Source organism: Nonomuraea sp. NPDC050786 (assembly GCF_040654115.1).
Lineage (GTDB): Bacteria > Actinomycetota > Actinomycetes > Streptosporangiales > Streptosporangiaceae > Nonomuraea.
The window spans coordinates 1-112191 of sequence record NZ_JBFAHJ010000012.1; the positions used below are offsets into that span (position 1 = coordinate 1).

Consider the following 112191-nt stretch of genomic DNA (forward strand, 5'->3'; position numbering starts at 1 on the left):
GGCGCACCGCGTACGTACGCGGTGCGCCACCCCTTTCGCGCTGCCGGCCGAGGAGAGACTCACACGTGCGAACCCTCCAGGCGAGCCCGGTCCTCGCCGCGGGCGTCGGCCGTCAGGACGATCTCCCGGAGCTCCTCTCTGCCCGGCCCCAGCTCCACGGCGGGCGCGGCCGCGAGCTGCCGCAGGTTCTCCCTGGCCCGCAGGACGATCTCGGGATTGTTGATCACGGCGTCGGCCGGCCCCGCCAGATTGATCCGGCGGCAGAAGGCCCGGGAGAGCTCCACGTCGGTGAGTATCCCCGCGGCCACGCCCTCGGCGATGAGCCGCTGCCGCTCCATCTCGGCGCGGTCGTCCTCGGGCACCTCCTGACCGGTGATGCGGTAGATGCGGGCCCGGTCCATCGCCGCCGACTCGCGGTAGACGGCGTCGGCCTCGGTGGCGGTGGCGGCGTCGTAGGCGAGCGCCATGGCCACCGGGTCGCCGGCGTGCGCGGCCACCGCCTCGGCCGCGGCGAAGGCGTAGGTGAGCGCCATCGACGCGCCCCAGCCGTAGGCCGGGTTGGTGGTGCACAACGCGTCCCCGACAGCCAGCAGCCCCGTCACGACCGGCCGCCCGCCCGCGACGAACCGCCGGCGTACGTTGTGATGCCCGCCCATGATCTGGACGCCGTCCAGCGGGGTGGCGTTCGCCGGGTCGATCCACGGCGCCAGCGCCGGGATGCTGCGCGCCGCGGCCTCCCAGGTCCACGTGTTGCGCAGCGGCTGCAGGTTCTCGCTGGGGTGGACCTCGAGGCAGAGGCCGAACGTGTCGTGGTCGCCGGGGAAGCCGATGTACATGAGGCTTTCGAGCTCGCCCCGGACGAGCATGGCGTTCTTCGGCAGGGTGCAGCCAGGAGTGAAACGGTAGTAGCGGCTGAAGTAGACGGTCTGGCAGTCCTGGGTGTCGGCCGGCACGTCGGCGCCGGCGGCGGCCAGCCAGCGGGACACCCGCGAGCGCCCGCCGCCGCAGTCGAGCACCACGTCCGCCGCCAGTTCCTGCCCGTCGGCCAGGCGTACCCCGGTCACCCGGGGCGGCCCCGGCTCCTCCGGTGCGAAGAGCAGCCCGCCCACGACCTCCGGGCAGCGGAAGGTGATGCCGGGCTCGGCCTCGGCGCAGCGCCGCAGCGCCAGCTCGAAGGCGGACCGGCGCGCCCACACGACGGTGAACTCCTCGTCGGAGGGCTCCCAGAGCTCCGGCGGGACGAAGGTCTTGAAGACGTTGACCTCCTCGATGCCGTCGGCCCTGAGCTGGTCGAGGACCTCGGGCGCGTGCGCCGCCAGCAGCGTGCGCGCCCGCGCGGAGAAGCCGTGCGGCAGCCGGAACTGCGGGACGCCGCGGCGCTTCCACGCCAGGAAGGGATCCAGCCCCGGGTCGGCGGGCGGCGGCGGGTCGCGCTCGATCAGCGTGACCGGGTAGCCCTGCCGTACCAGCCCGATGGCGGCCGCCAGGCCGGCGATGCCGCCCCCGAGGACGGCGATGCGCGGTTTCACCACTCACACCCGCCATTCGATGAGCTGGTCGTTGGGCAGGCGGGTCGCGGCGTTGGGCGGCACGGGCAGCACGCGGTCATGGTCCGGGTGGCCGACGGTGATCACGCCGGCCAGGGCGAGGTCGTCCGGCAAGGCGACCACCTGCGCCAGCTCGTCCAGCTCGTCGGTGTAGACGGAGCTGAAGAAGCCGGTCGCGAGCCCCTCGTTGAGCGCGGCCAGCTGCAGCAGCATGAAGAGCGCGCCGCAGTCGAACCACCAGAACGGCACGGGCCAGGGAATCTCGCTGTAACCCGGCCTGACCTCCTCCGCGCCGCCGTAGCGCTCGTGGTACGACCGCTCCCGCGTGCACAGGTAGATGTGCACCGGCGCCGAGGCGATCCACCGGGGGAAGCCCAGGTCGACGTAGCGTCCCTCGGCGATGTCGGCGGCCTGCTGCCGGAGCTTGGGATCGGTCACGACGACGAGCCGGTGCCCCTGGCTGAAACCCGCGCTGGGCGCCCGCCGCAGCGCCTGCAGGATGCGCTGCAGCACCTCGTCGGCCACGGGCAGGTCCTTGTAGCTGCGCATCATCTGGCGCTTGCGCAGCACGTCGGCGAAGTCCATCGTCAGATCTCCAGCTCTACGTTGTACTGCCTCATCCAGGTGTTGAACTGCAACGTCATCTCGATGTGCATCCTGCTGATCCACTCGTTGGCGCGCTCGGACGGCTCCTCGACCGTGCGCCGGATCGCGTCGAGGTCGAGCAGCGGGAGGGCCGGCGACGAGGGATCGTTGATCAGGGCGGTCAGCTCGCCGTGCAGCATCCGCGTGTAGGCCGGGTCCTGCGTGACGGGCCACGGGCTCTTCTTGCGGTCCAGCACGGAGGCGGGCACGAGATCGCGTACGGCCGCGCGCAGGATGCTCTTCTCCCTGCCGTCGAAGGTCTTGAAGCTCCACGGCGTGTTGTACATGTACTCGACCAGCCGGTGGTCGGCGTACGGGACGCGGAGCTCGAGACCGTGCGCCATGGAGAGGCGGTCGTCCCGATCGAGCAGCATGGGCAGCCAGCGGGTCAGGGTGACGTAGCCGAGCGAGCGCATCTGCCGCTCCTCGGCGTCCTCGCCCTCCTGGTGCGGCACCTCGGCCAGCGCCTGGCTGTAGCCGTCGGCGTAGAAGGTCTCCATCTCGAGCTTGCGCATCAGGCCCTGGTCGAACAGGCCCCGGCCCTGGCCGCGCGGCGAGCCCGGCTGGCGGAGCTCGTTGGCCGTCCAGGGGAAGGTGCCGGCGTTCAGCAGCTCGGGGACGTACATCCAGTTGTAGCCGCCGAAGATCTCGTCGGCCACCTCGCCCGCCAGCGCCACCGTGGAGTGCGTCTTGATCTCACGGGAGGTCAGGTAGTTGGAGGTGTCCATGTCGCCCAGCGTGGTCGGCATGTCCTGGGCCAGCAGCACCTCCAGCCGGGTCCGCGGGTCCATCAGGTCGCGGGTGTTCAGCATGATCCTGACGTGGTCGGAGCTGATGTGCCGCGCCATCTCGGCCGCGTACGGCTCGTCCGGCGAGAAGCGGACGTCGTCCGGCCGGAAGTTCTGCGCGTACGCGTCGAACGTGGTCACGAACGTGCGCACCCGCTCGCCGTCGAGCTTCCACCGCCACTTGGCCGCGATCGCCGTGATGGCGCTGGAGTCCAGGCCGCCGGAGAGCGCCGTGCAGAGCGGGACGTCCGCCTCCAGCTCGCGCAGGACGATGTCCTCGAGCAGCTCGCGGACGTGGCCGATGGTCTCCTTGATGTCGTCGTCGTGCGGCCGTGCCTCCAGCGCCCAGTACGTCCGGTCCACCACGCCGTCGCGGCCGACGGTCAGCGAGTGGCCCGGCAGCACCGCCCGCATGTCGCGGAAGACGGAGCGGCCCGGGGTCTTGGCGGTGGCGAAGAGCTCGCGCAGCCCGTCGAGGGTCACGGCGGGCCGCACCAGCGGGTTGGCCAGCAGCGACTTGGGCTCGGAACCGAACAGGAGCCCGTCCGGGAGCCTGGTGTAGAAGAGGGGCTTGACGCCGAGCCGGTCACGGACCAGGAACAGCTCCTCCCGGCGCACGTCCCAGATCGCGAAGGCGAAGATGCCCTCGAGACGCTTGGCGCAGTCGCTCCCCCACTCGAGGTAGGAGCGCAGGACGACCTCGGTGTCGCTGCGCGTGCGGAACTCGTGTCCCCGCGCCCGCAGCTCCGTCCGCAGCTGCTTGAAGTTGTAGACCTCGCCGTTGTAGACGATCACGGCGATGGTGCTGCCGTTCTCCTCGACGGCCAGCGGCTGCGCGCCGCCGGCCACGTCGATGATCGCCGTACGCGTGTGCCCGAGCCCGACGTGGCCACGCAGCCACAGGCCCCGGTCGTCAACGCCTCGTTTGGCCAGCGCGTCGGTCATCGCCTGCAACGTCGCCCGCTCGGGCGTCAGGTCTCGTCCGAAGTCCGCCCAGCCGGCGATACCGCACATCCACATCTCCTTCGGTTGGTCGGCAAGCTTCGTCCCAGCATGTGACCGCCGAGTCCAGCCGACCTCGACGACCGCTCGACCGGGCTCAGGCGGGCACGTCCCGGATGTGGATCGACCGGGTCGGGCAGCCGCGGGCCGCGTGGCGTACGGCGTCGTGCAGCTCGCCCGACGGGTTCGGGTCCAGCACCTCGACCAGGCCGTCCTCGTCCTGGTCGAAGACCTCGGGGACGCCGTAGACGCACAGGCTGGCCACCGCGCACGTGTCCTTCGTCGCGCTCACATGCATCGCACTCACCCGTTTCGGTAGGGAGAGCCTCACTGTGCGCGGCCCGGTTCGCGGGCGGCTCGAGGGGCCGTCTTCGAGTGAGGTTCCACGGCGCTGCGGCATGGTCGCTGTGACCCAGAGCGCTATGGATGGAAGGAGGCCGGCCGATGACGCCCAGCGCACCCGGCTCCGTGCACGACATTCTCCGGCTCGGCAACGCATTCTGTGAGGCCCAGGCGCTGCTCACGGCGGTGGAGCTCAACGTCTTCACCGTGCTGGACGACGGCCCGGCGGCCGAGCCCGGCCTCGCCCGCCTGCTCGGCCTGCACGGCCGCGGGCTGCGTGACTTCCTGCGGCTGCTGGTCGCGCTCGGCCTGCTCCTGGAGGAGGACGGCCGCTACCGCAACGCCGAGGTCGCGGAGCTCCACCTCGTCGAGGGCAGGCCCGGGTACGTCGGCGGCGCGCTCCTCGGCGCCAAGACGAACCTCTATCCGCTCTGGGGGGAGCTCACCGAGACGCTGCGCACCGGCCGGCCGCGATCGGCCGCCGACGGCTTCGCCGCCATGTTGAACGACCCCGCGGAGCTGCGGCGGTACACCCGCATGATGGACGGCGCCCTGCAGCCGCTCGTGCCGGGCATCGTCAAGGCCGTCGACTGGTCGGCCCACCGGAGCGTCCTGGACGTCGGCGGGTGCCGGGGCGACCTGGTGGGGCAGCTCGTCCGGTGTCACCCGGGGCTGACCGGGCACGTCTTCGACCTGCCGCAGATGGAGCCGCTGTTCGACGAGCACATGGCCGAGCTCGGCACCACCGGCAGGGTCCGCTTCCATTCCGGGGACTTCTTCGCCGACCCGCTGCCCTGTGCCGATGTGCTGATCCTCGGTCACATCCTGCACAACTGGTCGCGGGAGCGCCGGGAGCAGCTGATCCGCGCCGCGTTCAAGGCGGTCAACCCCGGCGGCGTGCTGCTGGTGCACGACCGGATGATCGACGCCGCGGACCCGACCGTCGACAACCTCGTGACCAGTCTGGTGATGGCCCTGGTCACCGAGGAGGGCGAGGAGTACGCCATCGACGAGCTCGTCGAGCTCGCCGCGTCGGCGGGCTTCGCCACCGTGAGCCGGCAGCCGCTCGACCACAACGAGACCCTGGTGATGTGCCGCCACTCAGGTCGTCCTTGAGCCTGGCTCGAACCCCTGGACCGACGCTCGGAGCATGACATCCCCATCCTGGTCCAGACGTTCGTTCCGCACCCTCTTCATGAGCGACCTGTGGGAGCGCTTCGGCTTCTACGGCATGCTCGCCATCCTGGTCCTCTACTGCAGCGCCCCCGCCGCCGGCGGTGGCCTCGGGCTGGCGCCGACCGACTCCGCGGCGCTGGTCGGCGTCTACCTCGGCCTGACCTTCATGCTCTCCCTGCTCGGCGGCTGGGTGGGCGACCGGATCCTCGGCCCGCACGCCGCGACGCTGTACGGCGCCGTCATCGTGGCGGCCGGCTACTTCGTGCTCGCCGCCCCCACGACCGCGCTCACCGGCGTCGGGCTGCTGCTGGTGGCGTCGGGCACGGCGATCTACAAGCCGAACCTCACCACCATGCTCAACCTGCACTACGAACGCGTCCGCAGCGAGCGCGAGGCGGCCATCTCCATCTTCTACGTAGGCATCCAGGTGAGCGCCCTGCTGGCCCCGCTGGTCACCGGCTACCTGGGCGAGCGCGTCGACTGGCACGCCGGCTTCGCCGCGGCCGGGGTGACCTCCGTCGCCTGCGCGCTGACGTACTGGCGCGGCAGCCGCCGCTTCGACACGGCCGGCAAGCTCACCGTCAACCGGGCCAGCGGGCAGGAGCTGCGGCGCTTCGGCGTGCGCGCGGCCGTCCCGGCGCTCTTCCTGCTGGCGGCCGCGGTGGGGCTGGTGCCGGTCGGGCTCACCATCGCCATCTGCGGGCTCGGCATCATCGTGGTGCCGTTCCTCTCCTTCTGGCTGCTCCGCCGCCACCCCGACCTCACCGCGGGCGACCGTCGGCGCCTGACCGTCTTCCTCTGGCCGCTCTGCGGCTCGGCACTGTTCTGGCTGATCGCCGGGCAGGACGGCTCGATCCTGAACCTCTTCGCCCAGCAGTCCACCGACCGCGAGATCTTCGGCTTCGTCGTGCCGGCGAGCTGGCTCCAGTCGGCGACGCCGCTGTTCATCCTGCTGGCCGCGCCGCTGCTGGCGCGGTACTTCAAGCGCCACGGGCAGTACGTCAACGTGGCGGTGAAGTTCTCGGTCGGGCTCGTCATCGTCGGGTTCAGCTTCATGATCATGGCGGGGGCGGCCTGGCTGGCGGCGTCGGGCGAGAAGACCTCACCCCTCTGGCTGGTCTCCATCTACCTCCTGCACGCCCTCGGCGAGCTGATCATCGCGGCGGTCGGCATCAGCGCCGCCTTCGAGGTCGCTCCCCCGGCCTTCCGCGCCCGGATGATCGGCCTGTGGTGGCTGTTCTCCGCGCTCGGCGCCGGCCTGGCCAGCCAGGTGGTACGGGTGACCGCGGTCATCCCGCAGTCGGTCTACTTCCTGGTCATCGCCGTGATCGTCACGGGCTTCGGTCTCGCGGTGGCGTACCGGCGTGACCGGATCGCGGCGGGCATCGTCCGTCCGGTCGAGACCGGCGAGCCGACGGCATCCGCAGTCCTCCACTGAGAAACCCACAAGGCCGGTGACGGTTCATCCGTCACCGGCCTTGTCGTGCGGTGGGTCGTGCGGTGGGGTCATGCGGTGGGTCGTGCGGTGGGTCGTGCGGTGGGAGCTCAGCTCGCCTTGCGGGCGATCACGAGCGTGTCGTCGTCACCGAGCAGGCGCACCTCGACGGAGGCGAACCCGGCCGCCTCCGCGTGGCTGCGCAGCTCGCCCACGGTGTACTCCGACCCGCCGTCGGTGACCAGCAGCATGTCCAGGCTGATCACCAAGTTCTCGATCCGGCTGGACTTGCGGTCGAGCATGCGGTCGTAGACCACGAGCACGCCCCCGGGGTTGACGGCCCGGTACGCCTTCTCCACCAGGAACTTGCGCTGCTCGGCCGACCAGTCGTGCAGGACGTGCCCCATGACCACGATGTCGGCGCTGGGCAGCGGGTCGTTGAAGAAGCTGCCCCCGTGGAAGGTCACCTTGCCGGTGAGCCCCTGCGCGGCGGCCAGCTCCTCGGCGAAGGGCGCCATCTGCGGCAGGTCGAACACCGCGCCGGCGAGGTGCGAATGGGCCTTGACGATCTGCGAGACCAGGGCGCCGCGGCAGCCGCCGACGTCCAGCACGGAGTCGTAGTCACCCCAGCCGTCGTAGGCCTCGATCAGCTGCGGGCCGAGCGTGCGCGTCAGCGCGTCCATCGAGTTGATGAACTGGCCGAGGATCTTCGGGTTCTCGACCACCTCGTCGAAGTGGCTGCCGGTCTGCGACTCCCCGGTGCGCAGCGCTTCGGAGAGCCGGCCCCAGGCCGGGTAGAGGTTGCGGTTGGACCTCTCGATGAACCCGCCGATGTACGGCTCCGTGCCGCGCACCAGGTACTGGTCGGCGCCCGCGCTGTTGCGGTAACGGCCGTCCTCTCGCTCCAGCAGGTTCAGCTCGACCAGCAGGTCGAGCCAGTCGGACAGGCCCCGGCCGTGCAGGCCGAGGCGCTCGCGGATCTCCTCGGCGGAGGCCTCCACGCCCTGCAACTCGGTGAACAGGCCGAGCTCCACGGCGGTCATCAGCGCCTTCGCGTCACAGAAGGAGTTGGCCAGCCGGATGATCCCGGAAGGCTTGCTGGTGTCCACGGCTGTAGTCGTCACTTATGCATCTCCCTAGGCTTCTGGTTCGACATCGATCTTCCGCATGGACCATTTGGCGATCTTCAGCGACATCTCGATCGCTTCGGTCGCGTACCGCACCATCTCGGCCTGATAGCCGGCCGCCGCGTCCTCCAGCGACACCTCGCCCCGCGCCACGGCCGCCAGGGCCCGGCTGAGGACGCTCGCGTCGCGTAGCGCGGTGTTCGCCCCGACGCCGCCGGTCGGCGGCATCGTGTGCACGGCGTCTCCGAGGGGGATGACCCTGCCCTCACCCCAGGGCTCGACGGGCACCGTCGCCTTCAGCGTCAGCGGATAGGTCTCCGCCGCCTCGGCGTGCGCGAACACGCCGCGAAGGTCCGGATGCCACTCGGCGGTCCGCTCGAGCACCAGCTCGCGCAGCTGCTCGCCGGTCATCGAGAGGAACTCGGTGTCGGGTATCCCCAGCACGTCGCGGTGCACGCTGAAGACCGACATGTAGTAGTCCTCGGCCGGGTCCATCTCCACTTCCGGCCACAGCCGCCCGGCCGCCTCGCGCGGCGTGTCGCGGAAGACCATGGGCATCAGCGCGAGGCGGAGCCCGTTGGCGCCGGTGACGTTGACGAACCGGTCGCGCAGCACCTCCGGCAGGCCGGCCTTGATGGCGGCGGCCCTCGGCGTACGGGAGAGGATCGCGCGGACGCCGAGGTCGAGGTGGCGGAAGTCCGGCCGCAACTGCCTGCGCACCTGCGAGCCCGCGCCGTCGGCCGCCACCAGGACGTCGCCGGTCACCGAGCCGCCGTCGGCGAAGTGCGCCACGACCTGGTCGCCCACCTGCTCGAAGCGGGTGAAGCGCCGGTCGAAGTGCACCCCGTCGAGACCCGCCAGCAGGACGCGCCGCAGCGTCATGCGGTCCACCGCGTCGATCTTGTCGGGCGCGTCGCCGCGCGCGTCGCCGAACTCGGGGGCCCACTGCGGGTTCAGCTGCTCGTCGTAGGCGGCCAGGCCCAGCTCGTGCCGCAGGTTCGCGGTCGCGGCGAGCAGGTCCTGCGCGCGACGGGGCAGGCAGTCCCGCAGCGCGCTCTCCCCTTCCGGGCTGATCCGCAGCCGGTAGCCCTGCATCCGCCCGCGGGGCGACGCGTCCCGCTCATAGACGTGGACATCGTCGACACCGGCCTGTTTCAGCCCTTGAGCGAGGCAGAGCCCGCCGATGCCGCCGCCGATGATGATGATCCGTAGCGGCATCACAGCACCACGTCGGCGATCCGGTCGAGGTGGTCCGGATCGGCCGTGCACGAGAGGATCAGCAGCTCGTCGCAGCCGTTGGCCGCGTAGGCGGCGGCCGCGTCCTTGAGCACGCTCTCGTCCGTGATGGCGCCCTTGGCGAGATGCTCGGCCATGGTGCCCATGTAGGCGTAGTAGCTGAGCATGTGCTCGGTGGCCCGCTCCTTGCCGTCGGGGCCGAGGGACACGTAGCAGTTGGTGCCCATTCTCGGCGTGCCGGTGCGGCCCTCCTCGTCCCAGAGCTCCTTGAACCTGGCCACCAGGTCGGGGAACTTCTGCGGCGGGCCGCCGGGCGAGATCCAGCCGATGCCGTACTTCGCCGCGCGGCGCAGGCCCGCGGGCGAGTGGCCGCCGGCCCAGAACGGGATGTCCCCGTTGACGGGACGGGGACCGACGCCCGGGACCGGGCCCTCGCCCTTCCACACCTCCCTGAGCTCCTCGATCATCGCGTCCAGCCGCCGGCCACGGGTGTGGTAGTCGGTGCCCGTCGCGACGTAGTCGTCCTCGCGCATGCCGGCGGAGACGCCGACGATGAGGCGGCCCCCGGACAGGCGGTCCAGGCTGGCAAGCTGCTTGGCCAGCTCCACGGCGCTCGGCCGGTAGGCGGCCAGCAGGATCGCCGTCACGAGCTTGATCCGCTCGGTCACCGCCGCCGCGGCGGAGAGTGTGACGATGCCGTCGTAGTTGTCGTAGACCATCCGATCGACCACCGTCAGGCTGCTGAATCCGAGGCGCTCGGCGCGGCGCGCGAACTCGATCAGCTGGCTGCCGTCAGCGCCGGGGATGGTGGTCGGAAGGCAGACTCCGATATCCATGAACGCTCCTCTGTGCTTGCCTGGCTACCGGCGTGCACAAGTCTCCGAGCGGTCGTTGGGGGCGCGGTCGAGCCTGGGTCGATACGCCTGTCCGGCGCGTTCGACGGCGCGTCGAGTTCGCCTGGCTATTTTCGGCTTCCGAGCCGAACGTCGAAAGGTATGCCATGAAGCTGGGCGCGATCATCGAGTGGACGGACGACCTCGCCGTATTTCGCGATGTGGTTCGCCTCACCGACGAGCTCGGATATGACGTCATCGGGGTCGGTGACACCCCGGCCCGCGCCTACGAGCTGTTCGTGTCGCTCGCCGTGGCGGCGCAGGAGAGCAGGAACGCGACCCTGACGACCATGGTCACCACGCCGTTCCTGCGCCATCCGGTCGCCACCGCCACCGCGATCTCCACCCTGTACGAGCTGACGGGCGGCCGGGTCCACCTCTCGCTGGGCAACGGCGGCAGCACCAGGCGCGTCGTCGGGCGCTCCCCCGTGGGCTCGCCGCGCCAGCTCTTCGACTACCTGCGGGCGGTGCGGGAGATCCTCAACGGCGGGACGGCGGAGGTCGACGGCTTCACCACCGAGGCGCTCACGCGGGTGCACCCGATGCCGATCCACGTGGCCGCCGACTACCCGCAGAGCCTGCGCCTGGCGGGCGAGACGGCCGACGGCGTGATCACCACGGTCGGGATGTCGGCCGAGCACGTGGAGCGGAAGATCGCCATGATCCGGGCCGGCGCCGAGCAGGCCGGCCGCGACCCGGACGCGATCGAGATCTGGGGCTTCAGCTTCATGTCCGTCCGCGACACCCACGAGGAGGCGGTCGCCGAGATCGCCGCGGCCCTGGCCTCCGACGTCGCCCTGCGCCTGAAGGCGCCGCACATGCGCAAGCTCGTCCCGCCCGGCCTGCTGGGCGCCGTGGAGGAGATGGAGCGCCGCTACGACGTCTGGGACTTCGTCCACGGGGGCAAGAACGCGCGCCTGCTGGAGGAGCTGGGGCTCACCGACTTCGCCCTCTCGCTGACGGGGGTGGCGGGGACCGTCGCGGAGGTGGCCGAGCAGCTGAAGGCGCTGGAGTCCGTGGGCGTCACGGGGATGCTCGCGGCGCTGCCCGTACTGGCCGACCCGGCGACGACGCTGCGCGGGCTCCGCAAGGCGGCCGATTCGCACTGACCGCACGTCAGAACCGGCCCCCACCCGGGAGGTGGGGGCCGGTTCTCGTCGTGCTGCCCGCTCAGCCGACGGCGTCGAGCTCCTGCGCCGGCTGGCTCGGACGCAGGCCGAGCCGGGGCTGGGTGACCAGGTAGAGCCCGCCGACGGCGTTGGCCGGGTCGAACGGCGACTGCTTGACTTCGTGCACCCGGTTGAGGTTGTTCAGCGGGTTGGGGTCGCCGCTCTCGGCCCCCTGCAGGTGGGCCTGGACCAGCTTGTACGCCTGCTCCGCGTCGTTGAGGTCGGCGATGCCGGTGACGATGCGGTCGAACGCGGCCTGCACCTCCAGGTGGTCGCGCTCGCCGGAGGTCAGCCGCTGCGCGTTGAAGAAGTGGTGCTCCTTGCCCCGGTAGCTCTCGTAGAACACCGAGACCAGCACGAGCAGCCGCTGGTAGGCGTGGTGGTAGACGTGGGAGTAGAACTGCCCCGCGTCCGCCTCCTCGACCTCGCCGCGCAGCACGCTGGACAGGCTCGCCGCGGCGAGCATCGCGCTGTAGGTGGCCAGGTGCACGCCGGTGGAGAGCAGCGGGTCGAGGAAGCAGGCGGCGTCACCGGCCAGCAGGTATCCGGGACCGGCGAAGTTCTCGGTGACGTAGGAGTAGTCCTGCTCGACCTTCATCGGGGACACCTGCTCGGCGCCCTCCAGCATGGCGAGCACGGCCGGGCACTTGGCCAGCGCCTCGTCGTAGACCGCCTGGACGTCGCCGTCCAGCCGGTTGCGGCTGTCCCTGAACAGGTCGCGCCCGGTGACCAGGCCGACGCTCAACGTCCCGTCGTGCAGCGGGATGGCCCAGAACCAGCCGTCCTCGATGGAGCACACCGCGATGGCGCCCTTGGGGCCCTTGTCGAGCGGCTTGGCGTTCTTCCAGTACGTCCACGCCGCGACGTTCTTGAACACCTCGTGCATCCGGCGGCTCTTGAGGTGCCGGGTGGCCAGCACGCCGGCGCGGCCCGAGGCGTCGATGACGTGGCCGAACTCGATGCGTCCCGCCTTGCTCGGGTCCTTGGTCTCGTACCAGGTGGCCGCGACCGCGCGGTCGCCGTCGAACTCGATGTCCCGCACGCTCACGCCCTCGTGCACCTCGACACCGAGCTCGCGGGCGTGGTCGAGGAGGATCTGGTCGAACTCGCTCCGTACGACCTGCCACGCGTTGGGGGTCTCGTCCCCCATGTTGCTGAATCTCACCTCCCACTCCTCCGGGCCCCAGACGAAGAAGGCACCGCCCTTGGGCTGGAAGCCGTGGGCCTCCACCTTGTCCCAGACGCCCAGCAGCTCGAAGATGGGGCGGCAGGAGGGCAGGATCGACTCGCCGATGTGATAGCGGGGGAAGCGGTCACGTTCCAGGAGGGTCACCTGGAAGCCCTCGCGGGCCAGTAACCCGGCCGCCGTCGAGCCGGCCGGGCCGCCCCCAATGATCAGAACCTGGGTTGATTCGCGCATGGCTGGATCCTTCCTTCCTCGGGTTGAAGGTCGCTCGTGCCCCGGTCAAGGGCGACGGCGCAGCAGGAAGCAGGCTGAGCCGCTGCCGGGGACCGGGGCAGCGAGCCGGCGGATGGTGAAATCTTCCTCATACAGCTCCCGTTCCTCTCCCGGCCGGAGCCGGCCGGGATATCGCATGCGCTCCCATCGCCACCAGGGGATGTCGTTGTAGAAGCACCACATGAGGACGAGCCCGCCCGGGCGCGTCCACTCCGCCACGTGCGCCGCGACCGCCCCGCGTTTCGCGGGGGCCACGTCGTCGAGCGACCCGTAGTCCACGATCAGGTCGTACGGCCCCGCCACGCCCTCCACCCGTGGCGCGGTGAAGTCGGCCCTGACGAGGTTCACCGCCACGCCGGCGCCGGCGGCCGCGCGCCGCGCCTTGGCCAGCGCCGCGGGAGAGAAGTCCACCCCGGTGGTCTCGAACCCCTGCCTGGCGAGGAAGACCGACTGCGTGCCGTCGCCGCAGCCGAGGTCCAGCGCGCGGCCGGGGGCCGCGATCTCGCCGCCGGCCAGCAGCTCGGCGAGCTCCGGTCGAGGCTCGCTGGTCTCCCAGGGTGCCCCGACGCGATACATGAAGTCGTAGCTTCTCCGGCCTGCCATGCCCCACCTCATCTCGTCCTGGCGCCCGACAGCCGGGCGGCGTCCGGATCGACCGGCTCGTCCCAGTCGATCCGGTAGCGGTGCTGGTAGCCGAACGTCCGCTCCGGGCGCAGGACCGTTCGCAGCCCCAAGGGCAGCAGCAGGCTCATGAGCCCGCCCGCGACCGGTCCGAGCAGCTTGCTGCCGTTGGTTCTCGCGGCCTGCGCGATGACCCGCTCGACCCTGGGGCGGCGCAGGCGCTCGTAGGCCGCGAACGCGCTCGGGAGGTCGGGCAGGTCGCGCAGGCAGCGCGCGAGCTGGACGGCGCTCTCGATCGCCAGCGAGGCGCCCTGGCCCGAGCTGGGCGAGGGCGCGTGCACGGAGTCGCCGACGAGCACCATCCGCCCCCGGTGCCAGCGCGGCACGGTCGGCATGATCTCGACCGTGCCCAGCACGATCAGACTGCCGGGCCTGGTGTGCCGGATCAGGTCGCCGGCGGGCACGTCGCCCGCGTAGACCTCGCCCAGCCGCCGCAGCCACTCGGCCGCCGGCACCCGGCGGGCCTCGGCGGCGGTCATCGGCTCCGCGTGGGGAAGGTTGGCGAACCAGCCGGTCCTGCCGTCGGGCTGCAGCCAGTAGCCGAGGAACGCCCGCCTGCCGAAGGCCATCCAGAGCTCGTCCGTACGGGCGGGGACCGCGTGCTCCGCCAGGCCGTCGAAGTTCAGCAGCGGAACGTGGCGCGGTCCGGGGGCGCCGGGGTCGATGAGCGTGCGGACCGTGGAGCGGATGCCGTCGGCGCCGATCAGGACGTCCCCACTGGCGGTGCTGCCGTCGGCGAACCTCGCCGTGATGCCGCCCGGGGTCTCCTCGGCGCCGACGAGGCGCTTGCCGTACACGATCCTGACGCCGTTCGCCGTGGCGTGGTCGTGCAGCGGGCCGTAGAGGTCGCTGCGCCACATGGTCTGGCTGGCTTCGAGGCCCGGCAGGCCGGGCAGCTCGCCCAGCCGCTTCCCGCGGCCGCTCGCCACGATCATGCTTCTGGTCGGCTGGCCGACCTTGCGCACCGTGGCGTCCGCGCCGGTGATGCCCAGCGCGGCGAAGCCGTTCGGCGCGATCGTCAGCACGCTCCCGACTCCCTCGGCGGGCCCCGCGTACGCCTCGTAGACGGTCGCCTCGATGCCCGCCCTGCGCAGCGCCAGCGCCAGCACCGGCCCGGCGATGCCGCCTCCGATGACCAGCGCGCTGCCTGTCGCCATCGTCCAGCCTCCCGAACGCTTGGGTCGATCCGGTGGCGAAACGCTAGGCGGCGCAGCTCAACGGCCGCTGGAGCCCGCCTTCGAGGCAGCCACGAGCGCGCCCGGCTAGAACCGGAGAGGTCCGGCCGGTACGTCGTAATAGTTGGTATCACTTAGTTGGTGTTGACTATATAGAGCTGACTAGTGCATCCTGAGTAAGTACCAAAGGGAGTGTGGATGGGACAGTGATGAAGCAACGCAAGGTGACCAACCCGCTGGCGCTGGCGGTGCTTGCCGAGCTGATGGTCGAGCCCATGCACCCCTACGAAATCGGACGGCGCCTCAAAGGACACGACACCGACCAGTCCATCAAATACAATCAGGGCTCGCTCTACATGGTCGTCAAGCAACTGACCAAGGCAGGCTTCATCGCTTCCCAGGAGACAGTGCGCGACACGTTGCGACCTGAGCGCACCGTCTACGCCCTCACCGAAAAGGGCAGGCACGAGCTGTTCGATTGGCTGAGCGACCTGGTCGCGCAGCCGGTCAACGACTATCCCCAGTTCGGGGTGGCGTTGTCGCTCATGAGCGTCCTGCCGCCCGCCGAGTCGGTCCGGCTGCTCACCCAGCGGCTGGAACGCCTCACCACTCAAGCCGAGCAGATCCGTCAGAGCAGGCAGAGCGCCGGCAACGACGGGGTCCTGTGGGTGTTCTTGATCGACGACGACTTCCGGCTCGCCCTGCTGGAAGCCGAGCGTCAGTTCGTCACTGAGCTCATCGAGTCATTCAAGCAGCCGGCCTACATGCGGGCATGGCAGGAAACCTTAGGGAGCCAGACATGACTTCAGTTCGGAAAGCGCTGGTCATCGGTGGCGGCGTCGCGGGGCCCGCGGCAGCCATGGCGTTACAGAAGGCCGGCATTGAGTCCGTGGTCTACGAGGCGTACGCCACCCCGGCCGACGACGTCGGCGTCTTCCTCACCGTCGCCACCAACGGCATCGACGCGCTGCGCACGATCGGCGCGGACAAGGATGTGGTGGCCGCCGGTTTCCCGACCCCGAAGATCACCCTGCGCAACAGCGCCGGGAAGAACCTGGGCGGCACCAACACCGGCGCCCGCCTGGCCGACGGCACCACCAGCCACACCGTCCGCCGTGCCGACCTCTACCGCATCCTGCAGAACGAGGCCGTCCAGCGGGGCATCCGCATCGAGGGCGGCAAGCGCCTGGTCAGCGCCGAGCAGACCGCCGACGGCGTGCGGGCGATCTTCGAGGACGGCACCGAGGCCACCGGCGACATCATCATCGGCGCCGACGGCATCGACTCCACCGTACGCAAGATCATCGACCCCAACGCGCCCGCCCCCCACTACACCGGCCTGATCAACCTCGGCGGCTACACCGACGGCGTCCCGGTCGACACCGAGTCGTGCAGCTACAGCATGATGTTCGGCAAGCGGGCCTTCTTCGGCTACGCCGTCCTGCCCAGCCGCGAGGTGTGGTGGTACGCGAGCCTGCCGCACCACAACGAGCCCAAGAAGGGCGAGCTCGACGCCACGGACGGGCCGGGCTGGCAGCGCAAGCTGATCAGCTTCTTCGAGCACGACTCCGGCCCCGCGGTCGACCTCATCAGGGCCACCCGCAACCCCGAGAACCTGCGTGCCACGCCCACCCGTTCCGTGCCCAACCTGCCGACCTGGCACAACGACCGCATGGTCATCATCGGGGACGCCGCCCACGCCCCCACCCCCACCTCCGGGCAGGGCGCCTCGCTCTCCATCGAGGACGCCGTGGTCCTGGCCCAGTGCCTGCGCGACCTGCCCACCTCGAAGCAGGCGTTCGCCACCTTCGAGAAGCTCCGCCGGCCGCGGGTCGAGGCCATCATCAAGGTCGCCAGCAGCATCAACAACAACAAGGCCCCCGGCGCCGTCGGCGCGGCGATCAGGGACGCGTTCATGCCGATCGTCATGAAGCTGACGGCCAACAGCAAGTTCATGATGTCGCAGTACGACTACCACATCGAGTGGGACGAGGTCGTCAGGGCCGCCTAGGCCCGGAGAATGCGCGACGCCCGGCTGGTCCTCCCAGCCGGGCGTTCACGTGTGCCCGCTCGACGGATGATCAGCTGGCCACAGCCATCAGGCCCTGGCGGGCCGGGGTGTAGATGGAGGACGGCATCACTATCGCGGTCAGGATGAGCCCGTCCCCGGCCAGCCAGCGCCCGGAGAAGCCGGTCAGCCGGTGCCGGTTCAGCAGCGGGCCGGGCACCTGCAGCCGCGCCTCGAACGTGCCGCCCGGACGGATGTCGACCAGCGCGTCGTGGAAGCCCAGCCACCGGCGCGCCAAGGGGAACCACGCCTTGTAGACCGACTCTTTGGTGCAGAACAGCAGCCGGTCCCAGCAGACGTCGGGACGCTGCTCGCCCAGCTCGCGCACCATCCGCTCCTCCTGCGGCAGCGCGATCGCCTGGAGCACGCCCATCGGCAGCTCCTTGTTGGGCTCGGCGTCGATGCCGATGGCGGCCGCCTCGACCTGCGTGGCGACGACCACGCCCCGGTAGCCCGTGCAGTGGGTGACGCTGCCGATGAGCCCTCTGGGCCACAGCGGCTCGCCGCTCTGTCCTGACAGGATCGGCGTCGGCTGCCGGCCGAGCATCCGGATGGCCCGCCTGGCGCAGATCCTGGCGGTGGTGAACTCCTTGCGCCGCTTGCCCACCGCCTTGCTGATCATCGCCTCCTCCTCCGGGAAGAGACTGCCTTCCAGCTCGTCCTCGGTGGTGTCGGACGACACGACGTACGGGGGCAGGATGGACTCGATCATGCCGGTTCCTCCGCGGGGAGCACCGATCTGAGCACGGTGCCGGACCTGGTCCACTGGAGCCATTCGCGGGGGTAGCCGAGGGAGACCTCCTCGAACCGCACCCCGTCGCTCCAGCTCGTTCTCGGTATGTGCAGGTGGCCGTAGACGGCGCACCGGACGTCGAAGCGGCGGTGCCAGTCGTGGGTCCGCTCCGTCCCGCACCACATGGCGAACTCCGGGTGGCGCAGCACCAGCGTGGGCTCGCGGATCAGCGGGTAGTGGCTGACCAGCACCGTCGGGATGGCCGGGTCGCGCTCGGCCAGCCTGCGCTCGGTCTGTTCCACCCGGGCGCCGCACCACGCGTCCCTGGTCGGATAGGGATCGCAGTGGAGATAGAGCTCGTCGGTGCACACGACACCGGCTCTTCTCGCCCAGTCCAGCGCGTCCTGCCGCAGGACCTCGGGTGGCCGGAAGCTGTAGTCGTAGAGCAGGAAGAGCGGGGCGATGGTGACGGGGCCGCCGGGCCCCGTCCAGACGGGATAGGGATCCTCCGGGGTGACCACGCCGATGCGCCGGCACATCTCGACGAGATAGCGGTAACGCTCCTCGCCCCGGAGCTGGACGGGGTCGCCGCCGAGCGTCCAGAGCTCGTGGTTGCCCGGCGTCCAGACGACCGTGGCGAAGCGTTCCTTGAGGAGGCTCAGCGCCCATTCGATGTCAGGGGTGAGCTCGGCGACGTCGCCTGCGACCACCAGCCAGTCGTCGTCGGACTGCGGCCGGAGGGACTCCAGGACCTGGCGATTGCGGGGATGGGACACGTGCAGATCGCTTATCCCCCAAAGCCGTCCGGGGTTCTTCCTGACCTTGATCATATTTTTACGATAAGGTCCGCTATTTCGCGCCAAAAGTCCCGCGACCCAGGTCTAGGGTGCGTGCCCCCTCACCAGGGGGATTAGGGGTTCCCGCGGCGAGCGGCCCTGAGGGAAATAGTCACCCGAAGCCGGGCGAATAGTCGCGTACCTCACTCTGGACATCGGTAGGGGCCACGTATTTCGGGCCCCAGCGAAAGCTCAACACCCGAGGAGGGACTGCCGTTGAACAGAACCACAAAGGCGGTCCGGCGCTACAACGCTCCCACACCGATGCCGCTCCCCGACCGCCGGTGGCCGGACAACACCGTCACCTCGGCGCCACGCTGGCTCTCGACCGACCTGCGCGACGGCAACCAGTCGCTGGCCAGCCCGATGGACCCGGCGCGCAAGCTCAAGATGTTCGACCTCCTGGTAGGGATGGGCTACAAGGAGATCGAAGCCGGCTTCCCGGTGGCCAGCCAGGACGACCACGCGTTCGTCCGTCACCTCATCGAGAACGACCTGATCCCCGACGACGTACGGATCTCCGTGCTCGTCCAGGCGCGGGACGAGCTCATCAGGAGGACGACGGAGAGCCTGGCGGGAGCGCGGCGGGCCACGATCCACCTCTACAACGCCACCTCACCGATGTTCCGGCGGCTGGTCTTCGGCATGACCAGGGACGAGTGCAAGGACCTCGCCGTCCAGGGCACCCGCCTTCTGATGAAATATGCGGACAAGTTGCTGGGTAACTGCGATCTCGGCTACGAATACTCGCCCGAGCTGTTCAACGACACCGAGCCGGACTTCGCCCTCGAGGTCTGCGAGGCCGTCATGGACGTCTGGCAGCCGGGCCCCGGCCGGGAGAGCATCGTCAACCTGCCCACCACGGTCGAGCGGACGACCCCGAACGTCTTCGCCGACCAGATCGAGTGGTTCAGCCGCAACCTGTCCAGGCGCGAGCACGTCTGCCTGTCCGTCCACCCGCACAACGACCGCGGCACCGGGGTCGCATCGGCCGAACTGGCGCTCCTCGCGGGGGCTCAGCGCATCGAGGGCTGCCTGTTCGGCAACGGGGAGCGGGCGGGCAACGTCGACCTGGTCACGCTCGGCATGAATCTGTTCAGCCACGGCATCGACCCAGGGGTCGACTTCTCCGACATCGACGCCGTCCGCCGCACCGTGGAAGAGTGCAACGGCATCGCCGTGCACCCACGCCACCCCTACGGGGGCGAACTCGTCTACACCGCCTTCTCCGGCTCCCACCAGGACGCCATCAACAAGGGCTTCGACGCGCTCCAGCGCGAGGCCGAGCGCTCCGGCGCGGCCGCCCGCGACCTGCCCTGGTCCATGCCGTACCTGCCCGTCGACCCGGCGGACGTGGGCCGCTCCTACGAGCCCGTAATACGGATCAACAGCCAGTCGGGCAAGGGCGGCATCGCCTACGTCATGCGAGCCCATTACGGCGTGCGCCTGCCCCGCCAGGTGCAGATCGCGTTCGCGCGGATGGTCCAGCGGCAGGCGGACGGCGAGGGCACGGAGATCGCTCCGAACCGGATACGAGAACTGTACGAGTGTCTGCCAGGGGGAGATCGGAAATGGACCTGATCGAGCGCGACGAAGCGCTCACGACGTTGGAGGGCCTGCTCGCGAACATACTCTCGGGCCGGGGATGCGTCGCCGTGGTCGGCGGCACCGTCGCGACGGGCAAGAGCAGGCTGCTCGACACGTTCGCTCAGGGGACCGCCCAGCGCGGCGCGCTGTCCATCTCGGCGTCGGGCTCCCCCGTGGAGCAGGACCTGCCGCTGGGGGTGCTGGGCCAGCTCATCCATGAGGCGCCGCTGATGGAGGAGGAGCGCGCCAGGGCGATGGCCCTGCTGCGGGAGGGCGCGCAGAGCGACCTCGGCTCCGACCGGCTCGGCCAGCCGCACGCCCAGGTCGTGCACGCGCTCTGCACGGTGCTCATCGAGCTGTCCGAGCGCTACCCGCTGGTGATCGTGGTGGACGACGCCCACTACGCCGACCGGCTCTCCCTGCTCTGCCTGGCGTACCTGTCCCGGCGCGTGCGGCTCGCCCGGATCATGATGGTCCTCAGCCACTCCGACACCGCGTGGGAGTCGGGCGCGTTCTCGGGCGCGCAGCTGTTCTCCGGGCCCCGCTGCCACACCGTCCAGCTGCATCCCCTCTCCCGTGCCGGCGTGCTCTCCCTGGTCGCCGCGCGGGTGGGGGCGGAGGAGGCCGAGCGGTACGCCGAGGAGTGGCACGCCTACAGCGCCGGCAACCCGCTGCTGCTGCAGGCCCTGCTGGAGGAGTGTTCGGAGGGCAGGCCCGTCCCCGGCCACCGGTACGGCCAGGCCGTGCTGGAGTGCCTGCACCGCGGCGAGCCCGAGCTGCTCGGCGTGGCGCGCGGGCTGGCCGTGCTCGGCCAGGCGGACTCCCTCGACCGGCTGCTCGGCATCGAGCGCACCCGGCTCGACAAGGCGCTCCGCTCCCTGGCCATGGCCGGTGTGCTCGGCTCCGGCGGCTTCCCGCACGAGGCGGCCCGGCTCGCGGTGCTGGCGGAGCTGGACCCGGCGGACAGCATGGACCTGCACCGGCGCGCCGCCAGGCTCTGCCACGACGACGGCGCCCCCACCGAGGTGGTCGCCGACCACCTCCTTCACGCCGGTCCGCCCGATGACGCCTGGGTCGTACCCGTGCTCGCCGACGCGGCGGCGAGCGCGCTGCGGCAAGGCCGCGTCAAGCCCGCCATCGAATACCTGCGGCTGGCCTGGCACACCGCCTGCGACGAGCGGGAGCGCACGCGGCTGGCCATCCTGCTCATGCGCGCCGAGTGGCGGATCAACCCGGCGGCGCCGGCCAGACGCCTGACCGACCTGTTCGAGACGATGCAGCGGGGCTGGCTCGACGGGAGCGACGCCGTGGTGCTGGCCAAGGCGCTGCTCTGGCACGGCAAGCTGGACGACGCCAAGGAGGTCTTCGACCACCTGGCCGAATCCGGCGGCGCCCATGGCCCGGAGACGACGATGGAGCTGGCCATCGCCGGCTCGTGGCTGCGCTCCACGTACCCCTCGATGCATGCCCCGCTGGGCGAGACGCAGCCGCGCACCACGCTGGCCCCGCTGGCGGCCATCCACCGCTTCGAGTCCACCGCCGCCCTCACCGAGGTGATCGTCAACGGGCCGCGGGCCGAGGCGATCGCGACCGCCGAGCGGATCCTGCGCGTGAGCCACCTCGACGAGATGTCGATGGACACGGTGGAGAGCGCGCTGCTCACGCTCACCTACGGCGGGCGCCCCGAGCAGGCCGCGCCCCTGTGCGAGCTCTTCCTCGCGGAGGCCTCGGCCAGGCAGGCCCCGAGCCGGATGGCCAGGCTCGCCGCCATCAGGGCCGAGATCGCGATCCGCCAGGGCGACCTGCGTACGGCGGTGCACCAGGCGGGCACCGGCCTGGAGCTCATCCCGGTCAGCGGCTGGGGCGTGACGGTAGGAGGCCCGCTGGGCAGCCTCGTCATCGCCCACACCGCGATGGGCCACTACGAGAGCGCCCACGACCTGCTCGACCAGCCCATGCTCGACGCCATGTTCGAGACCAGATACGGCCTGCACTACCTGTACGCCAGGGGCCGCTACAGCCTGGCCGTCGGCGACGTCGTCTCGGCGCTCGACGACTTCCAGCGCTGCGGCGAGCTGATGGGTCAGTGGAACGTGAACGCGCCGGACCTCTTCCCCTGGCGGGCCGACGCCGCCGAGGCCCTGCTGCGGCTGGGCCGGCCGGACCAGGCCCGGCACCTCATCGAGGAGCAGCTGGTGCGCTTCGGCTCGTCCTCGATGCGCATCCAGGGGATCTCCATGCGCCTGTTCGCCGCGACCAGCGAGATGCGGCACCGCCCCAACCTGCTCAGGAGGTCGGTCGACCTGCTGCAGTCCAGCGGTGACGACTACGAGCTGGCCCGGTCGCTGTTCGACCTGGCGGAGGCGTACGGCAAGCTCGGCGAGCGCAGGCGCGCCGGAATGATCCTGGTACGGGCCCGGACGGTGGCGAACGAGTGCGGCGGCGCGTTCGACACCGCGTCCCCGGCGGCGGAGGAGGCCGACACTCCGGCGGCGCGGGAGTCGGGCGAGGTGGTGACCGTGCTGAGCGAGGCCGAGCGGCGGGTCGCGGCGCTGGCGGCCGCCGGGCACACCAACCGGGAGATCGCCGGCCAGCTGTATCTCACCGTCAGCACGGTCGAGCAGCACCTGACCCGCACCTACCGCAAGCTCAACATCGGCGGCCGGAGCGACCTGCCTGCGTCTCTCGCCTTCTAGTGGTCCGGTAGGGGTGCCGCGTCGCGGAACCCGTGTGTTCCTCTGGGATGTGCACAAACCTGACAACAGGTGAGGGGAACGCATGCTGGAGCGGGAAGACACCGGGATCATTGATTCGCCGTTGACCGACTTGCCGCGCGAGACGATGAGCGATCGCGTCACGGAGCTGGCCCTCCTCAAGGAGAACATCAGGAGCGGGCCGGATGCCGAGGCCACGGCGAGACAGCACTCCAAAGGCAAGCTGACCGTACGCGAACGGCTGGAGGTGCTCCTCGACCCCGACTCTTTCGTCGAGATCGAGGCCTTCCGCCGGCATCGGGCGACCGACTTCGGGATGCAGCACCGGCGCCCGCACACCGACGGTGTGGTGGCGGGCTGGGGACGCGTCCACGGCCGCCGGGTGATGGTGTTCGCGCACGACTTCCGCATGTTCGGCGGGGCACTCGGAGAGGCTCACGCAGCCAAGATCCACAAGGTGATGGACTTGGCCGAGGCCGCCGGGGTCCCGCTGATCAGCTTGAACGACGGCGCGGGCGCGCGCATCCAGGAGGGGGTGACGGCCCTCGCCGGTTACGGCGGCATCTTCCAGCGCAATGTGCGCATGTCGGGAGTGATCCCGCAGATCAGCGTGATGCTCGGGCCGTGCGCCGGCGGGGCCGCGTACTCCCCCGTGCTCACCGACTTCGTGTTCATGGTCAACGGCATCGCCCAGATGTTCATCACGGGCCCCGATGTCGTGAAGGCGGTGACCGGGGAGGAGATCAGCGCCGACTGCCTCGGCGGCGCGCGCGTGCACGGGACGGTCTCCGGGGTGGCGGGCTTCGTCTATCCCGACGAGGTCTCGTGCCTGGAGGACGTGCGGTTCCTGCTGTCGATGCTGCCGTCCAACAACCAGGAGCTGCCGCCGTCCGTGGCCGCCACCGACCCGACGGACCGGAGCAACGACTGCCTGCTCGACCTCGTCCCCTCCGAGCCGTCGATCCCGTACGACATGTCCGCGGTCATCGAGGAGATCGTGGACGACGGGGAGTTCTTCGAGTTCCACGCCGGCTGGGCGGGCAACCTCATCTGCGGGCTGGCCAGGTTCGACGGCGAGGTGACCGGCATCGTCGCCAACCAGCCGCGGCACCTGGCCGGTGTCCTGGACATCAAGGCGTCGGAGAAGGGTGCCCGCTTCATCCAGCTCTGCGATGCCTTCAACATCCCGCTCGTCAGCTTGGTGGACGTGCCCGGCTTCCTGCCCGGCACCGACCAGGAGCACGGGGGGATCATCCGGCACGGGGCCAAGCTGCTGTACGCGTACTGCGCCGCCACCGTCCCCCGGATCCAGCTGATCCTGCGCAAGGCGTACGGCGGGGCGTACATCGTGATGGACTCCCGCTCCATCGGGGCGGATCTGTCCTTCGCGTGGCCCACGAACGAGATCGCGGTCATGGGCGCGGAGGGCGCGGCCAACGTCATCTTCCGCCGGGAGATCGCCGCGGCGGCCGACCCCGAGGCGCAGCGCGCCAGGCGGGTCGAGGAGTACCGCAACGTCCTCATGCACCCGTACTACGCGGCCGAGCGCGGTCTCGTGGACGACATCATCGACCCGCGGGAGACCAGGGCGACCCTGATCCGGGCGCTCGCCCTGCTCCGGGCCAAGCACGCGGCGGGCCCGCAGCGCAAGCACGGAAACCCGCCGATGTGATGGAACTGCGCATCATGTCGGGACACCCGACGGACGAGGAGATCTGCGCGCTGGTCTGCGCGCTCACCGCGCTGGGCACGGCTCGGGCCGCACGGCCTGAGCCCGCTCCCTCCGCCAGGCGCCCGCGCCGGGAGTGGCACCGCTACCGCTCGCCCCGCTCCTGGGCCGGCTGAAAAGACGTCAAGGCCCAAGGGAGTGTCTCCCTTGGGCCTTGACCGGGCCTCCTTGACCAACTCAGAAGATCAGGGTGAGCGCGATGCTGTTGGCGACGAGCGCCACCATGGCGAACGACGTACGCAGCAGGTGCCAGCGCCGCCACACCGGGCGGGGATCCTCCCATCCCGGCGGGACCGCGTCCGGATCGGTCTGGTGCACCCGCTTGTTGATCGGCACGTTGCGCAGGTGCGAGACCCACGAGACACCGGCGAGGCACACCGACGCGCAGATGACCAGCGCGCGGGCGGCGCCTCCCGGCGCCCAGAAGGCCAGGACGATGTCCAGCAGCGTCGTGCCCAGCACGATGAGCGGCATGGTGGGGTCCCAGTTCCGGCCGAGCAGCGTGTGCGTGTAGACGTAGCGGTCCGGCGGCATCGCCGCCAGCGCCGGCACGGTGCTGACCGCCACCGCGAACAGCACGCCCGCCACCGTGCCGCTGCCGAGGAGCACCAGCACGGCCAGGACGTTCAGCATGATGATCACCTCCAGACGGCGTCCGCGATCAGGTCGGCCTGCCCCGGGTCCTGGACGCACGGGAACAGCAGCAGCTCGTCGCAGCCGGCGGCCTCGTAGCCGGCCACGAAGTCACGCAGCTGCCCCACGTCGGTGAGCACGCTGCGCACCGCCATCTCGGCCTTCCACCCCATGAAGGAGTAGTAGTCCAGCAGGTGGTGGGCGGCCTGCTCGCGCCCGTCCGGCCCCAGCGCCACGTAGGCGATCGCCATGAGACGCGGCCGATCGGCCCGGCCCGCCGCCTGCCAGGCCTCGCGGACCCGGCCGACCAGCTCGCCGTAGCCCGAGGCCGAGCTGCCCCCGGCGATCCAGCCGTCGCCGAAGGCGGCGGCGCGCCGCATCGCCGTGGGCGAGTGACCGCCCACGAACAGCGGCGGCCCGCCCTTCTCGGCGCGCGGCCCGGGGACCGGCCCGTCGCTCTCCCCGCTCCAGAAGCCGCGCAGCTCGGCCAGCAGCCCGTCGAGCCGCCGGCCGCGCCCCGCATAAGAGGTACGGCAGGCCTCGTAGTCGTCCTGCCGCCCGCCGGCGGCGACGCCCACCGTGAGCCGGCCTCCGGAGAGCCGGTCCAGGCTCGCGAGCTGCTTGGCGAGCAGCGCCCGATCGCCCCGGTAGGCGGCGATCAGGATGGTCGTGGCCAGCCGGATCCGGCTCGTCGCGCCGGCCGCGCCGGCCAGGGCGATCAGCGGCTCGTAGCCGTCGTACATCAGCCGGTCGAGCGCCCCGAGTGACGAGAAGCCGAGCTCCTCGGCCCTGCGGGCCCAGGTGAGAAGGTCGCTGCCGGCGATCCCCGACACCATCGTCGGCAGCCCGATGCCCAGCTCCATCATCGGCCCGCAGGATGGGTGTCCACGGAGAGCTGGACGACGCAGCGCATGAGCGCGTTGCGGAAGTACGCCTGGAACGCCTCCGGCGTCGAGGTGTCGCGCTGGTCGACGAGGTAGGGCGCCAGTTTCTCCTCGATCACGTGCACGCCTTTCTGCCCGGCCATGTGGGCGGCGACCGCGCGGAAGTCGCCCTCGTAGTGGATCACTCGGACCAGCACGCCGTCCTTGAGGAAAACGGCCGTGCCGAGCAGCCGGCCGGCCTGGTCGCCGGTCGCGTCGCGCAGGATGGGAGTGTCCACCCGCTGGAAGTCGGCGAAGATCTCCGCGATCTCGTCGTCGAATCCGGGCCGGACGTTGTAGGTGATGGCGGCATAGGGCATCAGACGCCTCCGTCCACGTTGAGAGTGACCCCGGTGATGTACCGGGACACGTCGCTGGCCAGAAAGAGCACGGCCGCCGCCACCTCTTCGGGAGAGCCGAGGCGGCCGAGCGCGGTCACCGCCTTGATGAGGTCGGCGACCGGGGGTGGCGGCCCGTCTCCGGGCCCCTTCACGATCACGCCGGGCGCCACGGTGTTGACCCGCACGCCCCTGCTGCCGAGCTCCCTGGCGAGCGACCGGGTGAGCCCGGAGAGCGCGGTCTTGGAGGCGCAGTAGTGCGCGCTCTCCGGGCGCCCGCGCATGCCGGCCGACGCCCCGATGTAGATGACGGACCCGTGGTCGGCGAGCAGCCCGAGCGTGGCCCGGGTCACCAGGAACGCGCTGGTGAGGTTGGCCGAGATGACCCGGTCCCACTCCTGCTCGCCGAGCTCCGCGAACCGGGCCCGGCCGTCGACGCCGACGTTGTTCACGACCACGTCGAGGCCGCCGAGCGCCTCCTCGCAGGCGGACGCGAGCGTGGCCGCGCCCTCGGGCCCGGTCACGTCGGCCTGCACCACGCGGTGGCCGTCACCCAGCTCCTTCAGTTCACGGGCCAGACCGTCGGCCGCCTCTCCCAGGCTGCGGTGGCAGGCGACCACGCGGGCTCCGGCCCTGGCGAACGCCAGCACGCTCGCCCGGCCGATCCCCTGCGTGCCGCCGGTCACCAGGACCCGTTTACCGGCCAGTTCAAGATCCACGATCAACCTCCGCTCAGGGCACGTCATGGCCGATGCTGGGCGTTCGCGCTCGCGACGGGCTGGAACAGGGCTCGACCGGCCGCGCGAGCGCAGGCAGGAGGCCCTTCGCTCCTCGAGCCGGCCTCGAGCAGTCCCTCCGGGGGCGATGCGACGCTGTGGTAATGAGCCACACAGACAGGCAGGTCGCGCTCGTCAGCGGCGGCTCGCGCGGCATCGGCCGGGCGATCGTGCTGCGACTGGCACGGGACGGATTCGATGTCAGCTTCTGCTACCACAGCGCCGAGGAGAGCGCGGCCGCGGTGGCCAAGGAGGCCAGGGAGTTCGGCGGCCAGGTGCTCCCGGTCCGCGCGGACGTGGCCAGCGGCCAGGCGATGCGTGACTGGGTCGGCCGCGTGGAGGACGAGCTCGGCCCGATCGACACGGTCGTGACGTCGGCCGGCATCACGAAGGACGCGCCGCTCATGCTCGTGGAGGAGGCCGACTGGGACGCGGTGCTGCGGACCAACGTCGACGGCGTCTACCACCTGTGCCGCGCCGCCGTCTTCGGCATGATGAAGCGCCGGTCGGGCTGCGTGGTCACCATGTCCTCCGTGGCCGGCGTGTACGGCCACGCGACGCAGACCACGTACTCGGCGTCGAAGGCGGCCATCATCGGGTTCACCCGGGCGCTGGCCAAGGAGATCGGCGGGCACGGCGTGCGGGCCAACGTGGTCGCGCCGGGCCTCATCTCGACCGACATGACCGACCAGCTCAGCGAGCGGGCCACCAAGCGCCTGCTGGACGCGATCGCGCTGCGCCGGTTCGGCCACCCCGAAGAGGTGGCCGATCTCGTCGCCTTCCTGGCGTCCGACCGGGCCTCGTACATCACCGGCAGCGTCTTCGAGGTCCACGGCGGAATCGCCATTTGAGCTCGTCTCAGCGGACGGGGGTGCGCAGCTCGGCGATGGCGGCGGCGTCCTTGTCGCCGTCGCCGGCGCGGATCGCCGCGCCGAACCGCTCGGCCACCCCCGCCGTGACGGGCAGCTCCAGGTCGTGCGCGGCGGCGCCGGCCACCGCCAGGCGAAGGTCCTTCTCCATCAGCGTGCTGCGGAACGCCGGCGGCTCGTAGCGGCGCGTCCGCATCAGCTCCGCGCGGAACGCGAGCGCCGGCGAGCTGAACCCGCTCTTGGCGATGGTCGTGAAGAACAGGTCGCGGTCGACGCCGGCGCTGACGGCCAGCTGAGCCGCCTCGGCCAGCGCAGCGATCTGGTTGCCGAGCAGCAGGTTGAAGGAGAGCTTCAGCCCGCAGGCCGAGCCGGCCGGGCCGACGTGCACCATCTCCTGGGCGAGCGCCTCCAGTACCTCGCGGGCGCCGTCCACGTCCTCGCGCCGCCCGGCCGTGAAGATCCGCAACTGGCCCGCCCTGGCCATCGGCGGGTTGCCGATCACGCACGCCTCGATGCGGCGGGCGCCGGTCGCGGCCAGGCGCTCGGACGCGGCCGCGGAGTAGGCGGGCGAAACGGTCGAGGTGTCCACCACGAGCGCCCCAGGACGGAGCCGCCCGGACAGCTCGCCGAAGAGGATCTGCTCGACCGCCGCCTCGTCGCTGAGGCTGAGCAGGACGATCGAGGCGTCGCGGCCGGCCTCGCCGGCGGAGGAGGCGACGCGTGCTCCCGCCTCCACCAGCGGCGCGGCCTTGGCCGCCGTGCGGTTGTGGACCACCAGCGGGAATCCCGCCTCGCGCAGGCAGAGCGCCATGCCGGCGCCCATGCCGCCCAGACCGATGAAGGCCAGCTCGTTCTCGCCGCTCACAGCAGTCACCTTTCGACGGTTCTGAAATGCCGCCGCCACTGTGCGGTGCGCGGCTCGACGTGGACTCGCGCCGCCCGCTTCGAGCGGGATTCGACCGAGACCAGAACCATCGGGTCAACCATGGGGCATCAAAACGAGAGGAGCTCCCGGTGCATCGGACATTGATCGTCGCCCGCATGGACCCGGCCGAGGCGGACAACGTGGCACAGATCTTCAAGGACTCTGACGCCACCGACCTGCCCCGGATGATCGGAGTGTCGCGACGCACGCTTTTCCGCTTCCACAACCTCTACTTCCACCTGGTGGAGGCGGACGACGACATCACGCCGGATCTCTACAAGGCCCGCAGCCACCCGCTCTATGACGACATCAACAAGCGGCTGGCCCAGCACATCCGGCCGTACGACCCAAACTGGCGCGAGCCGAAGGACGCCATGGCCAACCCCTTCTACGTCTGGGAGGCGAACGGTGAGTGAGGCAGCGGAGAAGCTCGCCGTGGTGGCCAAGGTGCGCGCGGACGACGTGGCTGCCAACCGGCGCCGCGGAGGTGACATCCGCGTGGTCCTCAGCCCGAAGACGGTCGCCTCCACCTCCGGGTTCATGGGCACGCTGACGCTCGCGCCCGGCGAGTTCGTGGCCGAGCACTACCACCCGTACTCCGAGGAGTTCCTCTTCGTGGTGCGCGGCCGGCTCACCGCCAGGATCGGCACGCAGGTGCTTGATCTTGAGGCCGGTGAGGGGCTGATGGTCCCCAAGAGCGTGCCGCACCGGGTCTGGAACGACGGCGAGGAAGAGGTGTACGCGATCTTCCACCTGAGCCCGCTGGCGCCGCGGCCGGAGCTCGGGCACGTCGACACCGAGCCGCTGCCGGCCTCCGGGGCGGCGCAGGCCGTACCGGATGTTGGAGGGCCGAACTGATGCGCACTGACAGGCGCGTCGTGATCACCGGGATCGGTGTGGTGGCCCCGGGCGGCATCGGGACGAAGGCGTTCTGGGATCTGCTGTCCGAGGGCCGCACCGCCACCCGCACCATCTCGTTGTTCGACCCGTCAGGCTTCCGCTCCCGCATCGCGGCCGAGTGCGACTTCGACCCGGCCGCGGAGGGGCTGAGCCCGGCGGAGATCCGCCGGATGGACCGGGCGGCGCAGTTCGGCGTCGTCTGCGCCAGGGAGGCCCTGGCCGACAGCGGCATCGAGGGGGTGGTGCCGCCGGAGCGCATCGGGGTCAGCATCGGCAGCGCCGTGGGGTGCACGATGGGCCTCGAGGAGGAGTACGTCGTCCTGAGCGACGGCGGCCGGCGCTGGCTGGTGGACCCCGACTACGTGGTGCGCCACCTGTACGGATACATGGCGCCGAGCACCATCGCGTGCGAGGTCGCCTGGGCGGCGGGAGCCGAGGGGCCGGTCTCCCTGATCTCCACGGGCTGCACGGCGGGGCTGGACGCGGTGGGCAACGGCGCCCAGCAGATCTGGACCGGCCGGGCGGACGTGGTGATCGCCGGCGCGACCGACGCGCCCATCTCGCCCATCACCGCGGCCTGCTTCGACGCGATCAAGGCGACCTCGCCCAACAACGACGACCCGGCCCACGCGTCGCGTCCGTTCGACGCGCACCGGGACGGGTTCGTCCTCGGGGAGGGGTCCGCGGTCTTCGTCCTGGAGGAGCGGGAGGCGGCCCTGGCACGCGGCGCCCACATTTATGCCGAAATAGCGGGATTCGCGAGCCGGAGCAACGCGTACCACATGACGGGGCTCAAGCCGGACGGCCGCGAGATGGCCGAGGCGATCACCAACTCCCTCGCCATGGCCCGGCTGGACGCCTCGGACATCGACTACATCAACGCGCACGGCTCGGGGACCAAGCAGAACGACAGGCACGAGACCGCGGCCTTCAAGCGCGCGCTCGGCCACCGTGCGTACGAGGTGCCGGTCAGCTCCATCAAGTCCATGATCGGCCACTCGCTCGGCGCCATCGGATCCATCGAGGTGGCCGCCTGCGCGCTGGCCATCGAGCACCAGGTGGTGCCGCCGACGGCGAACCTGCACACGCGGGACCCCGAGTGCGATCTCGATTACGTGCCGCTCACGGCGCGGGAGCACGCGATCGACGGTGTGCTCAGCGTCGGCAGCGGGTTCGGCGGTTTCCAGACCGCCATGGCCATCGTGAGGTCGGCATGAGTACGGAGACCAGCAGGCGGGCCGTCGTCACGGGACTCGGCATCGCGGCGCCGAACGGGCTCGGCATCGAGGAGTACTGGACGGCCACGCTGGCCGGCCAGAGCGGCATCAGGGAGATCAGCCGCTTCGACGCCTCCGGCTACCCGGTGCGGCTGGCCGGGCAGGTGAGCGGCTTCACCGCCGGGGAGCACGTCCCGAGCCGCCTCATCCCGCAGACCGACCACGGCACCCACCTCGGGCTGGCCGCCGCGGCCTGGGCCCTGGAGGACGCCGGCGCCGACCCCGCGGCCATGCCGGAGTACGACATGGCCGTGGTGACCGCCAGCTCGTCGGGCGGGACCGAGTTCGGCCAGCGGGAGATCGAGCGGCTGTGGTCCAAGGGCCCGTCCTGGGTCGGCGCCTACCAGTCGATCGCCTGGTTCTACGCGGCCACGACCGGCCAGATCTCCATCCGCCACGGGATGCGGGGCCCCTGCGGGGTCATCTGCGCCGAGCAGGCGGGCGGGCTGGACGCGGCCGGCCAGGCGCGCCAGCTGATCAGGAGCGGCACCCGGCTGGTGGTCACCGGGGGGACCGACGCCTCGCTCTGCCCCTACGGCCTGACCGCGCAGTACAGCAACGGGCGGCTCAGCGAGTCGACCGATCCCGGCAGCGCGTACCAGCCCTTCGGCGTCGGCGCGAGCGGCTACGTGCCGGGCGAGGGCGGCGCGATGCTGATCGTCGAGAACGCCGAGGACGCCCGGGCCCGGGGCGCGCGCGTCTACGGGGAGATCGCCGGCTACGCCTCGACCTTCGACCCGCGCCCGGGCTCGGGCCGGGAGCCGGGCCTGCGCAGGGCCATGGAACTGGCTCTCGCCGACGCGGGGCTGGCCGCCGGCGACGTCGATGTGATCTTCGCGGACGCGGCCGGAGTGCCGGAGCTCGACCTGCAGGAGGCCGCGGCGATCCGCGCGGTGTTCGGCCCGGGCCGCCCGCCGGTCACGGCGCCGAAGACCATGACCGGACGGCTCTACGCGGGCGGGGCGGCCCTCGACCTCGCCGGCGCCCTGCTGGCCATTCGCGACGGCGTCATCCCGCCCACGACCGGCGTGAGCGAGCTGGTCCCCGGGTGCGACATCGACCTGGTCCGGGGGGCGCCGCGCGAGGCGGCCCTCGGCACCGCCATGGTCGTCGCCCGCGGCCACGGCGGATTCAACGCGGCAGTCATCGTCACGAACGAACGGAGCACCAGATGACCCAGACGACCACTCCCACTCCCTTCACCGTCGAGGACCTCAAGGCGACGATGATCGAGTGCGCCGGCGCCGCCGAGAACGTGAACCTCGGCGACGACATCTCCGAGATCCCGTTCGTCGATCTCGGCTACGACTCGCTAGCGGTGCTGGAGGTGACGGCCAAGCTCCAGAACCACCTCGGCGTGGTGATCCCCGACGACGTGGTGGAGCAGCTGCCCACGCCCCGCGCCCTGGCCGACTACGTCAACGTTCGTCTGGCGAGCTGAACGGAGGAGACCCGCCATGGCCGGACACACCGACAACGCCATCGTCATCGAGGCCCCCATGGACCTGGTCTGGGAGATGACCAACGACGTCGCCTCGTGGCCCCAGCTGTTCAGCGAGTACGCCGCCGCCGAGATCCTCGAGCGCGACGGCGACACGATCACCTTCCGCCTCACCATGCACCCCGACGAGGACGGAACGGTGTGGAGCTGGGTCTCCCAGCGCACCCCCGACCCCGTGAAGCGCGAGGTGCGCGCCCACCGGGTCGAGACCGGCCCGTTCGAGTACATGAACATCTTCTGGGAGTACCGCGAGGTCCCGGAGGGTGTGCGGATGCGCTGGGTGCAGGACTTCCACATGAAGCCGCAGGCCCCGGCCGATGACGACGGGATGACCGCGTACCTCAACCACAACACCGCGATCCAGATGAACCGGATCAAGGGGCTGGTCGAGGAGGCCGCGGCGGCGGCCCTGCAGGGCGCGGGATGACCGGGGCGCTCCTCGCGCTGGCGCTGTTCGCGAACGGGGTCGCGACCGGCGTCATGCTCGGCAACGCGATCGGGCTGGCGGCCTTCGCCCTCCGCCTGCCGTACGCGGGGTATGTGGACCTGATCAAGTTCTTGTGGCCGCGTTACGACCCGTTCCTGCCCATCATGAACGCGCTGGCGTTCGGGCTGGACGTCGCCCTCGCGGTGACGATCCCGGGCGGACGGGCGGAGGCGGCGGCCCTGTTCTGGCTGGCCGCCGCGCTGCTGGCCGTGCTCATGACGATCTCCCTGTTGAAGAACGTCCCGATCAACAAGTACGTGACCGCGCTGGACCCGGCCAGTCAGCCGAACGACTGGCCGGAACGCGATCCGCGGGTCCGCTGGAAGACCTGGAACACCGCGCGAGTGGTGCTCTCGCTGGGCGCGCTGATCGCCAACCTGGTGGCGGCGGCGATTCTCCTCTAGATGTCACAGGAGCCATGGAACGATGGAGCTCAACCTGACCGCAAAGAAGATCCTCGTGACCGGCGGTTCGCGGGGCATAGGGCGGGGCGTCGTGCTCGGCCTCGCCCGCGCGGGGGCCGACGTGGTGACGTGCTACCGCACGGAGGGCGAGGCCGTCACGAGCCTGGCCCGCGAACTCAAGGAGACCGGTGGCGACCACCACCTGGTCAGGGCGGACGTGAGCAACCCGGCGGACGTCGACGATCTCGTCGAGCACTGCCGCACCTCGTACGGATCCCTTGACGTGGTCGTGCACAACGCGGGCGTCATCAGCCACATACCCTTCGCCGAGCTCCCGCTCGAGGAGTGGCAGCGCGTCGTGGCCAACAACCTGGGCGGGCCGTACCTGGTCACGCAGCGCGCGCTGCCGCTGCTCAGCGAGGGTGGCTCCGTCATCTTCGTGGGCTCCAAGGTGGCCACCGTGGGCATCCCGCTGCGCGCCCACTACACGGCCACCAAGGCCGGCCTGGTCGGGCTCACCCGCTCTCTCGCCAAGGAGCTGGGCCCGCGCGGCATCCGCGTGAACGTGGTGGCGCCGGGGCCGGTCCAGACCGAGGAGCCCACGCCGCCCGCCGTGCTCGAGCGCTACCAGAAGATGATCCCGCTCGGCCGGCTCGGGGTCGTCGAGGACATAGCCGGAGTCGTCGCCTTCCTGTCCAGCGACCTGTCGCGGTTCGTGAACGGCGAGACGATCAACGTCGATGGAGGAATCTGATGTACGACGAGAACGTGCCGGTGCTGATCGTGGGCGCCGGCCCGGTCGGCCTGTCCACGGCGGTCTTCCTGGGCCGTCACGGCATCAGGACGCTGGTCGTCGAGAAGCGCGGCGAGACCTCCATGCTGCCTCGCGCCCCCGGCCTGCAGGCCCGCACCATGGAGATCTTCCGGGCCGCGGGACTGGGCAAGGAGGTCCGGGCGCTGGAGATCGGTGACTCGCACCCGTTCTTCGAGGGCGGGATCCTGCGGGTCAACACCTTCTCCGAGATCGCCGACGCCGTGGTGCTGGAGGCCCCGTCGCTGGACGGCGCGGACATCAGCCCCGAGCGGGTCATGGGCTGCGGCCAGGACCGCTACGAGGTGGTGCTCGCGGAGAAGGCCCGCGAGTACGGCGGCGAGGTACGCTTCGCGACCCGGCTCCGCTCGATCGAGCAGGACGACGACGGCGTGACCGCCCACGTGGAGGACACGGCGACCGGGGCGGTCACGACGGTCCGGGCGCAGTACCTCGTGGGCGCGGACGGCGCGAGCAGCTCGGTCCGCAACATCCTCGGCGTGACCCGGTCCGGCCGCGGCACCGTGTTCAACGCGCTCAGCATCTATTTCCGCGCGCCTGAGCTGGAGGAGATCCTGGCCGACCGGCCGTTCATCCTCTGCTACGCCACCGCCGGCGGGACGATGACCGGGCTGTCGCGGCTGCACGGGCGCGATCCCTGGCTGGCCGCCCCCATCTACCACCCGGACAAGGGCGAGTCCCCGGCCGACTTCACCGACGAGCGCTGCGTCGAGATCGTGCGCAACGCGTCCGGCAAGCAGGACATGCACGTCGAGATCATGGCGAAGGTGCCGTGGGAGGGCGCGCAGCTGGTGGCGGAGCGCTTCCGCGTCGGGCGGGTGTTCCTGGCCGGTGACGCGGCCCACGTGCACCCGCCGGCCGGCGGGTTCGGCGCCAACACGGGCATCCACGACGCGCACAACCTGGCCTGGAAGCTGGCGGCCACGCTGCACGGCTGGGCGGGCCCGGAGCTGCTCGACACGTACCACGACGAGCGTCACGCGGTGGGCAGCGCCATGGCGCAGCAGGCCATGGTGAGAAACCGCATCAGGCACGGGTACGCCACGGACGACGTCCGCAACGAGATGGTCGACGACATCATCATCACGCTCGGCTACCGCTACCGCTCCCAGGCGGTGGTGACCGAGACGCCGAGGCCGACGCTGACCGCGCCGCTCGAGCTGATCGGCGAGCCGGGCACCCGGGCGCCGCACCTCTGGCTGGAGCGCGACGGCGAGCGGCTGTCCACCATCGACCTGTTCTGGGACTCGTACGTGCTCCTCACCAGCTCCGAGGAGGGCGGCGCCTGGCACGAGGCGGCGGCCAAGCTCGCCGAGCACACCGACGTGCCGCTGCGCGTGGTACGTCTGGGCGCGGAGGGCGACTACGTCCCGGTGGACGACGACTGGGCGGCCACCCTGGGCATCGCCCCTGACGGAGCCATCCTGGTCCGGCCCGACGCGTTCGTGGCCTGGCGGGGCGGCGGCGCGGCCGACGCCGAGCAGGTGCTGGCCGATGTCCTCGGCCGGGTCGCCGGCGGCCTCAGCGTGACGGCGGCGGCGCGCTGATGTCCACGCGGGCGGACCTGTCGGCGATCGCGCGACCGCTGGTGGCCAAGGTCAAGGAGCATCCCTTCTGGACGGGCCTGCGTGCGGGCACGCTGCCGCCGTCATCGCTGTGGTATTTCGCCGAGCAGGACGCCCGCTACGTCGTTCCCACCTACGCGCGGGCCCTGGCCAGGTGCGCGGCACTCGCCGAGCGGGACGAGCACGGCACGCTGCTCTGCTCCGCGGCGAGTGCCACGTTCGGCTCGCTGCCCAAACTGGCCGCGGGACTGTCGGAGCTGGCCGCGGGACTGTCAGAGCTGGCCGCCGGACTGTCGGAGCCGGCCGCCGGACTGTCAGAGCCGGTTGCGGGACTGTCCCAGCCGGCCGCCGGGCTGCCGGTGGCCGGTTCGGACAGCACCGAGGCCCGCCCGGTGATCCACGCCTACACGTCCTTCATGCTCGCCGCGCCCACGATCTCGTTCGCCGCCGGCATAGCCGGCCTGCTGCCGATGAGCTGGTTCCACCTCTTCGTCTCCGAGGATCTGCGGGAGCGCTGCGCCCCCGGGTCGCGCTACGCCTCCTGGGTCGCGCAGTATCCGCCGGGCGGCGATTACGCGGGCTACGTGAACGCCTACCTCGCCATGATCGACGAAGTGGGCGCGCACTGTTCGGACCTCGACAGGAAACGGCTCGTCGAGCAGTTTCTCATCGGCGCGCGATTTGAATGGGCCTTCGCGGAGGCCGCCTGGCGGCATCAGGAATGGGCCGTTTAGCCCTTGTCGAGCAGCCGTCGAGCCGGTCGGCTCAGACTCGCTCCACGTCCTTTCCTGGACCCAAGCAATACCTTCTTGGAGCAAGCACATGGATAACACGTCGGAAATCGTGCGGAGGAGCCGTGGCCCCGCTGCCCACATCGTTGTCTTACTCGTGGCCGTCATGAGCACATTCGTCGTGGCCGGCGCCCCCGCACAGGCGGCGACAAAGACCGCCGGCACCAAGTATTACGTCAATTGCGGCTCCGGGAACGACTCCGCCTCCGGCCTCTCCTCGAGCACGGCCTGGCGGACCCTGGACAAGGTCAACTCGGTCGTGTTCAAGCCGGGCGACTCGATCCTGTTCCGCCGCGGGACCACCTGCCAGGGCGTTCTGCAGCCGAAGGGGTCCGGCACGGCGGACAGCCCCATCGTCATCGGCTCGTACGGCACCGGCGCCCGTCCCGTCATCGACGGCGGCGGGGCACGCGCCGCCGTGTTCCTGCACAACGTGCAGGGCTGGGAGATCCGCGACCTCGAGATCTCCAACGCGGCCACCCGTGACGGCAACGCGCGTGCGGGCATCTACGTCCTGCTCGACGACTTCGGCATCGGCAAGCACTACAAGATCAGCGATGTGAAGATCCACGACGTGCCCGGCTGCGACTGCCTGCAGCCCGAGCTCGAGAACAGCGGCGGCATCGTGTTCAAGGCCGCCGGCTCCCAGGTGGCCACCGGGTTCGACGGGGTCGAGATCACGCGTAACGTCATCTCGGGCGTGGACAACGTCGGGATCGGCATCGTCTCCCAGTGGTCCAAGCGGGACCTGTATCCCGCCGGCACGAACACCTTCGTGCCGAACACGAACGTGCACATCTATCTGAACAAGCTCACCGATCAGGGCGGCGACGGCATCCTCGTGCAGAACGGCGTCGACCCGCTGACGGAGTGGAACATCGTCGACGGGTTCGGCCTGCGGGCGAGCGCCTCGCACGCCGCGATCGTGGCCTTCAACTCCGACCGGCCGGTCATCCAGTACAACGAGATCACGGGCGGCTCCGCCACTCCGCCGTCGTTCTCGCTGAGCGTCGACGCGGGCAACCGCGACATCGTCTACCAGTACAACTTCAGCCATGACAACGACGGTCCGTTCATGCTGTTCTGCGCGTTCACCGGCTCGTACTCCGACGGCGCGACGATCCGCTACAACATCAGCCAGAACGACAAGGACCTGCTCCTCGGCACCTTCGAGATCCCCGTCGTCGCCAACGGCTGCGACAACGGGATCCCGAACGTGAAGTTCTACAACAACGTGATCTACAGCCCCACCGCCAAGGCCATCGTCGGCAGCCGGGGCGACCACACCCCGATCGAGTTCACCAACAACATCTTCTACGGCGCGCCGCAAGGCTCGGCCATCCACGACGCGGTGGGCGTCTACGACCACAACCTCTACTACAACGTCGTCGTGCCGCCGAACCACGCCAACCCCGTGATCGCGGACCCGAACTTCGTCAATCCCGGAAGCGGGACCGGCCTCGGCAGCATCCTCGGATACCGGCTGCGCTGCGGTTCGCCGGCCATCGCCGCCGGGGTCGCCGTCACCGACAACGGCGGCCATGACATCTTCGGTCTTCAGGTGCCCGCCACCGGGCCGAACATCGGCGCCTACCAAGGCCCCTGTGTCAGCTGACCGTTCCCCCGACAGCCCCCTCCCGCAGGGGGCTGTCCCCTTTCTGGAGTGAGCTTCATGGTGCAGAGCCCACCTCTTTCGAAGACCGGCGTACGTTATTACGTGGATGCCACCTCAGGCGACGATTCCGCCTCCGGCCTGACCGCACATGCCGCGTGGCGGACCCTGGAGCAGATCAACTCGGTCGTCTTCGAGCCGGGCGACTCGATTCTCTTCCGCCGCGGCACCACTTATCAGGGAGTCCTGAAGCCGCAGGGTTCGGGCACCGCGGACAATCCCATCGTCATCGGCGCCTACGGCAGCGGCGCCCGCCCCGCCATCGCGGGCGGCGGTGCCCGCGCCGCCGTTTTCCTGCACAACGTGGAAGGCTGGGAGATCCGCGACCTGGACATCTCGAATCCCGGCCCCCGGGACACCACTCCCCGCGCGGGCATTTACGTCCTGCTCGAGGATCACGGCATCGGCAGGCACTACGTGGTCCACGACGTCGTGGTCCACGACGTGGCCGGCTGCGACTCCCTGAAGCCGGAGGTCGAGAACAGCGGCGGGATCGTGTTCAAGGCCGCCGGCTCCCGGGTGGCCACCGGATTCGACGGGATACAGATCTCGCACAACACCGTGTCCGACGTGGACAACATCGGCATCGGCACGCTGTCGCAGTGGAATCGCCACGAGCTCTATTCGGCCGGCACCAACCATTTCGTCCCCATCACCAATGTGCGGATCTTCCGCAATGACCTGAGCGGCCTGGGCGGGGACGGGATCCTGGTGCAGAACGGCGTCGACTCTTTGACGGAGCTGAACAAGGTCGACGGGTTCGGCCTGCGCACGACCGAATCCCGTGCCGCCATTCTGGCGTCCAACTCGGTCCGCCCCGTCGTGCAGTGCAACGAGATCACGGGCGGTTCGGCCACTCCCCCGTCATTCGCGCTCAGCGTGGACGCGGGCAACCGCGACCTCGTTTACCAGTACAACTACAGCCACGACAACAGCGGCCCTTTCATGCTGTTCTGCGCGATCGCCGGCTCGCACACCGACGGCGCGACCATCCGCTACAACATCAGCCAGAACGACAAGGACCTGGTGCTGGGCGATTTCGAGATCCCCGTCGTCGCCAACGGGTGCGCCAACGCCATCAAGAACGTGAAGTTCTACAACAACGTGATCTACAGCCCGTCCGCCGGGACGATCGTCGGCAGCCGCGGCGACCACACGCCGATCGCCTTCACCAACAACATCTTCTACGGCCGCCCGGAAGGCTCGGCCATCAATGACGCGGTGGGGACCTACGACCACAACCTCTATTTCAACGTCGCCGTGCCGGCGCACCACGCCAACCCGGTGATCGCGGATCCGAAATTCGTCGATCCCGAAACGCTGCCCGGCTTCCGGCTCAACGGCGACTCCCCGGCCCTCGGCGCCGGCCTCGCCCTCCACGATGACGGCGATCGCGACATCCACGGCACCCCGATCCCCCGGGACGCACCGCCGAACATCGGCGCCACCACCTGAGCAGCGCGAGTTGCCCGACGTGGCCGCGTCCCCTTAGGGTGAGCCTCACTTGATCAGGAGCTCCCCAGAAGTGCGCCGCAGAACGGGAGCCCTGCCTCCCCCGTCGTGGAGGTCCTGGAGGGGCGGCATCGATTTCGCATGCCCCTTCACGGAGGTACCTCATGAACGTCGGTCTCGGCCTGCCCATCAGCGACCCCGCAGCCCTGCTCGACTGGGCCCGCCGCGCTGATGCCGGCCCCTTCACCACCCTCGCCCTCCTCGACCGCCTGGTCTACGACAACCCCGAGCCGCTGGTCGCCCTGGCGGTCATCGCCGGAGCCACCAGCCGCGTACGCGTACAGACTGAAGTCCTGCTCGCGCCCCTCCGCGAGCCCGCCCTGCTCGCCAAGCAGGCCGCGACGCTGGACCTGATGTCCGGCGGCCGGCTGGTCCTGGGACTCGGCGTGGGCGGCCGCGAGGACGACCACCTGGTCGCGGGCACCGACCTCCGCACCCGCGGCCGCCGCCTCGACGAGCAGCTGGCCGTCATGCGCCGGTTGTGGTCCGGCGAGCCGTACGGCGACGGTGCCGGCCCGATCGGGCCTCTCCCCGCCCGCCCCGGTGGCCCCGAGGTGCTCTTCGGCGGCTTCCAGCCGGCCGCGCTCGCCCGGGTCGCGCGCTGGGGAGACGGGTTCCTCGCCGCCGCCGCGCCGTCCTGGGCCGGCGGGCTCATCGACACCGTTCGCCGGTTCTGGAAGGAGGCGGGGCGCTCCGGCGAGCCTCGCATCGTCACCCAGGTCAACGTCGCGCTCGGCCCCGAGAACGTCGTCACGGACGCCCGTACGGCCATGGGCGCCTATTACGAGTTCACCGGCATGGCGGAGCGGATGGTCTCCGGCATGCTCACCACGCCGGGCGAGATCCGCCAGGCCATCGCCCAGTACGCGGACCTCGGCGCGGACGAGGTGATGCTCTACTGCTACGGCCGCGACCCGGAGCAGGTCGACCGCCTCGCCGACGCCCTCTGAGCGTCGCTCATCCCGCTTGCAGCAGGTCCAGCATCCGGTCCGCCTGCTCGGACCGGATCTCCTCGCGGACCCGCAGCAGCCAGAACAGCGCGATGAGGCGGCGGCATTCCGTGAGCCTGGCGGACTCCTCGGCGGTCAGCTCGAGCCGTTCGAGCACGGCGGTCATCCCGGCCGGGTCGTTCTCCCAGACCGCGATGTGCTCGCTCACCTCGGCCAGCTCGAACGCGCGGTCGCTCCGTCCGGAGTACTCGAAGTCGATGACCCTGACCTTGGTGCCGTCCCACAGGTAGTTGGCGATGTTCCCGTCGCCGGTGCCGAACACCGGGGTGCCCGGCTGGGCGAGCACCTGCTCCAGGGCCGGCCGCGCCACCCAGGCGCGGGCCGCGCGGAGCGCCTCGGCCCTCAGCGGATCCGGCTCCACCGCCGCCGCCTGCTCGCGGACGAGCCGCAGGAGCTCGACCGGGTGCCCGGCACGCGCCGGCATCCGCTCGAGCTCCCGCGCCGGGATCGCCCGCTGGACACCGGTGACGGCCTCGGCCAGGGCGTCGACCAGCTTCCCGGCGATCTCCCCGCTCACGGCCGCGCCGTCCAGGCGGGACATCACCACGGTCGGCGGGTCGGCCGTCAGCTCCGCGGCCACCGGCGCCGGAGCCAGGCCCGGCTCGTGCTCGTCGAGCAGCCTCAGGGCTCGCCATTCGCGTTCGGGCTCGTCGTAGCGCCGCACCCGATACCGCTTGATCACCACGTCGGAACGTACCTCGACGGAATGGCCGCCCATTCGCCCTCCGATCTCGCCGGGTGGCACATCCTAGATCACTCAGCCGAAGTCGCGGCGGCGCAGAGCCATCAAGGCGCCGCCGAGCAGCAGCGCCGTGACCGCCGTGAGTGCGAGGGTGGGGCGCGGGTCGAAGGGCGTCCCGATCATCGCGTTGGGGACGTAGTGGAAGGGCTCCAGCGGGGTCCCGTTCCAGAGCCCGTACAGGGGGCCGGCTACCTTGCCGAGCGCGGCGGTCAGGAGCCAGACGATCCAGGAGAGCGCCACGCTCGCCCGGGGCAGCAGCCCGTACGCGAGCATGCAGGCCGCCCCCACGCACCAGGCCGCCGGCACGGTGCTCAGCGCTCCCGCGAGGAAGCGGGGCAGGTCGGTGGCGAGGTCTCCGACGAGCACCGAGTAGAGCGTGCCGAACACGAGCCCGGCGACGGCCATCAGCGCCGCCGTGCCGAGCCCCGCCACGACCAGGTGACCGGCCGCCCAGCGCAGCCGGGTCAGCGGGGTGGCCTGCACGGTCTCCGCGCGGCCCGAGATCTCCTCCGAGCGCAGGCGCAGCGTCATGAGCACCGGGTAGAGCGCGACGGCGTACGAGATGACGAGGATCAGGTACCACGAGTAGGCGCCCAGCGTCCTGCCCTCGCCGGAGACGCCGAGCATGCGCGTGATGTTCTCCACCACGACGCTCGGCCGCGAGAGCAGGTCCTTGGTGAGCGGGCTGAGCCCGGCCCCGGCCGCGGCGAAGCACGCGACCCCCGCCGCCCACTTCGCCAGCAGGCCGCGGTGCAGGCGCCAGGCCAGGCTGACGGGGCCGCGCAGCTCCGGCGCCGACTCCCGGCCCGGGCGCTCGGGCAGCAGGCCAGCGCCGAGGTCGCGGCGGTCGAGCAGCCGGTACGCCACCGCGTACAGGACCGCGCCGGCCAGGAGCGGCACTCCGAGCATCCACCACCGCTCGTCCTGGTACGGCCGCACCAGATGGCTCCACCCGATCGGGGAGAGCGCCTTCAGCCAGTGCTGACCGGTCGCGTCACCGGCGTAGCGCATCACGTAGGCGGCGCCGAGCACGGACAGGCCGATCGCGGTGGCCGTGCGGGCGCTCCGCGCGAGCTGGGCGGCCACCGCGGCGACGCCGCCGAACACCCAGCCGGCGGCGGTGATCGCGGCCCCGTACGCGACGGACCCCACGGGCGGGAACCCGATCCCGACCAGGACGGCCGCGGTCAGCGCGCCGGCGGCCAGGCTGACCCCGCCCGCGACCAGCAGGGCGGCCGTCAGCGGCGCGTAACGGCTCACCACGCCGGACCGGATCAGCTCGATCCGGCCCGCGTCCTCCTCCCTGCGGGTGTGCCGGACGACCGACATCAGGGCCGCGAACGCGCTCGCCACGTAGAGGAAGCCGCCGCTGCGCCACGTCGCGAGCACCTCCAGCCGCGGCTCGACCACGCCGCCACCGAGCGCCCGGAGGAAGGCGTTCCTGGCGATGACCTCGGTGTAGCTGACCTTCAGCTCGTACGTGCCCATGGCCCTGGTGACGTAGGAGACCATCACCAGGCCCAGCGTCACGATCAGCAGGATCCACCAGGGCGCGATGCCCCGTTCGCGGCGCAGCGCCAGGCGAACGAGGTGGCCGGTGCCCGCGAGGGTGCGCCCCCGGCCGTCTCCGCGTGCGGAAGCCATCGGCTACCAGCTCCTGTTCATGGGTACAGCTAGCTATTCCGACGAACAGCAGGCTATACCCACGTATAGCAAGCAGGCCAGGCGGCACAGAAAAAGGGGATCAGAGGCCGGTCAGACCGGGTTGGGGATCGCTCCGCCGTACCGCCGGTCGCGCTTGGCGAAGGTCTCGCACGCCTCCCACAGGTCCCGGCGGTCGAAGTCGGGCCAGAGCCGGTCGAGGAAGACCATCTCGGCGTAGGCCGACTGCCAGAGCAGGTAGTTGGAGAAGCGCTGCTCACCCGAGGAGCGCACGAAAAGATCGACCTCGGGGATCTCGGGCTCGTCCAGGTAACGCGCGAACACCTTCTCGTTGACCTTCGACGGCTTGACCCGTCCGGCCGCGATGTCCTCGGCCAGCTTGACCGCCGCGTCGACGATCTCGGCCTGCCCGCCGTAGTTGACGCAGAACTGCAACGTCAGCGTGCGGTTGCGGGCCGTCATCTCCTCGGCGGCCTGCAGCTCCGAGATGACGCTCTTCCACAGCCGCCCCGGCCGGCCCGCCCAGCGCACGCGCACGCCCATGGCGTTGAGCTCGTCGCGCCGCCGCCGGATCACGTCGCGGTTGAACCCCATGAGGAAGCGGACCTCGTCGGGCGAGCGCTTCCAGTTCTCGGTGGAGAACGCGAACGCGCTCAGATAGGGGATGCCCAGCTCGAGCGCCCCCTCGATGACGTCGAACAGCGAGGACTCGCCTGCCTTGTGCCCCTCGATGCGGGGCAGTCCCCGGGCCTTGGCCCAGCGGCCGTTGCCGTCCATGATGATGGCGACGTGCCGGGGCACCAGGTCGCGCGGGATCGGCGGCGGAGTCGCGCCCGACGGGTGCGGGGACGGAGGTCGTACGTTCACACGGGCTCCCTTTCGACGTGTCGGAGAGAGCGTATTCCGTGTTCGAGGTGCCATTGCAGATATGCGGCCACGAGCCCGCTGCACTCGCTGCGGTGGCGCGACTCGGAGGCGTCGGCGGTGGCCCAGTCGCCGCGCAGCAGCGCCGTCATGAGCCCGATCGTCTCTCCGGCGGGCACGGTGGCGCCGGCCGGCCGGCACGCCCCGCACACCACTCCCCCGGCGACGATGGCGAACGCCCTGATCGCCGGGGCCTGGCACTTGGCGCACGCGTCGAGCGCGGGGGCGTAACCGGCCACGGCCAGCGAGCGCAGGAAGTAGGCGTCCAGCACCAGCCGGGCCTCGTGGCCGCGCTCGGCGAGCGTGCGCAGCCCGCCCACCAGCAGCAGGAACTGCCGCAGCGCCGGCTCCTTCTCCCCGTGCGTCAGCCGGTCGGCGGTCTCCAGCATCGCGCTGCCCGCGGTGTAGCGGGGATAGTCGGCGGCCAGCACCTCGCCGTAGGGCCTGATGGTCTCCGCCTGGGTGACGACGTCGAGCGTACGCCCGGTGTGCAACTGCAGGTCGACGTGGGTGAACGGCTCCAGCCTGGCCCCGAAGCGGGACGTCGTGCGGCGCACGCCCTTGGCCACGGCCCGGATCTTGCCGGTGCGCCTGGCCAGGATGGTGACGATACGGTCGGCCTCACCGAGCTTCTGCGTGCGTAGAACTACGCCTTCGTCACGGTAGAGACTCACTCGAACATCTTACGGCTGGATCGGAACCATGTTACGGGCATGCTCTGATGACGCGACTTTACGTCACCATCATTAGACTTTGACGCCTGTCCCCGCATTACCCGTTGTTCAACCCCCCGATACCGCCTCGAAAGGGAGTCATGACCCGCGTGGTCCTGCTGGGCGCCTCGCCCGGCCCCGACACCTCTCCGACCGGCCTGAGGCTGGCCGCGCTACCCGGCAATCCCACCGTCGCCGAGCGACTACGCAGCCAGCTCACTTCCCTGGATCCACGGCTCGCCACGATCGACTCCGGCGACGTGGCCGCCGCCCTGCGCGCGCTGGCGGAGGTCGCTGAGTCCGCGACGGAGAACCTCTTCATCATCCCGGAGAACTCAGTCGTCCACGACGAGCTGATCTACCAGATCACCAAGGCCAAGCGCGGCGCGCTGGCGCTCGTAGCCAAGGAGCCGCGTCCGGAGGTGACAGAGGAGGAGCAGGAGGACAGCGGTCCCGAGGACAACGTCCCGATCGACGAGGCCGAGCCCGAGATCGGCCTCGGCCGCCTCGAAGGGCTGCCCGTGCGCTCGCGCGTCGGCAAGTCTCGCGTTGTGTCGGTGGGCACCGCGAGCCACGCCGTGACCAGGCCCAACGCGATCCTGCTCGGCCCGCTGCACGTGAGCGCGCGCAACGCGCCGATCCTGGCGGAGACCTGCCGCGAGCTGGCCGCGATGGCCTCCACGTTCGGCGAGGACGACGACCTGGTGCAGCTCATCGTCTTCGGCCTGGTGCGCAACGGCGTGTCGGTCGGCGTCAGGGGCCGGCGCGACCTGTTCTACCGCCGGGTCACCACCCAGGAGGAGGTCAACGAGGCCGGCGCCGAGATGTCCGGCATGGACGAGGACCGGGCCAGGCTCAACAACGCGGTCAAGGGCGCCGACGGCTTCTTCACCACGTACTTCGTCTCCACCTACTCCCGCTTCATCGCCCGCTGGGCGGCCAGGCGCGGCCTGACGCCCAACCAGGTGACGCTGATCTCCATCACGCTCGGCGTGGCCGCCGCCGCCTGCTTCGCCACCGGCGACCGGCCGTGGATGGTGCTGGGCGGGGTGCTGATCTACTTCGCGTTCGTCTTCGACTGCGTGGACGGCCAGGTCGCCCGGTACGCGCGCAAGTTCGGCGTGCTGGGGGCATGGCTGGACGCCACGTTCGACCGGTTCAAGGAGTACGTCGTCTTCGCCGGACTGGCCATCGGCTGGGTGGTCTCGGGCAACGGCGACGACATCTGGATCCTGGCGCTGGCCGCGCTCGGCCTGCAGTCCGTACGCCACCTGCTCGACTTCTCCTTCGGCGTCGCCAACCGCCGCAAACCGCCCGCCAAGCTGCCCACGCTGGCGCTTGACGCCCCCGACGACCGCGACCTGCGCCAGGCGCTCACGCGCCGCAAGGTCGAGCGGAGCCAGGGTCTGCGCGGCCTGCTCAAGATGTGGACCAAGGCCGGCAAGTTCCGGGCCGTCCACTGGGCACGCAAGATGATCGTGTTCCCCATCGGCGAGCGGTTCGCGGCCATCGCGATCACCGCCGCCCTCTTCGACGCCCGGATCACCTTCCTCACCTTGGTGATCTGGGGCTCCGTCGCCGCCGCCTACACTCTCACCGGACGCCTCATGAGGTCGCTCGTATGATCACCCAACCGCAGGCCATGGCCACCCCCACGCCGGACCCCGACGAGGAGCGCCGCCGCATCCAGACCGCCCGCCTGCTCGCCTACCGCGACGACGGCCCGCTGGCCCACATGCTCGCCGGCAAGCTCGGCCGGGGCCTGCCGCCCGTGCCCGCAACGCTCGTCGCCCTCCTGGCCGTCGCCGTCTTCGTGGTCGCCGGCGTGCTCAAGCCCGGGCCCGTCCTGCTTCTCCCGGTCGCGACCACGCTGCTGCTCGTGCTGCCGACCGCGCCGCGTGACCACTTGGGCCGCTTCGACTGGCTCACGCCGCCGCTGCTGCGCGGGGCCGAGTTCCTCACCATGATCGCGATCGGCCTCGCCGCCGACGCACCCAAGTGGCTCCTTTTCGTGCTGGTTTATGTCGTTGGTTACCACACGTATGACACCGTTTACCGGACGCGGCAGAGTATCTGGCCGCCCGCGTGGGTGTTCCACGCGGGGCTCGGCTGGGAGCTGCGGCTGCTGATCATCGGCGTGGGAGCGGCACTTGGCGTGCTGACGCCCGTGCTGGCGGTGCTGACGGCGTACCTTTTCGTGCTGTTCGCGGTGGAGAGCGTGACGAGCTGGGTGCGCCTCGACAAGGCCTCCGCCCAGGCGGGCGCCGACGCCGAGCAGGACCTGGAGGCCTCCCCCGAGGACCAGCTCGAGCAGGCCACCGGCGAGGCGGACAAGGGCTAGCCGCAGCTGCTGAACAACCGGCCCCGGGCTGTGCGCCCGGGGCTGTGCGTCACAATGACGGTGTGAGCGAACTGCCGGTGATCGATGTCGCGCCCCTGCTCGCCGATGCCTCTTCCCCCGCCGCACACGCCGTCGCCGAGGCCGTCGGGGCCGCGTGCCGGGACAGCGGTTTCTTCTACGTCTCCGGCCATGGCGTACGGCCAGAGCTCCTGGACCGGCTCGACGCCGCGAGCAGGCGCTTCTTCGCACTTCCCGAAGAGGTGAAGGCCGAGATCTCCATGGACAGGGGAGGCAGGGCCTGGCGGGGCTTCTTCCCGGTCGGCGGCGAGCTGACCTCGGGCCGCCCCGACCTGAAGGAAGGCATCTACTTCGGCGCGGAGGAGCCGCCAGGCCCGCTCCCGCTGCACGGCCCCAACCTGTTTCCCGCCCAGGTCCCCGAGCTGCGCGAGGCCGTACTCGAGTATCTCGACACGATGACCGCGCTGGCCCAGGCCGTCATGTCGGGCATCGCGCTGAGCCTGGGCCTGGACGAGGGGTACTTCCGCAGCGGCTACACCGCCGACCCCACCGTGCTTTTCCGGATATTTCATTATCCGCCCGCCCCGCCGGACGACCCCGACACGTGGGGCGTCGGTGAGCACACCGACTACGGCCTGCTCACCCTCCTCCTCCAGGACGCCAACGGCGGCCTCCAGGTACGCACCCCGCGCGGCTGGGTCGAGGCCCCGCCGCTGGCGAACACGTTCGTCTGCAACATCGGCGACATGCTCGACAAGCTCACCGGCGGCCACTACCGCTCGACCCCGCACCGGGTACGCAACCGCAGCGGCAACGAGCGGCTCAGCTTCCCGTTCTTCTTCGACCCCGGCTGGGACAGCGAGGTGCCGCCGCTGCCGTACGCCCCCGGCCACAGGTGGGACGGCCAGGTCGACTTCACCGGCACCTACGGCGACTACCTGCTGTCCAAGGTCTCCAAAGTCTTCCCGCACCTCTTCGGCACCCTCTGAGGGCCTCTCAGCCGGTCGAGAACGTGCTCAGGTGGACTCCCTGACCACCAGCCGGGTCGGCAGCACGACCGACGTCGTGTGGCGGCCCTCCAGCCGGGACAGCAGCAGCCGCGCCAGGGCCAGCGCCTGGTCCGCCAGCGGGACCCGCACGGTGGTCAGTCCCGGCGTGGTGGCCGAGGCGGCGTCGATGTCGTCGAAGCCCACGATCGCCAGGTCCTCGGGCACCCGCCGCCCCGCCTCCCGCGCGGCCTGCAGCGCGCCGATGGCGAGCTGGTCGGTGGCGGCGAAGATCGCGTCCAGGCCCGGGTCGTCGCCGAGCAGCTGCCGGCCGGCCGCCGCGCCGGAGGCCCGGGTGAGGTCCGCGAGGGCCAGCAGCGGCTGCAGGCCCGCACGGTGCAGCGCCGCGCGGTGCCCGGCCAGGCGGTCCTGTACGGACACCAGGTCCATGGGACCGCAGATCATGCCGATGCGGCGCCGCCCCCGCGCGAGGAGGTGCTGGGTGGCGGTCTCGGCGCCGCCGGCGTTGTCCACGTCCACGTACGGCACCAGCGAGGTGACGGCCGGCTTGCCCAGCAGCACGATCGGCACGCCGGTGCGCGAGAGCCGCTCGGCGAGCGTGTCGGACCGGTCGGGCGGCAGCAGCACGACCCCGTCCACCAGCCGGGCCTCCGCCTGCTGGACGATGCGCCGGTGGCTCTCGGCCGTGTCGGCGAGCATGAGCGTGATCTGCTTGCCCGCGCCCTCCAGCATGCTGGTGACGTACTGGACCACGGCGGCCGTGAGCGAGTCCCCCTGCCTGGGGACGGACAGGACCAGGGCGATCGCGTTGGTGCGCCGGGTGACCAGGCTGCGGGCGGCGGCGTTGGGCACGTAGCCGAGCTCCTTGACGGCCCGCATCACCGCCGTGCGGACGTCCGCGCTCACCGCCGCCTCGCCGTTGACGACGCGCGAGACCGTGGCCCTGGAGACGCCGGCGCGGGCGGCGACGGTTTCGAGCGTGGGCCGCTTGGGACGGGTCTCGGCGAGGCCGTTGCGGCGGATGACGTCGCGGTACCACAGCGCGCTGTCCTTCAGCCGTCTGCGCTGGGTGGCGAAATCGACGTGCACGAGGCCGAACTTCCGCTGGTAGCCGTCGGACCATTCGAGGTTGTCGAGCAGGGTCCACACGAGATATCCGCGGACCCGGGCGCCGTCCGCGACGGCGGACGAAAGGGCGCGCAGATGTTCTTCTATGAAACTGATGCGGTCGACGTCGTGAATGCCGTCGGCGGTCACCGTGTCGACGAAGTCGGCACCGTTCTCGGTGACCATCAGATCGAGTCCGGGATATTCCCGGGAAAGGCGGCCCAGCAGCAGCGAAAGGCAGTTGGGCACGATCGGCCAGCCCATCGCGGTGACCGCCGTGGGCACCGTGCAGAACAGCACGCCCGCGCTTCCTGGAAAGGCCGGGTCGGCGGTCTCGCTGGGCTGCGCCTGCACCACCAGCGGGGTGTAGTAATTGACCCCGAGCAGGTCCACGGGCTGGGCGATGGTGTCGAGGTCGCCGTCGTGGATGTGCTCCAGACCGCCGTGCCGCTCGATGATGGGCAGTAACTCGGCGGGGTACGAGCCGCGCAGCATCGGCTCCAGGAACTGCCGGTTGGCCAGCGCGTCGATCCTGGCCACGGCCTCGGCGTCCTCCTCCGACAGCTCCCTGCCGAGCTCGCTCACCTGGGCGGGCGTCATGACGGGCGAGATGTTGAGCACCGGACCGACCCTCGTGGCCCCGGCCGAGCGCAGGGCCTGCGTGGCCAGGCCGTGCGCGAGCAGCATGTGGTGGGCGCTCCTGAACGCGTCCGCGGCCGATTTCCGGCCCGGCGCGTGCACGCCGGAGCCGTATCCCAGGAAGGCCGCCACCCAGGGCTCGTTCAGCGTGAACCAGGTGTCGACCCGGTCCCCGAGCCGGTCGTGAACCGCCGCGGCGTAATCGGCGAAACGGCGGGCGGTGTCACGGACCGGCCAGCCGCCGATCATTTCGAGCGCCTGCGGCAGGTCCCAGTGATAAAGGGTCGCATAAGGCGCGATGCCGGCCGCGAGCAGTTCGTCGACCAATCGGTCGTAAAAGTCGAGCCCGGCCTCGTTCACCTTTCCCGAGCCCTCGGGGAAAATCCGCGGCCAGCTCACCGAGAACCGGTAGGCGGCCATTCCGAGGTCTTTCATCAACCGCACGTCCTCGGAATGGCGGTGGTAATGGTCGCACGCCTCGGCGCGGTCGGCGGAGAAGACGTCCCATACGGACGGCCCGCGGCCGTCGGCGGACGTGGCCCCCTCGATCTGAAAGGCGGACGTCGAAACTCCCCACACGAAACCCTCGGGGAAGCTGGTGGTGCTCATTCTGGCGGATACCTTCCGATGACTGTCAGCACGCCCAGTTTCCCGCGTGCCGCTCGTCGCGCGCCAGCCTGGCCAGGCGGTATACAAGGCGCGTGGAACTGGACCGGCTCGATCGTGACATCATCGCGGCACTCGTGGACGACGCGCGCGCGACCTACGCCGACATCGGCCATCACGTCGGGCTGAGCGCGTCGGCCGTGAAGCGGCGGGTCGACCGGCTGCGCGAGACGGGGGCGATCACCGGGTTCAGCGCGAGGGTGGCGCCGCAGGCGCTCGGCTGGACCACCGAGGCGTACGTCGAGCTGTTCTGCCAGGGCAAGACCAAGCCCTCGGACATCGCGCTGGCCGTCGCCAAGTTCCCCGAGGTGGTGGCGGCGGCCACGATCACCGGCGAGGCGGACGCGCTGCTGCACATCCGGGCCACGGACGTGCGCCACGTGGAGCGGGTGATCGAGCGCATCGCGGCGGAGGCGTTCGTGGTGCGGACCAAGAGCTCCATCGTGCTGTCGCGGCTGGTGGACACCCCTCCGGGCGCCGCAGTGCCGGAGCCGCGCAACGGATCGCGTCCCGCGCACTGACACACGCAACAGACCCGCGCCAACACGCAATGCCAAACACTTGGCCTGCATAAACACGCATTCTTAGGCTGTCTCCGTCCCCTCCTATCTGGACATCCATCCATAAACCTCGACGGAGAGCTGCATGCCCAAACACTTCCTGATGTGCCGTCCGGAGTACTTCACGGTCGAGTACGCGATCAACCCGTGGATGCATCCCGAGGCCGGCGCGGACCGCGACGTGGCGGTCCGGCAGTGGGAGGGTCTGAAGGCGGCGTACGAGGAGCTCGGGCACAAGGTGAGCCTGATCGACCCGATCGAGGGCCTGCCCGACATGGTCTTCGCGGCCAACGGCGCGCTGGTCGTGGACGGCCGCGTCTACGGCGCCCGCTTCGCCCACCCCGAGCGCGGCCCCGAGGGCCCCGCCTACCTGCGGTGGTTCACCGAGCGCGGCTACCCGGCGCACGAGCCCGGCCACGTCAACGAGGGCGAGGGCGACTTCCTCACGCTCGACGAGGTCATCCTGGCCGGAACGGGCTTCCGCACCGACGTGGTCGCCCACCAGGAGGCGCAGGAGTACCTGGGCCGCCCGGTGATCACCCTGAAGCTGGTGGACCCGCGCTTCTACCACCTCGACACGGCGCTGTTCCCGCTTGACGGCCGCAACGTCGCGTACTACCCGGAGGCCTTCTCCGAGGGCAGCAGGAAGGTGCTGCGCGGGCTGTTCCCCGATGCGGTGCTCGCGACCGCCGAGGACGCCGAGGTGCTCGGCCTGAACGCGGTCAGCGACGGCCGGAACGTGATCATCAACGCCGAGGCGTCGAACCTCCAACTGGAGCTCAAGCGGCGCGGTTACGAGGTCATCCCGGTCGACCTGTCGGAGCTGCGCAAGGCGGGCGGGGGGCCCAAGTGCTGCACACTGGAGATCAGGGGGGAGAACTGACCATGACCACCAGCGCAGAGCTCATCGAGATGAGCGAGCGCCGCAGCGCGCACAACTACCATCCACTGCCCGTCGTGATCCGTGAGGCGCACGGCGCCTGGGTCACCGACGTCGAGGGCAAGCGGTATCTGGACTGCCTGTCCGGCTACTCCTCGCTCAACTTCGGCCACGGCCATCCGAAGATCATCGAGGCCGCCCAGGAGCAGCTCAAGAACCTGACCCTGACCAGCCGCGCCTTCTACCACGACCAGTTCGCGCAGTTCTGCGCCGGGCTCGGCGACCTCACGGGCAAGGACCTGATCCTGCCCATGAACACCGGGGCCGAGGCCGTCGAGACCGCCATCAAGGTGGCCCGCAAATGGGGCTACGAGGTCAAGGGCGTGGAGCCCGACCAGGCGAACATCATCGTGATGGAGGGCAACTTCCACGGCCGCACCACCACGATCGTGAGCTTCTCCACGGACCCGGAGGCACACGACAACTTCGGCCCGTACACGCCGGGCTTCCGGCTCGTGCCGTACGGCTCCGCCGAGGCCATCAGGCGGGCCGCCGACGCGAACACGGTCGCGGTCCTGGTCGAGCCGATCCAGGGCGAGGCCGGGGTGCTGGTGCCGCCTGACGGGTACCTGGGCGAGATCCGGGAGTTCTGCTCCGCCCAGGGCATCCTGATGATCGCCGACGAGGTGCAGTCGGGGCTGGGGCGGACCGGGCAGACGTTCGCCTGCGACTACGAGGGTGTCGTGCCCGACATCTACGTCCTGGGCAAGGCGCTGGGCGGCGGCGTCGTACCGGTCTCGGCCATCGCCGCCAACCGCGACGTGCTCGGGGTCATCCACCCCGGCCAGCACGGGTCCACGTTCGGCGGCAACCCGCTGGCCTGCGCGGTCGGCATCGCGGTCATCGAGTTGCTCAACACCGGCGAGTTCCAGGCCAGGGCCGCCAAGCTGGGCGAGGTGCTGCACACCCGGCTGCGCGAGCTGATCGGCAAGGGGGTGGTCGAGGTGCGCGGACGCGGGCTGTGGGCGGGCGTGGACATCGACCCCGAGCTGGCCACGGGGCGGGAGGTGTCCAAGGCGCTGATGGCGAGAAGCGTCCTGGCCAAGGACACGCACGGCTCCACCATCCGGCTCGCCCCGCCGATCGTCGTCTCCGAGGACGACCTCGTCTGGGCCGTGAACCAGCTCTCCGACGCTCTTTACGAGTTCAGCCAGTCCTGAGGAAGGGCCCGGCCGTACGCGGCCGGGCCCTTTTCCGCGAGTGTCACTTCGTCGGCGGCGGCGCGGTCACTGTCACCGTGACCGCCGGCTCCGGTTCCTGCACGGCTCCGGTTTCGGGATCCAGCGTGACCGTCATGGTCGGCAGAGGCTCCAGCGTCTGCGTCACGGCGTCCTCGCTCGGCGCCGGCGCCGGTGTGACGGTGCCCGACGGGCTCGGGGTGGCCTCGAGAGTGGCGCTGACGCAGGAGGTGTCCCCGCCCCGTACCTTCGCCTGCGGCAGCTCGTCCACCACCGAGACCTTCAGCTGGGACGTCAGCGCCAGCACGCTGTCCTTGGGGGCCTGAGCGCGCTTCTCGTCCACGACCGTGCTCCGCTCCCCCATGAACAGGTGCGTGATCGGGTCGAAGATGACCTGCCTGAGGATGCCCTGCGGGTCCACCTGCCCGAGCGCCACCCCCTTGCGGCCCGCCGCGTCCGCCACGCCCTCGGCCACCTGGATGCCGGGAATCGTCCTGGCCGCCTCGAAGAGCGCGTCACGCTGCGCCTTCGGCATGTACGTCTCCCTGACCAGGTCCCTCACGTGGTCGAACGCGGCCCGGTCGCCGTCCACGCCCTTGCCGTCGCTCACGTACAACTTGCTCATCTCGTAGAGACTCGCCCGCATCTCGGCGGCATCCGTCGGCAGGGTGCTCAGGTAGGCGTAATCGGTCCGGCGATTGCCCTGCGCCCCTTCGCAGACCGGCAGCGCGTACCACTCGGAGCCCTTCCAGTCCTTGGCCTCCTTCGGCAGCGCCCTGCCCGGCCACGGCTGGGGCTCGCGGCCCTCGATCAGCAGCAGGCCGTCCGCCGTCCCGTCCACCGACTGCCAGATCTTCCGGTGCGTCCGGTAGAGGTAACGCGCGTCCACGCCCTTCTTTCCGATCAAGAACGAGCCGTACATCGTGTCGGACTCGATCTCGATGTACTGGCCGGGCCGGGGGCTCAACTCGTCGGACGACGCCACGTCGACCGACTGGGTCACCGAGGCGGCGGGGTTCGTGCCGCCCCGCCCCTGGTTCGACAGGGCCACTGCCACGCCGCCGACCAGGACGACCGTGGCCCCGAACGCGGCCGCGGCCTGCCACCCGAACCTGGGCAGGCGAAAGCGGCCCCCGCCACGCGCCTCCGCCAGCAGCCGCTGCCGCGCCCTGGCCCTCGCCTCCGCCCCGAACGGCGGCACGGCCGGCCTGCCGTCGGCGAACATGCGGATCTCGTCCTCGTCCCTGCTCTGCTCATCCACGCTGGGGCTCCTCTGTCGCGTAGGGATCGATGCCGCCGAGCGCCCTGCGCACCTTCGCGCGGAGCCGGTGGAGCCTGGACCTGACGGTGCCGACAGGCACGCCCAACGCGAGCGCGGCGTCCTCGTACGTCAGGTCTCCCCAGGCCACGAGCAGCAGCAGGTCGCGCTCGCCCGCGCTGAGCCGGGTCAGCGCCCTGGCCAGCCTCGGCTGGAGCTGCTCGGCGGTCACCCGGTCGGCGCTGCGCTCGTCGAACGTGCCGGGGCGCTCCACGCTCACCTTGGCCATGGCCGTGGTGCGCCGCCGCTCCGCCCTGCGGTGCTGGGCGACGACCTTGGTCGCGATGCCGTACAGCCAGGGCCTGGCGTCCGGCCAGGAGCGGTCGTAACGCGCCCGCCCCCGGAACGCGACCAGGAACACCTCCCCCGTCACGTCGTCGGCCAGCTCCGCTCCGAGACGCCGGGCCGCATACCTGTGGATCTCGTCGGCATGCCGGTCGAACAGCGCCGCGAAGCTCTCCGGGTCGTCGAGCGAATGCCCGATCAGGGTCGAGTCATCCAGCGTCTCAGGCGCATCCTGAACACCCACCACTCTGCCGGTCCTCTCTCATGCGGTCACCCTGTTGTTGGCCGCATGCCGGAGCCCGGTTCCCACTATTTCGCCCGCTGCCACGCCTCCATGCCCTCGGGCGCCGCGTCCGCGACGAACCCGGCCGCCTCCAGCTCCGCCACCAGCCGTTCCCTGGCGGGCCAGTGGTTGGTGACGACCATCTCGTCCTCGCTGATGGTCACGCCGCGCTGCCGGATCCGGTAGACGAAGCGCGAGGTGACGCTCTCGCCCGCGACCTCCAGCACCTGCCCCGCGATCTCGTACGCGTGCCTGCCCACCTGGTACGAGTCCATGACCTCCAGGCCCCCCGGCTCGGGCAGGGCCCGCTCGCGCCAGTTGAACACCAGCCGCCCGCCCGGCTCCAGCTGCCTGGCCAGCACCCGCCACAGCTCGGCCCGCTGTTCGGCCGGGAAGCTCTGCAGCACCGAGATCATCACGACCGCCTCGACCGGCTCGTCCACCTCCACGTCCAGGGCGCCGTACGGGAGGACGGTCACGCGGCGCAGCAGGCCGGGATCCGACGACAGGCGGGAGAGGAGGACCGAGCGCATGCCCAGCGACGGCTCGACGGCGTAGATCTCGGCCGGCGTCTCCCTGGCGATCAGCTCGGTGATCAGCCCGGTACCCGCGCCGATCTCGATCACGCTGCGCCGCACCCCCTTCAGCAGCGGGGGAAGCAGCTCACCCACCACGGGAACGTGCCCGTCGCCGTGCCAAAGGTCGTAGAACGGCACGGCGACGGCATATCTGTCGTCAAGCATCCGATCAGCGTAGACGGACGGAGTCGATCGGAGCCACGGAGTCGCCGTCGGACTCGTACCAGGCCACCTCGTCGGGGAAGGTCAGCGTGGCCAGCGCGTTCTGGAACCAGGGCCCCTTGGTGACCCGCCACCGGAACGGCGGCCGCGGGATGCCCGCCGACCGCGCCAGCAGGCCGCCCACCAGCGTCGCGATCCTGAACTGGGTGAACACGTTGGCCCAGCGCAGCAGGCGGCTGAGCGGGTTGCGGATCGGCGAGCAGACGATCTGGTAGATCGGCCCGGCGCTCGCCTTGGCCAGATAGGAGTAGTGGACGTCGCCCGACAGGATCAGCACCGGCTTGCCGAGCCTCACCAGGAGCCTGGCCAGGTCGTCGAACGAGCGCCGGAAGGCCGCCCAGTGCTCCAGGTCGAGGGCCTGCCGGAAACTCTCCGACCACCGCCGCACGAGCTCTCCCCACCTGCCGTCGCACAGGGCCTCGTTCCAGTTCTGCACCAGGTGCACGCCCTCGGGGAGCATGAACGGGATGGACGAGCCGATGACCAGCCGCTCGGCGGGAGCGGCGACCTGCTCCTCGAGCCAGGCCCACTCCTCCGCGTCGAGCATCCGGCGGTCGCCGGGCGTCAGCTGCCTGGCGCACCTGGTGTCGACCATGATCAGGCGGGCGCTCCCAAGGTCGCGGGCGTAGCTCCAGCGGTTGCTGGTCGGCTCGGCGTCCGCCTTCTCGGCGAACGCGTCGAGGGCCGCGCCGCCGTCGCCGCCCTCCATCAGCTCGCGCAGCAGCGGATCCTCCGCGCGCTCGGCCGGTGAGAGGTTGCCGAGGTGCTGGTAGACCCAGTACGCCCCGAGCGCCGAGACCACCCGGCGGTGCCACCACTGCGTCGCGGCCATCTGCTCGCGCCAGGGCTGCGAAGTGTTCCAGTCGTCGCGTACGTCGTGGTCGTCGAAGATCATCGCGCTCGGCACGGTCGACAGCAGCCAGCGGATCTCCGGGTCCGTCCAGGCCAGGCGGTAGAGCTCGGCGTACTCCTCGAAGTCGGCGATCTCGTCCTGCGGCTCCGTGCTCCTGCGGGTCCTGATGTAGTCGAGCATCTCGGGCGAGGGGCTGTCGGCGTAGACCTGGTCGCCGATGAGCAGCAGCAGGTCGGGCCACTCCTCGTCGGCCGCCGTCGCGAGGTGGCCGCCGTACGCACGCAGCACGTCGGCGCCGTGCGTCAGGACGTGCGCCGCGTCGTGCGCCACGCTGGCGCGGCACGAGCCGAACGCCAGCCTGCGCGCGCCGTCGGCGGGCAGCAGCCGGATCCGGCTCGGCGGGCGACCCGCCAGGGGCCATACCTCCTCCCCGTCGAGTCTCACGGAATAGGAACCGATATCCTGAGTGAGCTCAACGAGATCCACGATCGCATAGTGGTGACCGTGCACGGTGAAGGTAGGCGACCGGTAAGACCTACCGTCCGCTTCGATGGTGACCGTGCAGGGATCGGCGGTCTCCACCCAGATCGAGGCGCTGACGGAGTCCACGTACCGCAGCATCGGCCCCATCACGAGTGCGGGCATCTCACCCCCCGAGATTTTGACGATTCGGCACGTTTACGGGACGCAAGCCTGCCAGAGTGGCACGGTCCACAGCACCTCGATCGGCGGCCGGGATTTCACCGACGACTAGGCACGGCCAAACACCCCACCCTAGGATGATCGAGACAATAGCGCCCACAGGGGGAAGGCAATGGCGCTTTCCCTGCAAATAGGGCGCACTTCACAGGAGGACTCGCTTCCATGAGCATCATGGTGCCGTCAAAGACGCCGGCCCTGATCACCCCGGGCCGCCAGGCCCTCGACTCCGCTCTCCACCAGCTCGCCCGCGCCGTCGAGCACCTCGGGCTCGACGACGAGACCCACACGATGCTGGCCACGCCCCGCCGCTCCATGGCCGTCGCGGTCCCGGTGCGGCGCGAGGACGGCCGTGTGCAGGTGGTCCAGGGGTTCCGCGTCCAGCACAACGTCTCACGCGGCCCCGCCAAGGGCGGCCTCCGGTTTCATCCCGGCACCGATCTCCACGAGGTCACCGCGCTCGCGATGTGGATGACGTGGAAGTGCGCGCTGGCCGGCATCCCGTACGGCGGCGCCATGGGCGGCGTGGCCGCCGACCCGGCCGCGCTCACCGCCCGTGAGCTGGAGCGGCTCACCCGCCGCTACGCCGCCGAGATCCTGCCGCTGGCAGGCCCGGAGAAGGAGGTCCCCGTCCCGGACGCCGGGACCGACGAGCGGACCATGGCCTGGATCCGCGACACCTACCGGCTCGACTCCGGCTACTGGGCGCCGGGCGCGAGCATCATGACGCTCGACGACGCGACCGCGCGGGGCGCGCGGATCGCCGCGCTGTCCGCGCTCGGCGGCTCCCCCATAGGGCTGACCGTGGCCGTGCAGGGCTTCGGCAAGGTGGGCGCACGGGTCGCCCACTACCTCGCCGAGGCGGGCGCCAAGGTGGTGGCCGTCTCCGACGCCTCCGGCGCGGTGTACGCGGGCGGCGGCCTCGACCTCGACGGCCTGCGCGCGTGGAGCGCCGAGTCCGGGGGCGTGTCCGGCTACCGCGACGCCGACGCCCTGCACCGCGACGACCTGCTGGAGCTGGACGTGGACGTCCTCGTCCTGGCGGCGCTGGAAGGCGCGGTCACCGAGGTCAACGCGCCCCGGGTGCGCGCCCGCCTGATCGTGGAGGCCGCCAACGGCCCCACGACTCCGGAGGCCGACGAGATCCTGGCCGCGAACGGCGCCACGGTCGTGCCCGACATCCTCGCGGGTGCGGGCGGGGTGATTGTGTCCCACCTGGAGTGGGTGCGGAACGCCCAGGCCGGCTCGTGGAGCAACGCCGAGTTCGACGCCCGGCTCCACGACCGCATGCACGACGCGTTCATCGAGGTGAGGTCGCTCGCCACCGCGCGCGGCCTGACCCTCCGGGAGGCGGCGCACGCCGTCGCCGTCGAGCGCGTCGCCTGCGACCGCTAGCCCCGCGCGAGACGGCGCACGCCGTCGCCGTCGAGCGCGTCGCCTGCGACCGCTAGCCCCGCGCGAGACGGCGCACGCCGTCGCCGTGGAGCGCATCGCCTGCGACCGCTAGCTCCGCGCGAGGCGGCGCACGTTGCCGTGCGCCGCCTCGCCCCCGACCCTGCGCCGGCGGGGTTCTTCATCCGCCACGACATCTGCCGGCTCCAGCGAGCCCGTGGCGCTCGTCGGCGTCCGCCGGACGCCGCATCGTGGTGACCCTAGTCGGCGCAGATGGCGAAGACGCTGATGCCGACGTCGCTGTAACCGTCCTGGCGGCCGAGGGCGATCCAGCCGCGCCCGTCATCCGTCGGGAAGGATCCGACGAGGATCGCCCGGTTGCCGCGCGCCTCCGCGCCGCCGCCGAGGACGTGCTTGGAGCCGGGGCACATCAGGGTGCGGCGCTGGAAGTTCGGTACGTTGGCGTTCGGGAGAGTGACGAGCTGGTAGCCCGGCGGGACTGCCTTGGCCTGGACGGAGTGCACGGTCTCGGTGTTGGCGGCGGCGACGGCCGTGCCCAGACCGGCCGTGGCGGCCAGGACGGCGCCGGTGACGGCGAGGACGGTGAGCCTCTTCGACTGCATGCTTCTCCTCGTGACGGCCTCCTGGCGTCCTTCCGGGGGAAGGGCTCAGGAGAGCAAAGGACTGCCTACGGAGAGCATTCAATCTTTTACATTGAGTGTCAATGCACAGAGTGATTTCCTGACCACTCTGTGCATTCATGCCTGCACGTTCCCTCGACGGCGACCGCCCGGCGATCTCACCGTCGCGCCGGTTTTCCCGTGCACAAGTTAGGGTAAAGCTTAATGTCGCAGGTCAGAGCACTGATCATCTTCGCTCTAAGGTGGGAGGGTGCTCAGGTTGGTGCTGTCTCTGGTCCTGCTCGACCCCACCGCCGTCGCCGAGGTGTCGCAACGCAACGTCCCCGTTCCCCGGATCCTGACCCCCGACGGCGACCGTCTCGGCTACGCGCCGGTCCCCCGCCCCTACGCGGGGGCGCGCCGGCTCACCGGGATGCTGCTCGGCCACGACCCCGTGACGCGGACGAACGTGCTCTGCGGGGGCGCGGTGATCAACTCGCGCAGCCGCAGCCTGGTGCTGACCGCGGCGCACTGCCTGTACCAGCACGGGCGGGCGATCAAGCAGCTGGCCTTCCTGCCGGGCTACGACCAGGAGCCGCGCATGGGGATCTGGCCGGCCGTGCGCACGTGGGTGCCGGCCAAGTGGCGCAACCAGCCGTACTCGCCGGACCTGCTCCCGTACGACATCGGCCTGGTCGGCGTCGTGCGCCGCAAGCGCCCGCTGGAGGACGTCACCGGGCGGGGGCTGCCGCGTCTGACCACCGGCAGGGGCACGGAGCTGCGCGGGCTCGAGCTGCTCGGCTACCCCGGCGGCAAGGACTATCCGGGCACGCAGATGTACCGGTGCGTGGCCGACACGGTCGAGGCGCTCTCCGAGGAGCCCGGGCTGATGGTCACGCGCAACTGCCACGCCGCCGCCGGGGGCAGCGGCGGGCCCGCGCTGTACGGGGGCGCGGTGGCCGGCGTCGTGTCGTCGTCCAGCCCGCTGCGGGACCAGAAGGGGTACACCGTGCTCACCAGGCTGAGCGCGCCCGTCTTCGAGCGGATGTTCGCCAAGGCCGACAAGTCGATGCAGCTCACGCCGTCCGGCTGACGATCTCCTCGCACAGCGCGTGCGTGGCCAGGGCGTCGTCGGCGGCGATCCGGCGGCCGTCGCGTACGGCGGCGAGGAACTCCAAGCAGACCTGCTCGATGCCGCGCTGCCTGGCCACCGGCGTCCAGTCGGGGCGACGGGCGAGCGTCTCGCCACCCCGGTAGTCGACGACGTCGCCGAGGTTGATCACGCGGCGCTTGGCGCCGTCGCCCATGGCCTCGCAGGACTCCTCGCTCGCGCCGCTGACCCGGTTCATGACGCCGATGGCGGTGAAGCCGGCGCCCGACAGCTCCAGGACGACGTGCTCGAGCAGGCCGTCCTTGACACGGGTGCGGATCGTGGTGCCGGCGATGGGGCCTGGGGCGAGGAATCTGAGGGTGTCCACCACGTGAATGAAGTCATCAAATATCGCCCGACGGGGCACGTCAGGGTGATTGTCGCGGTTCTTCGCCATCAGGAGGAGGTGGCGAGGATGGGCGGCAAGTCCGACATATCCGGGCGCGTACCGCCGGTTGAAGCCGACCATCAGTGACCTCCCCTCGGCCTCGGCCAGCCGTACCAGCCGCTCCGACTCCTCGAGCGTGTAGGCGATCGGCTTGTCGACGTAGACGTGGACCCCGGCCCGGAGCAGCGGCTCGACGATCTGGGGGTGCGCGTCGGTGGCCGCGTGCACGAACGCCGCCTCGACCCCCGACTTGATCACCTCGTCCACGCTCGTGGAGCGCCGGGCGACGCGGTAGGTGTCGCCGAGGCGGTCCAGCCGAGCCTGGTTGCGCGTGCAGAGGTGCAGGTCGAGGCCGGGCTGGGCGGCCAGTACGGGGAGGTACGCCTTCTCCGCGATGTCACCCAGGCCGATGATGGCTGTCTTCACGCCTCGAGCGTAGCCTTGAGCGCCTCGTCGATCGGGGTAGGCGCGACGCCGAACGCGCGCTGGAACGCCGAGGAGTCGAGCACGTACGGCGCAGTGAACTGGTAGCGGACGTGCTTGAGCTCACCGAGCATGGGCGAGAAGAGCCCGGCCAAGCTGATCAGCGGCCACGGCAACTGCGCCATCCTGGGCGCGGGCAGGCCGAGCAGCGCGGCCATCCGCTCACCGAGCTCCCGGAAGCTCAGCGGGTCCTCGGTCGGCACGTGCCAGGGCCGGCCCCAGGCCCGCTCGTCGCGGCCGGCCACGATCAGCGCGTCGGCCACATCGGGCAGGTACGTCCAGCTGTGCGGCATGTCGGGGGGATAGGGCACCTGGATGGTCCTGCCCGCCCTGAGCGGCACGAGGAACCGGTCGCCCAGGTAGGACTGGTCGCTGGTGCCCGGACCGAAGTAGTCGGAGCCGCGCACCTCGGTCGTCCTGATCCGGCCCGCCTCGTGCGCGGCCAGCGCGTCCCGCCACATCTTCGCCCGCACCTGCGCCTTGGGGTTGGTGGAGGCGAGCGGCAGGTCCTCGGTCATGGGGCCGGTGACGGGCCCGTACGGGTAGAGGTTGCCGAGCATCACGTACACGGCGCCGCTCGCCTCGGCGGCGGCCAGGAACGACTCGGCCATCGGCGGCCAGTCGGTGAGCCAGCGATGGTAGCGCGGGTTGACGCAGTTGTAGAGGACGTCGGCCCCCTTGGCGATCTCGGTCAGCCTGGCCTTGTCGGCGACGTCGGCGGCCACCTTGACCGTCCCTTCGGGGCCGCTGCCCGAGCGCGTCACGACGGTGACATCGTGTCCCTGCGCGACCAGCTTGCTCGCCAGGTGCGTGCCGACCTGCCCGGAGCCCACCACGACGTGCTTACTCATGATCAAACCTGCTTCCAGATGATGCGGAGAACCGCGTTGATGACGAAAAGGGCGAAGAAGACGGCGGCCGGGGTGACCAGGCCGGAGGCGTAGAGCGCGGCGGCGCCGCCACCGAACCAGAGGATCTCCAGCGCGGCGCGGGCCAGGCCGGTGAGGGGGAACGTGGCGTTCGCGCCACCCCCTGCGCCGAACAGCGCCCACACGGTGATGAACAGCGCCGGCCCGCCCAGCCCGGCCAGCAGCTTGACAACCCACATGCTGCTCACGGTGAAGCCCCAGTAGCCCACCGAGGCCAGCACACCCAGCTCCAGGAAGAACATCAGGGCGGCGTTGGCGTTCTTGGCGAGCATCTTGATCCTCCACAGTGTGTCGCTCGGTTGCGAGAGCAATGCTCTCTCAAGAGAGCGCCGGTCGTCAAGAGCAGTGCTCTCGTTTTTTGGCACCGCTCTGATAGCCTGACGTACATGACAGCCAGCCGTACTGCCAGAGAACGTGTCAGGGCCGAGCTCACCAGGGAAATCACCGACATCGCGCGCCGCCAGCTGGCCACCGAGGGCGCAGGCGGCCTGTCGCTGCGGGCCGTCGCGCGCGAGATGGGCATGGTCTCCTCGGCCATCTACCGCTACTTCCCGAGCCGCGACGACCTGCTGACCGCGCTGATCATCGACGCCTACAACGCGCTTGGCGAGGCCGTGGAGCGGGCCGACGCCGTGTGCCCGCAGGACGACTTCCCGCGCCGGTGGATGTCGGCCTGCCACGCGGTACGCGACTGGGCGGTGGCGCACCCGCACGAATACGCGCTCCTCTACGGCTCTCCCGTGCCCGGCTACCAGGCGCCGCAGGACACGATCGAGGCCCGCATGCGCGACGTGGCCGTGATGGGCCGCCTTCTCTCCGACGCCTGGCGGGCCGGCGCGATCCGGCCGCCCGCCGACGAGCTGTCGCCGGAGCTGGAGTCGGAGGCGGCCGGGATCCGGGACCTCATGCCGGGCGTGCCCGACGACGTGCTCTGGCGCGGCGTCTCGGCGTGGACCGCGCTGTACGGGTGGGTCAACTTCGAGGTGTTCGGCCAGTTCAACAACACGATCGAGGACAGGCGCACGGTGTTCGAGCACATGATGCGGCTGGCGGCCGCGACGATCGGGATTGCTCGGTGAGACAAGCCCGGGTGTCGTCCACCGCCCGTGCCGCCCTGCCGGCCGAGTGGGACCGGTGCCGGTACACCGAAGACGCGGCCCCGGCAGCGTTCAGCCGGACAGCGGAGCAGGCGGTGGGGCGATGGACTCGCGCCTGCGCAGGGGCATGGGCACCCGGTGCACTTCGCCCGACCGATCAGCATCTGCGCGGTCGCCGCCGATCTCGTTGAACAGCACGTCGACGGCCTTGCGGCCGAGTTCGTAGTGCGGCAGGGCCACGGTCGTCAGCCTGGGCCGGATCCACGAGGCGATGGGGTGGTCGTCGAAGGAGACGACGGACACGTCGTCGGGAACGTTGAGTCCGGCATCGTCGAGTGCCTGGTAAGCGCCCATGGCGATCCGGTCGTTGAAGCAGATCAGCGCCCGCGGCCGCGCAGTCTCCAGGAGGTCCCGCGTGGCGGCGAGGCCGTATTCCGGTTGCCAGTCGGGGCAGGTGCGACCGCCCGCCACCTTGAGGCCTGCCTCGCCGAGCGCCTCTCGGATGCCGACGAGCCGTTCCACCGCCGCGACGCTCTCCCGGGGCACGTCGCGCACTCCAGGGCCGGCGCCGATCAGGTAGATGCCGTCGCGATGGCCGGCCTCGAGCAGGACGCGGGCCGCGCGGCGGCCGGCCTCCACCTCGTCGGGGAGGACTGCGGGCAGGGGAGTGGGCTGGTCGGGCAGCGCGTTGAGCAGAACGGCGGGGACTGCCGTCATGGACTTGGGCACCTTGATGGTCCTGGTGAACATCGAGGCCAGGATGAGCCCGTCCACCTGCCGGTCATGCATGGCCTGCAGCAGGAGTCGTTCGAGCTCGGCGTCTCCCTCCGTCTCGCCGATGAACAGCATGAAGCCACGCTCGCGAGCGGCCTCGAGCGCACCCTTGATCATGTCACCGGCCAGCCGGGAGGTGGCGACGGTGTCGGAGACGAACCCGATCGTCCGGGAGGTGCCCGTACGCAGGCCCACGGAGACGATGTTGGGCCGGTACTGCAACTCGTCGGCGGCGCGCAGGACACGCTGCTCGACGTCCTGAGAGATCCGCAGCTCACGCCCACGGCCCGACAGCACCAGTGAGGCGGTCGTGCGGGAGACGCCCGCAGCTTTGGCCACGTCGGCCAGCGTGACCCGTCGTGGGCTCACCCAGAACCTCCGATCGTCAAGAGTGTGTTACGGAGGGTTGACATCGTACGACGCGCACGGTGAGACTATCGGCGCTAACCCGATTTAGCAACGGAGTCGGGACATCAGCGCGGTGCCGATCGTCCCAGGCAGCAGAGGAGATGCACATGGCTCGTCGAGTCCGCCCCGGCAGGTCCGGGGCCGCACTTGTGATCGCCATGGGGACGCTGGCCGCAGCCTGCGCGGCTCCCGGCAGCAACAGGCCGCAGCCCCAGACCACCGGCACGTCGTCGGTGTCCGCGGCGCCCACCTGCGGATCGGCGCCGATCAGCATGAACGGCTACTTCGAGACCGGTTTCCCCTTGCCCAAGGCGCTTACCACCGAGTTCACCAAGCAGCACCCGAACGTCACGTGGAACATCCGCGAGGACCAGTTCGCGGTGATCACCCAGAACGCCCCGCGGGTGCTGGCGGACAACCCGCCCGACCTGATGCGCCTGCCGCAGGTCTCCGAGCTGGTCAAGGACAACCTGCTGAAGAACCTGGACGGCTACGCGAAAGCGTTCGGCTGGGACAAGTGGCCGGCCTCGCAGCTTGAGCAGCTGCGGATGGGCCCGGGCGGGCGACCACGCGGACAGGGCTCCCTGTACGCCCTAGGGCTCAACTTCAGCATGACCGGCGTCTTCTACAACAAGAAGCTCGCCACGCGGATCGGGATGTCCGCGCCGCCCGCCACGCTGGGTGAGCTAGACGCGGTCCTCGCAAAGGCCAAAAGCGCGGGCATCACACCGATCCTGCAGTTCAACGGTGGAGCCACCGGCGGGCTGGCGTTCCCGCTGCAGAACCTCATGGCCTCCTACGGCCCGGCGGCCCCGATCAACGACTGGGTCTTCCAGAAGCCCGGGGCCACGATCGACACCCCGTCGAACCTGCAGGCCGCCCAGCACCTGGAGAAGTGGATCAAGGCCGGATACTTCCAGAAGGACGTCAACGCGGTCGACTACGCGACGATGATGAGCCGCTTCATCGACGGTCAGGGCCTGTTCATGTTCAACGGCGACTGGGAGTCGGGCAACCTCGACAAGCAGATGCCGGGCAACGTCGGCTTCACTCTGATGCCGCCCGCGCAGCAGGGCGGCAAGCTGGCCGCCATGTCGGCGCCCCTCACCTTCGGAATCGCCGCGAACGCGAAGAACGCCGACTGCGCCGCCTTCTTCCTCAACTGGGTGGCCACCGACAAACGGGCCCGCGAGATCGGCGTCGAGGTCGGCGGATCGCATCCCATGGGGCCTGCCGACGCGTACATGCCTGAGGTGGCCGCGGACAAGGTCACCGCCGGCACGCTCGCAGCCGGAGCGGACATCGCCAAGGACAACGGCGCGATGGACTTCATCGCCAACGCCACCGGCGCCATCTACGCCAAGAGCTGGACCCCGAACCTGCAGAAGCTGGTGGCCGGGGAGCAGACGCCGCAAGGGTTGCTCAAGGCGGTCCAGGCCGACTACGCCGGCCAGCTCGAAGGGAACTGAGCAAGTTGATGGCCCGGCCACGCGCCGCCCGGTCCGCGCACCGGCTGCCGGCCACCACCAAACTGCGCGGCACCCGCGGCTTGGTCGGCTGGCTGTTCATCATTCCGGCGCTCGCCTTCTACGCGGTATTCGTCCTGCGCCCGATCGCCCTGACGTTCCAGTACTCGCTGTACGAGTGGGACGGCATCGGGCCCTCCACGTGGGTGGGGGCGGCCAATTACGGCGAGGTCTTCACCGACCCCGACCTGTTCGCCTCGCTCGTCAACGCCGTTCAGCTGATCGCCTTCTTCAGCGCGATCCCGGTCCTGCTCGGCCTGGCGATCGCCGCCACGATCCGACGCATCGCCCAGAGCCGCCTCGCCCTTGTGGCGCGCGTCGTGATCTTCCTGCCCCAAGTCATCCCACTGGTGGCCGCCGGCATCGCGTGGAGCTGGCTGCTGGCCTCCACCGGAGTGATCAATCAGCTGCTCAGGCTCATCGGCCTGGGCGGCGTGACCCGCGCCTGGCTGGGCGATTTCGCCACCGCCCTGCCGGCGGTCGGCATGATCGGTGCGTGGGTGCTGCTCGGCCTGTGCACGCTGCTGCTCCTGGCCGGCATGAGCAAGATCGACCCGGCGCTGTACGAGGCCGCCCGGCTCGACGGCGCCGGGCCGTGGCGGGAGTTCGTCTCCATCACGGTCCCCAGCTTGCGTCAGGAGATCGCCGTCTGCGTCACTGTGACCGTGATCGCGGCCCTGGCGAGCTTCGACATCATCTACATCTCCACCCAGGGCGGCCCGGGCAACACGACCATGGTGCCCGGCCTGCAGATCTTCTACCTGGCCTTCTCCGAACGCGAGGTGGGGACGGCCTCGGCCCTGGCCATGGTGCTCATGGTCCTCGTGATCGCCTGCGCCCTTCCCATCCAGTGGTTCGCAAAGGACGGCAACCGATGATCCTCGCCTTGCGGGAGTCCTGGACCGGCAGGCTGCTGCTCTTCGTCATGATGGCGGTCACGCTCCTGCCGTTCCTCAGCCTGCTCGTCACCGCGCTGCACCCCTCCGGCACCTATCCGGCCGGACTGGCCTGGCCCGACGACCCGCAGTGGGGCAACTTCCTCAAGGCCTTCCAGGCCGCGAACATGGGTGAGCTGCTGAAGTCGAGCGTCCTCATCGTGCTGGGCGTGGTACCGATCTCGATCCTGCTCGGCACGATGGCCGGCTTCGCCATCGGCCACCTGCGCGTGATCGGCGGCCGCGTGGTCTTCCTGCTGTTCGTGCTCGGCCTGACCCTCCCCTTCGAGGGCGTCATCACGCCGCTGTACTACCAGATCCGCGACATGGGACTGCTGAACACGCGCTGGGCGATCATCCTGCCGCTCATCGGCCTGTTCATGCCGTTCTCTGTCTTCTGGATGCGCGCGCACTTCGTCAACATGCCCGGGGAACTGTCGGAGAGCGCCCGGATGGACGGCGCCAACGTGTGGCAGTTGTTCCGGCGCATCCACATCCCCCTCGCCATGCCGGCGATCTCGTCCCTGGGCATCCTGCTGTTCCTGTGGACCTGGAACCAGTTCCTATTGGCCATCGTCCTCGTCGACGACCCCGCCAAGCGCACGATGTCCGGCGCCCTGGGCGCCTTCCAGGGCCAGTGGGGCACCGACATCCCGCTGCTGTGCGCCGGATCGCTGCTGATCCTGGCCCCCACGCTGGCGATCTTCCTCATCTTCCAGCGGCACTTCGTCAAGGCCCTGCTCCAGGGCTCCCTGAAGGGCTGACGGCGACGAACGCCGCGCCCCCGGCCGGCCCCGCCCAAGGTCGGGCCGGTATGCACATCACCTCCTACGAGCGGAAGCAGAGGTTGTTCATGGCCCCAGGAAGACGGCCAGGCGCCGCACGCAACCCGGTGAGCGGATCCGGCCCGTTCCCAGGGCATGCCGACGGCAGGCGCCGCGGGCGGGGCGGCGCATGACCACTCGCCGACCGGCGCTCTGGACCAGCCGGCACCTCGATTTGCTCGTCGACGACATCGCGACCACGGCGCCCGTCTTCGATCCCACGGCCGTACCTCGCATCCTGCCGGACCACGATCTCTGGGACCTGTGGCCGGTCCAGGACGAGAGCGGCCCGGCGGCGCTGATCGGCGGCCACGAAGTGTGGATGGCGCTGTCGGCTCCCGCCCTCGGCCACCCCGAGGAGCGCCACGACCAGGCCCGGATCCGCCTGCTCGCGAGGAACGGCGACGGATGGCGGGACCTGGGGCACGCCTTCGCCGACAACGCCTCACCCGGCAGTCGCGAGTGGTCGGGATCAGCGGTCCGCCGGTCCGACGGCACGGTGTCCGTGTTCTACACGGCCGCCGGCCGGCGAGGCGAAACACGCCCTACGTTCCGGCAGAGCGTCGTCGAGACGCGCCTCAGCCTGCAAGCCGACGGCGACCGGATCCTGCTGCACGAGAACGCCGGGCATCGGGAGATCCTCCGCTCCGACGGCCGGATGTACCTGCCGGTCGAAGAAGCCGACGGGTCGCCGGGGAACATCAGGGCCTTCCGCGACCCCGGCTGGTTCCGCGACCCGGCCGACGGGCGTGACTACCTGCTCATCGCCGCGTCCACCGCCTGGGACGACGGCTTCACCGGCGCCATCGCCCTGGCAGCCGAGCCACGGGCCGGCAGCTGGTCGCTGCTCCCGCCGCTCCTCGTGGCCAAGGGCATCAACCATGAACTGGAACGGCCGCACGTCATCGTCCACCAGTCGTGGTACTACCTCTTCTTCACCACCCAGCGCCACACCTTCCACCCGGCCGATCGCGCGCCCACCGGGCTCTACGGATTCGCCGCGCCCAGCTTGACGGGCCCGTACGAGCCGCTCAACGGCTCCGGGCTGGTGATCCAGAACCCTGCTGCCGAACCTGATCAGGCCTATGCCTGGCTGGTGCTGCCCGACCTCCACGTGGTGAGCTTCGCCAACTACCGAGCACAGCAGGGTACAGATCTCCGGCATGCGGAGACGGCGCAGGCACGAGCGCATTTCGGCGGGACCGTCGCGCCGATGCTCAAGCTCGGTCTGGACGGGACGGCCACGTCTGTTTCTCCTTAGTCCTCAATCCGGCTACGACGCCGTACGCGGACCGTGATGGGCCGGCTCACCCCCGCGTGTACCTCTTCCGCGCCGGACCAGGAAGAGGAGTTCGAGGCGGCCAAGGACCTGATGATCCGCCGCTGCCTGGACTGGGCCGACGACCGCGGCCTGTCCGCCGACATCCGGCCATCCGGCCACGGTCGGCATGGACGAGCTACGCAGGCTCGTGGCAGAGCCGCTGCGTACCCGCTCCCACCCGCTCCGCTTCGTGGCAGGACCTCGGCCGGGGGCGCGCGGCCGCCGCTCCGGTCACGGCAGGAAAGGCGGGCGCTGACCTCATGGTCAAGACGCTCCCAGCCCTCAACGGATACCGCGGGACCGGTACCCACATGCCAGTGCGGCGACGCTCAGGAAGGAGACGGCCAGCAGATAGTAGGCCGGCGACGCCTGCGAGCCGGTTCCCGAGACGAGCGCCGCGGCGATCGCGGGAGTGAACCCGCCGAAGATCGCCACCGCCGTGTTGTAGCTGAACGACAGGCCGGTCGCGCGGGCGTGCACGGGGAACGCGTCGGCCATCACCGACGGCAGCGCGCCGAAGTAGGCGGCCTTCAGCAGGCCCAGCATCGTCATGCAGAGCGTCAGGGTCAGGAACGACGGCGACGCGGTGAGCCAGAGGAACAGCGGGACGACGCTCCCGCCGATCAGCACCGCGGCCGGAATCATGATCTTCAGTCGGCCGAACCGATCGGCCAGCAGGCCGACGACCGGAGTTGCCACGGTCAGGGTGACACCGGTGATGAGCAGCGCGACGAATGACAACGAATCGTTCAGGCCCAGCTCTTCGATCCCGAAGGTCGGCATGTACTGCAGGATGAAGTTGAGTGCGGTCGAGATGACCAGCGCGCCACCGGCGATCAGCAGGCCGCCCCAATGGTCACGGAACACCGACCAGATCGGCGAGGAACGCCCCTCCTCCGTCTCCGGTGCCCGTGTGATCGCCGGCGGCTCCTGTACGTACCTGCGAATGTAGAGGCCTACCGGAAGGACCAGCAGACCGAACAGGAACGGCACCCGCCAGCCCCAGGACGCCATCTGCTCATCGGACAGCACCGCCGTCAGACCTGCGGCGAACCCGGAGGACATCAGAGTCGCGAGCCCCTGGCTGGCGAACTGGAAGCTGCCGAGGAAGCCCTTGCGGCTGTCGTCCTGCTCGACCAGGAACGAGGTGGCGGCGCCGAACTCACCGCCGGCCGCGAACCCCTGGATCAGTCGCGCGACCACGATCCCCAGCGGTGCGAGGAGTCCCAGCGTCGCGTAGCCGGGCATGATCACGATCAGAAAGGTGCCGAGCACCATCAGCCAGATCGTCAGCACCAGAGCCTTCTTGCGGCCGTGCCGGTCGGCGTACGCGCCGATCAACAGCCCTCCGAGCGGACGGATCAGGTACGTCACGCCGAACACCGCGTACGCCTGCACCAGCTGGACGCCCGGTGCGCCGTCGGGGAAGAACACCTGCCCGATATAGGCCGCCATCAGCGCGTACACGGCGAGGTCGAACCACTCGAGCGCGTTGCCGATGGTCGCCGCCGCGATCGCGCGTCTGGCGGATCCACGCCTCGCGGGCACCGCCGGGCGGTCCGCGGGCTGAGCGGAATCTGTCGAGGCGACGGCCATCGAGGGTCCTTCCGGTGGGAGCGCCGGCTGACGTCGTCAGGCCGGGCGGCGGGCGGGGAGAGGGTTGTCGGCCGAAGGGTTGCCGAGAGCGTGGAACAGCGCGGCGGCCAGCACGACGCCCTCACGGGCGATCGTGCCGAGCATGTGCTCGTCCGGCGCGTGCTGGAGGCAGCCCGGGTATGAATGCGGCAGCCACAGGGTCGGCAGGCCGAGGATGTCGGTGAAGACGTAGTTGGGCAGGGAGCCGCCGATGTTCGGCAGCACGGCGACAGGCTTGCCGCTCACCTGCTCCAGCGACCCCTTGGCCCACCGCGTCCACGGGTCGTCGAGTGCCGTACGGCCGGCGGGGAAGTGGCGCAAGACGCTGACGCGGACCATCGGGTAGCCGTGGGCGGCCAGATGCTCGGTGATGGCCTTCTCCGCGCCGCTCACATCGGTCCCGGCCACGTACCGTAGCTGCAGCATCGCACGGGCGCGTCCGGGGATGGCGTTGACGGGGTTGTCGACGTCAGCCGACCCCAGCGCCAGGACCTCCAGCGTGTTCCAGCCGTACAGCCGCTCGGCAGCGGTCAGCCCGGTCTCACCCCAGCCTTCGTCGGGGACCGGGTCGCCGGGGCTGTTCGCGACGGCGACGCCGGCCAGCACCTCGCGGAGCGCGTCCGGGAGCTCCGGCGGCAGCAGAGCGGACACCCGGATGCGTCCGTGCCCGTCAACGCAGCTCGCGATCGCGCCGGCGAGGGTGGTGGCGGGGTTGCGGAGGACGCCGCCCCAGTTCCCGGAGTGATAGGTGTTGGGACGCAGATCGACCTCGAGCTGGATGTCGACGCCTCCACGTGACCCGAGGAACAGCGTGGGCGTCGCCGCGTCCAAGCGCGGGCCGTCCGAGGCGATCAGGACGTCCGCCCGCAGCGCCTCACTGTGCGCGGCGGCGAACTCGGCCAGCCCTGGCGAGCCGACCTCCTCTCCTGACTCGAACAGGAAGATCAGGTTGAACCCGAGCCTGCCGTGCCGGGCGAGCAGCATGCGCAGCGCCACGAGGTTGACCAGATGCTGCCCCTTGTTGTCGGCCGATCCGCGGCCGTACCAACGGTCGCCGTCACCGGTCAGCGTCCACGGGTCACGGCCACCGCTCCACCGGCCGGCTTGGCCGTCCACCACATCGGCGTGGCCGTAGCAGAGGAGCGTCGGCAGCGAGGGTGACTCGACCCGGGTGCCGACCAGGAACGGACCCCCGCCGGGTTCGGGGTTGGGGTACTCGGTCACGGAGCACCCGAGCCCGGTCAGCGCGGGTGCCAGAATCTCGTCGAGGTATGCCTTGACGGCAACACGGCTCTCCGGCTTGGCGCTCTCCGTGGGATAGGAGACCATCGTGGCGAGCTCGGCGAAGAAGGCGCCGGAATCGACGTACTCCTCCGCCTGTTCGATGAGGTCTGCTGGGATCACGAGAGGTTCCTCCGGGGAGTCTGGGCGCCGCGCTGGTCAGCAGCGTAGGACGGTTCAGAGGCCGGGACCATTGCCGTTTGCCGCATTCGGCGTTCTATTATTGGCAAACCTGGGTCCGAACCATGACTGGATGGTGTTCCGATGCAACTCCTGCCGGTGGGCCTCTCGTACTTCCTCGAGGTCGCGCGGGCAGGATCGGTGACCGAGGCGGCCCGTTCGCTGACCGTCGCGCCTTCCGCGATCAGCAGGCAGATCACCAAGCTGGAGTCAGGGTGCGGGGTGCCCTTGTTCGTCCGGCATCCGCGCGGGATGACGCTGACCGAGGCCGGGTCCCGGCTGCTCGCCCATGTCCGCCGCAGCGAGGCTGAGGCGTCCGCTCTGGTGGACGAGTTGCGGACCGGGCGCGGAGCCGACGCCCGCAACGTCACGGTGGCTTGTTCGGAGGGGTTTGGACGCCGGATCGTCCCACGGGCGATAGCGGCCTTCCGGCGCGACCACCCCGACGTGACGTTCCACCTCGACATCGTCCCCCGGCAGGAGGCCACCCGCCGGGTGACCGAAGGGATCGCCGACGTCGCCGTCACCTATGCGATGGGGCCGCAGCATGATGTGCGGGTGGAGTACGCCGTCGTGACTCCGGTGGTCGCGATCGTCCCACCAGGGCACGAGCTCGCCGGGCGGGATCAGGTCGGGCTGGCGGAGTTGTGCGAACACCCCCTGGCACTCGCCTCCACCGGGACCAGCCAGCGTGAGCTCTTCGACATCGGCGCGCAGATCGAGGGACTCACCGTCCAGCCGGTGCTGGTCTGCGACGGGCTCGGGCCGCTGCACGAGTTCGTCCGCTGCGGGGGTGGCATCGCACTCGTAGGAGATCTCGGCGACCTGCATCAGGAGGCGTCGGTCGAAGGGGTCTCCTACGTTCGGCTGGACCACCCGGTGTTCCGGCAGCGGGAGGCCCAGGTGCAAACTGCTCTTGGCCGGCGGCTGCCCTGGTCGGTGACGAAGTTCACGGTGCTGCTGATCTCGCTGCTGTGCCCGCCGGACGGGAACGTGGCCGCCTGATAGCCGCGTGAGGCGTCGTACGTCACGGGGCCGCTCCGTTTTCTTCCGCCGCGACCGGCAGGTGGGCTCTGTGTTGGTGTAGGCCTTCGCGGCGTATCGCTTGGTCCGCTCGATGCCGTCGTCGGCGCTCATAAACGTCCGCTCGACCCCTGCCGCCGCAATGGGCAGGCGGGGCACTATTCGAGCGCACAGTCCGCGCGCAGTTGCGGTCCCCGCTTCGGCCTGCCTCCGGCGACGTCCTTCCCGTCCGTGACGGTGTTCTCGTCAGCCATCTGACCCCGGTCCCACCCAGGCCGTTTCAGTTGAGATTCAACGAACACCAGCCGGGTTTCATTCTCCTAGAGGAAAAGAGATCCCAGGTCACGGTCGGTTCTTATCGGACAATACCGGTCGAATATCGCATTTCCAGAAGGCCGCAACCTTAACTCCGCACGGCATCTTCTTCTCCGATGAATCCGGAGTTGCACTCCAGTCCAACAAACGCCCCATTCGCGAACAAAAGTCGAACGCACTATACCTTTCAGCGAGTTTCAGCTTGTTCTGTTGACGTGATGTTGATTACCGTGTGAAAGACGTGGAGGACGCCGCCTCCTGATCTGTTCTGGTGCAGCGAGCCGTACAAGGGGATCATCGTGGCCAACCTCGATCGCCAAGCGATGCGGGCCGTGGCGGAGCGGATCCAGCGGCTGTCCGACGAGCACTGGTGGGCGCTCGATCCGTCCTGCCGCCTGATGCAGAACGACGCGTGGGTCGGGCCGACGGGTGCCCGGTTCGACGCCCAGGTCCACGCCGACCAGCGGGAGCTGCGCGACATGCTCGCGCAGGCCGTCCACAACGCGACCCAGAAGCTGGCCTCGCTTCAGGACACGCCATGACGGAGTTCACCGGGGTCAAGCAGCCCGAGTTCGACACGATGACGAGCAAGCACGCCGAGGCGGCCGGACGACTGGAGGAGTTGGCGCAGGTCCTGCACAGCGAACTGCAGAGCGCCGGGCTGGACACCTCTCCGGCGGCGCGGCTGCGGCAGCTGGCCGGACGGGTCACCACGCAGGCCGAAGACCTGCGGCGGCGGCAGAAACTGGTCCACGAGTTGCAGAGGCAGAAGGTCACTTTCGGCAGGAGCACACCCGCCGGCAGCTTCCTCGACATGCCTGACAGCCTGGAGGCCGCCAAGGGGCTGCTCGACGGGACACTGGCGGGTCGCGCCGCGTTGAGCGCCGCAGACGGAGACGCCAAAGCGCTGGCCGAACTGGAGAAGTACGCGTCGCGTACCGGGGACGCGGAGTTCGTCAAGGCGTTCCTCGCTGCGCTGGGCGCCCGGGGCGTGACGCAACTGCCCGGCTCGCTCGCCGCACAACTGCGCGACGCCAAGATCCACGGCGACTCCGACCACCGCATGGCCCGGCTCTCCGGCCAAGGCCAGAAGGCCCTGCGCATGCTGAGCACGGCCCTGGCCAAGGGGACCGATCCGAAGAACCCCGCGTACGTGGGTGCCGACTTCCTCAAGGGCCTGGTGAGGGAGGGCCGAGCCGAGCACAAGTCCGGCGACGCGACGTACTCGGGCTATCAGGCGCAAGCGCTCATCTGGCGCGTCCACGACGGGAAGCCGCCGTTCTCGAAGGAGTTCATGGAGCTCGTCGGGCGCGACGTGATCGTCTACGAGTACGAGCAGCGCAAGGCCGAATGGGAGGCAAGGAAGGACCCGTTGGGGCGCATTTTCGCGGGCGCCCAGGTTCCCATAGTCGACGTGGCCGGCGCACTCGGCCTCGGCACCCTGCTGAGACCGGGAACATACGCGGGCAGTCCAGACGCGAAAGGCACGTCGTCGGTGGTGGACGACCTTTTCCACGCGGCAAAGTCGAGCCGCGAGGCGTCCCACGCCCTGCTCGACCACACCCCGGCCGGATGGAAGGAATCCGTGCTGGACTATCTGCTGACTACTCGGTGGGACGCATCCCGCTATCTGGGCGACTACGCACCGTTCAACGCCATGCTGGTGACCGCGACGACCGGCCAGGACACGACCTCCCAGAGGCTGGCCGCGGAGATGACCAAGATCGTCTCAGATGAGGTACGCAGTGCCTTCGGCAAAGCCGACAGCGGCAACCTGGAGATCAGGGACCGAGACGTGTTCGATCGGTACACGCCTCTGAGCTATCCACTTGCCCGCGCGATCGCGGCCAACATCGACCAACTCTCCCGGCTCCTTCTGGACCATTCGACCTTCGGCGAGGTCTCGGCCGAGGACATGTCCTACGCTCTGGCGCTCGCCACCTCACATGACGCCGGCTTCGAGGCGCTGGTGGCAGCACAGACCGAACACATGCGGGCGGCACTCAACACTGTGCCCCCGGTTGGTCTGAACATGTCCAACGCTGAGCAGCTCGGATTCACGAAAGCCGACGTCAAGGAATTCGATTTCGACCGGGATGGCCGAGTCGACAAGGCCGACATCATGCAATTCCTGACAGACCGGACCGTGGCGGAGGCACGTCCCATCAGCCACATCGTGGAAATCCGCCGACAAGTGCTGATCGCTCAGGGGCTGGATGACAACAAGGCAGACGAAGCGCTGAAGACCATGGTGGGCGATGCGATCGGGTTGCTGCCGGTGCCGGGCGCCAAGCAGGTTGGTCAACTCGCCAAGGGAGCGTTTGGCGAGTTGATCGGCAATGGATACGACAAGCTCACCGGAGCCGCGTATGGCGAGATCGCCAACCAGGTTGCACAGCGGATGTCCGAACGCAGGGGGAGTTTGGACGAGACGCACCGGACACTTGCGGACAATCGACTGGCGGTGGAGAGGCTGGCAGAGCAGATGCTAGCCACGGCAATGCTGCACAAGGGCCTGCTTGACGATGTCAATATGAAGAATCAGATATTCGCGCTAGGAACACCGCCGGCGATCAAACCTTTCACCGAGATGAGCCCGCAGGAATACAGCGAATTCCTTGCGTGGGTTCGGAAAAAAGGAGGAAGCGATGATCTTCTCGATCGTTTTGGCAACACCTTCCGGAGGACCAGCGAGGTGGACGACTACCTCGGCCTCCAGATCACGACCGGTTCCGAAGGTCGCAAATGAGACATTCTCTCCTAACTGTGACTCTGACTGGACTCGTATTGCTCACAGGAGCGTGCACTCCGGGCAGCGATATCGTCTCCACACCAACCCCAGTTCACCAGATGGTCGTGGATTCCGCGCCTTATATCTGCAAGCTCGTTCCCGAACAGGCATTTCGCCTGATAAGTGGTGCGATAGGGTCTCTTATTGAAAAAACAAGCGGCAATGAGAGCAGCGGTGAATGCTGGGCCTCCGATACGAAGCCTCGGCCGCTTGAGGTCGGCTGGCTTCAGGTGGGGGACGGGACGAGCCAGGAGCATCTAAACTTCCTAATGAACGGAAGGCGTGACCTCTACACGCGGCACGGCGGAGTCAGGCTTCCTGCCGACCTTGGCACTGGCATGGCCGCACGGGTGTCGAACAGTCCACTGGACGACCAGCCGTATCGAGTGAGCGCGAAGTTCCGGTGCGGTGGAAAAGACCGAATGATCGATATTTACTTGTCTCAGGTCGTCAAGGGGCGGGATGCGATGAAGGACCTGATCGCGCTCATGCGCATCGCCCAAAAACGCTACAGCGACGTCTACGAGTGCACTCGCGGCAAGTAGGAACCCGACTCCCATAACCGGGGACTCAGGACGCGCACCCGGATCCCACTCCCGCAATCACGTCGATAAAGGCCGCGACCTGCCCGTTCCCCGTGCCCTCGATCTCCCGAATATGCCCATCAAGACGCACGTCGGCGCTGATGCGGCCCTCATCGTCCACCGTGGACTCGTCGCGGTGGACGATGAGGTTGAACGGGAAGCTCGCCTACCTTTGCCTACAGTGGCGGGAGCCAGAACTGTATCTTCAGCAAAGTGAAGCTGACGAGGTCCGGCGTGAACTCTTCATAGCCCAGGGGCTTGTGATGGATTCTGACCTGCCAGATGCTGTCCCGCCTGCCGAGATCGAACTCGGCGCCATGAAACACGTCGCCGGCGTAGCCGCTTATGGCGAATACCACTCCGGAGGCCAGGCTTACGTTTCCGGACCAGGTCCTGTCCCAGGAGTCGCAGGGAGGAGGCGGTCCGTCCCAGAGCTCGTATTTGATCAGACATCTTTCGCTCTGAGCCTCGTCGATTGCGATTCCGTTGTCGCAGACAGTGATCCACGCGCTCGTACCGGCGTTAACCTTATAGAGATCCCACTCGGCTTCGACGTCTGCAATACCGATCAAATAGCTCGAGATCTTACGCCTATCAAGGAGTTCGGCGATGATGCTTGCCACGGTTTCCTGACTTTCCTATGCCGCCAGCGCAAGTGATGACATCGATTCGAGGTGCTATCAGACCACCAAGCCGGAAATCGGTACGAACGGATCTCCTCGCAGTCCGGTCCGGCCCGCGGCTTGGCCAATTCTTGCATACCGCGCCCGTGGCTGTGCGGATTCCCTCATGGATCGGCTCGGGTCTTTGGCGCGCAAGCGGGCTTTGCAAACTGCCGCCCATGGGCCTTCTTCGGGTCGCTTAGGTGCAGATAGGACTTAAGCGATATGTCCTTGCCCCTGAAGTGCGCGCGCACGAGAATCTCAACGCCTCATATCTTGCGCACGTATTGCGAAATATCCCAGAAATTCGCCGAAATAAATAACCCGACCGCGCCTCGTCCTTGATCGTGAGGCGCGGTCGGGTTACCAGTATGTGGGCTTACGGGTGGGAAGCGCGGTTGACCGCCGAGATGATGGCCTTGAGGGAGGCCGTCGTGGTGTTGGCGTCGACGCCGACCCCCCACAATACCTGACCGTCGACCTCACATTCCAAATATGAAGCCGCCTTGGCGTCGCTGCCCGCACTCATCGCGTGCTCCACATAATCCAGAACACGCACCCGAATTCCGGCCCCGGAAATGGCGTCGACGAAAGCCGAGATAGGGCCGTTACCTGTGCCCTCGATTTCGCGAATTTCTCCGTCGAGCCGTACGTCGGCGCTGATGCGGTCCTTGTCGTCCACCGTGGACTCGTGGCGGTGGGCCATGAGGCTGAGGCGGCCCCAGCGGTTGGCCGGGTTGGGGAGGTATTCGTCGCGGAAGATCTCGTACATCGCGGCAGGGCTGATCTCGCCGCCCTCGCTGTCGGTGCGGGCCTGCACGACCTTGGAGAACTCGATCTGCAGTCGCCGCGGCAGGTCGAGCTGGTGGTCGGCCTTCATGATGTACGCGACGCCGCCCTTGCCGGACTGGCTGTTGACGCGGATGACCGCCTCGTACGTGCGGCCGATGTCCTTGGGGTCGATCGGCAGGTACGGGACCGCCCAGGTGAAGTCGTCCACCGGGACGCCCGCCGCGGCCGCGTCGCGCTCGAGGTGTTCGAAGCCCTTCTTGATGGCGTCCTGGTGGGAGCCGGAGAAGGCGGTGTAGACCAGCTCGCCGCCCCACGGGTGGCGCGGGTGCACGGGCAGCTGGTTGCAGTATTCGGTGATGCGACGGATCTCGTCGATGTCACTGAAGTCGATCTCGGGGTCGATGCCCTGGGAGAACAGGTTCATGCCCAGGGTGACCAGGCAGACGTTGCCGGTGCGCTCGCCGTTGCCGAACAGGCAGCCCTCGATGCGGTCGGCGCCCGCCATGTAGCCCAGCTCGGCGGCGGCCACGGCGCTGCCGCGGTCGTTGTGCGGGTGGAGGGACAGGACGATCGAGTCGCGGCGCTTGAGGTTGCGGTGCATCCACTCGATCTGGTCGGCGTAGACGTTGGGAGTGGCCATCTCGACCGTGGCCGGCAGGTTGATGATCACCTTGCGGTCGGGGGTGGGCTGCCACACGTCGTTGACCGCGTCGCACACCTCGACGGCGTACTCGAGCTCGGTGCCGGTGAACGACTCGGGAGAGTACTGGAAGTAGACGTCGACGTCGCTCGCGTCGGCGAGCTTCTTGACCAGCTTGGCGCCCTCGACGGCGATGGCGGTGATGCCCTCCTTGTCCAGGCCGAACACCACGCGGCGCTGGAGGGTGGAGGTCGAGTTGTACAGGTGGACGATGGCCTGCTTGGCGCCCTCGATGGACTCGAAGGTGCGCTCGATCAGCTCGGGCCTGGCCTGGGTCAGCACCTGGATGACCACGTCGTCGGGGATGCGGTCCTCTTCGATGATCTGCCGGATGAAGTCGAAGTCGGTCTGCGAGGCGGCCGGGAAGCCGACCTCGATCTCCTTGTAGCCCATGCGTACGAGCAGCTCGAACATCTTGAGCTTGCGATGGGAGTCCATCGGGTCGATCAGGGCCTGGTTGCCGTCGCGGAGGTCGACCGCGCACCAGCGGGGCGCCTTGGTGATGACCTGGTCGGGCCACGTGCGGTCGGTCAGGCGTACGGGCTGAAAGGGCTGATAGCGATGGATCGGCATGGGGCTGGGCTGCTGAGCGGTCATGTCTGCTGGCTCCTCGTCGGTCGGATGAGAACGGCCGACGCGCATGACTGGCTCCGCGGCGAGGGAGCCGGCCTACAGGCCCCCGCCGCGGCAGCTAAGAAGCAGCCCACGCAGCATGCCATGCACGCTACCAGACGTCTTGGGATGCGCCGTCCCGGGTCTCAGATCCTGAGAAGCGCGGCCACGCCGTCAGTCCGCGATCAAGACGCTGAGGCAGGTCACGCACCCTTCCAGCCGCTCGAACTCCGAAATGTCCGCCGTGGTCACGCTCAGTCCGCGCTGCTCGAGGAGCGCGGCGGTCCGAGGCGCCGAGGCGGACAGCAGGACGCGGTCGCCGCCCAGCGGCACCACGTGCGCCCCCGCCTCCTCCGGTGGCTCGAGCAGGCCGGGCAGGTCCACGTGGCGCGGGTCGCCGATGAGCGTCCCGTCGGGCAGGGCGGTCACCGCCGACTTGAGGTGCAGCACGCCGTTCAGGTCCACGGGCACGATCCGGCGCTCCGGCAGCAGGCCGGCGAGCTGGGCGATGCCGTCGGCGCTGGTGCGCGCCGACCGCCCGACGTATACGGTGCGGCCGACCTGCAGCACGTCTCCCCCATCCAGCGTGCCGGGCGCCGCGATCCTGACCGCCTTGAGCCGCAGCCGGCGCACGGCCGCCGCCACGGACTCCACCTCGGGCCGCCGCGCCTCCGCGCCCGGCCTGGTCAGCACGGCCAGCCGCCCCGACACCACCACGGTGTCCTCCACGAACGGCGCGTCCGGCAGCTCGTGGGCCTCCGGTACGTACGTGACCCGCCAACCGGCGGCGGCCAGCGCGGCCACGTAGGCGTCGTGCTGGTGGAGCGCCCGTTCGGGGTCGACCGGCTCGCGCTCGATGTGGGTCACGATGCCCTCGGCGATCCGGGGGCCGGGCTTCCTTACCAGCGCAATACCAGGCATAGGGCGTGTTGTATCACGTACTTCCACTAACGTTCCGCCCTGCCCGAGCCAGCGCCCTGCCCGAGCCAGCGCCCCGCCCGAGCCAACGCCCCGCCTGAGTGGCCGGGCGAGAGCGGTGACTAGAGTGCAGGCATGCGGGACGACGAGATTCTCACCAGGATCAGCGATCTGGTCACCGAAGAGCACGAGCTGCGCGACAGGCTGACCAACGGCGAAGTGACCACCGACGAGGAGCACGCGCGCATCAAGGAGCTGGAGAACGCGCTCGACCAGTGCTGGGACCTGCTCAGGCAGCGCCGGGCCAGGCGCAACGCCGGTGACGATCCCGACCACGCCGCCGCCCGCCCGGCCGGCGAGGTGGAGAACTACCAGCAGTAAGGCAGGCGAGCACCGGCGGTAAATTCGCTCGCCCCGGTCGTTCCCGGTGCGATTTGCTGGGCGCATGTGGATTCAGCCCATCGATCTCGACCGGCCGGGAAATCTGGTCACGGGCCTGCACGAGGCGTACGTCGCGGGCAAGACCGACGACCCGGGCCCGACGATGACCCTCGCCCGCTTCCGCCACGACGTCGCCGCGCACGAGCCGGGCGCGCGGGCCGAGCTGTGGGCGGTCGTCGAGGACGGCGAGGTCGCCGGCGGATACGGGTTATCGCTCCCCCAGCTCGACAACACCCACACGGCCTGGCTCTTCCCCCTCGTCGTACGCCCGGAGCGGCGCGGCCGGGGGCTCGGCTCGGCGCTGTTCGAGCACGTTCTCGACCGCCTGCGCGCCCACGGCAGGACCCTGCTCCTGGCGGAGACCCCCGTCACCGGCGTGGGCGCCCGCTTCGCGGTGGCACACGGCATGACGGTCTCCCTCATGGAGGCCCGCCGCACGCTCGACCTGCGCAAGGCCGACTGGGACGCGCTGGAACGCATGCTCCCCCGCGTCGAGGGCTACCACCTCGAAAGCTGGACCGGCCCGGCGGGGCCCGATCGGCTCCCCGACCTCGCCGCCCTGATGAACGGCATGAACGACGCCCCGCGCGACGCGGACATCGACGACATGAACTTCAGCCTCGACCGCGTCCGCCACCACGAGGAGAGCCTCCCGCGCCGGGGGCTGACCGCGTACACGGTGATCGCCCGTCGCGACTCCGACGGCGCGCCGGCCGGATACACGCGCGTCTACGCCGACCGCTCCACCGGCTGGGGCCACCAGGCGGACACGGCCGTGCTGGCCGAGCACCGGGGCCACCGCCTGGGCCTGCTGCTCAAGCTCGCCAACGTGCTCCGGCTGCGCGAGCACGAGCCCCACCTGGAGCGGATCATCACCTGGAACGCCACCTCCAACGCCCACATGCTGGCCATCAACGAGGCCATGGGCTTCGAGCTGTTCGACGAGTGGAACGAGTGGCGGCTAGCGCTGTAGAGCCCTACAGGCCGGAGATGGCGCGCATGTTAAGCGGACGTTAGATCTGGGCCTTGCGCCCTTGTCCGAACATCCTTCTGGGGAGAGGCTCTGACCTGCACCTACTCCCCCCAGGAGGTTCTTCGTGAGCAAGGCACGCGTGCCCTGGAAGGCAGTGATCGGCGGGTCGGTCGGCAATCTCGTCGAGTGGTACGACTGGTTCGTCTACTCCAGCTTCGCCGTCTACTTCGCCGCGTCCTTCTTCCCCGAGGGCGACACGACCGCACAGCTGCTCAACACCGCGGGCATCTTCGCCGTCGGCTTCTTCATGCGTCCGGTCGGCGGCTGGCTGCTCGGCCGCTTCGCCGACAGGAAGGGCCGCAAGGCGGCGCTGACCCTGACGGTGACGCTGATGTCGGCCAGCGCGCTGCTCATCGCCATCGCCCCGACGTACGCCACGGCGGGCGCCTTCGGCTCGCTGGTCCTGCTGCTGGCCCGCCTGCTGCAGGGCCTGTCGGTCGGCGGCGAGTACGCGGCCAGCGCCACGTACCTGACCGAGGCCACCCCGCAGGGCAGGCGCGGCTTCGCCTCCAGCTTCCAGTACGTGTCGATGACCGCGGGGCAGCTGGTCGGCCTCGGCCTGCAGATCATCCTGCAGAACACGATGACGAAGGAGGCGCTCAGCTCCTACGGCTGGCGCATCCCGTTCATCGTGGGCGCGCTGGGCGCGGCGGTCGTGTTCTACCTGCGGCGCAACCTCCTGGAGACCGAGGCGCACGACGAGGAGAGCAGGCACTCCGAGGAGCGCGGCACGATCAGGCAGCTCTGGGCGCACAAGAAGGAGGCCCTGCTGGTCATCGCGCTGACGATGGGTGGCACGGTCGCGTACTACACCTACACCACCTACCTCACCAAGTATCTGGTCAACACCGCAGGTATGGAGAAGGAGACCGCGGCTCTCGTCAGCTTCTGCGCGCTGTTCATCTTCATGCTGCTGCAGCCGCTGGCGGGAACGCTGTCGGACCGGATCGGCCGGCGGCCGCTGCTGATCACCTTCGGCATCGGCTCGATGCTCGGCACGGTGCCGCTGATGACCGCGCTGGGCAGCGCCACCACGTTCGGCGGCGCACTGGTGCTCTCCCTGGTCGCGCTGGTCATCGTGACCGGCTACACCTCGATCAACGCGGTGGTCAAGGCCGAGCTCTTCCCCACCCAGGTGCGGGCCCTCGGCGTGGCGCTGCCGTACGCGATCGCGAACGCGCTGTTCGGCGGCACCGCCGAGTACGTGGCCCTCTGGTTCAAGAAGGCGCAGATCGAGTCCGGCTTCTACTGGTACGTCTCCGCGCTCGCGGCGATCTCGCTGGTGGTCTATCTCACCATGCGCGAGACCCGCGATGCGGCGCTGACCAGGTCCGAGCAGGGGGAATCGGTGCCGGTCTCCGTCTAACCTGACCGTATGCGAGTTCTGCTGGTCGAGGACGACGATCGGCTCGCGTCCGCGCTCACCACGGCCCTCGCCCGGCACGGCCACCAGGTCAGCCGTGCGGGGCTGGCCGTCGACGCCCTCCGCCTGGCGGGGGGCGTCGACTTCGTCCTGCTCGATCTCGGCCTGCCCGACATGGACGGGCTCGACGTGCTGCGCCGCCTGCGCCGGGTGTCGGCGGTGCCGCTCATCGTGGTCACGGCCCGTACGGAGGAGCGCGAGGTGCTGCGCGGGCTGCGCTCAGGAGCCGACGACTACCTGGTCAAGCCGTTCCGCACGGTCGAGCTGATGGCCCGCATGGAGGCGGTGGTACGCCGCGGCACCAGGCCGCGCCCGGCCCGCGACGACGTGGTCAGCGTCGGTGACGTCCGCATCGACCTGGAGTCCAGGCAGGTCACGGTGGCCGGGGAGCTCGTGACGCTGACCAGGCGCGAGTTCGACGTGCTGGCGATGCTGGCGCGCGAGCCCGGTGTCGTGCGCGGCAGGGAGGAGATCCTCGACGAGGTCTGGGGCGACCCGCTGCTGTCGGCGTCCCGGTCGCTGGACGTGCACGTGGCCAACCTGCGCTCCAAGACCGGCCGCCCCGGCCTGGTGGAGACGCTGCGCGGCACCGGCTACCGGCTGGGCTCGACGGCGTGAACTCCCGCCTGGTGGTCACGTTCACCACGCTGATCGTGTTCCTCATCGCGGCGCTGGCCGTGCCGCTCGGCCTCGCCTATGCCTCCCACCGCACCAACCGCCTCCTCCTCGACCGCCGCGCCGACGCCACCCGCTTCGCGGAGCTGGCCGACCAGGCGGCCAGGGAGGACGACCGCGCGGGTCTCATCTCCGAGATCAACCGCTACGCCGCGCTGTACGGCGCCGCGGTGCGCGTACGCGACCGCGACGGCTCCGTCCTGGCCACCGTGGGCCGGTTCGACGCCGACGACCGGGAGGCGACCCGCCTCGCGCTGTCCGGCCGCACCACCGAGGACCTGCCCACGATCAGCCCGTTCGGCCCGGCCACGGTGCTGCTGGCCGAGCCCGCGGGACGGGACGCGCAGCTGTCGGGGGTGGTGCTGCTCGAGGCCCCCACCGGCCGGGCCCGGCTGGACGTGTCGCTGGTGTGGGGCGCTCTGGCGCTCGGCGCGCTGGTGGCGCTGGCGTACTCCGCGCTGGCGGCCCGGCGGCTGGCCCGCTGGATCCTGCGGCCCGTCACCGAGCTCGACCGCACCACGCAGGCCATCGCGCACGGCAGGCTCGACGCCCGCGCGCATCCGGGCGCCGGGCCCTCCGAGCTGCGGCGGCTGGAGGAGCGCTTCAACGCGATGGCCGACGCGGTCTCCAGCGCGATGGAGCGGCAGCGGGCGTTCGTGGCGGACGCCTCGCACGAGCTGCGCACCCCGCTCACCGTGCTCGGGCTCCGGCTGGAGAACCTCGAGCCACACCTGCAGGGCGAGGGCGCGGCCGAGTTCGAGGAGGCGATGGCGGAGCTGGACCGGCTGGCGCTGCTGGTGGAGGACCTGCTGGCGCTGGCTCGGGTGGAGGCGGGAGCGGTGGTCGAGGGCAAGGAGGTCCCGCTCGCGCCGCGGCTGGGGACGTGGCGGGAGGTGTACGCGGCCAAGGGCGTACGGCTCGTGACCGACATCTCCGAAACGGAGGTCGTTCCGGAGGCCGCGGCCAGGATCGCGGACATCGCGCTCGACAACGCGCAGAAGTTCGTGCCCGAGGGCGGCACCGTCACGGTCACCCTGGACAACGGCGTGCTCCGGGTGGCCGACGACGGGCCGGGGCTGAGCGAGGAGGAGCGCTCCGAGGCGCTCGGACGGTTCTGGCGCTCCGGGGCCCACGCGAACGTGCCGGGCAGCGGCCTGGGCCTGGCCATCGCCGCCGAGCTGGCCAGGACGTGCGGGGCCGCGCTGGCGCTGCTCCCCGCCGTGCCGCACGGCCTGGTCGTGGAGCTGCGCCTGAAGGGGCAGCCGTAGACGGCTGAGGCTCAGCCGTAGACCGACCGGTAGTAGCGGGCGGCGCCCGGGTGGAGCGGGACGACGCCGGTGCCGATGGCGTAGCGCATGTCCAGCCGCCCGCCCGGCGCCGACGGGGCCTGGAGGCGGTCGCGGGCGTGGAAGACGGTCTCGGTGATGGTGAACGCCAGGTCGTCCGGGAGCGTGCTCCGGCACATCAGGTAGCTGGGGGTGCCGACGGTCGGCACCGCCTTGCCGCTGCCGTACACGCCGGCGGGCACCAGCGCGTGCTCGTAGAGCGGGCCGAAGCGGCGGCGCAGCACCGGCACCAGCGGATCGAGCGGCACGAGCTCGACGCCCCCGAGCGAGGTCAGGACGGGCGTGGGCACCCCGCCGGACCAGAAGAACGCCTCGATCTCGCCGTCACGCAGCGCCCGGACCGACTCGTCCAGGCCCAGCCTGCTGACCGCGGCGGGCCTGGTCAGCTCGGCCACGGCCAGCACGCGGGTGGCGGTCACCGCGGTGCCGGAGCCCTCCAGTCCGATGGAGACCCTCCGGCCCGCCAGGTCCTTGGCGGCGGCGATGCCGGAGCCCCCGCGCACCACCAGGTGGACGTAGTTCATGTACACCCTGGCCAGCGCGGAGACCGGCTGGTGGCGCACCCGCACGGCGTCGTCGGCGCTGTCGGCCAGCGCGAACGCCACGTCGGCCCGCCCGTCGGTCATCATGGTCAGGTTCTGCACACTGGCCGCGGTCTTCATCACCCGCACCTCGATCCCGACCCGCCGCAGCTCCTGCGCGATCCCGTCGCCGAGCTGCTCGTAGATCCCGCCGGCCACGCCGGTCGCCAGCCGCAGCCCGGGCCACGTGCCGCCCGGGGCCGAGCACCCGGCGGCCAGCACGGGGAGCCCGAGGAAGGCGCGGCGGGATATCGGCATGAATTCACGGTAGCCGGTCCACCAGAATGGACTTGTGAGCGAACGGGACACACGCCTGCGCATCGCCTCAGAGCTGACGATGTTCCTGCCGGTGAGCCGGCGGCAGGAGTGGCAGCGGGTGACGCCGGACGGCACCTCGACGCTGGGCCACCACGTCGAGTCGCTCGGCATCCCGCTGACCGAGGTGGGGCCGATGGTCGCGGACGGCCGCGGCGTGCCGCCCTCGTACCAGCTCGTGCCGGGCGACGTCGTGGAGGTGCACCCGGTCCCCCGCCCGCAGCCGCTGCCGGGTGAGCCGCGCTTCCTGCTCGACGTGCACCTGGGCACGCTGGCGCGGCGGCTGCGCCTGCTCGGCATCGACGCGGCCTACCACAACGACATGGACGACCCGGCGCTGGTGGTGCAGGCCAACGAGGAGCGCCGGGTGCTGCTCACGCAGGACCGCGGCCTGCTGCGCCGCCGCGCGCTCTGGCTCGGCGCGTACGTGCGCGGCTCCCGCCCCGCCGACCAGCTCCGCGACCTGCTCGAGCGCTTCACGCCGCCGCTGCGCCCGTGGACACGCTGCACGGCCTGCAACGGCGAGCTGGAGCCGGTCGCCAAGCACGAGGTGGCGGCGCTGCTGGAGGCGGGCACGGAGCGCAACTACGACCTGTACGGGCGGTGCGGGGAGTGCGGCCAGGTCTACTGGCGCGGCGCGCACAGCGACCACCTGGAGGAGATCGTCAGGTCGGCCCGCGCCTGGACGGCCTAGGGACAGAGCGGGAAGGGGTCGATGCCGCCCAGATAGCGGGACCACTCCTGGGCGGTGAGGGTGCGGCCCGCGCGCCCGCACACGGCGGCGGCCACGCGGTCGCCGCCGAGCTCGTGCGTGCGTACCGTGCCGTCCGCCGTGACGCTGTAGAGCCTGCTGCTGTCGGAGGAGAAGGCCAGGTAGCCGTTGAGGCTGGTCTCGGTCGACTGCAGGCCGTCGAAGATCACGCCCAGCATCCGGCGGCCCGGCACGTCCCAGAGGCGGATGCGGGCGCCTCCCTCGTACGCGGCGATCATGCGGCCGTCAGGTGACCAGGCGAGCCGCTCGACCGCGATGACGCGCACGGCGGGGAGGTCGGCGACCCGATCGACGGCGCTCGCGGGCATGGCGGGGAAGTCGGCGAGCCTGGCGGTGAGGTCCCCGTTCCACAGGCTGATCCGGTCGGTGCCGAAGATCGCCAATTGCCGGCCGTCAGGGCTGAAGGCGAAGGGGCCTTCGAGCTGCCCGATCCCCGGCGCCGCAGGCAGTTCGACGGCTTTCGCGGGGTCGATGCGGTGCGGTGTCACGCCGCCCAGCAGCAGGCGGCCGTCCGGGCGGAAGGCCAGGTGCCCCGGGGCCGGGCCGGTGGCGATCCTCGGCGTGCCGCGCTGGAGGTCGTACAGCTCCACCGGCAGGTCGCCGGCGCCGCCCGACGGAGAGATCGCGAGGGTCCGGCCGTCCGGGCTGAAGGCCAGCGAGTCGGCCCCGCTCGCGTCCTTGGCGGCCAGCCGGAACCCGCCGCTCTCCGCTCCCTGCGACAGCCGGACGACGTGGACCGTGGTGCCGTCGGCGTAGGCCAGCCGGATGACGTGGACCGTGGTGCCGTCGGCGTAGGCCAGCCGGCCGCCGTCGCGGCTGAACGCCATCGCGTCCCCCTCGCCCCGCCACGGGATCGGGGCGGCCAGCGGGCGGCCGGTCGCCACGTCCCACAACGTCAGGGCGCCGTGCTCCTTGGCCGCCAGGACCCGCTCCGACGGGTCGAGCAGCACCTGGTCCTGGTCGCCGCCGCCGCTGGTCGACCGGTCGAACAGCATGGACACGTCCAGCGTGCGGACGACCCCGCCGTCGCTCAGCAGCCGCAGCGCCCGCCGCTCCTCGTCGAAGCAGAGCTCCTCGACGGGCGCGGGCGGGACCCGCCGCAGCACGACGGCCCCGTTGGAGCGCCGCCTGATGATCAGCTCGTCCCCCCACTGCCAGGTGGCGACGTACCGGTCGCCGAAACCGAACTCGACCAAGGTTCCGGAGTCGCCGTTCACCAGTGCCGCGCCGTCCGGCACCGAGTAGACGGTCACCGCGGTACCGCGGCCCCTCTGATGGGTGAGCGCCAGCGCCCGCCCGTCGGCGCTGAACCGGGCGTCGAGGATCCCTTCCCTGAGCGGCAGCCATGGGGCGGCCAGCCGCCTGCCCGCCTTGAGGTCCCAGAGCTGCGCCCGGCCCTCCCCGCTGTGGGTGACCACGCCGAGCCTGCCGTCCGCGCTGACCGCGTCCAGTCCGATCCCCTGGGGAGTGGTGAGCGGCTTGCCGGTGGAGACGTCCCACCAGCGCCCCTCCCTCAACGGACGCCTCGGCAGGGCGAGCAGCCTCCCGGTCCGGTCGAACTGCAGGTCGTTCATCAGCCCGGACTGTCCTCCGAACCAGTCGCCACGCGGGCGGCCCGTGACGACGTCCCACAGCCGTACGCCCTTCATGTACTGGAGTGCCAGAGTGCGCCCGTCGGGGCTGATCGCGGCCCAGCGCACGCCCGCCTCCAGCCCGTCGATCTCGTGGACCTGCCGGTGCGCCGGCACGTCCCAGATCCTGGCCCGCTCCCCTTGTACGGCGACCAGGGTGCGGCCGTCGCGGCTGATCCCGTACACGGAGTCCGCGCTCCGGTACGGGTCGGTGAAGACGTCGGCCATGGGCTCGGAGAGCGAGTCGTAGAGCGCGCCCCGCGTCTCCGGCAGCGACGGGCTCAGCCGCCAGGCCGCCACGGCGAGCAGCCGGGCCAGCGGCGGCTCCGTCCGCCGCAGGTCGGCGGCGCGCAGGGTGAGCTCCCTGGCCAGCGCGTCGTCACGCTGACGGTTCGACTCCCTGCGCAGGTACTCGGCCAGCCCGAGCCCGCCGAGCGCGACCACCAGCAGCACGGCCAGGGCCGCCGCCAGCAGGCCGCGCCTCCTGGACTGCCGCCTGGCCTGCCGGGCCGCCGCGTCGAGGAACTCGCGCTCCCGCCTGGCCAGCGTGAGGTCCTTGCGCTCGGTGGCCGCCCAGCGCAGGGTCCGGTCGAGGCTGGAGCCGTGCAGCAGGTCGGCGGGCTTCCTGCCGTGGCTCTCCCACAGCGCCGCCGCCTCGGCCAGGCGGCGGTGCACGCGCAGCCCCTCGCGGTTGGCGGCCACCCACTCCCGCAGCCTGGGCCAGGCCTGGACGAGCCCGGGGCGGGCCAGCTCGTACGCGGTGCCGTTCCGCACCACCAGACCCGCGCCGGCGAACACGGTGAGCAGCGCGTCCACGGCCGCGGCCTCGGGCAGTTCCTCGCGGCCGACCGGCCTGAGCGAGTCACCGTCGATCATCCGCAGGAAGACCTGGGGCACGCCCTCCCGCTCGGCCTCCGTCAGGTCGCCGTAGAGCTCCTCGGCGACGGCCCCGAGATCGGGCTCCGCCGCCGCCCCCCTGAGCTCTCCGGCGAGCGTTCCGCCCCGGGTGAGGGGATCTCCCTCCCCGTCGCCGACCAGCCGCAGGAGCACCGTCTCGGCGGAGGGCCGATCGGCGGGTTCCTCGGCGAGGGCGGCGGCCACCAGCGCTCCGAGCGGGTCGGGCAGACCGTCGGCACCGGGCCGGAACCCCAGCACCCGGGCGATGACCGCCACCGGCTCCCCGCCCTTGATCGCGTCGCGCCCCCGCGCCGCGAACAGCACCACCATCGCCCACGCCCACACGTCGGCCGCCTCGGTGGCCCGCCGCCCGTGGAACAGTTCGGGCGACATGTACTGCGGCGTCCCCATGAGCGGCCCGGAGGTGGTCGGCCCCACCTCCCTGGCCACCCCGAAGTCGATCACCCGTGGCCCGTCCGGGCCGAGGATGATGTTGTCCGGTTTCAGATCCCGGTGCACGATCCCGACCCGATGGATGGCCGTCAGCGCGGTCGCCACGCCGATGGCCAGGCGGCGCAGCCGGTCCCCCTCGAACGGCCCTGACTCCTCGACCACCCGGCGCAGGCTCGGCCCCGGGACGAACTCGCTGACGATGTACGGCGCGGCCACGTCCACCTGCGCCTCGATCACCCTGGCGGTGCAGAACGAGGCCACCCGCCGGGCCGCCGACGCCTCCTTGGCCAGCCTGGCCCTGGCGGTGGCGCTGTCGAACCTGGGCACCTTGACCGCGACCCGCTCGCCGGCCTCGCCGTACGCCTCGTACACCACGCCCTGGCCACCGGCGCCGAGCCGCCCGGCCAGCCAGTAGCGGCCCAGCCGGTGCGGATCGGAGGGAATGAGAGGAGCCATCAACTACGCAATTTTGATCTACGCCGCTTCCACAAGGAAGCCCGCGCGGGAATTCAGCGTCAGACGGCAAGCAGGCGGCGCACTTCCTCCCCGTGCAGCTCCTCGGCGGCTCCGGTGCGCACGACGTGCCCGCCGTCGAGGATGACGAACGTGTCGGCCAGCCGCAGCGCGATGTCCAGGTACTGCTCCACGAGCAGCACGGCCAGCCCTGAGGCGTGCAGCCGCTCGATGGCCGCCTCGATCTCCAGGATGATCGACGGCTGGATGCCCTCGGTCGGTTCGTCGAGGATGAGCAGCTTGGGCCTGGTCACCAGAGCGCGGGCCATGGCGAGCTGCTGCTGCTGACCGCCCGACAGGTGCCCCGCGCTCCGCTTGAGCAGCGGCTTGAGCGCGGGGAAGACGTCCAGCGCCTCGTCGATTGCCTGCTTCGGCACCTTGGCGGCCTCCATGGTGACCAGCAGGTTGCCCAGGACCGAGAGCTGGGGGAAGCAGGCATGGCCCTGCGGTACGTACCCCATGCCCAGCCGCACCCGCTCGTGCGGCTTCAGCCTGGTCACGTCGCGGCCCTCGAACGTGATCGTCCCGGCCGTCGCCGGGAGCACCCCCATGACGGTGTTGAGCAGCGTCGTCTTGCCTACGCCGTTGCGCCCCATGACGCACACGAGCTGCCCTGGCCCGACCTCCAGCGAGACCCCGAACAGTACGCGCGCCCTCCCGTACCCCGACTCAAGGCCGGTTACCGACAGCATCGCTCGCCTTCCTCCTCCCCAGGTAGACCTCCTGCACGCGGGGGTCGGCGCTGACCTTGTCCACCGGCCCCTCCACGAGCACCTTGCCCTCGTGCAGCACGGTCACCGTCGAGGCGTGCCGCCGGAGAAACTCCATGTCGTGCTCCACCACGATCACCGTGTGGTCCTCGGCGATCTGGGTGAGCAGTTCGCCGGTGCGCTGGCGTTCGTCGCCGGACATGCCCGCCACCGGCTCGTCCAGGAGCAGCAGCCGGGGCCGCTGCGCCAGCAGCATGCCGATCTCCAGCCACTGGCGCTGGCCGTGCGAGAGAACACCCGCCGAACGCTCGGCGAGCTCTTCGAGCCCGGTCCTGGCCAGGGCCTCCTCGACGGCCGCCGACACGCCCTTGCGGCGCCGGGCCAGCGACCACAGGGGCCGGCGGAAGCTGGCCGCGAGGTCGAGGTTCTCGACCACGGTGAGCTCCTCGAATACGACCGACGTCTGGAACGTGCGGCCGACGCCCAGCCGGACGATCCGGTGCTCCTTCTTGCCGACCAGGTCGTGCTCGCCGAACCGCACGCTGCCCGCCGACGGCTTCGTGAGCCCGGTGATCACGTCGATCAGCGTGGTCTTGCCCGCGCCGTTGGGTCCGATCAGGAAGCGCAGCTCTCCCTCGGGCACGGTCAGGTCCACGCCGTCGAGTGCCTTGAACCCGTCGAACACCACCTGGACGTCACGTAGCTCGAGCACGTCGCAACCTCCCCGCTATGCCGACGATGCCCTTGGGGGCGAGCGTCATGACCAGGATGAACAGCGCGCCCTGCAGGTAGAGCCAGCCGTCGGCGAACTGCTCGCTGAACGCCGTCCTGGCGTACCCCATGACGACCGCGCCGAGCACGGCCCCGGCCAGCGCGTGGCGCCCGCCGACGGCCACCGCGACGACCAGCTCGAGCGAGGGCACGACGCCGAGCAGCGCGGGCGAGATGATGCCGACCACCGGCACGAACAGCGCGCCCGCCAGCCCCGCCATGCCCGCCGAGACGGCGAAGGTGACGGTCTTGACCAGGGCCGGGTCGTAGCCGAGGAAGCGCACCCGGTCCTCACCGTCCCTGACCGCGACCAGCAGCCGGCCGTAGCGGCTGTTGACGAGCTGCCGGGTGGCGAGGTAGAGGACCCCGAGTACGCCCGCCACCACCAGGTAGAGCAGCCGCTGCGTGGAGTCCTCGGCCAGGTCCTGGCCGAACAGCTCGAAGAAGTTGGTCATGCCGTTGGTGCCGCCGGTCAGGCCCTGCTGGCCGACGAGCAGGATCACCATGGCCGCGGCCAGCGCCTGGGTGAGGATCGCGAAGTACGCGCCCCGTACGCGCTGCCTGAACACCAGCGTGCCCAGGATCAGCGCGATCACCACGGGCCCCACCACGGCCATGGCGAGGGCGAAGACCGGGTTGGCGAACGGCGCCCACAGCGCGGGCAGCCGCTCCACCCCGCTCCACACCATGAAGTCGGGCAGCCCGCCGCCGGCCTCGGTCAGCTTGAGGTACATCGCCATCGAGTAGCCGCCCAGCCCGAAGAACACGCCCTGGCCGAGCGTGAGCATGCCACCCTTGCCCCAGGCCAGCCCGATCCCGAGCGCGACGATCGCGTAGCACAGGTACTTCGCCAGCAGCCCCAGCCGGAACGGCTCCAGCAGCAGCGGGGCCGCCACCAGGGCGATCACGGCCACGGTCGCGAAAGGCAGATTCCTCTTGATCATGTGAGCACCCTCGACCGCAACACGAACAGGCCCTGCGGCCGTACCTGCAGGAACGCGATGATCACGGCGAACACGATCACCTTCGCCAGGGAGGCGTCCGACCAGAACTCGGCGTAGGAGTTCAGCAGCCCCAGCCCGATCGCCGCCAACACGGCCCCGCGCAGCTGCCCGAGCCCGCCCGCCACGACGACGAGGAAGGCGTCCACGATGTAGTACGTCCCGAGCGCCGGCCCGACGGGCCCGATGAGCGTCAGCGCCACCCCGGCCACCCCCGCCAGCCCGGACCCGATGAAGAACGTCAGCATGTCCACCCGGCCGGTGTCGATGCCGCTGGTCGCCGCCAGTTGCCGGTTCTGGACCACGGCCTGCGTCCTGCGCCCCAGCCCGGTGCGGGTGAGGTACAGCCAGACCGCCACCACGCCGGCCACCGCGAGCCCCATGATGAACAGCCGGTTGTAGGGCAGGATGCCCAGCCCTCCCGACAGCCAGGAAGGGGCGGGCACCTGCACGTTCGGCGCCCCGAACAGGTCGCGGGCGAGCTGCTGCAGCACCAGGCTCACGCCCCAGGTGAGCAGCAGCGTGTCCAGCGGCCGGCCGTAGAAGTGCCTGATGGCGGCCCGCTCGAGGATCAGCCCCATGACGCCGGCCACCAGGAACGCCACCGGCAGCGCCAGCACGAGGTCCTGCAGCAGGAACGCGGTGTACGCCCCCGCCATGATGAACTCGCCGTGCGCCATGTTGATCACGCCCATCTGCCCGAACGTGAACGTCAGCCCGAGCGCGATGAGCAGCAGCACCGCCCCGATGGACAGCCCGATGGGGAGCTGGTTGACGAAGGCCGACATCACTTGCCCGCCGCCAGGCCGGCCGCCCAGGAGTAACCCTTGAGGTACGGGTCCGGCTTGATCGGCTTGCCGGAGTCCCACACCTGCTTGATCAGGCCGTCGGGCTGGATGACGCCGATGCGGGCGGTCTTGTACATGTGCTGGTTCTCGCCGTCGATCGTGACCTGGCCCTCAGGGCGTTCGAGTGAGATGCCGGGCGCGGCCTTCTTGACCGCCTCGACCTCGGTCGTGCCCGCCTTCTTGACCGCCTCGGCCCACAGGTAGACCGCGTTGTACCCGGCCTCCATGGGGTCGGAGGTGACCTTGTTCTGCCCGTACTTGGCCTTGTACGCCTTGACGAAGGCGTCGTTGGCCGGGGTGTCGGTGGTCTGGTAGTAATTCCAGGCGACCGGCTGGCCCACGATGTTGTCCACGCCGATGCCGGTGACCTCCTCCTCGGCGATGCTCACCGACAGCACCGGCATGGTCTGGGCCGAGGCGCCCGCGCTCTTGAGCTGTTTGAAGAAGGCCACGTTGCTGTCGCCGTTGAGCGTGTTGAAGACCGCGTCCGGCTTGGCCTGCATGACCTTGTTGACGAGGGTGGAGTATTCGGTGTGGCCCAGCGGGGTGTACTCCTCGCCGAGGATCTCCATCCCGTTCGCCGCCGCGTACGCCTTGATGATCTTGTTGGCGGTGCGCGGGAAGACGTAGTCGCTGCCCACCAGGAACAACTTCTTCTTGCCCTGCTCCTTCAGGTAGTCCAGGCCCGGGATGATCTGCTGGTTGGTGGTGGCGCCCGTGTAGAAGATGTACGGCGAGCTCTCCAGCCCCTCGTACTGCACCGGATACCACAGCAGCGCCTTGTAACGCTCGAAGACCGGCAGCATGGCCTTCCTGCTGGCCGAGGTCCAGCCGCCGAAGACGGTGGCGACCTTGTCCTGCCTGATCAGCTTCGTCGCCTTCTCCGCGAACGTGGGCCAGTCGGAGGCGCCGTCCTCGACCACGGGAACGAGCTTCTTGCCCAGCACGCCGCCCGCCTTGTTGATCTCGTCGATCGCGAGCAGCTCGGCGTCGCGGACGGTGACCTCGCTGATCGCCATCGTGCCGCTGAGCGAGTGGAGGAGCCCCACCTTGATCTCTTTCGACTCGGCGGCGGGCTTCGCGTCGGATCCGCAGGCCGCGAGGGCGGACACCAGGGCCCCCACTGCCAGCGCCGAGACAATGGGACGGGAGATTCGCACAGCCGTTCCTTCCTGGCTACCGATACTGCGAGAAAGGTGACTCGGCGAAATTTCCCACGGAGATCCCGGCCGTTAAGACGTGTTTGCCGAATGTTCACAAACGCACTTAATCCGAAATGTGGAGATTGAGAAGCAGAGCGAAACCAACACGACATGGCTTGGCAACAGCCATGAAACCGCCGGTTCCTATGGTCCGGGCCATGCGGCTTACCTCACACGAGCAGGAGCGGCTGCTCATCCACGTCGCCGCCGGGGTGGCGCGCGAGCGGCAGGCCAGGGGCCTGCGCCTGAACCATCCCGAGGCTACCGCCGTCATCGCGTCGTTCCTCATGGAGGGGGCCAGGGACGGGCGCACCGTGGCCGAGCTGATGGAGGCCGGACGGTCGGTGCTCGGCCGGGCCGACGTCATGGAAGGCGTTCCGGAGATGCTGGAGAGCGTGCAGATCGAGGCGACGTTCCCCGACGGCACGAAGCTGGTCACCGTGCACAGGCCGATCCCGTGATCCCCGGCGAGTACACCCACCCCGAGGGCGATCTCACGCTCAACCCCGGGCGCGAGCGGGTGACCGTGCGGGTGGTCAACACGGCCGACCGGCCGGTGCAGGTGGGCTCCCACTACCATTTCGCCGCCGCCAACCCGGGGCTCGAGTTCGACCGTCAGGCGGCCTGGGGCAGGCGGCTCGACGTGCCGGCCGGGACGGCGGTCAGGTTCGAGCCGGGCGTCGAGCGTGACGTGACGCTGGTGCCGCTGGCGGGCAACCGGGTGGTCCCCGGGCTGCGGCCGGAGTGGGCGGGGCCGCTCGATGGCTGACGGAGCTCGGATCTCGCGCGCCCGGTACGCGGCGCTGTACGGGCCCACGGTCGGCGACCGGATCCGGCTGGCCGACACCGACCTGTTCATCGAGGTCACCGAGGACCTGTCGATCGGGCCCGCCGGCCCTGGCGACGAGGCCGTCTTCGGCGGCGGCAAGGTCATCCGCGAGTCCATGGGGCAGGCACGGGCCACCCGGGCGGAGGGCGCGGCCGACCTGGTCATCACCGGTGCGGTGATCCTCGACCACTGGGGTGTCATCAAGGCCGACGTCGGCATCCGCGACGGCCGTATATACGCCATCGGCAAGGCCGGGAACCCCGACACGATGGACGGCGTCGACCTCGTCATCGGGCCGTCCACCGAGGTGCTCGCGGGCAACGGCAAGATCCTCACCGCCGGGGCCGTCGACTCGCACGTCCATCTGATCTGCCCGCAACTTCTCGACGAGGCGATCGGGTCCGGTGTCACCACGATCGTCGGGGGCGGCACCGGACCCGTCGAGGGCACCAAGGCGACCACCGTCACCGGGGCCTGGTACCTGGGCCGGATGCTGGAGTCGCTGGACGCGTACCCGCTCAACTTCGCGCTGCTCGGCAAGGGCAACACCGTCTCGTCCGAGGGCCTGCTGGAGCAGCTCAGGGCGGGCGCCTCCGGCTTCAAGCTGCACGAGGACTGGGGCTCGACGCCATCCGCCATCGACGCCTGCCTGAACGTGGCGGACGCGGCCGGGGTGCAGGTGACGCTCCACACGGACACGCTGAACGAGGCCGGGTTCGTGGAGTCGACGCTGAAGGCCATCGGGGATCGGACGATCCACGCGTACCACACCGAGGGGGCCGGCGGCGGGCACGCTCCGGACATCATCCGCGTCGCGGCCTACCCCAACATCCTGCCCTCCTCGACCAACCCCACCCGGCCGCACACCGTCAACACGCTCGACGAGCATCTCGACATGCTCATGGTGTGCCACCACCTCAACCCGTCGATCCCGGAGGACCTGGCGTTCGCCGAGTCCCGCATCAGGCCCGCGACGATGGCCGCCGAGGACGTGCTGCACGATCTGGGGGCGATCTCGATGATCGGCTCGGACTCGCAGGCGATGGGGCGGATCGGGGAGACGATCATCCGTACGTGGCAGACGGCGCACGTCATGAAGGGCCGTCGCGGGTCTCTGGGCGGGCCTGCCGACAATCTGCGCGCCCGCCGATACATCGCGAAATATACGATATGTCCGGCTATCGCCCACGGGCTGGACGGCGAGATCGGCTCCGTCGAGCGCGGCAAGCTCGCCGACCTCGTCCTCTGGGACCCGGCGTTCTTCGGGGTCAAGCCGGACCTGGTGCTCAAGGGCGGCGTGGTGGCCTGGGCGCAGATGGGCGACGCCAACGCCTCCATCCCGACGCCCCAGCCGGTGCTGCCCCGTCCCATGTTCGGCGCCTCACCGGTGACCGCCGCCGCCACCTCCCTGCACTTCGTCGCCCCGCTCGCCCTCGACTCCGGCCTCGCCGACCGCCTGTCCGTCCGCCGCCGCCTGGCGCCGGTGGCGGACGTACGGACGCGCGGGAAGTCCTCGATGCCGCTGAACGACGCCATGCCCCGGATCGAGGTGGCACCCGACACGTTCGAGGTCCGGGTCGACGGCGACCTCATCGAGCCGGCCCCCGCCGCCATCCTTCCGATGGCCCAGCGCTACTTCCTGTTCTGATGGGTTGGCGATGAACCCGGCCCTGCTCCTCCTCGCCGACTCCCGCCTCCCGGCCGGCGGCCACGCCCACTCGGGCGGGACCGAACAGGCGGTCACGTCGGGGGCGGTGCACGACGTGCCTTCGCTGGCGCGCTTCCTCCGGGGACGCCTCCACACGGCGGGCACGGTCGCCGCCGCCCTGGCCGCCGCCGCCTGCACCCAGGCCGCCACCTCCCCGAGCACCCCGCTGCCCGCCGCAACCTCAGCCGCTGGATCACCACCGGCCACCGCACCTCCGCGCATCGCGCCACGAGCCGCCGCGCCGCCAGGAGTCACGATGCCGCAGCGGGCCGGCGGCCCGGACGCGGGCGAGACGGCGTTCGAAAGCGTGGTCACGGACGCGGGAGGCGGCGTGGGGTTCCCGTGGGTGCTGCTCGACGCCGAGGCCGATGCCAGGACCGCCGCGCCCGCCCAGCGGGAGGCGTCCAGGACGCAGGGCAGGCTCCTGCTGAGGGTCGCCCGCCGCGTGTGGCCGTCGCCGGTGCTCGACGAGCTGGCGCGGGACGTACCGAATCCCCATCATCCGATCGTCCTCGGAGTGGCGGCGCACGCGGCGGGCGGGACGCCGGAGGAGGCGGCCATGGCGGCGGCGTACCACGCGATCAGCGGCCCCGCCACGGCGGCCGTCCGGCTGCTCGGGCTGGACCCGGTGGCCGTGCACGGGCTGCTGGCCGAGCTCACCCCGGACCTCACCGCCGTGGCCGCGCAGGCCCACCTGGCCGCCGCCGGCGCACACCCCCACCTCTGGGGGACCTTGCCCGCGTACTCGTCCCCGGCCCTTGACCTCCTGGCCGAGCAGCATGCGCGGGCCCAGGTCAGGCTGTTCGTCTCCTAAGGAAGGGATCCCGACACATGGGTGCCGATCACGACGACCACCACCACGCCCCCGACGGCCGCGGCAGGGCGCTGCGGCTCGGCGTGGGCGGCCCGGTGGGCAGCGGCAAGACGGCCCTGGTGGCCGCGCTCTGCAGGACGCTGGGCCCCTCGCTCTCCTTGGGCGTGGTGACGAACGACATCTACACCACCGAGGACGCCGACTTCCTCCGCCGGGCGGGCGTGCTCGACGAGGAGCGCATCCTCGCCGTCGAGACCGGCTGCTGCCCCCACACCGCCATCCGCGACGACATCGCCGCGAACCTGGACGCCGTGGAGACCCTGGAGCACCGGTTCGGCCCGCTGGACCTGGTGATCGTGGAGAGCGGCGGCGACAACCTGACGGCCACGTTCAGCCGGGGGCTGGCCGACAGGCAGATCTTCGTGCTGGACGTGTCGGGCGGCGACAAGGTGCCGCGCAAGGGCGGTCCGGGGGTCACGACGGCCGACCTGCTGGTCATCAACAAGACCGATCTCGCCCCGATGGTGGGCGCCGATCTGGGCGTGATGGAGCGCGACGCGGCGGCCGTACGCGGGGACCGGCCGGTGCTGTTCACCTCGATCAGGGAGGACCCCACCGCCGCCACGGTCGCCGGCTGGGTCTCGGAGCAGGTGACGGCCTGGGCCCACGCCCACGCGGCCTCCCTCTCGTGATGTCCGGCCCCGTGATGTCCGGCCCCGTGATGTCCGGCCCCGTGATGTCCGGCCCCGTGATGTCCGGCCCCGTGATGTCCGGCCCCGTGATGTCCGGCCGGCGCGCGATGCGGGCCGCCGCCGCGGTGGCCACCGCCCTGTCCACGGACGGCCGGACCCTCCTCCACCGCCTGGCCTCGGCGCCGCCGCTGACGCTGCGCCAGACGGGGCCGTACACCGTGCACCTCGTCTCCACGGCGGCGGGCCCGCTCGGCGGCGACCGGCTCCACCTGGACCTCGATGTGGCCCCGCGCACCACCCTGGAGCTGGGCTCGGTCGCCGCCACCCTGGTCCTGCCGGGGGACGGCGAGTCCGAGATGCTGGTCACCGCCCGGGTGGGGGCGGGCGCCACGCTCCGGTTCGCGCCGGAGCCCACGGTGCTCGCCGCCGGCTCCCGGCACCGCCTCCTCGTACGTCTCGAGCTGGCGGCGGACGCCGAGGTGCGGTGGCGCGAGGAGATCGTCTTCGGCCGGCACGGCGAGGCGCCGGGACGCTGCCACGCCCGCTTCGACGCGACGTGCGACGGCCGCCCGCTGCTCAGGCAGGAGTTCACCGTCGGCGATCCCGTCCTGGACACGTCCCCGGCCGTCTACGGCGCGGCTCGCTGCGTCGGCACGACATTCCTCACGACGACCACCAAGGAGCCGGCCGTGGCCGAGGGCGTCGCCGTCCTGCCCCTGGCCGGCCCCGGCACGCTGGTGTCCGCCCTGGCCGGCGACGCGGTCCTGCTCCGCTCCCGCCTCGAATGGGGCGAACGCGCCGCCACCACCTCGATGCCCTGAGGGTGTCGCCGTGGTGATGGTGACGGGCGCGTCCCCGGCCTACAGTGATCGTGTGGTCGATGACTTCCGCTCTGCCCCAGCGACCCGTCGCGGCTACGCGCTGGGCGTGGTGGTCGCCGGAGCGCTCCTGGTGGGCTGCGCCGTCCTCCCGTGGGCCGGGCTCGAGGTGCGGAGCGACCTCATCGGCGGCGGGCTGGCCGACGACATCCGCGGCATCGACGACCGGTTCGGCGTCTACACGCTGGTGGCCGGGCTGGTCGCGCTGGGATGCGGCGTCGCGGGGCTGCTCACCCGCCCGAGGGTCGCCGCCCTGGCCGCCCTCCCCGGAGCCGCGGCGGTGGCGGTGCTGGTGCTCTTCATGACCGACGGGAGCGGCCTGCGCGACCGGATCTCCGTGGACCTGGGCGAGGTGCTGTCGATCGGGCCCGTGGTCAAGTTCGGCTGGTTCGCCGCGCTGGCCTGCTCCGTGGCGGTCGTCGTGCTCTCCGTGCTGGCGCTGCTGCGACGGGCCTGACCGTCAGTCGTAGAAGCCCAGCCGCCGCAGCTGCTTGGGGTCGCGCTGCCAGTCCTTGGCCACGCTGATCCGCAGGTCGAGGTAGACGCGCGTGCCCAGCAGGGCCTCGATCTGCTTGCGGGCCTTGGTGCCGACCTCGCGCAGCCGCTCTCCCTTGTGCCCGATGACGATCGCCTTCTGCGAAGGCCGCTCCACGAACATGTGCGCGTAGATGTCCAGCAGGTCGTCGCGCCCCTCACGGGGCAGCATCTCGTCCACGACCACGGCGATCGAGTGGGGCAGCTCGTCGCGTACGCCCTCCAGCGCCGCCTCCCTGATCAGCTCGCCCACCAGGACCTGCTCCGGCTCGTCCGTGAGCTGCCCGTCCTCGTAGAGCGGCGGCGACTCGGGCAGGTGCTCGATCAGCACGTCTGCCACCACGTCGAGCTGCTCGCCCGACTGCGCCGACACCGGGACGATCGCCGCGAACTCCGCCACCTGCGACACCGCCAGCAGCTGCTCGGCGATCTGCTCCTTGGTCGCCAGGTCGCACTTGGTCACCACGGCCACGACCGGCGTCTTCTTCACCGCCGCGAGCTTGTCGGCGATGAACCGGTCACCCTTGCCGATCGGCTCGTTGGCGGGCACGCAGAAGCCGATCACGTCCACCTCGGTCAGCGTGGACAGCACCAGGCTGTCGAGCCGCTCACCCAGCAGCGTGCGCGGCCGGTGCAGGCCCGGCGTGTCGACGATGACGAGCTGGGCGTCGGGACGGTGCACGATGCCCCTGATCGCGCGCCTGGTCGTCTGCGGTTTGGACGAGGTGATCGCCACTTTGCTGCCTACCAGGGCGTTCATGAGCGTGGACTTGCCGACGTTCGGCCTCCCCACGAAGCAGGCGAATCCGGCGCGATGGCTGTCAGGCGAAGTCACGTACTGCATTGTGTCCCATCAACGAGCGTGCTCACGCCACCAGGCGAACGCCTCGGGCGCCACCAGGGGCGTCCACGGGGTGGTGATCAGCTCGGAAAGCTCCTGCTCGGTCACCCACCGGTGGCCGTTGATCTCGACGCCGTCCGGCTCCGGCACGCCCTTGACCAGGACGCCACCGTAAACGGCGATGACATAGCCGACCTGGTGGCCGTTCGGGTAGACGGTGCGGAACTCGGGGCCGCCGTAGACCCCGATCAGGCCGCGCACCTCGATCTCGATGCCGAGCTCCTCACGCAGCTCCCTGACGGCGGCGTCCTGCGGGCGCTCGTCGGGGTCGATGCCGCCGCCGGGCGCCGCCCAGAGGCCCCCGTCGCCGTGCCGGGCCACCAGCAGCCTGCCCGCGTCGTCGAACACGAACGCGGCCGCCGACGGCAGCATGAGCAGCTCGGATCCGACCTTCTCCCGCAGTTTCGCCAGGAACGGCGACATCGGCATGGTCAGCCCCGGAGCGTGCCGTCAGGACCGGCCACGAGCAGCGACTTGACGCCCAGCTCCGCGGCCACGGCCTCGTCGGCGGCGCTCGGGCCGCCCTCGCTCACCAGCGCGACCGCCTCCAGGGAGCGCGCGCCGCTGGAGACCGCCATGGCGACCGCCGCCTGCACCGCCGAGAGCGTCAGCGCGTCCAGCGCCACGTTCGTCGCCGAGTACGTACGGCCGGTCTCATCCCGCACGGCGGCGCCCTCGGAAGCCTCGTTGCGCGCCCTGGCCGCCCGGGCCAGAGTGATGATCTTGCTGTCTTCAGGATCGAGTGTCACGCAACCAGATTAGGCGCTGGCCATGGAAATGACCGCGTCGACCACCTCGCGCGTGCGGGCGGGGTCCATGTCGTCCATGCTCGTGTGCACCACCGACACCAGCGTGTCACCCACCCGTGACAGCACGACGTCCATCGCGTACGGGTAGCCGTTCAGCCGGCCGAGCAGCCGCGCGCTCACGCTCTCGTCCGCCGAGATCTCGAGCGGCAGCGTCTCCGACCGCAGGTCGGTGCCGGAGGAGGTGTGGACCTCCCGGCACGACTCCATGGCCCTGGCCAGCTCGTCGAGGTGCTCCTCCGCCTCCCCGTCCGCGTAGCGCGCCAGCCCCACGCCGGCCTGCTCCCCCAGCCCGTCGCCCCGGTAGCTGACCGCCGCCTGGGCCGTCAGCGCCTGCCCCGGCGCCTGCCCTCCCGCGGGCTCCAGCACGGCCAGGCAGTTCTCGTCGCCCTGCGTGAACGGCATCCGCCACGCCTGCTCCGGCCTGACCGCGAACCCGTCGGGCAGCTCCGGCCCCTTGCGCAGCACGTCGCGCAACTGCGCCGCGGCCCGCGGGTCGAGAACGTTCGCGGCCTCCCCGCCCCCGCATCCCGCAAGGGCGCAGGCCAGCAGCCCGCAGGCGATGATCTCGCGTTTCATGATCCCCCCTGGATCGCAGCTTCCCCCGCAGAGGAATGCGGCAATCCACCGAAGATTCCACCAATACGCAAAAAGGGTGCCCCCACCCGGTTTTCCGGATGGAAGCACCCTTGACGCCGACCTGCGTCTCAGCCGGCCAGCCGGCCGAGACGCCGTCGTTCCCCCCAAGGTGCACCCTCCCGCCGCGAACCCCACCCGGCGTTCGAGTGCCTCCCCTTGCGACACCCACCGCACTGGGTGCCGTGGTAAGAGAGTGCCCTGGCGGGCTTGCAGAAGACTTGTAGAACGCTTGCGGCCTTCGCCCCGCTTCATCCACAGTTCGGAACAGATCATTCGTGGTCGTCGGGAGCCGGGTCGCTCTCCTCCTCCGGAGGCTTGGCATGGCGCACCACGACGGTGCTGATGCGGTTGCGGCGGCCCGCCAGGCTCTCGGCGGTGAGCTCGAGCCCGGCCACCTCCGCGTGCGACCCGGCGATCGGCACCCTCCCGAGCGCGTGGGCGAGCAGCCCGCCCACGGTCTCCACGTCGTCCACGTCGATCTCCGTGTCGAACAGCTCGCCCAGCTCGTCGACGGGCATCCGGGCCGTCACCCGCATCCCGCCGTCGGGCATGGACTCGACGCGGGGCGCCTCCTGGTCGTACTCGTCGGTGATCTCGCCGACGATCTCCTCCAGCACGTCCTCGATCGTGACGAGCCCGGCGGTGCCGCCGTACTCGTCGATGACGATGGCGATGTGGATCTGCCGTGCCTGCATCTCCCGCATGAGCTGGTCGATGGGCTTGCTCTCGGGCACGTACGCGGCCGGCCGCATGATCGACTCGACCGTCTCCTTGCCTCCGCCCTCGCCGGACTCGTGGATCTTGCGGGCGATGTCCTTGAGGTACGCCATGCCGATGACGTCGTCCTCGTTCTCGCCCACGACGGGGATGCGGGAGAACCCGCTGCGCAGCGCCAGCGACAGGGCCTGGCTGATCGTCTTGCCGCGTTCGATGTAGACCATGTCGGTGCGCGGGACCATGACCTCGCGCACCAGCGTGTCGCCCAGCTCGAAGACGGAGTGGATCATCTCGCGCTCGTCCGGCTCGATCACCCGGCGCTCCTCGGCCAGGTCGACCAGGTCGCGCAGCTCGGCCTCCGAGGTGAACGGCCCCTCGCGGAACCCCTTGCCGGGGGTCAGCGCGTTGCCGAGCAGGATGAGCAGCTTGGGCAGGGGGCCGAAGATGCGGGTCAGGCCGTACACGATGGGGGCGCTCGCCAGCGCGACCGGCTCGGCGTGCTGGCGCCCGAGCGTACGCGGCATGACCCCGACCACGACGTAGCTGATCACGATCATCACGACGGCAGCCCAGACGTACGCCCAGCCCTGGTCATGCATGAGATCGATGAACAGCAGCGTCGCGATGACCGTGGCCACCAGCTCGCAGCTCAGCCTGAGCAGCAGCAGCAGGTTGAGGTAGCGCGGCGGGTCGTCGACGATGGCCTGCAGGCGCACGGCGCTCCGCCGGCCCTCGCGCACGTATTCCTCGGCACGCACCCTGGAGATGCGCGTCAGTGCCGTTTCCGCGCTGGCGATCAGGCCACCGATGATCACGAGGGCGATGGCCGAAAGCAACCAGGCGTTCACCGCGTGTTGCGCACCTCCTGCCACGACTCGAGGAGCCGGGCCTGCAGACCGAACATCTCCTTGTGCTCCTCCGGCTCGGCGTGGTCGTAGCCCAGCAGGTGGAGGATGCCGTGGGTGCACAGCAGCTCGAGCTCGTCGGCCGTGCTGTGGCCCGCCTCCTCGGCCTGCCTGGCGGCCACCTGCGGGCAGAGCACGACGTCACCGAGGAGCGCCGGGTCAGTGGGGCTCTCCAGGTCGCCGCGCGCGCCGCCGCCGGGCCGCAGCTCGTCCATCGGGAAGGCCAGCACGTCGGTCGGGCCCGGCTCGCCCATCCACTTCTCGTGCAGCTCGGACATCGCGTCCTCGTCGACCACCACGATGGAGAGCTCGGCGAGCGGGTTGATGCCCATCTCGCCGAGCACGTGGGTGGCCAGGGCGACGAGGCTCTCCTCGTCGACCCCGACACCCGACTCGTTGTTGATCTCAGTGCTCATTGGGTCGCTTACCGCTCCTCATTCGCTCCGCGGAGTGCCTCCTCCGTCGGCCCTCCACTCCGCTCACTGCGTCGGGTGCGCTCCCTACTCACGGTCGGCGCTTCCCTCGATGCTGGATGCTCTTCGGCTCCTGGGCGGCCTGCGTGGCGTCGTAGCGCCCGTACGCGTCCACGATCTCGCTCACCAGCTTGTGGCGGACCACGTCGGAGCTGGTCAGGCGGGCGAAGTGGATGTCGGGGATGCCGTCGAGGATCTCCTGGACGACCCGCAGCCCGCTCACCGTGCCGTTGGGCAGGTCGACCTGCGTCACGTCACCGGTCACCACGATCTTGGAGTTGAAGCCGAGACGGGTGAGGAACATCTTCATCTGCTCGGCCGAGGAGTTCTGGGCCTCGTCGAGGATGATGAAGGCGTCGTTGAGCGTGCGACCGCGCATGTACGCGAGCGGCGCGACCTCGATCGTGCCCGCCGCCATCAGCTTGGGGATGGAGTCGGGGTCGAGCATGTCGTGCAGCGCGTCGTAGAGCGGCCGCAGATAGGGGTCGATCTTCTCGTACAGCGTGCCCGGCAGGAAACCCAGCCGCTCGCCGGCCTCGACGGCCGGGCGGGTCAGGATGATCCGGTTGACCCGCTTCTCCTGCAGCGCCCGCACGGCCTTGGCCATCGCGAGGTAGGTCTTGCCGGTGCCCGCGGGGCCGATGCCGAACACGATCGTGTGCTTGTCGATCGCGTCGACGTACCGCTTCTGGTTGACCGTCTTCGGCCTGATCGTGCGCCCGCGCGAGGAGAGGATGTCGAGGGACAGCACCTCGGCGGGGCGGTCGGACGTCATGCGGAGCATGGCGATGCTGCGCTCGACCGCGTCAGGGGTGAGCTCACCGCCGCTGCGCAGCACCTCGACCAGCTCCTCGAAGAGCCGCACCACCGTGCCGCTCTCGTCGGGGCTGCCGGTGACGGTGATCTCGTTACCGCGAACGTGGATGTCGGCCCTGAAGGCGCCCTCGATGACGCGTAGCAGCTCGTCGCGGGAGCCCAGGAGGCTGACCATCGAGTATTCGTCCGGAATCAGCACCTTGGCTTGAGTGCGCGAGGGAGGTGCCGTGCGTCGGGATTCGTGTAGTTCGGACATGGGCAGGCCAGCGGCCTGATGCCTCCCGGTCTCTTTCGGTGTTCTTCTGTGCCCATCGTATCCGGGACCGGGCCGATCGCTCCCCCCAATATCAGCCGGGCGGCCAGGTCAGGTCACGCCCGCCCAGGAGGTGGGCGTGTACGTGGAAAACCGTCTGCCCGGCGCCGGGCCCGGTGTTGAACACCACGCGGTATCCGCTGTCGGCCACGTGCTCCAGCACGGCCACCGAGTGGGCGGCCTTGAGCACCTCGTCGGCGAGCCCGTCATCGGCCTCGGCGAGCACCGCCGCGTTGGCGTGGTGCTGCTTCGGGATGATCAACACGTGGGTCGGCGCCTGCGGGTTGACGTCACGGAACGCCAGCGTCCTGCCGGTTTCATAAACGATCTCGGCGGGAATCTCCTTGGCGACGATTTTGCAGAAGAGACAATCGCTCACCTGATCACCCTATCGAGACCGCCGGCGTACGTAACCCGTTGCCAATCGGTAATCCTCTGTGTCGTGCCAAGGAAGATCCACGCGGTTAGGGTGGGTGTGCGACACTTCAGCGAAAAGGACGATTCAGGGTCGGGCGAGCGCCACCTGGCGAGGACACGACTGGGTAATGCACCCTAAGGAACCGGGGAAACCTCAAGAACCGGAAGAGCGTAAACCCTCTGGGAAGGCTGAGCGTCCCATTGATGTGACCACCGAAACCCTTCTGGCCGACAGGTCGATGGGGGCGGCGCCGGTCGGGTGGGATGCCGACATGGCCGTGACCGCGCTCTACAGCGCGCACTTCCGGTCGTTGGTGCGTCTCGCCGTGTTACTGGTGCGAGACACGGCGACAGCTGAGGAAGTCGTGCAGGACGCGTTCGTCGCCATCCATGGCGCCTGGCGTAGGCTGCGCGACCCGGACAAAGCTCTCGCCTACCTCCGTCAATCCGTCGTCAACCGGTCCCGTTCCGTGCTGCGTCACCGCGCGGTCGTCGAGAAGTACGCTCCCAAGGGCCTGCCCGACGCCCCGAGTGCCGAGAACGGCGCGATCGGCGAACTGGAACGCTCCGCTGTCATCGAGGCGTTACGGGCCCTGCCCACCCGTCAGAGAGAAGCACTGGTTCTGCGGTACTACGGTGATCTGTCCGAAGCTGAGATCGCCCACGCGATGGGCATCAGCAAGGGCGCGGTCAAGAGCCACACCGCACGTGGCATGGCCGCACTGCGATCCGTTCTGGAGAAAATGTCATGACCCAGCCCCCCGACGAGCACGGCGATCTCCTGCGCCGTGCGCTCCGAGCGGAGGCGGACGCGGTCGTGCCCTCGCCGGACGGACTGGAGATCATCCGCGCCCGCATCGAACGGCGCGGTGTCCGTAATCTGTTCTGGTGGCGCGCGGGCGCGGCCGCCGCCAGCGCCGTCCTGGTGGCGGGAACGATCGTGATGGCCGTCCCCCAGTTGCGCACGCAGATCATCAACTCGCAACCCGTGGAGAACGACACCTCCAGGGTCCCGTCCAACTCCTCCACCACGCGCTCCCAGGAACCGCCGCCGCCGTCCAGGCAGCCGACCCACGACCAGCACCCCGTCGTGGTTCCCGACGTCTCCAAGAGCCCGACGCCCCGGCCCTCGAAGCGGGCGGAGTCGACCAGCAGGCCGTCGCCGACCCCCACCCCGACTCCGACCGCGTGCCCGACGACCCAGGCCGAGCAGGCCGACCCGCCGTCCGACTGCCCCTCGGTCTCGCCCACTCCGTCGCCGACGCCGCCGGCGGAGGACACGCTGCAGCCCACGACGTGCCCGGTCGATGAGTGCCCGCCCGACGACGACATCACCGAGACCCCCGCCGACGTGGCCAGCCCGTTGGTGGACGCCTCCCACACGACGCCCTGAAAGGGCTTTACCAGCGTCCGGTACGTGTGAGCAGCACGGAGGCCGCCGCCACCCCCGCCGTGGACGTACGCAGCACCGTCGGCCCCAGCAGCACGGGCACCGCCTTGGCCGCCCGGAACCCGGCCAGCTCCGCCTCCGAGACGCCGCCCTCCGGCCCCACGACCACCACGATGTCGCCCGACGCGGGCAGCGCCACGCCGGACAGCGGCTCCGCCGCCTCCTCGTGCAGGACCAGCCCCAGCGCCGCGCCCGCCAGCAGGTCCTCGACCCGGGCGGTGGTGGCGGGCTCCGTCACTTCGGGCAGGTGGAACCGGCGGGCCTGCTTGCCCGCCTCGCGGGCGGTGGAGCGCCAGCGATGCAGCGCCTTGGCGACCTTGTCGCCCTTCCACTGGGTGATGCTGCGCGAGGCAGCCCACGGCACGATGACGTCGACGCCCGCCTCGGTCATCATCTCGACCGCCAGCTCGCCCCTGTCGCCCTTGGGCAGCCCCTGGACGACGACCAGCCGCGGCTCGGGCGGCTCGACCTCGTAGCGGCGCAGGACGTCGAGCCGGAGTGAGTCCTTCAGCGCCTCGCGCACGACGCACTCGGCGACCGTGCCGGCGCCGTCCGTCAGATCGACCCGCTCACCGGCTCGCAGGCGGCGCACGGAGGCCGCGTGCCGCCCCTCGGGACCGGCGAGCGTCAGCTCGGGACCGTCCAGCTCCTCGGACAGGAACACCGGGACGGTCACGTCACCTGCCGTTGAAGGCGTCGCGCAGCCGGGAGAAGAAGCCCTGCTGGCCGGGGGCGAACTTGCCCGGCGGCCGCTCCTCGCCCCGCTGCTTGGCGAACTCGCGCAGCAGCTCCTCCTGCGCCGGGTCGAGACGGGTCGGGGTCTCGACGTTGACGTGGATCAGCAGGTCGCCGCGGCCGGACTCGTTGAGCCGCTGCACGCCCCGCCCGAACATGGTGATGACCTGGCCCGACTGCGTGCCCGGGCGGACGTCGACCTCCTCGGAGCCGTCGAGCGTCTCCACCGCCAGGATGGTGCCGAGCGCGGCGGCGGTCATCGGGATCTGCACGGTGCAGTGGAGATCGTCGCCGCGCCGCTCGAAGATCTCGTGAGCACGCTCGACGATCTCCAGGAACAGGTCTCCGGGCGGGCCGCCGCCGGGGCCGACCTCGCCCTCGCCGGCGAGCTGGATGTGGGTGCCGTCCTCGACGCCCGCGGGGATGCGGACCTTGATCGTACGGCGGGTGCGCACCCGGCCGTCGCCGGAGCACTCCTGGCAGGGGTGGCGGATGATGGTGCCGAACCCGCCGCACTGCGGGCACGGCCGCGAGGTCATGACCTGGCCCAGGAACGACCGGGTGACCTGGGAGATCTCGCCGCGCCCGCTGCACATGTCGCAGGTGTCGGGATGCGTGCCGGGCGCCGCGCCCGCCCCGTGGCAGACCTCGCAGAGCACGGCCGTGTCGACGACCAGCTCGCGGGTGGTGCCGAACGCCGTCTCGCGCAGGTCGAGCTCGACCCGGATGGTGGCGTTGCGGCCCCTGCGGGCACGCGAGCGCGGCCCCCTGGCGCCCGTGGCGGTGCCGAAGAAGGCGTCCATGATGTCGCTGAACGGGAAGCCCGCTCCGAAGCCGCCGGCACCCGCGCCTGCTCCCGCTCCGCCGAACGGGTCGCCACCCAGGTCGTACATCTGGCGCTTGTTCGGGTCGGACAGCACCTCGTAGGCCTGCGTGATCTCCTTGAACCGCTCCTGGGTCTCAGGATCGGGGTTCACGTCGGGATGCAGCTCGCGGGCCAGGCGGCGGTACGCCTTCTTGATCTCGTCCTGACTGGCGTCACGGCGCACCCCGAGGGTGGCGTAGTAGTCGCTGTTTGCCACTTATCGACCTCTTATGATGCAGCCAGGATCTGGCTGACGTAGCGTGCCACCGCGCGCACGGCGCCCATCGTAACCGGGTAGTCCATCCTGGTCGGTCCCAGCACGCCGAGCCGGGCCAGCTGGTTGTCGCCAGAACCGTATCCGGTCGCGACGATGGATGTCCCCCGCAGGTAGGGGTTTTCGGAGCCGATGCGCACGGTGAGCGCGGACGGGGTGTCGTTGGTAGTCTCGCCAAGCAGCCGCATGAGCACGACCTGCTCCTCCAGCGCCTCGAGCACGTCGCGCAGGCCGGTCGTGAAGTCGGCGCCCGCGAGGTTCGCCGCGCCGGCGAACACGATCTTCTCGTCGTGCCGCTCGACCAGCGTCTCCAGCAGCACCGACAGGATCGTGGCCGCCGCGGGCCGGTCTTCGACAGGCAGCCGCTCGGGCATGTCGGCGACGAGCTCGGGCACGTTGCTCAGGCCGCAGCCGTCGAGGGAGGCGTTGAACACCGCGCGCAGGTGGGCGATGCGGGTGTCATCCACGGCCTCGGGCAGCTCGATCACCCGCTGCTCGACGCGGCCGGTGTTGGTGATCAGCACGAGCATGACCCGCCGCTCGTTGAGCGGCACCAGCTCGACGTGCCTGACCGTCGAACGCGTCAGCGTCGGGTACTGCACGACCGCCACCTGCCTGGTCAGCTGCGCGAGCAGCCGGACCGTGCGGGTGACCACGTCGTCGAGGTCGACCGCGCCCGCGAGGAACGTCTCGATCGCCCTGCGCTCGGCCGCCGACAGCGGCTTGACCTGCGAGAGCCGGTCGACGAACAGGCGGTAGCCCTTGTCCGTCGGCACGCGGCCCGCGCTGGTGTGCGGCTGGGTGATGTAGCCCTCCTCCTCCAGCGCGGCCATGTCGTTCCTGACCGTCGCCGGGGAGACCTTCAGGTTGTGGCGCTCGGCGAGCGCCTTGGAGCCCACCGGTTCGTTGGTGGACACGTAGTCTTCGACAATGGCGCGGAGCACCGCCAGCTTCCGATCGTCGAGCACGTGCTCACCTCCTGCCTCTGCCATTCGAGGAACGCAACCATCTAGCACTCTGTGTTCCTGAGTGCCAAGTGTACGGCTCTCGCCCACAAGGTGCGATAACAGCAAGTCGCAACCTGGCTCCTAGCTTCTTACAAGGGGCAAGTACCACACTTGCCGACATGAGCGACAATTCACCCCCTCCGCCTTACGGCCCGCAGCCCGGCTCCCAGCCGGGTTACGGCCCTCAACCCGGGTCCCAGCCCGGTTACGGCCCTCAGCCCGGGTCCCAGCCGGGCTACGGGCCACCTCCGCCGCAGTACGGGCCTGCGCCGCAGTACGGCCCGCCACCGCAGTACGGCCCGCCGTCTCAATACGGCCCACCTCCTCAGTACGGACAATACGGCCAACAACCCCAATTTCCCCCTCGAATCGACTCGAAAGCCATCAAGCCGCGCCTGTGGTGGATCGGACTGGTCTGGGGCATCTTCGTCGTGTGCGCGATCGCCGGTGTCGTGGTGTTCTCCACGGGCCTGGTGAACAGCGTGAGCGACCTGGCCCCGAACAGGACATTCGCGTCCGGCGAACGCGTGACGATCCCGGTCGACCCGGCGGACCGGCCCGCGATCTACCTGTCCAGCGACACGCAGGTCAACTACGTGTGCGAGATCTCCAGCCCGGCCAAGCTCGCCAAGACCGCGGGCACGCAGAAGGTCACGTCCGGATCCGTCACCTGGGTGGAGCTCTTCGTGGTCAACGCCCCGTCCAAGGGCGACTACCAGCTCATCTGCACCACCCCGGAGCAGGCCGACGTGCGGTACGGCGTGGGCCGCCCGCTGGCCTCGGCCGCGGGCGGCATCGCCGGCGGGGTGGCCGCGCTCCTCCTGATCCCGGGCGCGGGGCTGCTCGTCGCCGTCATCGGCACGGTCGTCGTCCTGGTACGCCGTAGCGGCGCGCGCAAGCGCCTTGCGGTCGCCGGGTGATTTGCTACGGTCCCCGTGTGTACGAGGGCGATGTGCTGGCGGGAAATTGGCGGC

111 protein-coding genes and 1 pseudogene (1 of these 112 only partly in view) are annotated in these 112191 nt (G+C 70.3%); 58 read left to right on the top strand and 54 right to left on the bottom strand.

Annotation, left to right across the window (positions count from 1 at the left end; genetic code table 11):
* Positions 1-59: 59 nt before the first annotated feature.
* The 4 genes from AB0H84_RS22425 to AB0H84_RS22440 form a co-directional block, all read right to left on the bottom strand.
* On the bottom strand, positions 60-1529 hold the full coding sequence (locus AB0H84_RS22425) for an NAD(P)-binding protein (protein ID WP_357607179.1): 1470 nt from the start codon (positions 1527-1529) through the stop codon (positions 60-62).
* Between the two features lie 3 nt (positions 1530-1532).
* Positions 1533-2132, bottom strand: a complete 600-nt coding sequence (locus AB0H84_RS22430; protein WP_357607182.1) for a nitroreductase family protein — start codon at positions 2130-2132, stop codon at positions 1533-1535.
* A 2-nt stretch (positions 2133-2134) separates the two neighbouring features.
* Positions 2135-3994, bottom strand: coding sequence for an asparagine synthase (glutamine-hydrolyzing) (gene asnB, locus AB0H84_RS22435; protein ID WP_357607186.1), 1860 nt, complete (start codon positions 3992-3994; stop codon positions 2135-2137).
* Between the two features lie 85 nt (positions 3995-4079).
* On the bottom strand, positions 4080-4280 hold the full coding sequence (locus tag AB0H84_RS22440; RefSeq protein WP_344986208.1) for a ferredoxin: 201 nt from the start codon (positions 4278-4280) through the stop codon (positions 4080-4082).
* A gap of 146 nt (positions 4281-4426) precedes the next feature.
* Here AB0H84_RS22440 and AB0H84_RS22445 point away from each other — a divergent pair, with 146 nt between their 5' ends.
* Positions 4427-5440, top strand: coding sequence for a methyltransferase (locus AB0H84_RS22445; RefSeq protein WP_357607189.1), 1014 nt, complete (start codon positions 4427-4429; stop codon positions 5438-5440).
* Positions 5441-5474: 34 nt separating this feature from the next.
* Positions 5475-6938, top strand: coding sequence for a peptide MFS transporter (locus AB0H84_RS22450; protein ID WP_357607191.1), 1464 nt, complete (start codon positions 5475-5477; stop codon positions 6936-6938).
* A gap of 107 nt (positions 6939-7045) precedes the next feature.
* Here the strand turns inward: AB0H84_RS22450 and AB0H84_RS22455 are convergent, their stop codons facing one another.
* The 3 genes from AB0H84_RS22455 to AB0H84_RS22465 are packed head-to-tail and all read right to left on the bottom strand — an operon-like array spanning position 7046 to position 10134.
* Positions 7046-8059: a methyltransferase gene (locus AB0H84_RS22455; RefSeq protein WP_357607194.1), complete on the bottom strand. Its 1014-nt coding sequence runs from the start codon at positions 8057-8059 to the stop codon at positions 7046-7048.
* A gap of 12 nt (positions 8060-8071) precedes the next feature.
* Positions 8072-9280, bottom strand: a complete 1209-nt coding sequence (locus AB0H84_RS22460; RefSeq protein ID WP_357607197.1) for an FAD-dependent monooxygenase — start codon at positions 9278-9280, stop codon at positions 8072-8074.
* Entirely contained in the window at positions 9280-10134 is an 855-nt protein-coding gene (locus AB0H84_RS22465; protein WP_357607200.1) for an LLM class flavin-dependent oxidoreductase, read from the bottom strand. Before AB0H84_RS22465 ends, AB0H84_RS22460 begins: the two co-directional genes overlap by 1 nt.
* Positions 10135-10298: 164 nt before the next feature.
* Between AB0H84_RS22465 and AB0H84_RS22470 the strand changes: the two genes are divergently transcribed.
* Positions 10299-11300 carry an LLM class flavin-dependent oxidoreductase gene (locus tag AB0H84_RS22470; protein ID WP_357607202.1) on the top strand — a complete coding sequence of 334 codons (1002 nt, stop codon included), beginning with the start codon at positions 10299-10301 and terminating at the stop codon, positions 11298-11300.
* Positions 11301-11361: 61 nt separating this feature from the next.
* Here AB0H84_RS22470 and AB0H84_RS22475 read toward each other — a convergent pair whose 3' ends face one another.
* From AB0H84_RS22475 to AB0H84_RS22485, 3 genes are read right to left on the bottom strand one after another with little or no spacing between them, the layout of a single operon-like run.
* Positions 11362-12780 carry an NAD(P)/FAD-dependent oxidoreductase gene (locus tag AB0H84_RS22475; RefSeq protein WP_357607205.1) on the bottom strand — a complete coding sequence of 473 codons (1419 nt, stop codon included), beginning with the start codon at positions 12778-12780 and terminating at the stop codon, positions 11362-11364.
* A gap of 45 nt (positions 12781-12825) precedes the next feature.
* On the bottom strand, positions 12826-13422 hold the full coding sequence (locus tag AB0H84_RS22480; RefSeq protein ID WP_357607208.1) for a class I SAM-dependent methyltransferase: 597 nt from the start codon (positions 13420-13422) through the stop codon (positions 12826-12828).
* 8 nt (positions 13423-13430) lie between these two features.
* Positions 13431-14657 carry an FAD-dependent monooxygenase gene (locus AB0H84_RS22485; protein ID WP_357607210.1) on the bottom strand — a complete coding sequence of 409 codons (1227 nt, stop codon included), beginning with the start codon at positions 14655-14657 and terminating at the stop codon, positions 13431-13433.
* Positions 14658-14884: 227 nt separating this feature from the next.
* Between AB0H84_RS22485 and AB0H84_RS22490 the strand changes: the two genes are divergently transcribed.
* On the top strand, positions 14885-15478 hold the full coding sequence (locus tag AB0H84_RS22490) for a PadR family transcriptional regulator (protein WP_357607214.1): 594 nt from the start codon (positions 14885-14887) through the stop codon (positions 15476-15478).
* Entirely contained in the window at positions 15475-16686 is a 1212-nt protein-coding gene (locus AB0H84_RS22495; RefSeq protein WP_357607217.1) for an FAD-dependent monooxygenase, read from the top strand. Before AB0H84_RS22490 ends, AB0H84_RS22495 begins: the two co-directional genes overlap by 4 nt.
* A gap of 70 nt (positions 16687-16756) precedes the next feature.
* Here the strand turns inward: AB0H84_RS22495 and AB0H84_RS22500 are convergent, their stop codons facing one another.
* A complete protein-coding gene (locus AB0H84_RS22500; RefSeq protein ID WP_357607219.1) occupies positions 16757-17455 on the bottom strand; it encodes a 4'-phosphopantetheinyl transferase superfamily protein in 699 nt (232 codons plus the stop codon).
* Entirely contained in the window at positions 17452-18306 is an 855-nt protein-coding gene (locus AB0H84_RS22505) for a metallophosphoesterase (protein WP_357607222.1), read from the bottom strand. The genes AB0H84_RS22500 and AB0H84_RS22505 overlap by 4 nt, the downstream gene beginning before the upstream one ends.
* 222 nt (positions 18307-18528) lie before the next feature.
* Here AB0H84_RS22505 and AB0H84_RS22510 point away from each other — a divergent pair.
* The 4 genes and pseudogenes from AB0H84_RS22510 to AB0H84_RS22525 all read left to right on the top strand — a co-directional run.
* Positions 18529-19857: pseudogene (locus AB0H84_RS22510) on the top strand (2-isopropylmalate synthase); the annotation flags it as partial.
* A 26-nt stretch (positions 19858-19883) separates the two neighbouring features.
* The gene (locus AB0H84_RS22515) at positions 19884-22595 is read left to right on the top strand and encodes an AAA family ATPase (RefSeq protein WP_357607225.1); all 2712 of its coding nucleotides are present in this window, start codon (positions 19884-19886) and stop codon (positions 22593-22595) included.
* A 145-nt stretch (positions 22596-22740) separates the two neighbouring features.
* Positions 22741-24285 carry an acyl-CoA carboxylase subunit beta gene (locus AB0H84_RS22520; protein WP_357607831.1) on the top strand — a complete coding sequence of 515 codons (1545 nt, stop codon included), beginning with the start codon at positions 22741-22743 and terminating at the stop codon, positions 24283-24285.
* Positions 24285-24458, top strand: a complete 174-nt coding sequence (locus AB0H84_RS22525; RefSeq protein WP_357607227.1) for an acyl-CoA carboxylase subunit epsilon — start codon at positions 24285-24287, stop codon at positions 24456-24458. The genes AB0H84_RS22520 and AB0H84_RS22525 overlap by 1 nt, the downstream gene beginning before the upstream one ends.
* A gap of 61 nt (positions 24459-24519) precedes the next feature.
* On the opposite strand, the gene AB0H84_RS22530 is transcribed toward AB0H84_RS22525, so the two are convergent.
* The 4 genes from AB0H84_RS22530 to AB0H84_RS22545 are packed head-to-tail and all read right to left on the bottom strand — an operon-like array spanning position 24520 to position 26955.
* The gene (locus tag AB0H84_RS22530) at positions 24520-24975 is read right to left on the bottom strand and encodes a DUF1772 domain-containing protein (protein WP_357607230.1); all 456 of its coding nucleotides are present in this window, start codon (positions 24973-24975) and stop codon (positions 24520-24522) included.
* Between the two features lie 5 nt (positions 24976-24980).
* Positions 24981-25841: an LLM class flavin-dependent oxidoreductase gene (locus AB0H84_RS22535; RefSeq protein WP_357607233.1), complete on the bottom strand. Its 861-nt coding sequence runs from the start codon at positions 25839-25841 to the stop codon at positions 24981-24983.
* Complete coding sequence (locus AB0H84_RS22540; RefSeq protein ID WP_344986230.1) at positions 25838-26218, bottom strand: SchA/CurD-like domain-containing protein; 381 nt, start codon at positions 26216-26218, stop codon at positions 25838-25840. The genes AB0H84_RS22535 and AB0H84_RS22540 overlap by 4 nt, the downstream gene beginning before the upstream one ends.
* On the bottom strand, positions 26218-26955 hold the full coding sequence (locus AB0H84_RS22545) for an SDR family NAD(P)-dependent oxidoreductase (RefSeq protein ID WP_357607236.1): 738 nt from the start codon (positions 26953-26955) through the stop codon (positions 26218-26220). The genes AB0H84_RS22540 and AB0H84_RS22545 overlap by 1 nt, the downstream gene beginning before the upstream one ends.
* Before the next feature lie 161 nt (positions 26956-27116).
* Between AB0H84_RS22545 and fabG the strand changes: the two genes are divergently transcribed.
* On the top strand, positions 27117-27863 hold the full coding sequence (fabG, locus tag AB0H84_RS22550) for a 3-oxoacyl-ACP reductase FabG (RefSeq protein ID WP_357607239.1): 747 nt from the start codon (positions 27117-27119) through the stop codon (positions 27861-27863).
* Between the two features lie 7 nt (positions 27864-27870).
* Here the strand turns inward: fabG and AB0H84_RS22555 are convergent, their stop codons facing one another.
* Positions 27871-28746, bottom strand: a complete 876-nt coding sequence (locus AB0H84_RS22555) for an NAD(P)-dependent oxidoreductase (RefSeq protein WP_357607242.1) — start codon at positions 28744-28746, stop codon at positions 27871-27873.
* Between the two features lie 149 nt (positions 28747-28895).
* Between AB0H84_RS22555 and AB0H84_RS22560 the strand changes: the two genes are divergently transcribed.
* The 13 genes from AB0H84_RS22560 (at position 28896) to AB0H84_RS22620 (ending at position 40697) form a co-directional block, all read left to right on the top strand.
* A complete protein-coding gene (locus tag AB0H84_RS22560; RefSeq protein WP_357607244.1) occupies positions 28896-29222 on the top strand; it encodes a TcmI family type II polyketide cyclase in 327 nt (108 codons plus the stop codon).
* Entirely contained in the window at positions 29215-29664 is a 450-nt protein-coding gene (locus AB0H84_RS22565) for a cupin domain-containing protein (protein WP_357607247.1), read from the top strand. The genes AB0H84_RS22560 and AB0H84_RS22565 overlap by 8 nt, the downstream gene beginning before the upstream one ends.
* Positions 29664-30923 carry a beta-ketoacyl-[acyl-carrier-protein] synthase family protein gene (locus tag AB0H84_RS22570; protein ID WP_357607250.1) on the top strand — a complete coding sequence of 420 codons (1260 nt, stop codon included), beginning with the start codon at positions 29664-29666 and terminating at the stop codon, positions 30921-30923. The genes AB0H84_RS22565 and AB0H84_RS22570 overlap by 1 nt, the downstream gene beginning before the upstream one ends.
* Positions 30920-32158: a ketosynthase chain-length factor gene (locus tag AB0H84_RS22575; RefSeq protein WP_357607253.1), complete on the top strand. Its 1239-nt coding sequence runs from the start codon at positions 30920-30922 to the stop codon at positions 32156-32158. Before AB0H84_RS22570 ends, AB0H84_RS22575 begins: the two co-directional genes overlap by 4 nt.
* A complete protein-coding gene (locus tag AB0H84_RS22580; RefSeq protein WP_357607256.1) occupies positions 32155-32424 on the top strand; it encodes an acyl carrier protein in 270 nt (89 codons plus the stop codon). Before AB0H84_RS22575 ends, AB0H84_RS22580 begins: the two co-directional genes overlap by 4 nt.
* 16 nt (positions 32425-32440) lie before the next feature.
* Positions 32441-32911, top strand: a complete 471-nt coding sequence (locus AB0H84_RS22585) for an SRPBCC family protein (RefSeq protein WP_344986239.1) — start codon at positions 32441-32443, stop codon at positions 32909-32911.
* Positions 32908-33375 carry a DUF1772 domain-containing protein gene (locus AB0H84_RS22590; RefSeq protein WP_357607258.1) on the top strand — a complete coding sequence of 156 codons (468 nt, stop codon included), beginning with the start codon at positions 32908-32910 and terminating at the stop codon, positions 33373-33375. The genes AB0H84_RS22585 and AB0H84_RS22590 overlap by 4 nt, the downstream gene beginning before the upstream one ends.
* Positions 33376-33397: 22 nt before the next feature.
* The gene (locus tag AB0H84_RS22595; protein WP_357607261.1) at positions 33398-34129 is read left to right on the top strand and encodes an SDR family NAD(P)-dependent oxidoreductase; all 732 of its coding nucleotides are present in this window, start codon (positions 33398-33400) and stop codon (positions 34127-34129) included.
* A complete protein-coding gene (locus AB0H84_RS22600; RefSeq protein WP_357607264.1) occupies positions 34129-35754 on the top strand; it encodes an FAD-dependent monooxygenase in 1626 nt (541 codons plus the stop codon). Before AB0H84_RS22595 ends, AB0H84_RS22600 begins: the two co-directional genes overlap by 1 nt.
* The gene (locus AB0H84_RS22605; RefSeq protein WP_357607268.1) at positions 35754-36506 is read left to right on the top strand and encodes a TenA family transcriptional regulator; all 753 of its coding nucleotides are present in this window, start codon (positions 35754-35756) and stop codon (positions 36504-36506) included. The genes AB0H84_RS22600 and AB0H84_RS22605 overlap by 1 nt, the downstream gene beginning before the upstream one ends.
* 163 nt (positions 36507-36669) lie before the next feature.
* Entirely contained in the window at positions 36670-38178 is a 1509-nt protein-coding gene (locus AB0H84_RS22610) for a hypothetical protein (RefSeq protein ID WP_357607271.1), read from the top strand.
* A 102-nt stretch (positions 38179-38280) separates the two neighbouring features.
* On the top strand, positions 38281-39690 hold the full coding sequence (locus AB0H84_RS22615) for a hypothetical protein (protein ID WP_357607274.1): 1410 nt from the start codon (positions 38281-38283) through the stop codon (positions 39688-39690).
* A 161-nt stretch (positions 39691-39851) separates the two neighbouring features.
* Positions 39852-40697, top strand: coding sequence for an LLM class flavin-dependent oxidoreductase (locus AB0H84_RS22620; RefSeq protein WP_357607277.1), 846 nt, complete (start codon positions 39852-39854; stop codon positions 40695-40697).
* A gap of 7 nt (positions 40698-40704) precedes the next feature.
* Here the strand turns inward: AB0H84_RS22620 and AB0H84_RS22625 are convergent, their stop codons facing one another.
* From AB0H84_RS22625 to recO, 4 genes are all read right to left on the bottom strand, one after another.
* Entirely contained in the window at positions 40705-41475 is a 771-nt protein-coding gene (locus tag AB0H84_RS22625) for a phosphotransferase (protein WP_357607280.1), read from the bottom strand.
* A 39-nt stretch (positions 41476-41514) separates the two neighbouring features.
* Positions 41515-43143: a polyketide antibiotic transporter gene (locus AB0H84_RS22630; protein WP_357607283.1), complete on the bottom strand. Its 1629-nt coding sequence runs from the start codon at positions 43141-43143 to the stop codon at positions 41515-41517.
* Positions 43144-43254: 111 nt separating this feature from the next.
* Positions 43255-44082: an isoprenyl transferase gene (locus AB0H84_RS22635; RefSeq protein WP_357607286.1), complete on the bottom strand. Its 828-nt coding sequence runs from the start codon at positions 44080-44082 to the stop codon at positions 43255-43257.
* Complete coding sequence (gene recO / locus AB0H84_RS22640; RefSeq protein ID WP_357607289.1) at positions 44025-44759, bottom strand: DNA repair protein RecO; 735 nt, start codon at positions 44757-44759, stop codon at positions 44025-44027. Before recO ends, AB0H84_RS22635 begins: the two co-directional genes overlap by 58 nt.
* A gap of 140 nt (positions 44760-44899) precedes the next feature.
* Here recO and AB0H84_RS22645 point away from each other — a divergent pair, with 140 nt between their 5' ends.
* The 3 genes from AB0H84_RS22645 (at position 44900) to AB0H84_RS22655 (ending at position 48146) form a co-directional block, all read left to right on the top strand.
* A complete protein-coding gene (locus AB0H84_RS22645; RefSeq protein WP_357607292.1) occupies positions 44900-46423 on the top strand; it encodes a CDP-alcohol phosphatidyltransferase family protein in 1524 nt (507 codons plus the stop codon).
* On the top strand, positions 46420-47139 hold the full coding sequence (locus AB0H84_RS22650; RefSeq protein WP_357607295.1) for a DUF5941 domain-containing protein: 720 nt from the start codon (positions 46420-46422) through the stop codon (positions 47137-47139). The genes AB0H84_RS22645 and AB0H84_RS22650 overlap by 4 nt, the downstream gene beginning before the upstream one ends.
* A 62-nt stretch (positions 47140-47201) precedes the next feature.
* Positions 47202-48146: a 2-oxoglutarate and iron-dependent oxygenase domain-containing protein gene (locus AB0H84_RS22655; protein WP_357607298.1), complete on the top strand. Its 945-nt coding sequence runs from the start codon at positions 47202-47204 to the stop codon at positions 48144-48146.
* A 27-nt stretch (positions 48147-48173) separates the two neighbouring features.
* On the opposite strand, the gene AB0H84_RS22660 is transcribed toward AB0H84_RS22655, so the two are convergent.
* On the bottom strand, positions 48174-50519 hold the full coding sequence (locus tag AB0H84_RS22660; protein ID WP_357607301.1) for a GH1 family beta-glucosidase: 2346 nt from the start codon (positions 50517-50519) through the stop codon (positions 48174-48176).
* A 92-nt stretch (positions 50520-50611) separates the two neighbouring features.
* Here AB0H84_RS22660 and AB0H84_RS22665 point away from each other — a divergent pair, with 92 nt between their 5' ends.
* The 3 genes from AB0H84_RS22665 to rocD all read left to right on the top strand — a co-directional run bounded on the left by AB0H84_RS22665 (position 50612) and on the right by rocD (position 53236).
* Positions 50612-51097, top strand: a complete 486-nt coding sequence (locus tag AB0H84_RS22665; RefSeq protein ID WP_357607303.1) for an Lrp/AsnC family transcriptional regulator — start codon at positions 50612-50614, stop codon at positions 51095-51097.
* 124 nt (positions 51098-51221) lie between these two features.
* Entirely contained in the window at positions 51222-52019 is a 798-nt protein-coding gene (gene ddaH, locus AB0H84_RS22670; RefSeq protein WP_357607306.1) for a dimethylargininase, read from the top strand.
* Between the two features lie 2 nt (positions 52020-52021).
* Positions 52022-53236, top strand: a complete 1215-nt coding sequence (gene rocD / locus AB0H84_RS22675; RefSeq protein WP_357607309.1) for an ornithine--oxo-acid transaminase — start codon at positions 52022-52024, stop codon at positions 53234-53236.
* Between the two features lie 43 nt (positions 53237-53279).
* On the opposite strand, the gene AB0H84_RS22680 is transcribed toward rocD, so the two are convergent.
* The 4 genes from AB0H84_RS22680 to AB0H84_RS22695 all read right to left on the bottom strand — a co-directional run bounded on the left by AB0H84_RS22680 (position 53280) and on the right by AB0H84_RS22695 (position 57237).
* A complete protein-coding gene (locus tag AB0H84_RS22680) occupies positions 53280-54515 on the bottom strand; it encodes a CU044_5270 family protein (protein ID WP_357607312.1) in 1236 nt (411 codons plus the stop codon).
* Positions 54508-55101 carry an RNA polymerase sigma factor gene (locus AB0H84_RS22685; RefSeq protein WP_357607314.1) on the bottom strand — a complete coding sequence of 198 codons (594 nt, stop codon included), beginning with the start codon at positions 55099-55101 and terminating at the stop codon, positions 54508-54510. The genes AB0H84_RS22680 and AB0H84_RS22685 overlap by 8 nt, the downstream gene beginning before the upstream one ends.
* Positions 55102-55166: 65 nt before the next feature.
* Entirely contained in the window at positions 55167-55883 is a 717-nt protein-coding gene (locus tag AB0H84_RS22690) for a class I SAM-dependent methyltransferase (RefSeq protein WP_357607317.1), read from the bottom strand.
* Positions 55884-55887: 4 nt separating this feature from the next.
* On the bottom strand, positions 55888-57237 hold the full coding sequence (locus tag AB0H84_RS22695) for an alkaline phosphatase D family protein (RefSeq protein ID WP_357607320.1): 1350 nt from the start codon (positions 57235-57237) through the stop codon (positions 55888-55890).
* 106 nt (positions 57238-57343) lie between these two features.
* On the opposite strand from AB0H84_RS22695, the gene AB0H84_RS22700 reads away from it, so the two are divergent.
* Together AB0H84_RS22700 and AB0H84_RS22705 are read left to right on the top strand one after the other, a co-directional pair.
* On the top strand, positions 57344-57547 hold the full coding sequence (locus tag AB0H84_RS22700; RefSeq protein ID WP_357607323.1) for a hypothetical protein: 204 nt from the start codon (positions 57344-57346) through the stop codon (positions 57545-57547).
* Positions 57548-57657: 110 nt separating this feature from the next.
* Positions 57658-58887, top strand: coding sequence for a Glu/Leu/Phe/Val dehydrogenase (locus tag AB0H84_RS22705; protein WP_357607325.1), 1230 nt, complete (start codon positions 57658-57660; stop codon positions 58885-58887).
* Between the two features lie 257 nt (positions 58888-59144).
* Here AB0H84_RS22705 and AB0H84_RS22710 read toward each other — a convergent pair whose 3' ends face one another.
* Positions 59145-59507: a hypothetical protein gene (locus tag AB0H84_RS22710; RefSeq protein ID WP_357607328.1), complete on the bottom strand. Its 363-nt coding sequence runs from the start codon at positions 59505-59507 to the stop codon at positions 59145-59147.
* Positions 59508-59775: 268 nt separating this feature from the next.
* On the opposite strand from AB0H84_RS22710, the gene AB0H84_RS22715 reads away from it, so the two are divergent.
* Entirely contained in the window at positions 59776-60597 is an 822-nt protein-coding gene (locus tag AB0H84_RS22715) for a trypsin-like serine protease (RefSeq protein WP_357607331.1), read from the top strand.
* Here AB0H84_RS22715 and AB0H84_RS22720 read toward each other — a convergent pair.
* The 3 genes from AB0H84_RS22720 to AB0H84_RS22730 are packed head-to-tail and all read right to left on the bottom strand — an operon-like array spanning position 60581 to position 62726.
* Complete coding sequence (locus AB0H84_RS22720) at positions 60581-61468, bottom strand: Gfo/Idh/MocA family oxidoreductase (RefSeq protein WP_357607334.1); 888 nt, start codon at positions 61466-61468, stop codon at positions 60581-60583. The two genes, AB0H84_RS22715 and AB0H84_RS22720, sit on opposite strands and share 17 nt — an antisense overlap.
* Positions 61465-62376 carry an NAD-dependent epimerase/dehydratase family protein gene (locus AB0H84_RS22725; RefSeq protein ID WP_357607337.1) on the bottom strand — a complete coding sequence of 304 codons (912 nt, stop codon included), beginning with the start codon at positions 62374-62376 and terminating at the stop codon, positions 61465-61467. The genes AB0H84_RS22720 and AB0H84_RS22725 overlap by 4 nt, the downstream gene beginning before the upstream one ends.
* 2 nt (positions 62377-62378) lie before the next feature.
* On the bottom strand, positions 62379-62726 hold the full coding sequence (locus tag AB0H84_RS22730) for a YrdB family protein (RefSeq protein WP_357607340.1): 348 nt from the start codon (positions 62724-62726) through the stop codon (positions 62379-62381).
* Positions 62727-62840: 114 nt separating this feature from the next.
* Here AB0H84_RS22730 and AB0H84_RS22735 point away from each other — a divergent pair, with 114 nt between their 5' ends.
* On the top strand, positions 62841-63533 hold the full coding sequence (locus AB0H84_RS22735; RefSeq protein ID WP_357607343.1) for a TetR/AcrR family transcriptional regulator: 693 nt from the start codon (positions 62841-62843) through the stop codon (positions 63531-63533).
* 90 nt (positions 63534-63623) lie between these two features.
* Here AB0H84_RS22735 and AB0H84_RS22740 read toward each other — a convergent pair whose 3' ends face one another.
* On the bottom strand, positions 63624-64694 hold the full coding sequence (locus tag AB0H84_RS22740; RefSeq protein ID WP_357607346.1) for a LacI family DNA-binding transcriptional regulator: 1071 nt from the start codon (positions 64692-64694) through the stop codon (positions 63624-63626).
* A gap of 146 nt (positions 64695-64840) precedes the next feature.
* Between AB0H84_RS22740 and AB0H84_RS22745 the strand changes: the two genes are divergently transcribed.
* From AB0H84_RS22745 to AB0H84_RS22760, 4 genes are all read left to right on the top strand, one after another.
* Complete coding sequence (locus tag AB0H84_RS22745) at positions 64841-66202, top strand: hypothetical protein (protein ID WP_357607349.1); 1362 nt, start codon at positions 64841-64843, stop codon at positions 66200-66202.
* Between the two features lie 8 nt (positions 66203-66210).
* Positions 66211-67137 carry a sugar ABC transporter permease gene (locus tag AB0H84_RS22750; protein WP_357607352.1) on the top strand — a complete coding sequence of 309 codons (927 nt, stop codon included), beginning with the start codon at positions 66211-66213 and terminating at the stop codon, positions 67135-67137.
* On the top strand, positions 67134-67958 hold the full coding sequence (locus AB0H84_RS22755) for a carbohydrate ABC transporter permease (protein WP_357607355.1): 825 nt from the start codon (positions 67134-67136) through the stop codon (positions 67956-67958). The genes AB0H84_RS22750 and AB0H84_RS22755 overlap by 4 nt, the downstream gene beginning before the upstream one ends.
* A 190-nt stretch (positions 67959-68148) precedes the next feature.
* A complete protein-coding gene (locus AB0H84_RS22760) occupies positions 68149-69279 on the top strand; it encodes a glycoside hydrolase family 68 protein (protein ID WP_357607359.1) in 1131 nt (376 codons plus the stop codon).
* A 342-nt stretch (positions 69280-69621) separates the two neighbouring features.
* Here AB0H84_RS22760 and AB0H84_RS22765 read toward each other — a convergent pair whose 3' ends face one another.
* Together AB0H84_RS22765 and AB0H84_RS22770 are read right to left on the bottom strand one after the other, a co-directional pair.
* Complete coding sequence (locus tag AB0H84_RS22765; protein ID WP_357607361.1) at positions 69622-70935, bottom strand: MFS transporter; 1314 nt, start codon at positions 70933-70935, stop codon at positions 69622-69624.
* Positions 70936-70971: 36 nt separating this feature from the next.
* On the bottom strand, positions 70972-72378 hold the full coding sequence (locus tag AB0H84_RS22770) for a M20 family metallopeptidase (protein ID WP_357607364.1): 1407 nt from the start codon (positions 72376-72378) through the stop codon (positions 70972-70974).
* 141 nt (positions 72379-72519) lie between these two features.
* Here AB0H84_RS22770 and AB0H84_RS22775 point away from each other — a divergent pair, with 141 nt between their 5' ends.
* From AB0H84_RS22775 to AB0H84_RS22790, 4 genes are all read left to right on the top strand, one after another.
* Positions 72520-73440 carry a LysR family transcriptional regulator gene (locus AB0H84_RS22775; protein ID WP_357607367.1) on the top strand — a complete coding sequence of 307 codons (921 nt, stop codon included), beginning with the start codon at positions 72520-72522 and terminating at the stop codon, positions 73438-73440.
* Between the two features lie 632 nt (positions 73441-74072).
* Positions 74073-74315 carry a hypothetical protein gene (locus AB0H84_RS22780; RefSeq protein WP_357607370.1) on the top strand — a complete coding sequence of 81 codons (243 nt, stop codon included), beginning with the start codon at positions 74073-74075 and terminating at the stop codon, positions 74313-74315.
* A complete protein-coding gene (locus AB0H84_RS22785) occupies positions 74312-76522 on the top strand; it encodes a hypothetical protein (RefSeq protein WP_357607373.1) in 2211 nt (736 codons plus the stop codon). Before AB0H84_RS22780 ends, AB0H84_RS22785 begins: the two co-directional genes overlap by 4 nt.
* Before the next feature lie 101 nt (positions 76523-76623).
* The gene (locus AB0H84_RS22790; protein ID WP_357607376.1) at positions 76624-77109 is read left to right on the top strand and encodes a hypothetical protein; all 486 of its coding nucleotides are present in this window, start codon (positions 76624-76626) and stop codon (positions 77107-77109) included.
* 215 nt (positions 77110-77324) lie between these two features.
* On the opposite strand, the gene AB0H84_RS22795 is transcribed toward AB0H84_RS22790, so the two are convergent.
* The 3 genes from AB0H84_RS22795 to ddaH (AB0H84_RS22805) form a co-directional block, all read right to left on the bottom strand.
* The gene (locus AB0H84_RS22795; protein ID WP_357607379.1) at positions 77325-77771 is read right to left on the bottom strand and encodes a hypothetical protein; all 447 of its coding nucleotides are present in this window, start codon (positions 77769-77771) and stop codon (positions 77325-77327) included.
* A gap of 418 nt (positions 77772-78189) precedes the next feature.
* Positions 78190-79899 carry a 2-isopropylmalate synthase gene (leuA, locus tag AB0H84_RS22800; protein WP_357607382.1) on the bottom strand — a complete coding sequence of 570 codons (1710 nt, stop codon included), beginning with the start codon at positions 79897-79899 and terminating at the stop codon, positions 78190-78192.
* A gap of 189 nt (positions 79900-80088) precedes the next feature.
* Positions 80089-80835, bottom strand: coding sequence for a dimethylargininase (gene ddaH / locus AB0H84_RS22805; RefSeq protein WP_357607385.1), 747 nt, complete (start codon positions 80833-80835; stop codon positions 80089-80091).
* A 132-nt stretch (positions 80836-80967) separates the two neighbouring features.
* Here ddaH (AB0H84_RS22805) and AB0H84_RS22810 point away from each other — a divergent pair, with 132 nt between their 5' ends.
* The 5 genes from AB0H84_RS22810 to AB0H84_RS22830 all read left to right on the top strand — a co-directional run bounded on the left by AB0H84_RS22810 (position 80968) and on the right by AB0H84_RS22830 (position 85672).
* Positions 80968-81213, top strand: coding sequence for a DUF2630 family protein (locus AB0H84_RS22810; RefSeq protein ID WP_357607388.1), 246 nt, complete (start codon positions 80968-80970; stop codon positions 81211-81213).
* Between the two features lie 64 nt (positions 81214-81277).
* Positions 81278-82246 (top strand): GNAT family N-acetyltransferase, encoded by a 969-nt coding sequence (locus AB0H84_RS22815; protein WP_357607391.1) that lies wholly within the window; start codon positions 81278-81280, stop codon positions 82244-82246.
* A 124-nt stretch (positions 82247-82370) separates the two neighbouring features.
* Positions 82371-83672: an MFS transporter gene (locus tag AB0H84_RS22820; RefSeq protein ID WP_357607394.1), complete on the top strand. Its 1302-nt coding sequence runs from the start codon at positions 82371-82373 to the stop codon at positions 83670-83672.
* A gap of 9 nt (positions 83673-83681) precedes the next feature.
* A complete protein-coding gene (locus AB0H84_RS22825) occupies positions 83682-84347 on the top strand; it encodes a response regulator transcription factor (RefSeq protein WP_344986292.1) in 666 nt (221 codons plus the stop codon).
* Positions 84344-85672, top strand: a complete 1329-nt coding sequence (locus tag AB0H84_RS22830) for a HAMP domain-containing sensor histidine kinase (RefSeq protein ID WP_357607397.1) — start codon at positions 84344-84346, stop codon at positions 85670-85672. Before AB0H84_RS22825 ends, AB0H84_RS22830 begins: the two co-directional genes overlap by 4 nt.
* Before the next feature lie 11 nt (positions 85673-85683).
* On the opposite strand, the gene AB0H84_RS22835 is transcribed toward AB0H84_RS22830, so the two are convergent.
* Positions 85684-86589 (bottom strand): TAXI family TRAP transporter solute-binding subunit, encoded by a 906-nt coding sequence (locus tag AB0H84_RS22835; RefSeq protein ID WP_357607400.1) that lies wholly within the window; start codon positions 86587-86589, stop codon positions 85684-85686.
* A gap of 34 nt (positions 86590-86623) precedes the next feature.
* Between AB0H84_RS22835 and AB0H84_RS22840 the strand changes: the two genes are divergently transcribed.
* Positions 86624-87340: a Mut7-C RNAse domain-containing protein gene (locus AB0H84_RS22840; RefSeq protein WP_357607403.1), complete on the top strand. Its 717-nt coding sequence runs from the start codon at positions 86624-86626 to the stop codon at positions 87338-87340.
* On the opposite strand, the gene AB0H84_RS22845 is transcribed toward AB0H84_RS22840, so the two are convergent.
* The 6 genes from AB0H84_RS22845 to urtA are packed head-to-tail and all read right to left on the bottom strand — an operon-like array spanning position 87337 to position 95402.
* Positions 87337-90855, bottom strand: a complete 3519-nt coding sequence (locus AB0H84_RS22845; RefSeq protein ID WP_357607834.1) for a serine/threonine-protein kinase — start codon at positions 90853-90855, stop codon at positions 87337-87339. The genes AB0H84_RS22840 and AB0H84_RS22845 overlap by 4 nt on opposite strands.
* A gap of 59 nt (positions 90856-90914) precedes the next feature.
* A complete protein-coding gene (urtE, locus tag AB0H84_RS22850) occupies positions 90915-91604 on the bottom strand; it encodes an urea ABC transporter ATP-binding subunit UrtE (protein WP_344986298.1) in 690 nt (229 codons plus the stop codon).
* The gene (gene urtD, locus AB0H84_RS22855; protein ID WP_357607404.1) at positions 91582-92334 is read right to left on the bottom strand and encodes an urea ABC transporter ATP-binding protein UrtD; all 753 of its coding nucleotides are present in this window, start codon (positions 92332-92334) and stop codon (positions 91582-91584) included. The genes urtE and urtD overlap by 23 nt, the downstream gene beginning before the upstream one ends.
* Complete coding sequence (gene urtC / locus AB0H84_RS22860) at positions 92318-93337, bottom strand: urea ABC transporter permease subunit UrtC (RefSeq protein WP_357607407.1); 1020 nt, start codon at positions 93335-93337, stop codon at positions 92318-92320. The genes urtD and urtC overlap by 17 nt, the downstream gene beginning before the upstream one ends.
* Positions 93334-94182 (bottom strand): urea ABC transporter permease subunit UrtB, encoded by an 849-nt coding sequence (gene urtB / locus AB0H84_RS22865; RefSeq protein WP_344986303.1) that lies wholly within the window; start codon positions 94180-94182, stop codon positions 93334-93336. The genes urtC and urtB overlap by 4 nt, the downstream gene beginning before the upstream one ends.
* The gene (gene urtA / locus AB0H84_RS22870; RefSeq protein ID WP_357607410.1) at positions 94182-95402 is read right to left on the bottom strand and encodes an urea ABC transporter substrate-binding protein; all 1221 of its coding nucleotides are present in this window, start codon (positions 95400-95402) and stop codon (positions 94182-94184) included. The genes urtB and urtA overlap by 1 nt, the downstream gene beginning before the upstream one ends.
* A gap of 200 nt (positions 95403-95602) precedes the next feature.
* Here urtA and AB0H84_RS22875 point away from each other — a divergent pair, with 200 nt between their 5' ends.
* From AB0H84_RS22875 to AB0H84_RS22905, 7 genes are read left to right on the top strand one after another with little or no spacing between them, the layout of a single operon-like run.
* Positions 95603-95905: an urease subunit gamma gene (locus AB0H84_RS22875; protein ID WP_344986305.1), complete on the top strand. Its 303-nt coding sequence runs from the start codon at positions 95603-95605 to the stop codon at positions 95903-95905.
* Positions 95902-96213 carry an urease subunit beta gene (locus tag AB0H84_RS22880; RefSeq protein WP_357607413.1) on the top strand — a complete coding sequence of 104 codons (312 nt, stop codon included), beginning with the start codon at positions 95902-95904 and terminating at the stop codon, positions 96211-96213. Before AB0H84_RS22875 ends, AB0H84_RS22880 begins: the two co-directional genes overlap by 4 nt.
* On the top strand, positions 96206-97921 hold the full coding sequence (locus AB0H84_RS22885; protein WP_357607416.1) for an urease subunit alpha: 1716 nt from the start codon (positions 96206-96208) through the stop codon (positions 97919-97921). Before AB0H84_RS22880 ends, AB0H84_RS22885 begins: the two co-directional genes overlap by 8 nt.
* A 10-nt stretch (positions 97922-97931) precedes the next feature.
* Positions 97932-98795, top strand: coding sequence for an urease accessory UreF family protein (locus AB0H84_RS22890; protein WP_357607418.1), 864 nt, complete (start codon positions 97932-97934; stop codon positions 98793-98795).
* A 17-nt stretch (positions 98796-98812) separates the two neighbouring features.
* Positions 98813-99487, top strand: coding sequence for an urease accessory protein UreG (ureG, locus tag AB0H84_RS22895; protein ID WP_357607421.1), 675 nt, complete (start codon positions 98813-98815; stop codon positions 99485-99487).
* Entirely contained in the window at positions 99487-100308 is an 822-nt protein-coding gene (locus tag AB0H84_RS22900) for an urease accessory protein UreD (protein ID WP_357607424.1), read from the top strand. The genes ureG and AB0H84_RS22900 overlap by 1 nt, the downstream gene beginning before the upstream one ends.
* A gap of 52 nt (positions 100309-100360) precedes the next feature.
* Positions 100361-100822 (top strand): hypothetical protein, encoded by a 462-nt coding sequence (locus AB0H84_RS22905; protein WP_357607426.1) that lies wholly within the window; start codon positions 100361-100363, stop codon positions 100820-100822.
* A 3-nt stretch (positions 100823-100825) separates the two neighbouring features.
* Here AB0H84_RS22905 and era read toward each other — a convergent pair whose 3' ends face one another.
* The 8 genes from era to AB0H84_RS22945 form a co-directional block, all read right to left on the bottom strand.
* Positions 100826-101734 carry a GTPase Era gene (gene era / locus AB0H84_RS22910; RefSeq protein WP_357607429.1) on the bottom strand — a complete coding sequence of 303 codons (909 nt, stop codon included), beginning with the start codon at positions 101732-101734 and terminating at the stop codon, positions 100826-100828.
* Between the two features lie 18 nt (positions 101735-101752).
* Entirely contained in the window at positions 101753-102229 is a 477-nt protein-coding gene (locus AB0H84_RS22915; protein WP_357607432.1) for an NUDIX domain-containing protein, read from the bottom strand.
* A 2-nt stretch (positions 102230-102231) separates the two neighbouring features.
* Entirely contained in the window at positions 102232-102549 is a 318-nt protein-coding gene (locus AB0H84_RS22920; protein WP_357607435.1) for a cytidine deaminase, read from the bottom strand.
* Between the two features lie 9 nt (positions 102550-102558).
* Entirely contained in the window at positions 102559-103185 is a 627-nt protein-coding gene (locus AB0H84_RS22925) for a hypothetical protein (RefSeq protein ID WP_357607438.1), read from the bottom strand.
* Between the two features lie 329 nt (positions 103186-103514).
* Complete coding sequence (locus tag AB0H84_RS22930) at positions 103515-104810, bottom strand: hemolysin family protein (protein ID WP_357607441.1); 1296 nt, start codon at positions 104808-104810, stop codon at positions 103515-103517.
* Positions 104807-105283, bottom strand: coding sequence for an rRNA maturation RNase YbeY (gene ybeY, locus AB0H84_RS22935; RefSeq protein WP_357607444.1), 477 nt, complete (start codon positions 105281-105283; stop codon positions 104807-104809). The genes AB0H84_RS22930 and ybeY overlap by 4 nt, the downstream gene beginning before the upstream one ends.
* A gap of 88 nt (positions 105284-105371) precedes the next feature.
* On the bottom strand, positions 105372-106412 hold the full coding sequence (locus AB0H84_RS22940; protein ID WP_357607446.1) for a PhoH family protein: 1041 nt from the start codon (positions 106410-106412) through the stop codon (positions 105372-105374).
* A 91-nt stretch (positions 106413-106503) separates the two neighbouring features.
* Positions 106504-106848 carry a histidine triad nucleotide-binding protein gene (locus AB0H84_RS22945; protein ID WP_357607449.1) on the bottom strand — a complete coding sequence of 115 codons (345 nt, stop codon included), beginning with the start codon at positions 106846-106848 and terminating at the stop codon, positions 106504-106506.
* A gap of 277 nt (positions 106849-107125) precedes the next feature.
* Between AB0H84_RS22945 and AB0H84_RS22950 the strand changes: the two genes are divergently transcribed.
* A complete protein-coding gene (locus AB0H84_RS22950) occupies positions 107126-107638 on the top strand; it encodes a SigE family RNA polymerase sigma factor (protein ID WP_344987656.1) in 513 nt (170 codons plus the stop codon).
* Positions 107635-108279, top strand: a complete 645-nt coding sequence (locus AB0H84_RS22955) for a hypothetical protein (RefSeq protein WP_357607452.1) — start codon at positions 107635-107637, stop codon at positions 108277-108279. Before AB0H84_RS22950 ends, AB0H84_RS22955 begins: the two co-directional genes overlap by 4 nt.
* A gap of 7 nt (positions 108280-108286) precedes the next feature.
* Here the strand turns inward: AB0H84_RS22955 and AB0H84_RS22960 are convergent, their stop codons facing one another.
* Genes AB0H84_RS22960 through hrcA form a run of 3 tightly spaced genes read right to left on the bottom strand, consistent with a single transcriptional unit; the run spans position 108287 to position 111178 of the window.
* Entirely contained in the window at positions 108287-109012 is a 726-nt protein-coding gene (locus AB0H84_RS22960) for a 16S rRNA (uracil(1498)-N(3))-methyltransferase (RefSeq protein ID WP_357607455.1), read from the bottom strand.
* A gap of 1 nt (position 109013) precedes the next feature.
* On the bottom strand, positions 109014-110153 hold the full coding sequence (gene dnaJ / locus AB0H84_RS22965; RefSeq protein ID WP_357607458.1) for a molecular chaperone DnaJ: 1140 nt from the start codon (positions 110151-110153) through the stop codon (positions 109014-109016).
* 11 nt (positions 110154-110164) lie between these two features.
* Positions 110165-111178 (bottom strand): heat-inducible transcriptional repressor HrcA, encoded by a 1014-nt coding sequence (gene hrcA / locus AB0H84_RS22970; RefSeq protein ID WP_357607461.1) that lies wholly within the window; start codon positions 111176-111178, stop codon positions 110165-110167.
* Between the two features lie 470 nt (positions 111179-111648).
* Here hrcA and AB0H84_RS22975 point away from each other — a divergent pair, with 470 nt between their 5' ends.
* Complete coding sequence (locus AB0H84_RS22975) at positions 111649-112137, top strand: hypothetical protein (protein WP_357607464.1); 489 nt, start codon at positions 111649-111651, stop codon at positions 112135-112137.
* Between the two features lie 17 nt (positions 112138-112154).
* A protein-coding gene (locus tag AB0H84_RS22980; protein ID WP_357607467.1) for a DUF3097 domain-containing protein crosses the window boundary here: on the top strand, positions 112155-112191 show its beginning. The gene runs 770 nt beyond the window's last position; only the first 37 of its 807 coding nucleotides appear in the window; its start codon is at positions 112155-112157; the stop codon falls past the right edge of the window.

Coding starts and splice junctions, on each gene's coding strand:
- AB0H84_RS22430 (WP_357607182.1), bottom strand. CDS start 2,132: ATGGACTTCGCCGACGTGCTGCGCAAGCGCCAGATGATGCGCAGCTAC.
- asnB (WP_357607186.1), bottom strand. CDS start 3,994: ATGTGCGGTATCGCCGGCTGGGCGGACTTCGGACGAGACCTGACGCCC.
- AB0H84_RS22440 (WP_344986208.1), bottom strand. CDS start 4,280: ATGCATGTGAGCGCGACGAAGGACACGTGCGCGGTGGCCAGCCTGTGC.
- AB0H84_RS22445 (WP_357607189.1), top strand. CDS start 4,427: ATGACGCCCAGCGCACCCGGCTCCGTGCACGACATTCTCCGGCTCGGC.
- AB0H84_RS22450 (WP_357607191.1), top strand. CDS start 5,475: ATGACATCCCCATCCTGGTCCAGACGTTCGTTCCGCACCCTCTTCATG.
- AB0H84_RS22460 (WP_357607197.1), bottom strand. CDS start 9,280: ATGCCGCTACGGATCATCATCATCGGCGGCGGCATCGGCGGGCTCTGC.
- AB0H84_RS22465 (WP_357607200.1), bottom strand. CDS start 10,134: ATGGATATCGGAGTCTGCCTTCCGACCACCATCCCCGGCGCTGACGGC.
- AB0H84_RS22470 (WP_357607202.1), top strand. CDS start 10,299: ATGAAGCTGGGCGCGATCATCGAGTGGACGGACGACCTCGCCGTATTT.
- AB0H84_RS22475 (WP_357607205.1), bottom strand. CDS start 12,780: ATGCGCGAATCAACCCAGGTTCTGATCATTGGGGGCGGCCCGGCCGGC.
- AB0H84_RS22480 (WP_357607208.1), bottom strand. CDS start 13,422: ATGGCAGGCCGGAGAAGCTACGACTTCATGTATCGCGTCGGGGCACCC.
- AB0H84_RS22485 (WP_357607210.1), bottom strand. CDS start 14,657: ATGGCGACAGGCAGCGCGCTGGTCATCGGAGGCGGCATCGCCGGGCCG.
- AB0H84_RS22490 (WP_357607214.1), top strand. CDS start 14,885: ATGAAGCAACGCAAGGTGACCAACCCGCTGGCGCTGGCGGTGCTTGCC.
- AB0H84_RS22495 (WP_357607217.1), top strand. CDS start 15,475: ATGACTTCAGTTCGGAAAGCGCTGGTCATCGGTGGCGGCGTCGCGGGG.
- AB0H84_RS22500 (WP_357607219.1), bottom strand. CDS start 17,455: ATGATCGAGTCCATCCTGCCCCCGTACGTCGTGTCGTCCGACACCACC.
- AB0H84_RS22505 (WP_357607222.1), bottom strand. CDS start 18,306: ATGATCAAGGTCAGGAAGAACCCCGGACGGCTTTGGGGGATAAGCGAT.
- AB0H84_RS22515 (WP_357607225.1), top strand. CDS start 19,884: ATGGACCTGATCGAGCGCGACGAAGCGCTCACGACGTTGGAGGGCCTG.
- AB0H84_RS22520 (WP_357607831.1), top strand. CDS start 22,741: ATGAGCGATCGCGTCACGGAGCTGGCCCTCCTCAAGGAGAACATCAGG.
- AB0H84_RS22525 (WP_357607227.1), top strand. CDS start 24,285: ATGGAACTGCGCATCATGTCGGGACACCCGACGGACGAGGAGATCTGC.
- AB0H84_RS22530 (WP_357607230.1), bottom strand. CDS start 24,975: ATGCTGAACGTCCTGGCCGTGCTGGTGCTCCTCGGCAGCGGCACGGTG.
- AB0H84_RS22535 (WP_357607233.1), bottom strand. CDS start 25,841: ATGATGGAGCTGGGCATCGGGCTGCCGACGATGGTGTCGGGGATCGCC.
- AB0H84_RS22540 (WP_344986230.1), bottom strand. CDS start 26,218: ATGCCCTATGCCGCCATCACCTACAACGTCCGGCCCGGATTCGACGAC.
- fabG (WP_357607239.1), top strand. CDS start 27,117: ATGAGCCACACAGACAGGCAGGTCGCGCTCGTCAGCGGCGGCTCGCGC.
- AB0H84_RS22570 (WP_357607250.1), top strand. CDS start 29,664: ATGCGCACTGACAGGCGCGTCGTGATCACCGGGATCGGTGTGGTGGCC.
- AB0H84_RS22575 (WP_357607253.1), top strand. CDS start 30,920: ATGAGTACGGAGACCAGCAGGCGGGCCGTCGTCACGGGACTCGGCATC.
- AB0H84_RS22580 (WP_357607256.1), top strand. CDS start 32,155: ATGACCCAGACGACCACTCCCACTCCCTTCACCGTCGAGGACCTCAAG.
- AB0H84_RS22585 (WP_344986239.1), top strand. CDS start 32,441: ATGGCCGGACACACCGACAACGCCATCGTCATCGAGGCCCCCATGGAC.
- AB0H84_RS22590 (WP_357607258.1), top strand. CDS start 32,908: ATGACCGGGGCGCTCCTCGCGCTGGCGCTGTTCGCGAACGGGGTCGCG.
- AB0H84_RS22595 (WP_357607261.1), top strand. CDS start 33,398: ATGGAGCTCAACCTGACCGCAAAGAAGATCCTCGTGACCGGCGGTTCG.
- AB0H84_RS22600 (WP_357607264.1), top strand. CDS start 34,129: ATGTACGACGAGAACGTGCCGGTGCTGATCGTGGGCGCCGGCCCGGTC.
- AB0H84_RS22605 (WP_357607268.1), top strand. CDS start 35,754: ATGTCCACGCGGGCGGACCTGTCGGCGATCGCGCGACCGCTGGTGGCC.
- AB0H84_RS22610 (WP_357607271.1), top strand. CDS start 36,670: ATGAGCACATTCGTCGTGGCCGGCGCCCCCGCACAGGCGGCGACAAAG.
- AB0H84_RS22620 (WP_357607277.1), top strand. CDS start 39,852: ATGAACGTCGGTCTCGGCCTGCCCATCAGCGACCCCGCAGCCCTGCTC.
- AB0H84_RS22625 (WP_357607280.1), bottom strand. CDS start 41,475: ATGGGCGGCCATTCCGTCGAGGTACGTTCCGACGTGGTGATCAAGCGG.
- AB0H84_RS22630 (WP_357607283.1), bottom strand. CDS start 43,143: ATGGCTTCCGCACGCGGAGACGGCCGGGGGCGCACCCTCGCGGGCACC.
- AB0H84_RS22635 (WP_357607286.1), bottom strand. CDS start 44,082: ATGGCACCTCGAACACGGAATACGCTCTCTCCGACACGTCGAAAGGGA.
- AB0H84_RS22645 (WP_357607292.1), top strand. CDS start 44,900: ATGACCCGCGTGGTCCTGCTGGGCGCCTCGCCCGGCCCCGACACCTCT.
- AB0H84_RS22650 (WP_357607295.1), top strand. CDS start 46,420: ATGATCACCCAACCGCAGGCCATGGCCACCCCCACGCCGGACCCCGAC.
- AB0H84_RS22660 (WP_357607301.1), bottom strand. CDS start 50,519: ATGAGCACCACCAGCTTCCCCGAGGGTTTCGTGTGGGGAGTTTCGACG.
- ddaH (WP_357607306.1), top strand. CDS start 51,222: ATGCCCAAACACTTCCTGATGTGCCGTCCGGAGTACTTCACGGTCGAG.
- rocD (WP_357607309.1), top strand. CDS start 52,022: ATGACCACCAGCGCAGAGCTCATCGAGATGAGCGAGCGCCGCAGCGCG.
- AB0H84_RS22690 (WP_357607317.1), bottom strand. CDS start 55,883: ATGCTTGACGACAGATATGCCGTCGCCGTGCCGTTCTACGACCTTTGG.
- AB0H84_RS22700 (WP_357607323.1), top strand. CDS start 57,344: ATGGTGACCGTGCAGGGATCGGCGGTCTCCACCCAGATCGAGGCGCTG.
- AB0H84_RS22705 (WP_357607325.1), top strand. CDS start 57,658: ATGAGCATCATGGTGCCGTCAAAGACGCCGGCCCTGATCACCCCGGGC.
- AB0H84_RS22710 (WP_357607328.1), bottom strand. CDS start 59,507: ATGCAGTCGAAGAGGCTCACCGTCCTCGCCGTCACCGGCGCCGTCCTG.
- AB0H84_RS22725 (WP_357607337.1), bottom strand. CDS start 62,376: ATGAGTAAGCACGTCGTGGTGGGCTCCGGGCAGGTCGGCACGCACCTG.
- AB0H84_RS22730 (WP_357607340.1), bottom strand. CDS start 62,726: ATGCTCGCCAAGAACGCCAACGCCGCCCTGATGTTCTTCCTGGAGCTG.
- AB0H84_RS22735 (WP_357607343.1), top strand. CDS start 62,841: ATGACAGCCAGCCGTACTGCCAGAGAACGTGTCAGGGCCGAGCTCACC.
- AB0H84_RS22745 (WP_357607349.1), top strand. CDS start 64,841: ATGGCTCGTCGAGTCCGCCCCGGCAGGTCCGGGGCCGCACTTGTGATC.
- AB0H84_RS22750 (WP_357607352.1), top strand. CDS start 66,211: ATGGCCCGGCCACGCGCCGCCCGGTCCGCGCACCGGCTGCCGGCCACC.
- AB0H84_RS22755 (WP_357607355.1), top strand. CDS start 67,134: ATGATCCTCGCCTTGCGGGAGTCCTGGACCGGCAGGCTGCTGCTCTTC.
- AB0H84_RS22760 (WP_357607359.1), top strand. CDS start 68,149: ATGACCACTCGCCGACCGGCGCTCTGGACCAGCCGGCACCTCGATTTG.
- AB0H84_RS22765 (WP_357607361.1), bottom strand. CDS start 70,935: ATGGCCGTCGCCTCGACAGATTCCGCTCAGCCCGCGGACCGCCCGGCG.
- AB0H84_RS22775 (WP_357607367.1), top strand. CDS start 72,520: ATGCAACTCCTGCCGGTGGGCCTCTCGTACTTCCTCGAGGTCGCGCGG.
- AB0H84_RS22785 (WP_357607373.1), top strand. CDS start 74,312: ATGACGGAGTTCACCGGGGTCAAGCAGCCCGAGTTCGACACGATGACG.
- AB0H84_RS22790 (WP_357607376.1), top strand. CDS start 76,624: ATGGTCGTGGATTCCGCGCCTTATATCTGCAAGCTCGTTCCCGAACAG.
- leuA (WP_357607382.1), bottom strand. CDS start 79,899: ATGACCGCTCAGCAGCCCAGCCCCATGCCGATCCATCGCTATCAGCCC.
- ddaH (WP_357607385.1), bottom strand. CDS start 80,835: ATGCCTGGTATTGCGCTGGTAAGGAAGCCCGGCCCCCGGATCGCCGAG.
- AB0H84_RS22810 (WP_357607388.1), top strand. CDS start 80,968: ATGCGGGACGACGAGATTCTCACCAGGATCAGCGATCTGGTCACCGAA.
- AB0H84_RS22815 (WP_357607391.1), top strand. CDS start 81,278: ATGTGGATTCAGCCCATCGATCTCGACCGGCCGGGAAATCTGGTCACG.
- AB0H84_RS22825 (WP_344986292.1), top strand. CDS start 83,682: ATGCGAGTTCTGCTGGTCGAGGACGACGATCGGCTCGCGTCCGCGCTC.
- AB0H84_RS22835 (WP_357607400.1), bottom strand. CDS start 86,589: ATGCCGATATCCCGCCGCGCCTTCCTCGGGCTCCCCGTGCTGGCCGCC.
- AB0H84_RS22845 (WP_357607834.1), bottom strand. CDS start 90,855: ATGGCTCCTCTCATTCCCTCCGATCCGCACCGGCTGGGCCGCTACTGG.
- urtE (WP_344986298.1), bottom strand. CDS start 91,604: ATGCTGTCGGTAACCGGCCTTGAGTCGGGGTACGGGAGGGCGCGCGTA.
- urtC (WP_357607407.1), bottom strand. CDS start 93,337: ATGATCAAGAGGAATCTGCCTTTCGCGACCGTGGCCGTGATCGCCCTG.
- urtB (WP_344986303.1), bottom strand. CDS start 94,182: ATGTCGGCCTTCGTCAACCAGCTCCCCATCGGGCTGTCCATCGGGGCG.
- AB0H84_RS22875 (WP_344986305.1), top strand. CDS start 95,603: ATGCGGCTTACCTCACACGAGCAGGAGCGGCTGCTCATCCACGTCGCC.
- AB0H84_RS22885 (WP_357607416.1), top strand. CDS start 96,206: ATGGCTGACGGAGCTCGGATCTCGCGCGCCCGGTACGCGGCGCTGTAC.
- AB0H84_RS22890 (WP_357607418.1), top strand. CDS start 97,932: ATGAACCCGGCCCTGCTCCTCCTCGCCGACTCCCGCCTCCCGGCCGGC.
- ureG (WP_357607421.1), top strand. CDS start 98,813: ATGGGTGCCGATCACGACGACCACCACCACGCCCCCGACGGCCGCGGC.
- AB0H84_RS22900 (WP_357607424.1), top strand. CDS start 99,487: ATGTCCGGCCCCGTGATGTCCGGCCCCGTGATGTCCGGCCCCGTGATG.
- AB0H84_RS22915 (WP_357607432.1), bottom strand. CDS start 102,229: ATGCCGATGTCGCCGTTCCTGGCGAAACTGCGGGAGAAGGTCGGATCC.
- AB0H84_RS22925 (WP_357607438.1), bottom strand. CDS start 103,185: ATGAAACGCGAGATCATCGCCTGCGGGCTGCTGGCCTGCGCCCTTGCG.
- ybeY (WP_357607444.1), bottom strand. CDS start 105,283: ATGAGCACTGAGATCAACAACGAGTCGGGTGTCGGGGTCGACGAGGAG.
- AB0H84_RS22940 (WP_357607446.1), bottom strand. CDS start 106,412: ATGTCCGAACTACACGAATCCCGACGCACGGCACCTCCCTCGCGCACT.
- AB0H84_RS22950 (WP_344987656.1), top strand. CDS start 107,126: ATGGGGGCGGCGCCGGTCGGGTGGGATGCCGACATGGCCGTGACCGCG.
- AB0H84_RS22955 (WP_357607452.1), top strand. CDS start 107,635: ATGACCCAGCCCCCCGACGAGCACGGCGATCTCCTGCGCCGTGCGCTC.